This is a genomic window from Alteromonas sp. S015 (genome assembly GCF_036864485.1).
Lineage (GTDB): Bacteria > Pseudomonadota > Gammaproteobacteria > Enterobacterales > Alteromonadaceae > Alteromonas.
In genome coordinates this window covers 57,672-145,469 of record NZ_JAZETO010000011.1, presented here as the reverse complement: position 1 = coordinate 145,469, position 87,798 = coordinate 57,672, and the positions used below count along the sequence as shown (strand labels likewise).

Annotated in this window: 71 protein-coding genes (1 of these 71 cut by a window edge); 47 read left to right on the top strand and 24 right to left on the bottom strand. The window is 44.8% G+C overall.

Going from position 1 to position 87,798, the window contains the following annotated elements; genetic code table 11:
• Positions 1 to 365 precede the first annotated feature (365 nt).
• From V7R42_RS18745 to V7R42_RS18715, 7 genes are all read left to right on the top strand, one after another.
• Entirely contained in the window at positions 366 to 1,718 is a 1,353-nt protein-coding gene (locus V7R42_RS18745; protein WP_334022087.1) for an alkaline phosphatase PhoX, read from the top strand.
• Between the two features lie 258 nt (positions 1,719 to 1,976).
• Complete coding sequence (locus V7R42_RS18740) at positions 1,977 to 2,153, top strand: hypothetical protein (protein ID WP_334022085.1); 177 nt, start codon at positions 1,977 to 1,979, stop codon at positions 2,151 to 2,153.
• Positions 2,150 to 3,766, top strand: coding sequence for a catalase (locus V7R42_RS18735; RefSeq protein ID WP_334022082.1), 1,617 nt, complete (start codon positions 2,150 to 2,152; stop codon positions 3,764 to 3,766). Before V7R42_RS18740 ends, V7R42_RS18735 begins: the two co-directional genes overlap by 4 nt.
• 132 nt (positions 3,767 to 3,898) lie before the next feature.
• On the top strand, positions 3,899 to 4,516 hold the full coding sequence (locus tag V7R42_RS18730) for an ankyrin repeat domain-containing protein (RefSeq protein WP_334022080.1): 618 nt from the start codon (positions 3,899 to 3,901) through the stop codon (positions 4,514 to 4,516).
• 248 nt (positions 4,517 to 4,764) lie between these two features.
• Positions 4,765 to 5,823, top strand: coding sequence for a chemotaxis protein (locus V7R42_RS18725; RefSeq protein ID WP_334022078.1), 1,059 nt, complete (start codon positions 4,765 to 4,767; stop codon positions 5,821 to 5,823).
• 78 nt (positions 5,824 to 5,901) lie between these two features.
• Complete coding sequence (locus V7R42_RS18720; protein ID WP_334022075.1) at positions 5,902 to 6,954, top strand: aldo/keto reductase; 1,053 nt, start codon at positions 5,902 to 5,904, stop codon at positions 6,952 to 6,954.
• Between the two features lie 108 nt (positions 6,955 to 7,062).
• Entirely contained in the window at positions 7,063 to 8,211 is a 1,149-nt protein-coding gene (locus V7R42_RS18715; protein WP_334022073.1) for a Na/Pi symporter, read from the top strand.
• A 182-nt stretch (positions 8,212 to 8,393) separates the two neighbouring features.
• Here the strand turns inward: V7R42_RS18715 and V7R42_RS18710 are convergent, their stop codons facing one another.
• Positions 8,394 to 9,557 carry a DcaP family trimeric outer membrane transporter gene (locus V7R42_RS18710; RefSeq protein ID WP_334022071.1) on the bottom strand — a complete coding sequence of 388 codons (1,164 nt, stop codon included), beginning with the start codon at positions 9,555 to 9,557 and terminating at the stop codon, positions 8,394 to 8,396.
• A gap of 258 nt (positions 9,558 to 9,815) precedes the next feature.
• Here V7R42_RS18710 and acs point away from each other — a divergent pair, with 258 nt between their 5' ends.
• Entirely contained in the window at positions 9,816 to 11,762 is a 1,947-nt protein-coding gene (gene acs / locus V7R42_RS18705) for an acetate--CoA ligase (protein ID WP_334022069.1), read from the top strand.
• An 18-nt stretch (positions 11,763 to 11,780) separates the two neighbouring features.
• Complete coding sequence (locus V7R42_RS18700; protein WP_334022066.1) at positions 11,781 to 12,425, top strand: response regulator transcription factor; 645 nt, start codon at positions 11,781 to 11,783, stop codon at positions 12,423 to 12,425.
• On the opposite strand, the gene V7R42_RS18695 is transcribed toward V7R42_RS18700, so the two are convergent.
• From V7R42_RS18695 to rimK, 4 genes are all read right to left on the bottom strand, one after another.
• Positions 12,385 to 13,356, bottom strand: coding sequence for an amino acid ABC transporter substrate-binding protein (locus tag V7R42_RS18695; protein ID WP_334022065.1), 972 nt, complete (start codon positions 13,354 to 13,356; stop codon positions 12,385 to 12,387). The genes V7R42_RS18700 and V7R42_RS18695 overlap by 41 nt on opposite strands.
• A gap of 88 nt (positions 13,357 to 13,444) precedes the next feature.
• Positions 13,445 to 13,879, bottom strand: a complete 435-nt coding sequence (locus V7R42_RS18690; protein ID WP_014950822.1) for an ATP-dependent zinc protease family protein — start codon at positions 13,877 to 13,879, stop codon at positions 13,445 to 13,447.
• Between the two features lie 17 nt (positions 13,880 to 13,896).
• Positions 13,897 to 14,928: a succinylglutamate desuccinylase/aspartoacylase family protein gene (locus tag V7R42_RS18685; RefSeq protein ID WP_334022064.1), complete on the bottom strand. Its 1,032-nt coding sequence runs from the start codon at positions 14,926 to 14,928 to the stop codon at positions 13,897 to 13,899.
• A gap of 48 nt (positions 14,929 to 14,976) precedes the next feature.
• The gene (gene rimK, locus V7R42_RS18680; protein WP_014950820.1) at positions 14,977 to 15,882 is read right to left on the bottom strand and encodes a 30S ribosomal protein S6--L-glutamate ligase; all 906 of its coding nucleotides are present in this window, start codon (positions 15,880 to 15,882) and stop codon (positions 14,977 to 14,979) included.
• A gap of 276 nt (positions 15,883 to 16,158) precedes the next feature.
• Between rimK and V7R42_RS18675 the strand changes: the two genes are divergently transcribed.
• A complete protein-coding gene (locus V7R42_RS18675; RefSeq protein WP_334022061.1) occupies positions 16,159 to 16,782 on the top strand; it encodes a mechanosensitive ion channel family protein in 624 nt (207 codons plus the stop codon).
• Between the two features lie 40 nt (positions 16,783 to 16,822).
• Here the strand turns inward: V7R42_RS18675 and V7R42_RS18670 are convergent, their stop codons facing one another.
• Positions 16,823 to 20,266: a PAS domain-containing hybrid sensor histidine kinase/response regulator gene (locus tag V7R42_RS18670; protein ID WP_334022059.1), complete on the bottom strand. Its 3,444-nt coding sequence runs from the start codon at positions 20,264 to 20,266 to the stop codon at positions 16,823 to 16,825.
• Between the two features lie 257 nt (positions 20,267 to 20,523).
• Between V7R42_RS18670 and V7R42_RS18665 the strand changes: the two genes are divergently transcribed.
• The 4 genes from V7R42_RS18665 (at position 20,524) to V7R42_RS18650 (ending at position 25,121) form a co-directional block, all read left to right on the top strand.
• On the top strand, positions 20,524 to 20,790 hold the full coding sequence (locus V7R42_RS18665; protein ID WP_014950817.1) for a DUF4212 domain-containing protein: 267 nt from the start codon (positions 20,524 to 20,526) through the stop codon (positions 20,788 to 20,790).
• Positions 20,791 to 20,793: 3 nt separating this feature from the next.
• The gene (locus V7R42_RS18660) at positions 20,794 to 22,500 is read left to right on the top strand and encodes a sodium:solute symporter family protein (RefSeq protein ID WP_334022056.1); all 1,707 of its coding nucleotides are present in this window, start codon (positions 20,794 to 20,796) and stop codon (positions 22,498 to 22,500) included.
• A gap of 97 nt (positions 22,501 to 22,597) precedes the next feature.
• Positions 22,598 to 24,427, top strand: coding sequence for a DUF294 nucleotidyltransferase-like domain-containing protein (locus V7R42_RS18655; RefSeq protein ID WP_334022054.1), 1,830 nt, complete (start codon positions 22,598 to 22,600; stop codon positions 24,425 to 24,427).
• A 100-nt stretch (positions 24,428 to 24,527) separates the two neighbouring features.
• Positions 24,528 to 25,121 (top strand): 3'-5' exonuclease, encoded by a 594-nt coding sequence (locus tag V7R42_RS18650; RefSeq protein WP_334022052.1) that lies wholly within the window; start codon positions 24,528 to 24,530, stop codon positions 25,119 to 25,121.
• Between the two features lie 42 nt (positions 25,122 to 25,163).
• Here V7R42_RS18650 and V7R42_RS18645 read toward each other — a convergent pair whose 3' ends face one another.
• From V7R42_RS18645 to V7R42_RS18635, 3 genes are all read right to left on the bottom strand, one after another.
• Entirely contained in the window at positions 25,164 to 26,144 is a 981-nt protein-coding gene (locus V7R42_RS18645) for a GGDEF domain-containing response regulator (protein WP_334022051.1), read from the bottom strand.
• Between the two features lie 134 nt (positions 26,145 to 26,278).
• A complete protein-coding gene (locus V7R42_RS18640) occupies positions 26,279 to 26,698 on the bottom strand; it encodes an MAPEG family protein (protein ID WP_334022050.1) in 420 nt (139 codons plus the stop codon).
• Positions 26,699 to 26,914: 216 nt separating this feature from the next.
• Positions 26,915 to 27,421, bottom strand: coding sequence for a fasciclin domain-containing protein (locus V7R42_RS18635; protein WP_334022048.1), 507 nt, complete (start codon positions 27,419 to 27,421; stop codon positions 26,915 to 26,917).
• Between the two features lie 287 nt (positions 27,422 to 27,708).
• Between V7R42_RS18635 and V7R42_RS18630 the strand changes: the two genes are divergently transcribed.
• On the top strand, positions 27,709 to 28,866 hold the full coding sequence (locus V7R42_RS18630) for a tetratricopeptide repeat protein (RefSeq protein ID WP_334022046.1): 1,158 nt from the start codon (positions 27,709 to 27,711) through the stop codon (positions 28,864 to 28,866).
• 94 nt (positions 28,867 to 28,960) lie between these two features.
• Here V7R42_RS18630 and V7R42_RS18625 read toward each other — a convergent pair whose 3' ends face one another.
• The 5 genes from V7R42_RS18625 to V7R42_RS18605 form a co-directional block, all read right to left on the bottom strand.
• The gene (locus tag V7R42_RS18625; protein WP_334022044.1) at positions 28,961 to 29,800 is read right to left on the bottom strand and encodes an isopenicillin N synthase family dioxygenase; all 840 of its coding nucleotides are present in this window, start codon (positions 29,798 to 29,800) and stop codon (positions 28,961 to 28,963) included.
• Between the two features lie 169 nt (positions 29,801 to 29,969).
• The gene (locus V7R42_RS18620; RefSeq protein WP_334022042.1) at positions 29,970 to 31,181 is read right to left on the bottom strand and encodes a NupC/NupG family nucleoside CNT transporter; all 1,212 of its coding nucleotides are present in this window, start codon (positions 31,179 to 31,181) and stop codon (positions 29,970 to 29,972) included.
• Positions 31,182 to 31,193: 12 nt separating this feature from the next.
• Positions 31,194 to 31,817, bottom strand: a complete 624-nt coding sequence (gene udk, locus V7R42_RS18615) for a uridine kinase (RefSeq protein WP_014950808.1) — start codon at positions 31,815 to 31,817, stop codon at positions 31,194 to 31,196.
• A gap of 207 nt (positions 31,818 to 32,024) precedes the next feature.
• Positions 32,025 to 32,978 (bottom strand): hypothetical protein, encoded by a 954-nt coding sequence (locus V7R42_RS18610; protein WP_334022040.1) that lies wholly within the window; start codon positions 32,976 to 32,978, stop codon positions 32,025 to 32,027.
• On the bottom strand, positions 32,978 to 33,871 hold the full coding sequence (locus V7R42_RS18605) for a hypothetical protein (RefSeq protein ID WP_438823665.1): 894 nt from the start codon (positions 33,869 to 33,871) through the stop codon (positions 32,978 to 32,980). The genes V7R42_RS18610 and V7R42_RS18605 overlap by 1 nt, the downstream gene beginning before the upstream one ends.
• 391 nt (positions 33,872 to 34,262) lie before the next feature.
• Between V7R42_RS18605 and V7R42_RS18600 the strand changes: the two genes are divergently transcribed.
• The 3 genes from V7R42_RS18600 to V7R42_RS18590 all read left to right on the top strand — a co-directional run bounded on the left by V7R42_RS18600 (position 34,263) and on the right by V7R42_RS18590 (position 41,751).
• Positions 34,263 to 37,376: a TonB-dependent receptor gene (locus V7R42_RS18600; RefSeq protein ID WP_334022035.1), complete on the top strand. Its 3,114-nt coding sequence runs from the start codon at positions 34,263 to 34,265 to the stop codon at positions 37,374 to 37,376.
• 314 nt (positions 37,377 to 37,690) lie between these two features.
• Complete coding sequence (locus V7R42_RS18595; protein WP_334022033.1) at positions 37,691 to 40,870, top strand: TonB-dependent receptor; 3,180 nt, start codon at positions 37,691 to 37,693, stop codon at positions 40,868 to 40,870.
• Positions 40,871 to 41,067: 197 nt separating this feature from the next.
• On the top strand, positions 41,068 to 41,751 hold the full coding sequence (locus V7R42_RS18590; protein WP_334022031.1) for a type 1 glutamine amidotransferase domain-containing protein: 684 nt from the start codon (positions 41,068 to 41,070) through the stop codon (positions 41,749 to 41,751).
• 135 nt (positions 41,752 to 41,886) lie between these two features.
• Here V7R42_RS18590 and argR read toward each other — a convergent pair whose 3' ends face one another.
• A complete protein-coding gene (gene argR / locus V7R42_RS18585; RefSeq protein ID WP_334022029.1) occupies positions 41,887 to 42,351 on the bottom strand; it encodes a transcriptional regulator ArgR in 465 nt (154 codons plus the stop codon).
• 238 nt (positions 42,352 to 42,589) lie between these two features.
• Here argR and mdh point away from each other — a divergent pair, with 238 nt between their 5' ends.
• Positions 42,590 to 43,528, top strand: coding sequence for a malate dehydrogenase (mdh, locus tag V7R42_RS18580; protein ID WP_014950802.1), 939 nt, complete (start codon positions 42,590 to 42,592; stop codon positions 43,526 to 43,528).
• A gap of 427 nt (positions 43,529 to 43,955) precedes the next feature.
• Here the strand turns inward: mdh and ppc are convergent, their stop codons facing one another.
• Positions 43,956 to 46,577 carry a phosphoenolpyruvate carboxylase gene (gene ppc, locus V7R42_RS18575; RefSeq protein WP_334022026.1) on the bottom strand — a complete coding sequence of 874 codons (2,622 nt, stop codon included), beginning with the start codon at positions 46,575 to 46,577 and terminating at the stop codon, positions 43,956 to 43,958.
• Positions 46,578 to 46,810: 233 nt separating this feature from the next.
• Here ppc and V7R42_RS18570 point away from each other — a divergent pair, with 233 nt between their 5' ends.
• The 15 genes from V7R42_RS18570 (at position 46,811) to V7R42_RS18500 (ending at position 63,480) form a co-directional block, all read left to right on the top strand.
• A complete protein-coding gene (locus V7R42_RS18570; RefSeq protein ID WP_014999633.1) occupies positions 46,811 to 47,431 on the top strand; it encodes an FKBP-type peptidyl-prolyl cis-trans isomerase in 621 nt (206 codons plus the stop codon).
• 285 nt (positions 47,432 to 47,716) lie between these two features.
• Positions 47,717 to 48,895: an enoyl-ACP reductase FabV gene (gene fabV / locus V7R42_RS18565; RefSeq protein WP_334022024.1), complete on the top strand. Its 1,179-nt coding sequence runs from the start codon at positions 47,717 to 47,719 to the stop codon at positions 48,893 to 48,895.
• 511 nt (positions 48,896 to 49,406) lie between these two features.
• Entirely contained in the window at positions 49,407 to 50,747 is a 1,341-nt protein-coding gene (locus V7R42_RS18560; RefSeq protein ID WP_334022022.1) for a Na(+)-translocating NADH-quinone reductase subunit A, read from the top strand.
• Between the two features lie 3 nt (positions 50,748 to 50,750).
• Positions 50,751 to 51,953, top strand: coding sequence for an NADH:ubiquinone reductase (Na(+)-transporting) subunit B (locus V7R42_RS18555; RefSeq protein WP_334022020.1), 1,203 nt, complete (start codon positions 50,751 to 50,753; stop codon positions 51,951 to 51,953).
• Positions 51,943 to 52,707 (top strand): Na(+)-translocating NADH-quinone reductase subunit C, encoded by a 765-nt coding sequence (locus V7R42_RS18550; RefSeq protein ID WP_334022017.1) that lies wholly within the window; start codon positions 51,943 to 51,945, stop codon positions 52,705 to 52,707. Before V7R42_RS18555 ends, V7R42_RS18550 begins: the two co-directional genes overlap by 11 nt.
• Before the next feature lie 10 nt (positions 52,708 to 52,717).
• Positions 52,718 to 53,350, top strand: a complete 633-nt coding sequence (locus tag V7R42_RS18545) for an NADH:ubiquinone reductase (Na(+)-transporting) subunit D (RefSeq protein ID WP_014950795.1) — start codon at positions 52,718 to 52,720, stop codon at positions 53,348 to 53,350.
• A 3-nt stretch (positions 53,351 to 53,353) separates the two neighbouring features.
• A complete protein-coding gene (nqrE, locus tag V7R42_RS18540; protein ID WP_014950794.1) occupies positions 53,354 to 53,962 on the top strand; it encodes an NADH:ubiquinone reductase (Na(+)-transporting) subunit E in 609 nt (202 codons plus the stop codon).
• Positions 53,963 to 53,982: 20 nt separating this feature from the next.
• On the top strand, positions 53,983 to 55,215 hold the full coding sequence (gene nqrF / locus V7R42_RS18535; RefSeq protein ID WP_071815998.1) for an NADH:ubiquinone reductase (Na(+)-transporting) subunit F: 1,233 nt from the start codon (positions 53,983 to 53,985) through the stop codon (positions 55,213 to 55,215).
• Positions 55,216 to 55,335: 120 nt separating this feature from the next.
• Positions 55,336 to 56,361: an FAD:protein FMN transferase gene (locus tag V7R42_RS18530; protein WP_334022012.1), complete on the top strand. Its 1,026-nt coding sequence runs from the start codon at positions 55,336 to 55,338 to the stop codon at positions 56,359 to 56,361.
• Between the two features lie 9 nt (positions 56,362 to 56,370).
• Complete coding sequence (gene nqrM, locus V7R42_RS18525) at positions 56,371 to 56,604, top strand: (Na+)-NQR maturation NqrM (protein WP_014950791.1); 234 nt, start codon at positions 56,371 to 56,373, stop codon at positions 56,602 to 56,604.
• 296 nt (positions 56,605 to 56,900) lie between these two features.
• A complete protein-coding gene (locus tag V7R42_RS18520) occupies positions 56,901 to 60,482 on the top strand; it encodes an FG-GAP repeat domain-containing protein (RefSeq protein WP_334022009.1) in 3,582 nt (1,193 codons plus the stop codon).
• A gap of 293 nt (positions 60,483 to 60,775) precedes the next feature.
• Positions 60,776 to 61,849 carry a DNA polymerase IV gene (gene dinB, locus V7R42_RS18515; RefSeq protein ID WP_334022007.1) on the top strand — a complete coding sequence of 358 codons (1,074 nt, stop codon included), beginning with the start codon at positions 60,776 to 60,778 and terminating at the stop codon, positions 61,847 to 61,849.
• A gap of 143 nt (positions 61,850 to 61,992) precedes the next feature.
• Positions 61,993 to 62,190 (top strand): hypothetical protein, encoded by a 198-nt coding sequence (locus V7R42_RS18510; protein WP_334022005.1) that lies wholly within the window; start codon positions 61,993 to 61,995, stop codon positions 62,188 to 62,190.
• 87 nt (positions 62,191 to 62,277) lie between these two features.
• Positions 62,278 to 62,526 (top strand): DUF1653 domain-containing protein, encoded by a 249-nt coding sequence (locus V7R42_RS18505; RefSeq protein WP_334022002.1) that lies wholly within the window; start codon positions 62,278 to 62,280, stop codon positions 62,524 to 62,526.
• 63 nt (positions 62,527 to 62,589) lie between these two features.
• Positions 62,590 to 63,480 (top strand): MBL fold metallo-hydrolase, encoded by an 891-nt coding sequence (locus V7R42_RS18500; protein ID WP_334022000.1) that lies wholly within the window; start codon positions 62,590 to 62,592, stop codon positions 63,478 to 63,480.
• Positions 63,481 to 63,561: 81 nt separating this feature from the next.
• Here the strand turns inward: V7R42_RS18500 and V7R42_RS18495 are convergent, their stop codons facing one another.
• Both V7R42_RS18495 and rutR read right to left on the bottom strand, forming a co-directional pair.
• On the bottom strand, positions 63,562 to 63,780 hold the full coding sequence (locus tag V7R42_RS18495) for a VF530 family protein (RefSeq protein ID WP_334021998.1): 219 nt from the start codon (positions 63,778 to 63,780) through the stop codon (positions 63,562 to 63,564).
• A gap of 85 nt (positions 63,781 to 63,865) precedes the next feature.
• On the bottom strand, positions 63,866 to 64,537 hold the full coding sequence (rutR, locus tag V7R42_RS18490) for an HTH-type transcriptional regulator RutR (RefSeq protein WP_334021996.1): 672 nt from the start codon (positions 64,535 to 64,537) through the stop codon (positions 63,866 to 63,868).
• 310 nt (positions 64,538 to 64,847) lie between these two features.
• Between rutR and rutA the strand changes: the two genes are divergently transcribed.
• The 9 genes from rutA (at position 64,848) to V7R42_RS18445 (ending at position 75,338) form a co-directional block, all read left to right on the top strand.
• Positions 64,848 to 65,936 (top strand): pyrimidine utilization protein A, encoded by a 1,089-nt coding sequence (gene rutA / locus V7R42_RS18485; RefSeq protein ID WP_334021993.1) that lies wholly within the window; start codon positions 64,848 to 64,850, stop codon positions 65,934 to 65,936.
• Positions 65,936 to 66,670 (top strand): pyrimidine utilization protein B, encoded by a 735-nt coding sequence (gene rutB / locus V7R42_RS18480; protein WP_334021991.1) that lies wholly within the window; start codon positions 65,936 to 65,938, stop codon positions 66,668 to 66,670. The genes rutA and rutB overlap by 1 nt, the downstream gene beginning before the upstream one ends.
• A gap of 129 nt (positions 66,671 to 66,799) precedes the next feature.
• The gene (rutC, locus tag V7R42_RS18475; RefSeq protein ID WP_014950778.1) at positions 66,800 to 67,183 is read left to right on the top strand and encodes a pyrimidine utilization protein C; all 384 of its coding nucleotides are present in this window, start codon (positions 66,800 to 66,802) and stop codon (positions 67,181 to 67,183) included.
• A 58-nt stretch (positions 67,184 to 67,241) separates the two neighbouring features.
• The gene (gene rutD, locus V7R42_RS18470; RefSeq protein ID WP_334021988.1) at positions 67,242 to 68,078 is read left to right on the top strand and encodes a pyrimidine utilization protein D; all 837 of its coding nucleotides are present in this window, start codon (positions 67,242 to 67,244) and stop codon (positions 68,076 to 68,078) included.
• 169 nt (positions 68,079 to 68,247) lie between these two features.
• Positions 68,248 to 68,868, top strand: coding sequence for a malonic semialdehyde reductase (locus tag V7R42_RS18465; RefSeq protein ID WP_334021986.1), 621 nt, complete (start codon positions 68,248 to 68,250; stop codon positions 68,866 to 68,868).
• A gap of 22 nt (positions 68,869 to 68,890) precedes the next feature.
• Entirely contained in the window at positions 68,891 to 69,421 is a 531-nt protein-coding gene (locus V7R42_RS18460; protein WP_334021983.1) for a flavin reductase, read from the top strand.
• Between the two features lie 19 nt (positions 69,422 to 69,440).
• The gene (locus tag V7R42_RS18455; RefSeq protein WP_334021980.1) at positions 69,441 to 70,931 is read left to right on the top strand and encodes a CoA-acylating methylmalonate-semialdehyde dehydrogenase; all 1,491 of its coding nucleotides are present in this window, start codon (positions 69,441 to 69,443) and stop codon (positions 70,929 to 70,931) included.
• 301 nt (positions 70,932 to 71,232) lie between these two features.
• The gene (locus V7R42_RS18450) at positions 71,233 to 73,551 is read left to right on the top strand and encodes a TonB-dependent receptor (protein WP_334021978.1); all 2,319 of its coding nucleotides are present in this window, start codon (positions 71,233 to 71,235) and stop codon (positions 73,549 to 73,551) included.
• A 287-nt stretch (positions 73,552 to 73,838) separates the two neighbouring features.
• On the top strand, positions 73,839 to 75,338 hold the full coding sequence (locus tag V7R42_RS18445; protein ID WP_334021976.1) for an NCS1 family nucleobase:cation symporter-1: 1,500 nt from the start codon (positions 73,839 to 73,841) through the stop codon (positions 75,336 to 75,338).
• Between the two features lie 92 nt (positions 75,339 to 75,430).
• On the opposite strand, the gene V7R42_RS18440 is transcribed toward V7R42_RS18445, so the two are convergent.
• On the bottom strand, positions 75,431 to 76,291 hold the full coding sequence (locus V7R42_RS18440) for a hypothetical protein (RefSeq protein ID WP_334021974.1): 861 nt from the start codon (positions 76,289 to 76,291) through the stop codon (positions 75,431 to 75,433).
• 436 nt (positions 76,292 to 76,727) lie between these two features.
• Between V7R42_RS18440 and V7R42_RS18435 the strand changes: the two genes are divergently transcribed.
• The gene (locus V7R42_RS18435) at positions 76,728 to 77,561 is read left to right on the top strand and encodes a class II glutamine amidotransferase (RefSeq protein ID WP_334021971.1); all 834 of its coding nucleotides are present in this window, start codon (positions 76,728 to 76,730) and stop codon (positions 77,559 to 77,561) included.
• Positions 77,562 to 77,713: 152 nt separating this feature from the next.
• Here the strand turns inward: V7R42_RS18435 and V7R42_RS18430 are convergent, their stop codons facing one another.
• Positions 77,714 to 78,748 (bottom strand): LysR family transcriptional regulator, encoded by a 1,035-nt coding sequence (locus tag V7R42_RS18430; protein ID WP_334021969.1) that lies wholly within the window; start codon positions 78,746 to 78,748, stop codon positions 77,714 to 77,716.
• A gap of 273 nt (positions 78,749 to 79,021) precedes the next feature.
• Here V7R42_RS18430 and V7R42_RS18425 point away from each other — a divergent pair, with 273 nt between their 5' ends.
• A complete protein-coding gene (locus V7R42_RS18425; RefSeq protein WP_014950763.1) occupies positions 79,022 to 79,537 on the top strand; it encodes a lactoylglutathione lyase family protein in 516 nt (171 codons plus the stop codon).
• 122 nt (positions 79,538 to 79,659) lie between these two features.
• On the opposite strand, the gene V7R42_RS18420 is transcribed toward V7R42_RS18425, so the two are convergent.
• The 4 genes from V7R42_RS18420 to V7R42_RS18405 all read right to left on the bottom strand — a co-directional run bounded on the left by V7R42_RS18420 (position 79,660) and on the right by V7R42_RS18405 (position 84,560).
• Positions 79,660 to 80,301: an MBL fold metallo-hydrolase gene (locus tag V7R42_RS18420; protein ID WP_334021965.1), complete on the bottom strand. Its 642-nt coding sequence runs from the start codon at positions 80,299 to 80,301 to the stop codon at positions 79,660 to 79,662.
• A gap of 11 nt (positions 80,302 to 80,312) precedes the next feature.
• Positions 80,313 to 81,716 carry an APC family permease gene (locus V7R42_RS18415; protein ID WP_334021962.1) on the bottom strand — a complete coding sequence of 468 codons (1,404 nt, stop codon included), beginning with the start codon at positions 81,714 to 81,716 and terminating at the stop codon, positions 80,313 to 80,315.
• Entirely contained in the window at positions 81,713 to 83,413 is a 1,701-nt protein-coding gene (locus V7R42_RS18410; protein ID WP_334021960.1) for an amidohydrolase, read from the bottom strand. Before V7R42_RS18410 ends, V7R42_RS18415 begins: the two co-directional genes overlap by 4 nt.
• 106 nt (positions 83,414 to 83,519) lie before the next feature.
• On the bottom strand, positions 83,520 to 84,560 hold the full coding sequence (locus V7R42_RS18405) for a serine/threonine dehydratase (protein WP_334021956.1): 1,041 nt from the start codon (positions 84,558 to 84,560) through the stop codon (positions 83,520 to 83,522).
• Between the two features lie 202 nt (positions 84,561 to 84,762).
• On the opposite strand from V7R42_RS18405, the gene V7R42_RS18400 reads away from it, so the two are divergent.
• Positions 84,763 to 87,741: a putative bifunctional diguanylate cyclase/phosphodiesterase gene (locus tag V7R42_RS18400; RefSeq protein ID WP_334021954.1), complete on the top strand. Its 2,979-nt coding sequence runs from the start codon at positions 84,763 to 84,765 to the stop codon at positions 87,739 to 87,741.
• A gap of 11 nt (positions 87,742 to 87,752) precedes the next feature.
• On the top strand, positions 87,753 to 87,798 hold the beginning of the coding sequence (locus V7R42_RS18395) for a PH domain-containing protein (protein WP_334021952.1). 329 nt of this gene lie beyond the right edge of the window; the window shows 46 of its 375 coding nt (coding positions 1-46); its start codon is at positions 87,753 to 87,755; its stop codon lies beyond the right edge, outside the window.

Here is an 87,798-nt window from a genome sequence, read left to right as displayed (position 1 = left end):
AGCGCACTTAGGTGCGCTTTTTTTATGCCTGTGATTTAGTTCGTGATTGTTGTGCCCTCTGAAACACGCCGTGTACCCATCCATGGGGGCTTCGCAGCTGCATCCATGCAGCTGAGAGTTCTAGATTGAATTAGCGCCACCCCTTTGGCATCTATAAAGCTTGGTGAGAGGGAGCTCGCCGTAAACCCATCCTTGCTTTTAAGTAAGCGCTCCGACATCAACCCACTTTCCTCACCATTAGCCGCTTTCCCCAAGCTGTCTGCCTATAAAGTGCGAATCTCACTTGCCAATGATTTCTTATAGTGTTGTTATACTGTAACAATTAATGGCTATCATGCCCGGTTTTATTGTTTAACGAGATTTTCATGATTACACGACGCCAGTTTTTAGTGGGTTCTTTGGCATTTGGTGGCCTGGCTAGCAGTGCTTTTGGTAAGACGTTGAATTTGGCGTCAATGCCGATTAGCGAAGGCTATGGCGCACTAGTCGCCGACCCCCAAAAGCTTCTCGATTTACCTAAAGGCTTTAGCTACAAGGTTATATCTAGCCTTGGAAATAGCATGTCAGATGGTATGCACGTACCAGACAGAGCAGATGGCATGGGGTGTTTACCGGTAGAAGGTACTAGCGATAAAGTGGCGCTTATACGTAACCACGAACTACATCCTAAACATTTAAGTGTACAGCCTGAGTCTATTCAAAAGCATACTAGCCAGCTAGCCTATGATAACTATCATAATGGCGTAGCTTTACCAGGCGGAACCACAAATATGGTGTATAACCATACCACCAAAAGGGTAGAGCGAGAGTTTATCAGCCTTGTTGGAACGGTAAGAAACTGCTCGGGCGGTATTACGCCGTGGGGCACGTGGCTAACGTGTGAGGAATCGGTAGACCGACCTCATGGCCCGAACGGCGATGTGGTTAACAAAGATCACGGCTACATATTTGAAGTACCCGCAAATGCTGACTCACTCATTGAGGCTAAACCGCTTAAAGCGATGGGGCGATTTAATCACGAAGCGGCCTGTGTTGACCCCACAACCGGCATTGTTTATCTAACCGAAGATAGAGGCGATAGTTTGCTATATCGCTTTGTACCTAATGAATACGGAAACTTGGCAGCTGGCGGCCAATTAGAAGCATTAGTCGTTAAAAATAGCCCTCAGTTCGATACACGTAACTGGCGTTCCAATGCTATGCCCGTAGCAACGTGGTTCGACGTAGAGTGGATAGCGTTAGACAATCCAGAAAGCCCGAACGATGACTTACGTGTGAGAGGATATGAAAAAGGCGCTGCCTTATTCGCTCGCGGGGAAGGTATACATTGGGGAGAAGATGAACTGTATTTTTGCTGTACTAATGGCGGGGAAAAGCAGCTAGGGCAGGTAATGAAACTTGTTCCTTCTGCTGATGGTAAACAAGACAAGCTTCAATTGTTTTTAGAAAGTGAAGACAAGAGCTTGTATAACTTTGGTGATAACCTAACAGTGTGTCCAAATGGGCATCTACTGGTGTGTGAAGACCAATATACCGACATTGTTGATAACCATCTGCGTGGTGTTACACCAAACGGAGAAGTGTACAACTTTGCCAAACTCCATGCGCAAACTGAACTTGCTGGCGCGTGTTTCTCGCCTGACGGTAAAACGCTCTTCGTGAATATTTACTCGCCCACCAAAACTTTAGCTATAACCGGGCCATGGCTTAAAGGTTAGAGATTAGAGGTTCGAATTTATTTAGTTAACTGCGCCGTTTATTCCTATTGTTTTTAAATGGTGCCGTTATCTCTAAACCTGCACTGTGAATTTCTATCTGTCTTTCTTTCGTCACGCATCGTTTACTCGCTTCCATACCTTTTCTCGATTACCTAGCACCTTTATAATTCAATAAATTGATTGTGTGAATCGTTTTAACCCGTTTTAATAGTTTTTACCAATTAACGATAATGCTCTCAACTTAACAAGGAGAGCGAAATGAGCGCACTATTAAAAAAGCTAACAACGGCGAATAGCCAACGTGTTTCCTCCACAACGAATCAATCCACTCGAACGCAATGCAATTACGCTGATAACTACTACGGTGACCAAGTTTGCGTAGAAGTAAAAGCCCCTAAACCTCGTCCCAACCTTCATGTAGGAGTACAGCTGTGAGAAACTCAGTGAAATCAACTTTAGCCAAATTTGTATTAGGCAGCGTGGCTGCCAGCATGCTTACCCTTGGCGTAAGTGCCGATACATTAACGCGTCAGAACGGCGCACCAGTAGGCGATAATCAAAACTCGCAAACAGCGGGGCCATGGGGGCCGGTTTTATTACAAGATTCTCACCTTATTGAAAAGTTAGCGGCATTTGACCGTGAGCGTATCCCAGAGCGTGTCGTTCACGCCCGTGGAACCGGCGTTTATGGGTATTATGAAAATCTTGTTGACCTGTCAGATGAAACATTGGCTGCGCCGTTTCAATCTGCTGGCAAAAAGACCGACGTTTTTGTTCGTTTTTCATCGGTAGTACATGGCCATCTGTCACCTGAGACGCTGCGCGACCCGCGTGGTTTTGCGGTGAAGTTTTACACCGAACAAGGTAATTGGGATCTTGTAGGAAATAACTTCCCGGTTTTCTTTATTCGCGATGCAATCAAGTTCCCAGATATGGTGCATGCATTTAAACCATCGCCGGTAACGAACAAGCAAGAACCTAAGCGCATTTTTGATTTCTTCTCACACGTACCAGAGTCAACGCACACATTAACAATGCTTTTCTCTGACTACGGCACGCCCGCAAGCTATCTAAATATGGATGGTTCAGGTGTTCATGCTTTCAAATTTGTTGATGACGAAGGTAATTACAAGTACGTGAAGTTCACGTGGAAGTCGAACCAGCCAATCAAGAACTTCACCAATGAAGAAGCCATGAAAGTGCAGGGAATGGATATGCAGCCGCATACTACCGACATCTACACGCGAATTGGTGAAAAAGGTGAAACTGCGTCTTGGGATCTTTACTTACAAGAGCTGGAGCCAGAGCGACTGGATAACTTTGAGTTTAACCCTCTAGATACCACTAAAATTTGGCCTGAATCGCTAGTGCCGGCCAAAAAAATTGGTCGTCTAGTACTTAACCGTGTTCCAGATAACTTCTTTGAAGAAACTGAACAAGCGGCATTTGCGCCAAGTAACCTAATTCCGGGGATTGAACCATCTGAAGACAGAATGCTTCAAGGTCGTTTGTTCTCGTATGCTGATACACAGCGCTATCGTTTAGGGGTGAATGCGTACCGCATACCGGTTAACGCACCTAAAAACGCGGTTATTGATAACCACGAACAACATGGCCAGCTTCGTACTACTAGCACTGCGCGTGATGTGAATTACCAGCCAAGCCGTCGCCTTAATCTTAACGAAGACCCAGCATTTCGTTATTCAAGCAAGCCGCTTGCAGGTATGACGCAACAAATTCCGTTCTACAAAGAGCAGAACTTTAAACAAGCGGGTGAGTTTTTCAGAAACTTAACCAAAGAAGGGCAGCAAAACCTGATTAATAACTTAGGTGGAGCACTGGCATCGGTGCCTGAAGAAGAAATCCGCGTCATTATTAGTGCTTATATGTACAACGCAGATAAAGACTACGGCAAAGGCGTAGCTAAATTAGCGAAAGCGCCAATGTCTAAAGTTCGTCAAACGGCGAAAGACTTAATGGAACAGCAGGCTGCGCGTGCTGCTAAAGCGAAACAAGTTGCAGAAAGCCTGACGGCGCTAATGCAATGAACCAGAGCTACTAAAGTCAGAAGTACTAAAAGGTGGACTATTTACCGTTGGTAAAGAGTCCACCCAATGCGTAGCTACCTAATCTCAAATATTACTTTTCCACTTTTTGCGTCGATAAATAAAGAGGGCACAATGTCTATTTTAAAGCACTCACTACTATCAACACTGTTCGTCATTGTCACTCTAGTCAGCTTCGACAGCAGTGCTGTAACACAAGTAACTAGCGCGACGGATAAACCTGCGCAATCAGCTTCGCTATCTATGGAAGCACTGAAAGTGCGGTATTTCGACGCTGCTAGAGAAGGCGACAGCACCTTGTTGCAAGCCTTTTACAACGCCGGGCTAGATGTAAACGTCGCCGATGAAAAAGGCTATACCGCACTTATTCTTACGGCGTACCATGGTCACACTAACACAGTGAATTTTCTTATTGAGCAGGCGAAAGCAGATCCGTGTCAAGAAGACAACCGTGGGAATACTGCACTTATGGGCGCTATATTTAAGGGTCATGTCAGTGTGGCAAAGCAGCTGGTATTTGCTGATTGCGATATTGATAAAGAAAACGTGCAAGGGCAAACGGCACTCATGTTTGCAAGCCTCTTCAACAGGCAAGAGATGGTAAGCAGCCTAATAGAAAAAGGCGCAAACGCCAAGCATGTAGATAAAGCGGGTAACTCAGTGGCAGATATTGCCCTATCGCAAGGGAACTACAATCTAGCGAAAGCACTACGCGAGCATAGCGCTAGATAAAAATGCGCAAGGCTAAAAAAGTAATGAATACAACTTACAGTGAATTTCCGATTATTACTCTTTCGGCGTCATCTTCTTTCATAGGCAAAATTTTAATTACAAACCACATGTGAAAAATTGCTACAAAGGTTTAATAAAAAATGTCACGTTCAGCACCTATATTAACGACGTATGTTAGCGAAATTTAAACATTTATTAGTTTTTGTTTATATCTTGTTCGCTTAGTGTTCTCCCAAGAGGAGTTTGTCATGAAGTTCGATTCAATTAAGTCTCGATTGGTTTTAATGACCCTTATCTGTGTAATTGGAATGGGCATGCTGGTGGTAAGCCAACATTATTTCACACAGCGTTTAATTGGCTTAAATCAGCAGCGAGACGCACTACTGAGAATGGGGCAAGATTTGCTCCAGATGAGACGACACGAAAAGGACTTTTTACTTCGCCACGACACCGATTACTTTGACAAGTTTCTACAGCAGTCGTATTTGTTCAAGGGGCGACTTACTACCCTTGTTCCCATGTTCAATGAATACCGCCTTCCTGTGGCTGATGTCGAAAGCCTGTCTGCCTCAATGGAGGCCTACAGCAGCGCATTTCAACAGGTTGTCTCGCTTCAAGAGCGCATTGGGCTCACGCAAAATGACGGCCTGAGAGGACGTATTTCCGAGCTGGAAAAAGTGCTCAACGAAGGGCCGCTGACTCAAAACCCGCAAACAAGAGAGCTAATAGTCAATATTCAACTCGCCACGCGAAATTTTCAAATAACGCAAGAAGGGTATTATGCAAAGTCGATGAACGAAATGAGTGAGCGTTTAGTTGCTGATTACCGCAATAGTTCGGCGCTGGGTACGTCTTTAGTTCAATACAGAGAGGCACTCTTGCAATTAGTGGATGCGTTCACAACATTTGGTTTAACTCATAATGAAGGCCTTCGCGGAGAGTTCAGACAAAGCGCACACAATGTGGAGACACAGTTAAAGGGTGTCGATTCTGCATTAGAGCCCATGATTGAACAACAAGAAAGCCAGGTACGTATTTATGGTTTAAGTATTGCTGTGCTCACGTCTGTCGTGTTAATTCTGGTATTGATCAAGAGTTTTGCGACATTTCATCGAGCTTTTGTTAACTTTCTTACTTTCTTTTATCGCTGTAAGCGTCAGTATCAAGTGATTGATACGCGAAAGTTAGGGTTTGCAGAGTTAAAGTCACTCGCAGAATTGGCGAATGAAATGGTCGAGTCTAAAAGAGATATTGAGGCGCGGCTTGCGAGTGTTGAAGCCGAGTTGGCCACTAAGAAAACCTCGTGAATAAAGAGGGGAATGTCATTTCTTAAGCGGTCGACTTATTGTTGCATAAACAAGGTATAAGCCAAGGTAGAAGCAAAAATGAAGTTTAACCGCTTAGGAAATAGCGATTTACAAGTGTCGGATGTGTGCTTAGGCACAATGACGTGGGGTATTCAAAACACCCAGCGCGATGCAGACGAGCAAATAGCGTTTGCCCTGGACAAAGGTGTCAACTTTGTCGATACGGCCGAAATGTATCCGGTTCCTCCAAATGTAGATACTTATGGCGATACAGAGCGCATTATCGGTAATTGGATTTCGCGGAATGAATCTAAGCGCTCTGATATTGTTTTAATGACTAAAATTGCTGGCAGCGGTTTAAAGTACATCCGTAACGCTGGACCCATTACAGCTGACGCTATCGCAAACGCTCTCACCTATTCTTTAGAGCGTTTAAAAACCGATTATATCGATGTTTACCAGCTTCATTGGCCGAATAGAGTTACACCACATTTCGGTAAACACTGGCCAGACGGTGCTGATCCTACGAAAACCAACCGAGAGAAAGAGCTGGATGGTATGCGTGATATCCTTGTGGGTATAAAGCGCGCACTAGATGAAGGGAAAATTAGACATTGGGGGCTGTCAGACGACACGCCTTGGGGTATTCATGCCTTTCTTACACTTTGTAAAGAGCTTGATATGCCGCTTCCGGTCTCTATTCAAAATGAGTTCAGTTTACTCCATGCGAAAGATTGGCCGTATTTAATTGAAATGTGTGAATTAGAGAGTATTGCTTACCTTCCATGGTCGCCATTAGCAACGGGTATGTTAAGTGGTAAATACCAGAATGGAGCCAGGCCGGAAGGTAGTCGTTGGACACTGGCACAGCGTATGGGATTATTTAGAGACAAAGCTCCAGCGCAGGCAGCTACAGCGGAATACATAAAAATTGCAGAAAAAGCAGGGATGACGCCCTCACAACTTGCGTTGGCGTGGTGTAAACAAGTGCCTGGTGTTACATCAACAATTATTGGTGCAACCACTTTGCTTCAACTTAAAGAAAATATAGACGCGTTTGATATCTCGCTTTCGAAAGAAACATTAGACGATATTCATGGTGTTCTGAGGCATCACCCTCTAGGCTTTTAATAGCCAGCGCTTTATTTGATGAAAAATGGCGGGTATACCCCGTCATTTTTGTGTCACACGGTCGTAATAGTATGGGTTTTTATATCATAACTCGTAATCGTTACCCTAATGATTGACCCACAAACACTTTCAGCCAGCACTGTAGATAAGAACAACAACTGGCACCGATGGCTGCTTCTCGCACTTCTTGTTTATGTCATGCTGCTTGCGGTGAGCATGATTGGAAGTGGTTTCAAATATGCAGCAGGTGATCACGCTAGAGAGCTTTTTAATTTTGCCTCAAACCCAATAATGGGTCTTATAATTGGCATGGTTTCGACTGCGCTAATACAGTCTTCAAGTACGGTTACTTCAATTATCGTGGGTATGGTTGCGGGAGGGCTACCTATTACCATAGCGGTACCCATGATGATGGGGGCGAATATTGGTACTAGTATTACTAATACCTTGGTTAGCCTGGGACATATCGCGAAAAAAGAAGAGTTTCAGCGCGCTTTTAACGCAGCCACTATCCATGATTTTTTCAATGTTCTTTCCGTACTTATATTTCTTCCGCTGGAAATGGCCTTTGGTATTTTAGAGTACTTGAGTGGCCAAATTGTAACACTTATTCATAGCCCAGAAGCGCTAGGGGTGAGTGGATTCAACCCGATAAAGGCGGCCACACAACCAGTAACTAATTTAGTTTCTCAGTCACTTGAGTTTTTGCCTTCTGTTTATCCTGGTATTGCTAAAATACTGATTGGTATTGCACTTATTATGGTTTCTATTACCTATATGGGAAAAATCATGAAGTCGCTTATGGTAGGTAAAGCGAAGGATTTACTACACAAAAGCATAGGACAGGGGCCGATATCGGGCATTACATCTGGGGCTTTAATGACAGTTTTGGTGCAGTCATCATCAACGACCACATCACTCATGGTACCTTTAGTTGGTGCTGGCGTATTAAAAGCCCGTGAAATCTACCCGTTTACCCTTGGTGCTAATATTGGAACTTGCATTACTGCTCTTATTGCAGCCTTAGGAGTGGCTGGTGTGAACAGCGGCTTTGCTCTACAGATAGCGCTGGTACACCTTATTTATAATGTTCTGGGGGTCACTCTCATTTATGGGATTCCTGTTTTACGTAATATTCCGATCAATTTGTCGTATCAATTATCTGTGCTTGCGGCAGAAAGAAAAATGTACGGCGCCGCGTATGTGGGTGGGTTGTTCTTTGCAGTACCACTGGGAATTATTTTTACGACAATATAAGACAGCCCTAGCTGCTGTAAAACTGCGCAGCAAAGATCAGCTCGGTCTAGTTATACCCAATGGCGTTATGCATATTAGTATGATAATAACGTAGACTTTCAACGCACCTGAAATTGATGCAATAAATAAAACGGCGTTTCTGACTCAGAAACGCCGTTTTAATTTGTAAAGCTTTGTACTTATTAAAACGCGTATTTTGCCGAAACTTGGAAGCGGTTCATGTCACCTTCAAGGCCTGCTTCAATTTCGCGTTTTGCGAAAGCGTATTCAGCACCAACAGTTATTGCTTTAGTTGGTGAATACAAGTAGTTCACCCGTGTACTATACGTGCTTTCTGTAGTGGCTAAACCTGTGAGTGATACGTCATTGTCTGCTTCAAAAGCAGAGAACATAATGCTGCTGCGCGCTTTTTCACTCCACTTGTGACGATACGCAATGCCGTAACCCGTTGAGTCTATGGCTTCAAGGTCGCCGCTTTCAGTAAGAACAGCACCGTTAACCGCGTTAAGCGCAGAGTATCTGCCTAAGCCTTTGCCGGTATTGAAAGTGAAGCGAATATCGTCGCCATTCGATAAGTTGTATTTACCTGTTACCGATACGCCAAAGCTTGTTTCGTCAGCGTCAATGCCGGCGGCGTTGTCATAAGACAACTGTCTCAATAAACCTGCAACTTTTACGTAACCCCAATCATATTTAGAGGTATAAGCGGCAACAAAGTCCGGAATGCTATTGTCGTCGCTTGTAATTCGGCTACCGCCACCAAACGGCGTAATGGTAGATTCCGGGTTTTCAAGCGCTAGCTGCAAACCCCCGTTGGTGTATCTCACCATGACCTGACGACCAAAGGTGATACCGTCAGTGGTACCGATGAAATCAAGTGACTCTGGTAAAGAACCTACATCCATGAACGTTGTCCATGTTTGACCCACTAACCAGTTTTTGTAGGTTAGGTACGCGTGACGAACACGAGGAACATAAGAGTTACTAATACGTTCATCACCGCCGCTCGTTACGACAAAGTCGAGCTCGAATACGCCGTTGATGGTGTCGCCTTCAGCGGTCGGGGTGGATGTGGCGAAGCGGAACCGTGACGTTCTGATATGCGCGTCAAATTGTGGGTCTTCGTCAACGCCACCAACAGGAGTCAGTGAAGGAATATAAAAATCGCGACCTACGCTACCTGACGCAATGGTGCCATCTGAGTAGTCACTAACCATAGCGTCGACTTTGATATAGCCTGTGAATTTCACACTTGTGTCGCCGATTGTTGCTGCTTGTGCTGCACCGGTTGATGCTGCTAGACACAGCGCTACTGCTGTGGCCGTATTTTTTATTTTAGCTTTCATCGTGTCTGTTCCAAAAAATGTGGTTAAATAAATGTAAATTCAACGTTAACATTGCTGATTGTGTACTTATTATCTCAAATTTAAATAAGCCAATGGTCGCATAAGACTATAGTCGTAATACGTTTAGTCTAACTTGTTCATTAGCACCTTGGTTTTACGCTGCTAAGACCAAAGTCTCATTTTGCTTTGCGAGTGAATGGCTAGAGTGTTTCACCATACAACAAGATTTTTACATTATTGATAGTGGAGGCAATCTTTATGACCGCCAGCAAAACTTATCCTGTGCCTGAGAACATTCTTCAGTCTACACATTTAACCGCGTCTCAATATGATGAGATGTACAAGCAATCTGTAGCGCAGCCTGAAGCGTTTTGGGCAGAGCACGGATCTATGCTTGAGTGGTATCAAAAGCCCACCAAAATTAAAAACACAATGTTTGGCGAAAACGATGTGTCTATTAAGTGGTTTGAAGATGGTGAGTTAAATGCCAGCTATAACTGTATTGACCGCCATCTGGCTAATAATGCTACAAAAGTCGCCTTTCACTGGGAAGGTGACTCACCAGAAGATAGTCAAAATATTACGTATCAACAAGTGCATTATGAAGTGTGTAAATTGGCAAATGCGCTTAAAAGTATGGGCGTAGCAAAAGGTGATCGTGTTGCGATTTACATGCCGATGGTTCCTGAGGCAGCTTACGCCATGCTAGCCTGTGCTCGAATTGGCGCGGTGCATTCAGTTATTTTCGGTGGATTTTCCCCCAACGCTATTGCCGATCGCATTAACGACAGCAACGCCAAAGTGGTAATTACAGCGGATGAAGGCCGCCGCGCGGGAAGAAGTATCCCATTAAAAGCAAATGTGGATAAAGCACTGGCCGGTAATGCGTGCCCGTCTATTACGCATGTCTTAGTTCACAAGTTAACGGGGGGCGATGTAGACTGGAATGAAAAACACGATGTGTGGTGGCATGAGGCTGTGGACGGTATGTCGGCGCAGTGTGAGCCAGAAGTAATGAACGCAGAAGATCCGCTTTTCATTCTATATACATCGGGTTCAACCGGTACGCCAAAAGGTGTGGTTCACACCACAGGCGGTTATCTACTCTATTCTGCCATGACCTTTAAATATGCCTTTGACTACAAAGACGATGATATTTATTGGTGTACCGCCGATGTAGGTTGGATCACAGGCCACAGCTATATGGTCTACGGGCCTATGGTGAACGCTGCATCTCAGGTGTTCTTCGAGGGCGTGCCTACATATCCAGACGTTAAACGCATTGCTCAGGTAGTAGAGAAATACAAAGTAAATAGTCTCTATACCGCACCAACTGCAATTCGTGCACTCATGGCACACGGTGACGTTCCAGCAGAAGGGTGTGATGTATCATCCCTTCGTCTACTAGGTACGGTAGGTGAGCCAATCAACCCAGAAGCATGGGAATGGTACCACCGCGTTATTGGCATGAGCCGGTGTCCTATTATCGACACGTGGTGGCAAACGGAAACGGGCGGACACATGATCCTACCTTTACCAGGCGCTACAGAATTAAAGCCGGGTTCAGCTACCCGCCCATTTTTCGGTATCCAGCCAGCGCTGTTTGACGCCGATGGTAATGAACTTGAAGGCGCAGCAGAAGGTAATCTAGTAATCAAAGACAGTTGGCCGAGCCAAGCACGAACAGTTTACGGGGACCATCAGCGCTTTATCAACACTTACTTCAGTGCATACAAAGGAGTGTACTTCACCGGAGATGGTGCACGTCGCGACGAAGATGGCTTTTACTGGATCACGGGTCGTGTAGACGACGTATTAAACGTTTCTGGACACCGATTGGGAACTGCTGAAATTGAAAGCGCACTTGTTGCCCATCCTAAAGTAGCTGAGGCTGCCGTTGTTGGCTTCCCGCATGATATCAAAGGACAGGGGATCTACGTTTACGTAACGCCAAATGAAGGGGTTGAAGCAGATGAGGCCCTTACTAAAGAGCTCAAGGCGTGGGTACGTCAAGAGCTAAGCCCAATTGCCACGCCTGATATGATTCAATGGTCACGCGGGCTACCTAAAACGCGCTCAGGTAAGATTATGCGCCGTATTTTGCGTAAGATTGCGGCCAATGAGCATGAGCAACTAGGTGACACATCTACATTGGCGGATCCATCGGTTGTTGATACACTGATAGAGGAACGTCTAAATAAGTAGAAACTAAGGATATAGACAATGATAACCCTTCTGATCGCAGATGATCATCCGCTGTATCGCGATGCACTAAGAGGCGCGTTGTCGTTGTCACTTCCAGCCCTTACCCTAAAAGAGGCCGGAGATCTAAACACCACGGTCGATATTCTCAATAATGAGGATATAGACCTGTTGCTGCTTGATTTACATATGCCGGGTAGCAATGATTTATTCGGCTTGCTACATATTCGCAAACTCTTTCCCGAGCTTCCTGTGGCAGTCGTTTCTGGTACCGAAGACACCGCACTTATTTCAAAAATTATCAGTGTTGGCGCGCTAGGTTTTATCCCAAAAACAGCCAGTGCACAGGATATCGCCAATGCAGTAGAAGCTATTTTAGATGGTGATGTATGGTTGCCTGATAATTTAAGCGAGGGCGTTGACGATGTGAACGAAGCGTTCTCTGAACTTGCTGATAGAGTTGCGTCGCTAACGCCTTCACAATACAAGGTGCTTTGTTACATGCGGGACGGTTTGCTAAACAAGCAAATTGGTTTCAATTTAGATATCGCAGAAGCCACGGTTAAAGCACATGTTACCGCTATTTTTAAAAAGTTGGGAATAAACAACCGCACACAAGCGGTGCTTATTGCGTCACAGCTTGAGTTGGAGCCACCGGTTCAATAGCGTCGAAGCTAGGCACTGCTTCTGATGTAGCAAATTCAGGCAAGAACTTTTCTAACGCCAATCGGCTTTGCTCACTTAGTAAAGGGTTATCAATTTCAATAACAGTTCGCCCTTCGGTAAGGGCCATTCCTTCTCGAAAGTTCTCATGAGCTAGCAGTAGCGCTTGAAATTTACCCGTTTCGAAAAGTCTTAGCAAACCTTCAGCGATTCGTCCTGCTAATGCCTGATTATCGCTTCCTACAAAGAAAAAGATAGGGCTTGGATACGAAATAATAAGGTGCTCATCGATAGTCAGGCCGCGAGTAAGAGATTTGTCTGAGAGCTCCTCGTTGATTTCCATTACACTTCTTGGAAACATATCGGCGAAGCCTTCCGATACAATGCGAAACGAAGCTCGGTAAGTTGTTTCCAATACTGGGATATCGTTTGCGCGAAAAATCTTTGTGTCGGGCCAGTCGTAGCCTAATACTGCTCTATATGCGCGTAATGCTTCTAATGACCTCACATCGTTGAGGCGTGTATCTCCTTCTCTGACTAACAGCGCACGCTTACCAAAAAGCCCTGCCATAATAGGAATACGAATAGGCAAAAACTGACGTTCCCGCTCTGTAGAGGTAACGCTCCACGTTACATCTAGCATATGGTGTTCAAGGCTGCGTAGTTGGCGTTCTTGCGCTGTTTCTTGATCGCTGACAACCAGCTCAAAAGAGCCATATTGAGGTTCAGTAACAAGAAGTGATTCTGTGAGCAGGCGTTTGGCGTAGGTGTATACCGCGTTGCGCCCAGGATGGACATTGGGTAGACGAAGAACAGTATGAGGCAAGTTAGCACTTACTTCATTTACACTTTTTTGCTGAGCATAACTACTTGATTGTGTCAGTAGAATTACTAGCAAAGCGACTGCATTTAACGCTTTTCTCAAAATGTCCATGTTTATTATTTCATGCACAAAACGCATGACCTACTGTAAGTTGCCACTGGTAGCAAAGCTGAATATCTGTGTTGGCATACTTGTATTGCTAGTCTTTCCCGGTCAGTAAAAAATCGTGCTCGGGGTCTACTATAAATTGACCACTCATTGCTTCTCTCCCGAGTAGCATCAGGTAGGTCATTTCAGAGCGGTCCGTAAGGGTTAACTGAATATCCCACTGGTATCCGTCCATTATTATAGGCGTAATTATGACATAGCGCTTCTCAAGTGTAGCCGTTGAGCTCTTTACGCGTTTTTGCCCTTCCACACGGGCTTCTCTGCGAACAACTCGCTCAACATTGTGAATATCTGGGTGAATATCAAATTTAATCCACAGTTCGCCGTCTTGGTCAAACTCTTCAATGTTGTCCACATGAAGTGAAGACGTTGCCGCCCCTGTGTCAACGCGTACGTTCAAGTCAGATATGGCTAGTTTAGGTAAATCGCAAAGTTCGACCGCACCAACAATTTTTTTATTGTTCATCAGTTTTTCTACCAATTTTATAAAACAGGACCCTGTTCTGGTGGCAATAAATTGTCTTGTAATAATTCTACGTGTTCAGCAACCGTATCAGGCTCTGAAAAGTATGCAATGTGATAAACCGCTTCACCTTCTTGAGTAAGCGGAATATTTTGTTTACCAATCACAACACCTTCTGCAGGGCTTTCAAGGCTGTCTAAGTAATTGCCAAACGGATCAGCAATAATGGCCAGTTTATCACCTTTTTCAACATGGTCACCTAGCTGCGCTAAATGTGTCACGAAGCCACTTTCTGGTGCGCGAACCCATCCACTTTGGCGCGCTATAAAACGCTCGATGCTATGACCTTTGCTGCGGCTTTTGTTCAGCATGCCCAAATGACGCATGGTATTAATAATGCCTCTTACGCCGGCACGAATGGAAAATTCGTCATAACGTAACGCTTGACCTGCTTCATAAAGCAGAATTTTAACGCCGCTCTCACTGGCTGATTCGCGCAATGAACCGTCGCGTAACTCTGCGTTAAGTAGTACAGGTACGCCAAACGCTTTTGCCATTTCCAATACTTCGGGGTCGTCTAAATCAGCGCGAATCTGTGGTAAGTTACTACGGTGTATAGCACCGGTGTGAAGGTCAATGCCTACGTCGCACTTACTTACCACTTCTTTGAAAAATAAGTTGGCTAATCTGCCGGCAAGCGACCCTTTTTTACTCCCTGGAAAACTGCGGTTCAAATCGCGTCTGTCGGGTAAATAACGAGACTGGTTTAGTACGCCATATACATTAACCATAGGCACCGCGATGAGGGTTCCCCTTAAACGCTCGATAGCTTTTGAGCGAATAAGACGACCAACTATTTCAATGCCGTTTAATTCGTCACCATGTATGGCTGCGCTGACGAACATAACCGGGCCTGGTCGCTTTCCTCGCTTAACGTAAACCGGAATGCTCATATTGGTGGCCGTGTACAGCGGCGGCATTTCTAACTCAATCTTTTTTGTCTCGCCAGGAGCAATGTTTTCACCCCCAATTCTTAAAACATCATTTACCACTAACGTTTTCCTATATTTACGTTATTGCATAGCAAAGGTTAAAGGACGCTAGCCTTTTCCACGGGTTTTTGTTTTGTGCGGCTCTGCGCTTTTTTCAATGAACTCAATGATCATACTGGCGACATCTTTGTTGGTCGCTTTTTCAATACCTTCTAAGCCCGGCGAAGAGTTTACTTCCATGACGACGGGGCCATTGTTTGAGCGAAGAATATCTACGCCACAACAGTTCAATCCCATGGTTTTAGCTGCATCTACCGCAGTTTTGCGTTCTGCAGGGCTTAGGCGAACTAAACTTGCTTGACCCCCTCGGTGGAGGTTAGAGCGGAATTCCCCTGGCGCCGCTTGGCGCTTCATCGCCGCCACAACTTTACCACCTACCACGAAGCAACGAATGTCTGCACCGCCAGCTTCTTTAATGAACTCTTGTACCAAGATACTGGCGTTAAGACCCATGAAAGCCTCGATGATCGACTCGGCTGCTTTTTGCGTGTCTGCTAACACCACACCAATACCTTGGGTGCCTTCAAGTAACTTAATCACCACGGGAGCACCGCCAACGGTTTTGATAACGTCGTCTATTTTGTCAGGGTGGTGTGCAAAACCAGTTCTGGGCATGCCGATGCCTTTACGCGATAAAAGCTGTAACGAACGTAACTTATCTCTAGAGCGGCTGATAGCAACCGATTCATTCAAGCTGTATGTGCCCATCATTTCAAATTGGCGAACGACCGATGTGCCATAAAAACTAACCGATGCGCCAATTCGCGGAATTACTGCATCGTAATAAGGCAACCGTTTGCCGTTATAGCGAACTGAAGGTCGCGCACTGGTGATATCCATGTAGCAGTGCATGGTATCGATAACGTCGACCTGATGCCCGCGAGCCTGCCCAGCTTCGACTAAGCGTGAAGTAGAGTAAAGACGAGGATTTCTAGAAAGAATTGCAATGCGCATTTTAAAAAAGCCTGTAGTTTGTGTTTGTTTTGTCGTTTTATCGACCAATCTATTGTCACGTTAGAACGTGATTGTTAAATAGACAAGTCATTTTTGCGCGCATACTAATGTAAGTGTTCGGGGGTGTCTTACGAATAATTCTTGTTGTGTCGATTGCTTTTAATGCATGAACTGATCGATTATTCACGTTAGCATTAGAGCGCGTTGGCCTTTTTAAACGTCAAATCAGAGTTTAAGGTCAGTCTGCTTAACGAAAAAATGTAAGGATCAGGGGTAATGAATGAGTGGTGGCATGGTTTTTTGGCGTGGTTAACTGAGTACCAGTCAAATGTCGTGTGGAGTGGTTTGGTTTTAATCGTTTATTTAGCGATGTCTCGAAAGTTGCTGCCAAAATTAGAAACCAACATCGTAAAGTCAAAACTTAAATCAAATAGTGCTATTAAGGGACTTTTTGCAGCGCGTGTAATTGTCGCTACAGTATCGTTAGCGTTATTGTTACTTGCATGGGGAATCGATTTTTCAGGGCTTTTAGTTCTCTCCACTTCTATCATCACCGTAACTGGTGTCGCACTTTTTGCGAGCTGGTCACTTATTAGTAATATTACGGCGTATTTTATTTTGCTCACAAATGTAGCGTATCGCAGAGGTAATTACGTGCGCATTATTGACGGTGATAATTTCATTGAAGGTGTGATTGCCGACGTAGGGCCATTTAGTACGCGCTTGCTTACCGCTGAGCGTGAGACACTGATGTACCCTAATAACTTAATATTAACCCGCCCAGTGTTGCTCAACCCTAAAGAGAAGTGGGGGGCTATGGGGAAAGTGGTGCCCAAGTCGAACGTTGAAACGCCGGTGGTTAAAATTGAAGAAAGTAAACCACACGACGAATTATTCTAAGCGTTCTTTATAGAACAAATAGCCAAAACCTTGTAGTTAGCTATACGTTTTTCGCTTCTCTGATATAGCGCGTCATACTTTGAAGTAGCGCGCGTAGCTTCGCTGGTTTTAGCGGTTTAGCTAAAAAGTTCACGCCTTGGGCTTTGCATTCTGAGACTAAGTTTTCATCTGGTGTTGCCGTTATGAGCGCCGCTGGTATTACAATGTTAAGTCGATGTCTAATTTCCTCAATCAATGCCAGGCCATTTTTTTGGCTGTCGTGACTAAGTTGATAATCCATTAACAAGATTTGAGGCTGAATGGTCTCACAGATTTTCAAAGCATCATCCCAGTTGTTTGCAAGCATCACGTTAATTCCCCATTTCTGCAATAGGGTCTGCATGGCATCTAAGTTCTCTCGTTGATCGTCCACACAAAGCACATCCATGCCAGTAAATGTTGTACTGCGAGGCTTGGCTGTATCGCTAGCAACGTGCTTGGGCTCAGCTTTAACTAGGCTAAACGCAAAGCAACTTCCTTTGCCTATTTTTGACGTTACGTTAATATCACTGTCTAACTGCTGGCTTAAACGGCGTACGACCCCCAATCCCAGTCCTATTCCGTGCTCCTTACTTTCGTTTGCACGGAAAAAATCACCAAAAATACTGTCTTTTTTATCGTTAGATATGCCGATACCCGTATCGATAACTTTGAAAAAAACGGTGTCTTTTATAGGCTTGACAATAAACAGAACTCGCCCGCTTTCGGTGTACTTAACCGCATTTGATAGCAAGTTTTGGGTTATTCGATATAAATACGTCTTGTCGGCATTTACCCAACATGGGCGTATAATGGCTTTAAAGCCAAGTCCTTTCTCTCTAGCGCGCATCGCCATTTCGTCCACGAGTGGTGACAACAGGGCTTTTACATCAATAGGCTCAATATCAGGTCTCATTTCCCCTTGATCCAAGCGGGCAATATCAAGCAAAGTGCCAATCAGCGTCTCGCTGGAGGTAACACTATGGCTGAGCTTTTGAATAATAGCTAAAGCCGAATCAGTTAACTCTTGCTCTTCCAAAGCACTGACGTAAAGCTTGGCGGCATTGAGTGGCTGTAGTACATCATGGCTAGCGAGGGCCAAGAAACGGGTTTTACTGGCGTTGGCATCCTCGGCTGCTTTTCGTGCTCTTATCAGCTCTTTCTCAGCGTCAGAGCGCCGTTCTATTTCAAGCCGAAGTTCCGCGTTAATGGAGTGCACTTCTTCAGTACGCTTTTTAATACGGGCTTCAAGATCAATGTTCGATTCTTCAAGCGCTTGCTGTATTTCAACGTGTCCGGTAATGTCGTTAAAGCTTGTTACGAATCCACCGCCAGGTAAAGGGTTGCCTACCATCTCAATAACCCGTCCATCCATCCGTTGTCTCGTAAAGCGATGGGGCATACCAGAGCGTAAATGAGCGAGTCTTTTCTCTACTTCAACGTCTACGTTATCGGTACCAAATTCACCCTGTGAAGCGTTATATCTAATTAGCCTTTCTATTGGCGTACCCACTGCCAGCAAATTGTCTGGGTAAGGGTAGAGGTCGGCATAGCGCTTATTCCACGCGACTAAATTTAAGTGCTTGTCGACTACGCTAATGCCTTGGTCCATATTTTCAAGTGACGTTAATAGTGCAGTCATATTAAATTGCATGGCTTGCGTGGTGTCATCAAAGAAATTAATAACTTCGGTAAAGTCCATCTTCTTACCGCGCAATGCGCTGTCTAGCAGTACTTTGGCACTCGATGCGCCAATAACGCCACCCAAGGCGCGTTCGCAAAATGATAAGAACGATTCGTTCGGTGTGTCGTCGTGCTTTAATTGGCAATTGTTGAGTTGCTGATATTGTTCCAATAATTGTTCGCAGCGGCCCGAACCCATAAAAGTCGACAACAGTGTAATGAGATCGGATATGGTTACGTTGGTAGCCTGGGCTTTTACCGTGTTGTTGGTGGAAATTGCCGGAGACACAAACGCTTCCGCTTGCATTCTGTCGATAAGGCGCTGGGGTGCAAAGTGAGAAAAGAGCATGTAAACAAAGCTGTTAGCCGCTAGGCTAATCATAGCGCCTTGGCTAATGAGTTCGTTTTGTTCCATCTGTGAAATTTGTTCGCTCACAATGGGAAGTACAAGCCACAACACCCAAATAACTAACCCCACCATAAGCCCCGCGTAAACCCCGTGGGCGTGAGCACGCTTCCAATAAAGTCCGCCAACAATAGCTGGCATAAGCTGAATAACTAACGAAAAAGCAATGAGCCCAATCGAATGAAGGGAGCGGCTGCTGGTCATTTGCTGGTGATATAAAAAAGCCATGAGCAAGATAAACGCGATGACTATACGGCGAATAAGTCTGATTTTGCTCGATACGTCCTGTTTGTCATCGGTATTACCCGTAAATGCAAGAATGCGTGGCAAGATAACATCGTTGGTGAGCATTGTGCTTAGTGTGAGCGTTGCCACAATGATCATGGCTGTGGCGGCAGAAAGTCCACCTACAAAGACAATCACCTGAAGGAGGACCGACTCTGAAAATACAGCGAGCGACAGCACGTAGGAATCGGGTTCAATATTACCGCCTGCAAAAATGGCTTTACCTGCTATGGCAATAATAGGAATAACCGCTGAAATAATGGTCAGGTAGAGAGGAAATAGCCACCTTGCCGTACGCAGATGTCCCAAGCTTAAGTTATCAATAATGGCAACGTGGAATTGTCTGGGTAAGCAGACAATGGCCGCGGCAGCCATAATTGTTTGAGCAATAAAGGTGAACGAACCAAATTGCGCCAAGGCTATTTCATTGGTAAAGCTTTCGAAGAAAGGGCCAGATTGGGTGCGCTTCCACGCACTATAACCAACAATAGCTACTAGCACTAATGCCAGTAATTTTATGGTCGACTCGAATGCAATAGCCAGCATTAAACCTCGCCTGTACTCCGTAACATCTGTTTGTCGCGTACCAAAGTACATCGCGAAGGCGGCGATAAAGCCTGTGGCGGCAATAATAATGCCGTTGCTGTTTGGCTGCTGAGTGAGAAGCTGGAAAGTCGCACCGACCGCTTTTAATTGAAGTGCGATGTAAGGAATAGTGGCAAGTAGTGCGATAAGCGTAACCACCAAAGCTACGGTTTGGCGCTTTCCATAACGCGATGCGATGAAGTCTGAAATAGTGGTAATGTGTTGCTTCTTGCTAACCAAGGTTAACTTATAAATAAACTTGTAACCCAAGACGTAAACAAGGATGGGCCCAAGCATGATTGGAAGGTATATCCAGGTGTCTCGACTTGCTTGGCCGACCATGCCGAAAAAGGTCCAGGCAGTACAGTAAATGGCAAGAGCCAATGAATAAATAGCAGGGTGTGACGTTAGCGCTCTAGCGGTGGGCGAGTTCTTTTCACCCCAACTTGCCAGTGAAAACAGCAAGAAGAGATACAGTACCGCAAGCGTTACCCAACCAAAAACCATAACCTTCCTTTTAACTTAATTTTAACAATGCTGCCTCTATTATAATCATTTCGACGTTGGTCTACCTACGACCATGGTCTCATTTTGAATTTTTAAAGGCAGGTCTAGAGTAGTAGTCGAGCTCCTAAATGCTTGACTTTGCTGCTTGTGATTGCCTTTGCTTAGTCACTTAAAACGCAGCAATAACGTTAACAAAGCCGGGCGTTAGGAATATGTAAAATCATAACAATCAATTAACCTGACAAGAGGGTGAAACAATGGCATTTAGAAACGAAGAGGACAAAAAAGCGTATTGGAGGGAGAATCTCGCTCTTCTCGCCAAGCTTTTAGTCGTTTGGTTTATCGTATCATTCGGTGCCGGCATTATTTTTGTCGATATCTTAAATGAAATCCAATTTTTTGGCTTTAAATTAGGCTTCTGGTTTGCGCAACAGGGCGCAATTTACGTATTTGTTGCATTGATCTTTGTCTACATGGCTAAGATGAACGCCATGGACAAACGCTACGGCGTAGATGAGGAGTAAATCATGGACGTTCAAACTTTAACGTTTATCATTGTAGGTGCATCATTTGCGCTTTATATCGCTATAGCAATTTGGGCCCGCGCAGGGTCAACCAACGATTTTTACGTAGCCGGTGGTGGAGTACCACCTGTTATGAACGGTATGGCTACCGCAGCAGATTGGATGTCGGCAGCCTCGTTCATTTCAATGGCCGGTCTTATCTCGTTTATGGGGTATGACGGTGCTGTGTATCTAATGGGGTGGACAGGTGGATATGTTTTACTTGCGCTTTGTCTCGCGCCTTACTTACGTAAGTTCGGTAAGTTTACGGTACCTGACTTTATTGGCGATCGTTACTACTCTCAAACCGCACGTACGGTTGCTGTATTTTGTGCAATCTTCGTCTGCTTCACATATGTTGCGGGTCAAATGCGTGGTGTAGGTGTGGTATTCAGCCGGTTCTTAGAGGTTGATATTGTGTCTGGTGTGGTTATCGGCATGGTTATCGTGTTCTTCTACACGGTACTTGGTGGTATGAAAGGTATTACCTATACACAGGTTGCACAGTATTGTGTAATGATTTTCGCCTACATTGTACCGGCTGTATTTATCTCTATGATGGTAACAGGGCATATCCTGCCGCAAACCGGTTTCGGTGCTACTTTAGCTGACGGCTCGGGGGTGCATATGCTGCAGAAACTCGATAACTTATCCGTAGAATTAGGGTTTAACGAATATACCTCAGGGACAAAAAGTACCATTGATGTATTCTTTATCACCTTTGCGTTGATGGTAGGTACCGCAGGTCTTCCACATGTAATTGTTCGCTTCTTCACCGTGCCTAAAGTTCATGATGCGCGTAAATCAGCAGGTTATGCACTGGCATTTATCGCAGTGCTTTATACCACAGCACCGTCACTAGCAGCGTTTGCCCGTGTGAATATGATTGAGACCATTAATGGTCCTGAAATGACGGGAACCAGCTATGAAGAAGCGCCGTCGTGGATTAAAAACTGGGAACAAACGGGTCTTATTTCATATGAAGATAAGAATGGCGATGGCAAGATGTTCTATTCAGGCGATGAGCGTAACGAAATGAAGGTTGACCGCGATATTATGGTTCTGGCGAACCCTGAAATTGCGAACTTACCTGCGTGGGTAATTGCACTGGTGGCCGCGGGGGGGGTAGCAGCAGCCCTGTCTACCTCAGCAGGCCTTCTATTGGTTATATCGACATCGGTTTCCCACGATTTATTAAAACGAAACTTTATGCCGAATATTACCGACAAAGCCGAGCTCATGTATGCGCGATTAGCAGCTGGTGTGGCTATCGTCATAGCAGGCTACTTCGGTATTAATCCGCCGGGCTTTGTTGCACAGGTGGTGGCATTTGCCTTCGGCTTAGCGGCATCGAGTTTCTTCCCGGCAATTATTATGGGTATCTTCAGCAAGCGCATGAACGATAAAGGTGCTATCGCTGGGATGATTTCAGGTATTGCGTTCACTGCGGCTTACATTATTTACTTTAAATTTGTAAACCCAGCAGCCAACACGCCTGACAACTGGTGGTTCGGTATTTCTCCTGAAGGTATTGGTACTTTGGGTATGATGGTGAACTTCATTGTGGCTTACCTTGTGTTCAAAGCAACAGATGAAGCGCCAGAAGAAATCCAAGAGCTGGTTGAAAGCATTCGTTATCCTAAGGGAGCGGGTGAAGCATCAGCGCACTAAACTAACGTTGCCTTATGATAGGCTTTAGCAAAATAAAACCAATCTACTGGCGAAAGTGAGTAGGTTGGTTTTTCATTTTGTGAACCGGACATTTTCTATGACTGCAATGGCAAAGCAAGTTGAAGATTTTCTTAATACATCAGCACCTTTTGATGTGCTGGATAAAGAGCAAAAGCTTGAGCTGGTAAAACAGACTGAATTGATATATTTGACAGCGGATAATGTTAGCGATCTGCAAAAGGACGATGCGTCACTTTACCTCATTCAAAATGGACAGTTTTCTGTTCAAGATTCAGAGGCTCCGTTACGTCATTTAAGTGAAGGCGACTACTTTGGTTACGCTAATATAATGGAGAAACGCAATTTTCCGCTAAGCGTTAGCGTGGATAGCCCCGGTCTTGTTTACTGTTTTAAAGCAGCGGCGGCTGCCCCTTTATTCGACCTGCCTGCAATTCGACATTTTTTCGACGGCTTACACAATAATGCGCTTCAAAATCATGCTATTTCTGATAGTAATTCTATGTGGCTCTATAAAGGGTTAGAAGATGTTATTACCAAGTCTCCGGTGTCGGTGGACGCAGGTACCTCAATAACAACGGCTGCGCAGAGTATGACGGAACGAAAAGTATCGTCGTTACTGGTCACCCGAGAAGATAAACTTATTGGTATTATTACTGATCGTGATTTACGTTCGCGAGTAGTTGCCACCTCTCTCGATATTCATCTTCCTGTCAGTAATATAATGACCCCTAATCCTGCGCAAATAATGGGAAATAGAACGCTTTTCGATGCCTTGGCGCTAATGACCGAAAAAAACATTCATCATTTGCCCGTTATTGACCAACAAACTCTAGTGCCTTTGGGCATGGTGACAGCCAGCGATATCATTCGTCATCAGCGTGGAAACGTTCTTTTTATTATTGGGGAGCTAAGCAAAGCGGAGAACCTGTATGAGCTAACACGGTTGTCTTGGCAATTGCCGCACTATTTTTCTGCTCATGCGAAAAAAGCAGGAGACTACGATATTGCTGGCAAAATTTTATCTCAAGCCACGGATATTATGACGAGAAAACTCATTGGTTTTTACCAACAGGCTAACGGTAAAGCCCCCATGATGTTCGCTTGGCTTGTTTATGGCTCACAAGCAAGAGAAGACCAGACAATGGGCTCGGACCAAGATAATGGATTGTTATTAGCTGAGCGGCCAAGCGAAGCGCAAGCTGAATACTTCGCGAAAATGGCTGATTATGTATGCAAGGGTTTAGCGAAATGTGGCATTAAGCTGTGTGATGGCAATATTATGGCGAGTAACCCGAAGCTTAGACTCTCACTTGATGAAGCCATTGAAGAAGCTAAGCAATGGGTAAAAGCACCAACGAAAGATGCGATTATGCACTTTAATATTTTTCTGGATGTTCGATGTGCGGCTGGGGACATAAGTTTATTTAAGCAGTTACAGCGTCGAAGAGCGCCTTTGATGAAGCAAAATATGTTCTTAGCAGCGCTTACGAGAAACAGCAACGAAATATCGGTTCCGCTTTCCATGTTCCAAAAATTTATTTATGAAAAAGGCCGCAAAGAAAAAGATGTAATCGATCTGAAAACGCGAGCTGTGGCCTTAATCAACAATATCGCCCGCATATATGCGTTAGCTGATGGTATAACGTTACCTAACACGCTTGCCCGTTTAGACGCACTCTCATCAAGTTCTCAACTCTCAAAGAGAGATGCCACCAACCTCCGAGATATCTGGCTTTTCTTAAATCGTTTACGTTGGCGACACCAATTGGAAAACAAAGTCACGGACAATCGAGTGTCTATTTCCAGCTTATCATCGATAGAAAAACACCAGCTAAAGGCCGCTTTCAAGGCTATTGAGAGAACGAATCAGGCAATGGTTATGAAATTCTCAGGCGGTGTAAGTTAAGCCTATGATATCGCGAATAATCGAAGCTTGTTCATCGATACTTTTTGACAAGCACAACTTCAGAAAATCATTGCGTGATAAAAAGTTAGGCAACACACTTTTGACTTCTGTTGACTTAGAACTCACATCGCTAGACCCTGCGACAACCCAAATAACATCTATTGGATATGTAAGTGGTTCTGCCGGAAGAATTACGCTTTCTTCTAGTGGTTATCACGTTATTAATACCTCAGCGGACTTAGGGCAAAGCCCTGTAATTCACGGATTGACGCTGGATATTTTACAGCAAGGCGAGGGTTTAGCAGATGCCATAAGAGTGTTAATACCATTACTGAAGACCCACATTCTGATTTTTCACAACGCACGATTAGATTTGATGGCACTTGATAGTGCATTTAAACGGTGTGGATTACCGCAGGTGGAAGTGCTTTATATTGACACGCTTCAGCTTGCACTGTATCAGTTAAGTAAACAGCATCAGGTGCTACCCAGCACGAGTGCAACGCTAACGGTTTGTAGACAACGGCTAGACTTACCCGCGTTTCCTGAACACAACGCACTAGATGATGCGTTAGCAACAATACAGTTGTTTTACGCGCAGTTAAACGAATTAGGAATTAGGCTGGAGGACTCACTCGATACGCTGGCTCACACGAATGCTGTTGGCCGCTTTAAACTAGGCATACCGCATTAGCAATTTATTGTACTAAAAGCAGTGCAACGTTAATGATGTTTCTTAGGTTTTTATCTTTGAGATATGACTCAACGCATTCATCTTGACGGCGCTTTCCGTTGTCGGTGCCGTTAGTTGATTTCGTCCAGAAGTTTTAGAGACATACAGATTTTTGTCTGCTTCTAACATTACATAGTCAATCGTTTTATTATCATTGGCACTCTTTACGGCTAAACCTGCACTTAATGTAACGCGCTTATGCTCAGATGCAGCGTGAGGAATATTCAGATCGTAAATCGTTTGCAATAAGCGCTCAGTGACAGCCTTCGCGCCGTCAACGTCCGTATTAGGTAGAATAACCAAAAATTCTTCACCGCCAATTCTGACTAGTTTGTCCATCGGCCGAAGTAGGGCGTCACTGATCGTTGTACTGATCTTCCACAAACAACTATCGCCATCTAAGTGGCCATACATATCATTGAACAGTTTAAAGTGATCAACATCAAAAATAACCAAAGAAAGTGGTGTTACATTGCGTAAACCATCTTTTACTAAACGGGGTAAATAGTCATCTAAATAGTGTCGGTTGTAAGCTCCTGTGAGCTTATCAACATAGATAAGTCTTTCCAGTAAATCGTTTCTCAGTTTGTGATTGATATGAGACTTTACACGGTTGCGTAGGGTACAAGCGTTGACTGGTTTCGCAACAAAGTCGACGCAGCCAGACTCCCAACACTTAGATTCTTCCTCTTCATTTGATGAAGACGTGACGAAAATAATAGGAATGTGAGCACACGATGGCTTTTTTCTTAGCAATGCGGTGGTTTGATGCCCATCCATTTCTGGCATAGATACATCCATGAGGATCAAGTCAGGAGTATGATACTTGCAATATTCAATTGCTTCTTTACCCGAGCCGACAGAAGTACACGCTACAGTGTCTTCAAGTAGCGCTTCCAGAACAATTCTGCTGCTGGCTTGGTCGTCGACAATCAGCACTTTGCAATCAGCCAAAGTTCGGTCGCCAACTTGTTCAATATACACACGTACTCCTAAACACTAATGTGAGAGCTATGTCTAAAGCGTACGCCTTATTTTAAAAAATGTGGATTAATCAAAAGTTTAATATTTAACCGCATGGTTTAATTTAATATTTATATCACTGTTTTATATTGTTTTTAAGAAAACAAATTAACCACAGCAAGACCAAAGACACCAAAGGTACACAGCGCTCCTATCATATAAAAATAGCTTCTGGGGCTGGGGTTTTTTTCTGTGGCGATTGCGTAGTAAAGCCCCATATGAATAATTCTACTTAGCGCGTAAGTCCAAACAAGAGCCGCAAGTATACTGGTTGATGCGCCAAGAAAAATGCACAGAAGCGCGGGAAGTGTAAACTGATGAATGTTCTCCAGTGAGTTGTGGAATGTTCTGTGGCTTCTGAACACAAAGCTATCATGACTCAATTCTTCGCTCACTTTTCCTGGAACATAGCGAGACTGCTTTCGGTGCGCGATAGCCGCAACGATATTTTGAACAAAAACTGTGAAGCTTATAAGCAAAAGGCCTGCGAGACTGTAGGTGTATACGGTGAACACGTGAACTCCTTTCTTTTTTCCTTGAATGGATTCAGTTGAATAGTTAACTAACGAAAAAGACCAATTGACGTTTAAGTATGTCAGGCATGCCTGTCTGCCAACCAACTGATCACTGTATACTTCTACGCCGAAGTTTGTTGAAGAGATCGAAACAGACAATAAATAGAAGGATTAACGAAAGCACTATAATTTAGTGCTTTCGTTTGTAACCTTACTTTACAGCGCGGCTTTTACATCATTTGGAAGTAGCACGGTATCAATCACGTGAATAACACCGTTACTTGTCATTACATCTGCTTTTATCACGCTTGCATCATTAATCATGACCTTATTCATGTTAGCAGAGACCATCACCTTGCTCCCTTCTACTGTTGTAGCATCAGACAGCGAAGCCACATCTTTAGCTGTGACTTTGCCCGCTACCACGTGGTAGGTAAGAATTTTAACAAGGGTTTGTTTATTCTCCGGTTTTAACAGCATTTCAATGGTGCCAGGCGGGAGTGCAGCAAACGCTTCATCGGTGGGAGCGAAAACGGTGAACGGTCCATCACCCTTTAATGTATTAACCAAATCTGCAGCTTTAACTGCGGTAACAAGTGTTGAGAATATGTCTTTGCTTGCCGCAGTATCTACAATGTCGTTATGTTCATCCTTTGCGTGGTGCCCCGCAACTGCTGAGACACTAAATACAACGAAGAAAAACACACTAATTAACTTTTTCATATTATTTCCTTTTACCTATTACATTAAGTGAAATTCAACATCCTTCGTATCGCCAACTGCATGACCTACGCCACTGAAAGCTACTGAATTGAGCATTCTTACGGCACATTTGAGAAATTTGATGATTAACTTTGTGTAATGCTATGTCGCAACGCTTGAGACGCCAATAAGCGCGTGGAATAAAAAATTTTGCGATGAACTTGCATCTAGATGGGTTGTAAATAAAATGTAAATTTTCGGGTGGCTGCTATACTTAGCGTATCGAGTAAATAAGAAAGGTGCCTATTATGAATGCTCGACACGCAGCTCTTTTGTTGTTGTGCATAGTGCTTTCTGCTTGCCAATCTACCGATAACCAGTATGTAAAAGCTGAGCCAACTTTGTTGCACGACAGCCTCTTTCCCTCTTATACATTATTTCCAGTGGAGTCATCAGAAGAGATTTTTTACCTAGATGAAGACGCTCAGCTTTTTGCTGAACAAGCAGTCTATGAAAAAAGCCCACTTCAAAAAAACGTAAAAGGTTTGGTGAAGGCCATATTTGACCATTCTGAACAAGGAATGCTTTACAGGAATAGCGCAAACACAACAGCAAATACGACGTTCAATAATCGTGCAGCCAATTGTTTATCCCTTTCTATTATGACCTATGCGTTGGCGGAACACGCAGGGTTACAAGCCACGTTCTACGAAGTAGATATTCCCGAGTACTGGACGCGTCGAGATGGCTACAGTCTATTAAATGGCCACATTAATTTGAGAGTCCAGATGCCAGCAGATCAGAGCGTCGCATCTATTGGTGGAAACTGGGCAGATGTGGATTTCGATCCTCAAACACTCAGAAGTCACTTTCCAAGAGTGCCGGTATCAGAGAAAAAAATCATTGCTATGTTTTATAACAACAAGGGCGCTGATGCGCTTGTTGCTAATAGTTATACCAAAGCGTATAGCTACTTTAGAGCAGCTGCGACCCTGGCACCTGAACTGTCCCAGAGCTGGGTCAATCTTGGTGTACTCTATCGAATGGCAGACGCATATGAGCAAGCTGAAGCGGCTTATCAGCATGCTTTATCATTAAATAATGAAAATCTAACAGCGTGGGAGAATTTATCGATACTTTATCGCTACCAAGATAGATTAGAAGAAGCGAAAACAATAAATCTTATGGTGGATAATAAACGCCAAAGCAACCCTTTTTATCATTATATATTGGGTGAGCAAGCCTACGACAACGAAGAGTATGAAGCGGCGATATCTTACTATTCAAAAGGCTTGAAACTTGATAGTACGCGTCATGAAATTCTGTTCGGATTAGCGAAAACTTATTATGAGAGCGGAGACATTACCAAGGCTGAGCAATACCTATCTCGAGCGATTAAGCATGCGAAAAATGGGCAAGATAAATCTCGCTATCAGTCGAAGTTATCGGTTTTGGCGAACAATTAATAAAGCGCTTTGAGTAAAGCGGAGACGATAGGCTATATACAAAAAAGCCGCAGACTAGCTGCGGCAAAGAATAACACTACAAAAGGAACTTAATTTATATAACGCCCAGCTCACGAAGGCGCTCTTGCAGGTATGACCCTGCAGTATGACGTTCTGAAAGAACAACATCCGGTCTAGGGTGTAAGAATAATGGCAATGAAATACGAGATTTCGTCATGTCAGCGCCATCTGGGTTTACAACCCTATGCGTAGTTGATGGAAAGTATCCGCCCGATGCCTCTTGAAGCATGTCGCCAATATTCACAATCAAGTTCCCGAAATCGCAAGGAACTTCAATCCAACTACCGTCTTTAGCTTGTACTTGCAATCCAGGCTCATTAGCCGCAGGTAAGATAGTAATCAAGTTAATATCTTCGTGAGCTGCTGCGCGAATTGCGTCTACTTCTTCATCACCTTTTAGTGGCGGATAGTGCAGTATACGAAGCAAGGTTTGATCTGAATCTTTGATCATGTCACCAAGCGGTTGACTGTACTTATCACTCACCTCTGAAGGAGAATGCTTTTCTATCCAACCCAGTAGCTCTTTCGCTAATGAATTGGCTTCCTCATAGTACTGAGAAATCTGTGGTTGTAGTGCTTCTGGGCACTGGCCCCATGGATAGAAATGGTAATACTCTTTAATATCTTTTTTCGTAAAGCCTTTGGCTACCTCAGATACGCTCTGAGGGAAAAATCCGTCTTGTTTACCCTTGTTGTACAGGTAATCATTCTTCTCTTCGCTGTCGAAGAAGCCCTGCCAATTGTCGTAAATACCCTGAACTAATGACTGTTGGATAGGGTGATTTTTCAAAACACCGAACCCTGTCTCGCGAAGAGACTTCACGAATTCTTCTTGTGCGTTTTCCGCTTGGTAATCAACAGCAACTAATTGCATAACTTTATCCCGTATATTTTGACTGCGGCATTATAAAGGTAGACGGGCTACAGAAAAAAGTCGCAGAAATTGACATAAATCAACCCCGCGAGGAATTTGCGCGTAATTTACAGAAACCTGACCAGTTAGTCTAGTAAAATCTTGACCAACTGGTCCAAATTAATGAAATTTAACCAAGAGAGAGGTAAAAGCCCGCAAGTGCGGCACTCATTAAGTTTGATAGCGTTGCAGCAATAACAGCTTTTAACCCCAGTCTCGCAATTTCTTTTCTGCGTGTTGGTGCCATAGCACCAATTCCACCCATCAAAATAGCGATAGAAGAGAAGTTTGCAAAACCACAAAGTGCAAAGGTGATAATGGCCTGAGATGCTTCAGACAGTTGTGATTGGTTTTCCAAGAAGTTTAGGTAAGCAACGAATTCGTTGACTACCATTTTCTGACCAATAAAGCTGCCTGCAAGTTGCGCTTCCTCCCATGGTACGCCGATTGCCCATGCGAGAGGTTGAAGTACATAACCCAGGATCCCTTCAAACGTAACGTTTTCATAGCCTAGCAGCCCCGCCGTCCAGCCAACGAGGCCGTTGAACATGGCTATTAATGCTATGAAAGCGAGTAGCATAGCGCCTACGTTCAACGCAAGCTGCATGCCTGACGCTGCGCCGCTGGCGGCAGCATCAAATACATTGGCGTAGCCGGTATCTTCCGCATCTACGTCGTGTAAATCTTCATTTGGCTTACTGGTTTCTGGCAAAATGATCTTCGCCATCAGTAAGCCACCAGGGGCAGCCATAAAGCTCGCCGCTAACAAATACTTAAGATCAACGCCCATTCCCGCATAACCTGCCATAACCGAGCCAGCAATTGATGCCAAACCACCCACCATAATGGCAAACAGTTCAGAGCTTGTCATATGCGGAATAAACGGACGAACAACAAGTGGGGCTTCAGTTTGTCCTACAAAAATGTTGGCAGCCGAAGACATGGATTCAGGGCGGCTGGTTCCCAGTGCTTTCTGTAAAAAACCACCAATAACTTTGATGATCAAGCCCATCACTTTAAGGTGATAAAGAACGGCAATAAGCGCCGAGAAAAACACAATGACAGGGAGTACGTTGAAGGCAAAAATAAATGCAATCGATTTGTCGCCAATAGGGCCAAACAAGAAATTAATGCCTTCTTGGCTATAAGCGATGATGTTGGCAACGAAACGCGTTGCACCTAACAATACTTCTTTACCGGTTTCAGAATACAGGACAAACGCGCCAACGGATGCTTGAATAGCAAATGCGCCACCAACAGTGCGCCAATTTATATTGCGTTTCGCCGATGATAATGCGAAAGCAATGCCCAGAAGGACTGCTATGCCCAGTAAACTTACCATAGTAATGTTCCCTTAAAGAAGCGCTTGCTGAATGTGTGATTTGATCACATCTAATGCAATTTGGTTTTTGCCACCTTGCGTCACTACTACGTCGGCAGTGAAGCGGCTAGGTTCGATAAATTGATGATACATAGGCTTAACAGTTTCTTCGTACTGTTTTGCTACAGACTCTATACTACGACCCCGTTCTTTCAAGTCGCGCATCATTCTACGCATCAAACAAATATCAAGAGGCGTGTCGATGAAGATTTTCACGTCGTACAAAGGAAGTAGATCAGTACGAGCAAGTAACATAATGCCTTCAAGAATAATTACCGGCGCTGGATTGAGACGCTCAGTTTCAGGCAAACGCGTATGCGTTTTATAGCAATAGTGCGGATAATCAATGGGTTGACCATCGCGCAATGCTTGCAAATGTGCCTTCAAGAGCTCATGTTCAAATGCATTTGGATGATCATAGTTATTCTTCTCACGTTGTTCCATGGGAAGATGATCTTGTGCGCGATAGTAGTGATCTTCACGCAGCACCTGAACAGGGCGACCTTGAGCACTGAAGCCGTTAAACAAATTTTTTGTAAAAAGAGACTTCCCAGAGCCAGAAGCTCCAGAAATGGCAATAATAAGTGGCGATTGCATAGTACTATAAAGCTGATTTTGTTGGTGCAAAGATACGCGTTTAGGCCTCGCGAATCAATGTTATATTCACAAGTTATCGTTTCTTGGATCGGTCTTTGCTAGAACTTTATCGTATTTTCAAGGTATTGCAGGGCATTTTGTCACTTTGCAAAAATAACAAAAAATTCTCCAAGTGGTCAGTTTTTAACTGCCAATTTTAGGAACGCACTAGTTTCCAATAATTTCTATATCCTCTTCCTTAATATTTGGCAACGCGTACGAGTGTTGCTTTGAGCGAGAGCCTTCGCCCTGCGCTCTAGGCGGATAATAGGTTTCTTTTTCTACGTTGTAAGCGGAAAACACTTCGTCGAGAGCTGCTCTTATTTCACTTAGGGTTTTATCTAAGTTCGCATTGAAGTCTGGACGTTTACGCTTAGTGTGACCCAACTCGATAAGTCGGCCGAAGCACTTGTTTGCTAATGTCATTAGCTCTTGCGGTACATCTTTATGAGGAGGCAGTGGTTCAAATGGATTATCTATGCAATACCTAACTAGCGCGGTATAGAAACATAGTGGCTTATTCTGAAGTGTCACCGCTTTCTCATCTATACCGTTAGAAATTGTCTTATCTTTCAGATTAATCACGAGCTTGGGAGTGGGGGGGACGATTTCTTCAACAGCGTTCCGCTTTTTTCTCGTTCTGTTTGAAACAAAAAATAGTGGTGATATAAGTAATGAAATAATAAATCCGCCCCAACTAAAGGTTAGAGAGCTTGATGCCGACTTACTACGTAAATTGACATTGATTTCTTGCTCGGCGTTAACAAAATTAACTGGAATTACATTTGGATAAGACTGGAGGTCTTCTGAATCTAAAGTTACTCCCTGAATTCTTTCAACTAAGACTGGGTAACCTTCACGTTTGAGGGTATCGTTTAATCGCCCTAAATATTGGGTAATCGCAAATTGATTTACAGGAGTGTTAAGCGTTTTATTTCCAACATCTAGAAATGCACTATCTAAACTAATTCTTTTTTGTACGTTATCAACGGCTTGATGTAAAGAAGACTGGTGAGACAAAAATTGCGCAATGATTGCTACTATTTGCAGGCTAAATACCAGCGCCAAAGTAATGCATGCAATAACTGTCCGAGATCTGAAATGAATTCTCTTATTACCCATTATTTACACCCTTCTTCTAGCGCAATGGTTTTGTAATAGGGTCTAGGGTGAGAAGTCGCGATTTCGTTAACCACTGATTGCATGGCACAGAATAAGTCAGTATTTTGCGTTTGCATTTTTAAATACCACTGCATTCCACTCACACTCTCTTGCAGTGGCGTAGCATAATTTCGGGAAAACTTTTCCTTATCGTCTTCTGCCCAGTACGAGGAGATAATGTCTATTTCTCCAGCAAGTAAAGCCCGCCTTAATTCTTGGTGAGAACTGTAATACACAATATCTATATTACTGTCGCTCAACCCTAAGTTATGCATAACAGTTTTTGGGATAATATGTCCAGAACGACTACTTGGATAATCGAGTAGACCAATACGCTTACCTAAAAGATATTCTTTAGAAAGCTGTGGCCTCTCACGTATTGCAATTAAGAAGGCTGAATAATCAGGGTGTGAGGCAATTTTTGTAAAACCATAAATCTCATCTGCGCCAAACGCATCTACTACGTTGCTCTTAACCAATATTAAATCGACCACACCGTAGTTTATATATCGAAAAGTATCGTAATCGTTTTGTCCAATAGTAACTTTTACCTTACCGTATTGGCGTTTTATCGTGTAGTTGCTGCATAACTTCTCGCTCGCCATTTTAGCAATTTCCGCGTCAGTAACATAAACAGAAAATACGTCTGTATTACCCACCAACCCCGTTTTGCAGGTCAAATATTGACCAGTCTGAGGGGCGACATCGGCATAATATCCTGAGTTTTGAAAATAGTTTATCGTGCCGCAAGTAATAGCAGCGAGAACAAGTAAAACCCACTTTCCGGAAGCAATAAGTCTGAGATTCGTCAAAAAAACGACCAAATGAATTAACGATTTATCGGGCAATTTCATCAGTTAAGGTTATTTATTGCAATAGATAAATTTATTTGAAACTATTAAAGTTCTGATAAATAAAGTTTTTTTGTGGGTAAACCTGATTTTTATTAAACGCTGTTTATTAGTTTGAGTTGTGCAAAGAATAAAGACGCTTAAGCAATAGGCGCCTAAAAAAATAAAAAAGTTAAATTTACTTGACCACTTGGTCAAGTTTTGCGAATAAATTAGGCCACGAAAAATTGCTAAGTGATTAAAAAATATCACTTATTGTAATAAATCTGACACAGAGCTCATTAACAATCCCTGCCGTCAAATTGGTGATGAACTTTCTAACTGATTTATTACTTGCATTGAGACAAACGCTTTTTAAATAACCCAATAAGTTTTTACAAAAAGGGAAACACACATGAAAACACCCGCTAAGCTTACCCGAGTAGCGTTGGCAGTGGCATTAACGGTAGGCGTTGCTACTACTGCAGTAGCTGCCTCAGGTCAATCTTCTGCAATGCGTGGTTCAATCGTTGGACCTCAAGGTAATCCTGCTGCTGGCTCTACGATCACGATTCTTCACCAACCATCAGGAACAGTTAAAGAGCTACAAGTAAACGAAGAAGGTGCATTCTCTGCATTGGGTCTTCGCGTAGGCGGTCCATACACAATAATTATTGAATCGGAAAAGTTTCAAGACAAAGTTATTGAAGATGTATACCTTACATTGAATGACACATTCAATCTTAAAGCTCAATTAGACTCTTTAGCTGACGTTGAACGTATTACCGTTACTGGTGCACAGCTTTTTAATGATAACCAGGGTTCAAGCTCTACCTTCGGTCAAAAGGCAATTGAAAACACGCCTACGTTTAACCGTGATTTAAAAGATGTTGTTCGTCTTAACCCACTCGCTGTAGTAAGTGCTGATGGCAATGAGCTAAGCGTTGCTGGTGCCAACCCTAAGTTCAATTCACTTACTATTGACGGTGTAGGGGTAAACGATACATTTGGCCTAAATAGCAATGGTTATCCTGCACAACGTCCTCCTATTTCTCTTGATGCAGTAGAACAAATTTCAATTAATGTCGCTCCGTTTACCGCGCGTGCTGGCAAATTCACTGGTGGTAGCTTAGACGTAGTAACCAAATCGGGCACGAACGAGTTCGGTGGAACGGTTTTCTATGAAAAAGTCCCTTTCACAGGTGATGCATATAACGACAAAATCGATGAAGAATTTGACGTAGACAATGAAGAAGTTTCGTTTGGTGCATCACTTGGTGGCGCGCTTATTCAAGATACCTTGTTTTTCTTTGCTTCATATGAAGAATGGGAAGAAGAAGTAGCGTTTAACTACGACATGGATTCTCTTGACGGTCACAACGTTACAAACGAGCAAGTAGATACATTTTTAAATACGCTTAGTAGTGTATACGGCTTAACTGATACAAAAGGCACTGCACCTTCACCAGACAGTGATAAAAAAACGCTTATCAAGCTAGACTGGAACATCAACAGCGATCATCGCGCTGATTTTACGTATAGCTATCAAGATAATAGTTCTGCTCGTAACTATACTGACAGGAATTCTCAACTGAATATGACGTCTAATGGATGGTCGCAAGATTCAGAAACCACCATTTATACCGGTCATGTATATTCATACTGGACAGACGACTTCTCATCTGAAATTAGTATTTCTTATAAAGATTACACGCAAGCGTCAAATACAAATTCAGACTGGGGCGAAATCAACGTTAGAACTGGAACCGGTACGATTGTCGCGGGCCAGGATGAGAACCGTCACGCTAATGTGCTGAAGAATGAAGTATGGACACTAGGTTTCCACGGTGTATATCTTGCTGGCGACGTTGAGTATAAGTTCGGTCTAGAGATGGAAGATACATGGAACTATAACGTTTATGGACGTGACTCAGCGGGCACTTGGTCGTTTGACAGTTTAGAAGACTTCGCAAACCGTGCACCAGACCTGGTTGAATACTCAAATGCGTATACAAACGATATCAATGATATCGCCTACGATGTTGATAGCACACTTTATACAGCATATGGCGAAGCCAACTTTGAGCTATTTGAAGATTTTGAAGTAACAGCAGGTTTACGTGTTGAATATCTGACAGTTGAAGATTCACCATTGTTGAATCAGAACTTTCTTGATACCTACAACTTTGCCAACACAGAAAACCTAGACGGCAACACTATGGTGCTTCCACGTCTTGGGTTTGAGTGGTCAATTAATGAAGATCTTACTTTACGCGGTGGTGTAGGTCGTTTCACTGGTGGTTCTCCACTTGTTTGGATTTCGAACGCCTACACTAAAAACGGTGTAGCGTTGGACCAGTATTCGACAAAAAGTATCGCGCCAGAGAACGTAATGTTTGATCAAGTGCCTCAGGTGCTTAAAGATCAGCTTTCAATCGGCTCAGGTTCTACCAACTCAATTGACCCTGATTTCGATATGCCGTCTGATTGGCGCTATCAAATCGCAGCTGATTATATCTTCGACGTAGAAGGCTTAGGCAACAACTTCTCGTGGACAACGGAATTAACTTACGTTGACAAGAAAGATGCTGCAGCGTGGGTTGAGTTAGCCAGAACGCCTGATGTGACTCTTTCAGATGGCCGTATTATTTACGGTAGTGTTTACGATGGTACAGACAATGCTGGAAACTACGATATACAACTGACGAACGCATCTGACGGTGGCCGAAGCATTCTGTTCACTACTGCGTTAGGTAAACAATGGGACAACGGTATTAGCCTAAATATGTCATATACGCATCAAGACATTACTGAGGGCGCGCCTGGAACAAGTTCTACAGCAGAGTCTAACTTTATTTACAATATTGCAACGAACCGCAATGAGCCAAATGTTGATACTGCGTATTTTGAAGTGCCGCACCGCTTTGTATTAAACCTTGGTTATACGCATCAGTTCTTTGCCGGTTACAATACAGACTTTAACCTGTTCTTTGAAAGACGTTCAGGTCGTCGCTTCTCTCACACATTGGGCCTCTACAACGACCCTGACTTCGGTGATCAATTTGGTATCAATGGCGGTGATTACCAGATTTACATTCCTGAAGGTCCGAATGATCCACTTATGGACTTCGAAGGTGGTTTAAGCTACGAAGAAATCATGGAAGTAGTGACAGCGGCAGGCCTTGAAGGCTATGCGGGTTCTATCATTCCTAAAAATACGGGTTCTCAGCCTTGGATCACGTCAATGGACCTTTATATTTCTCAGGAAGTACCAGGGTTCTATGATGACCACAAAGGAAAGGTTTACCTTTCAATCGAGAACTTCGCAAACTTGTTGAATGACGACTGGGGTAAAGTGTATCAAGTCGAGTATTCAAGTGTTGATTTGTTTGACTTACAGGGTGTTAATGAGAACAATCAGTACCAGTATACCAATGCGTATGATGGAAACGCGGGTCAAAACTGGGATGAGTTCGAAGTGGATGAGTCTACGTGGCGTATTAAAGTGGGTGTTAGATATACGTTCTAATGCCTAGCAGCTAACGTTACAAACGTATTAAAAAGCCAATTGTGTCAAAGCAATTGGCTTTTTTTATATCTCAACGCCCTAAAAACGTAGAAAGAACGGGCAATTCTTTGTTTCATTTTCGCGTTTTGTCACATAGCAGACATAATTCGCCTATACTATTTATTTACTTTTCAAGACAGAATGTTGACAGCCTGTTTTTTGTGTCACAAAACTGTCATAGTTATAATTCATGAATTTTTGATTCATGCTTAAAATATTATCAGGTAAGCGGTGAAGTAGCTCTGCAAACATAACTAAATATAAGGGAAACACACATGAGTTCATCAGCTAAATTCAGTCGCATTGCTGCTGCGGTTGCGCTGTCAATCGGTTTGTCTACAACTGCAATGGCACAAGAAACGTCATCTGCAATGCAAGGGAGAATTCTTACCCCTACAGGTGCTCCAGCAGCTGGTACTACAATTACAGTCATCCACGAGCCGTCAGGTACAACTCGTGAAGTGGTTGTAGGCGATAACGGTACATTTAACTTACGTGGTCTTCGCGTTGGTGGTCCTTACACAATCGTAGTTGACTCAAATGAGTATCAAGATACGACAATTGATAGCGTGTTCTTAGAGTTGGGTAATCCATTCGGTCTCAACCTAACACTAGATGACCAAAGCAACATCGAAGTAATCTCGGTTAGTGGCAGCAGTATTGCGGCAACAGCCTTTGGAACCACAGGCCCGCAAACTGTTTTTGATATTGAGTCTCTTCAAAATGCACCTGCAATCAACCGCAGTATCGGAGACATTGTTCGTGCTGACCCACGTGTATTTCTTAACGAAGCAGGCAATGATGCGATTAGTTGTGGTGGCCAAAGTCCACGTTTTAACAGCTTAACGCTCGACGGTATTCGCTTAAACGATGCGTTTGGTCTAAATAGCAACGGTTTTCCTACTGAACGTCAGCCATTCTCATATGACGCTATTGACCAAGTAGCCGTTGAGCTTGCTCCGTTCGACGTAGAGTATGGTGGCTTTACGGCATGTAACATCAACGCAGTAACCAAGTCTGGTACCAACGAAGTAAAAGGCAGTGCGTTCTATGACTTCACTAGCGATTCATACCGCGGTGAAGAAGTGAATGGGGTAGAGCGTGACAATGGTAACTACACAGAGCGTCGTTATGGTGTTAACGTTGGTTTCCCTTTAATCGAAGACACTTTATTTTTCTTCGGTTCTTATGAAAAGTTAGAGGGAGTACAGCTTTTCGATTACAATGCGTTAGGTGGAACGGTTTCTCAAGACGAGATTGATCAAGTCGCAGAAATTGCACAACGCGTCTATGGCTACGATGTCGGTGGATTACCAGGTTCAGCGCCGGTAGAAGATGAAAAGATCCTAATTAAATTAGACTGGAACATTTCCGACGCGCATCGTGCAAACTTAGTTTACAACTGGAACGATGGTTTCAGTATTAGCCAGTCTGATGGTGGTTCAAGCCGCCTCTCTCTCGGTAATCACTTTTACGAGCGTGGCGCTGAGCTAACTACTATAGTAGGTTCACTTTTCTCTGACTGGACAGACGATTTTTCGACAGAGCTTCGTATTGGCCACACCGACTTAGACAACCGTCAAATTTCTCTAGACGCAGCGTCTGGCTTCGGTGAAGCACAGATTGGCACTGCAGATGGTGGTACTATCTACATTGGTCCAGATGATTCTCGTCAGTCAAACAACCTGGATTACACAGTATTCAACTTTAAGTTGGCGGGTACTTACTATTACGGCGATCACACGATAACTGCTGGTGTAGAATACGAAGAACTTGATGTTTTCAACTTGTTTATGCAGCACACTGTAGGTGAATATCGCTTCCTAAGTATTGCTGATTTTGAAGCAGGCCTAGCTGATCAGATTTACTATAACAACTCTGCAGGTACGAATAATCCAGATGATGCAGCGGCATCTTTTAAGCAAGACATTACTACCTTCTACATTCAGGATGAGTTCTATCTTACTGACGACCTGAAAATTATGGCTGGTCTACGCTATGAAAGATATGGATCTGACGACACGCCGACAGCTAACCAAAACTTCGCAAACCGCTATGGTTTCCCTAACACCATGAATGTTGACGGCCTAGATCTAATTCAACCGCGTGTTGGCTTTAACTACACAGTTAATGACGACCTGGAAATTCGCGGTGGTTTCGGACTATTTTCTGGTGGTAACCCGAACGTTTGGATTTCAAATGCCTACTCTAACGACGGTGTAACTAACGTTGGTACTTCAGTGAACCGTTTCGGCAGCGACATTCCAGGGTTTGTACGTGGTGAAACATCAATTCTAGATATCGATCTTTCTGGCGAAGGCCGCCCCATTTACGACGCGCCACAGGCCATGGTTGATTTAGTAGCAAACACTAGCCTTACTGATGGTGATGCTCAGGTAAATGCGACTGACCCAGACTTTGAAATTCCTTCAGAGTGGAAATACAACTTGGGTGCAACGTGGACAGCGCCGGGCGATTACTTAGTAACGGCTGATATCATCTATACTGACCGTCGCGACGCACCAATTGTTCGCGAAGCTAACATTGAACGTACTAACGAAACTACATTCGATGGCCGCCCTATTTATACTTCAATTGATGGAGGCCGCCGTTTAGGGCAAGACTACATTCTGGGGAACGTAAGTGGCGACAGCGGTAGCACGCTGCTAATCTCTGGTGCCATTTCTAAAGAATGGGATAACGGCATTGACGCTACGCTAGGTTACTCTTACGTGGACGCTGAAGATGCGCACCCAATGACTAGCTCTACAGCAGGTTCGAACTTCGAGAATGTTGCGGTAACTGACGTTAATAATCCTGGGGTGGCAACGTCTGACTATGCCATTAAACATCGTTTCACGTTTAACCTTGGTTATGCGCATGAGTTTTTCGATGGCTACGAAACTAGCTTCAACTTATTCATGACAGCTAACGAAGGCCAGCCGTATTCTTTCGTTTATGGCGATAATGGAGCGTTTGGCTGGGACAGTGCAGATTTCCGACAACTGCTTTATGTACCAACTATTGATGACGCAAACGTAACATTCGTAGATAACGTAGATAGTGATGGTGTGGTACTACAAACCGCTGAAGAGGCGCGTACAGGTTTCAATGAGTTTGTTGAAGCCTACGGCTTAACTCGTGGTGAAGTTGTAGGGCGCAACACAGAAACATCTAAATGGTGGTTCAAAGCAGATATTCGTATTTCCCAAGAGCTTCCTGGTTTCATGGACGGTCACAAAGCTAGTGCGTTCTTTGTTATCAACAACGTAACTAACTTACTGAATGACGATTGGGGGGATTTCCGCCAAGGTTCAACACGTCTAAATGTAGTAGATGTTAATCTGAATGATGCAGGTGTTTATGAATACAGTAATTTTGGTATGCCAGCAGAAAACGTTCAGCGCGACGCGTCTCTATGGGAAATGCGTATAGGTGTTAACTACCGCTTCTAATAGCGATGGTTAATTTCCCCTACAACACGTTGTAGTGTTAGGTGCCACTCTCCTTGACAGGAAGTGGCACTTTTTTATGCCTGCGATTTATCTCACTCATTTGCTACTAATCGATCCTTCTCTTTTTTTATGATCTAAGACCCTCCACCACACGAATCAATTGGCGTTACATTTTTAAATGCTCGCAAGGAGGGCTTATGACAAAACGTATGCTAATGGTAATGACGTCTCACGACATTATGGGTGATACAGGAAAGAAGACCGGCATGTGGTTAGAGGAGTTCGCAGCGCCATATTACGCATTTAAAGACCAAGGCTATACTATCACGCTGGCATCACCGATGGGCGGGCAGGTGCCTATTGATCCCAATAGTCTTGCTGATGATGCGATGACAGATGACGCTATACGTTACACCAACGATGAGATAGCACGAAGTGCGATGGCGTCAACTATTCCCCTTGAAGACGTGCGTGCGGAGGAGTTTGACGCGGTCTTCTATCCCGGCGGACACGGACCTTTATGGGATCTCTCAGATAACGCTCACTCTATCAAGCTAATTGAAGACACTATAGCTGCAAATAAGCCTGTTGGCGCGGTGTGTCATGCACCAATTGTACTGAAAGATGTCAAAACAGCTGATGGTAAATATTTGGTGGAAGGCAAGTCGGTTACCGGCTTCTCGAACAGCGAAGAAGCTGCAATGGAGCTGACTGATGTTGTGCCTTATCTTGTTGAAGATGAGTTGGTGAAGAAAGGCGGTAATTACGAAAGTGTAGATGATTTTGCCGTAAAGGTTTGTACAGACGGGCTATTGGTTACTGGACAAAATCCTCCATCGTCACGGCCTGCGGCTGATGCCCTTATCAAGCTTCTGTCTTGATCGACGCTAAAACCCTATAAATATTGAAACCGCATTACTCATGCGGTTTCTTTGTCTCTAGTAACTAAGATTTCGCTCGAAGCGCTCTTCGAGCAATAGAGCGTTTAATCGTGTCAATAAACAACATCGCTTTGGTTAGACGTTTTCAAACAGGTCTTCGACACGCTGTCTTAATTCTTCAATTTTAGATACATCTGCCGGAGCAATAAAAATAGTGTCATCACCCGCGATGGTACCTAAAACTCCGTCCTTCTTACTTAGTGAGTCGAGCAAACGCGCAATGAGCTGTGCGGCTCCTGGACTTGTTCTGATGATCACCATAACGTTGTTGTGCACAATATCCAGTACAAGCTGTTTCAACGGGCTTTTGGCCGTTGGCATACCCAACTCAGGGGGAAGACAATAAACCATATCACCGCGAGCGTTACGCGTTCTAACTGCGCCGAACTTGCTTAACATTCTAGAAATTTTTGATTGACTGATGTTGTCAAAACCTTGTGCTTTTAAAGCATCAACAATCTCGCCCTGTGAACCGTAACTTTCTGCTTTAAGAATTTCTTTAAAAGCTTTGATGAGTAGCTCTTGTTTTGCGTTTGCCATTAGCGCTCTTTTCTTTTTTTGAGGGTTATCGTTAGGAATTATATTTAGTATGCGCATATTGTGCCGTACAGGTGGACTTTGCGCAATTTCTTTGCATAATCATTCATGATAATGAATATCGACATAAAATCGCCATAAATAACGTTAATAAGACGATCCGGTGATTGAGTTTTCCCCCGCGTTGCATTAGTGTGACGTTCCGTTTAAATACGTGAAGTAATCCCATAGGAGAAATGGTATGAAAGTAGCCGTGTTAGGTGCTGCCGGTGGTATTGGTCAGGCGCTGTCTTTGTTGTTGAAAACACAATTACCAGCAGGTTCAGATTTAGCGCTTTACGACGTAGCGCCAGTTGTTCCTGGTGTTGCCGTTGATTTGAGCCACATCCCCACTGCGGTAAAAGTAACCGGTCACGGTAAAGATGACCTTGCTGATGCACTAACTGGAGCAGACGTAGTTCTCATTCCAGCGGGTATGCCTCGTAAGCCAGGTATGGATCGTTCTGATCTGTTCAACATCAACGCCGGCATTGTTAAAAACCTAATTGAAGGTGTAGCTGATAACTGCCCGAACGCGTGTGTTGGTATCATCACTAACCCAGTTAACACTACTGTTGCTATTGCAGCTGAAACGCTAAAAGCCAAAGGCGTTTACGACAAGAACAAGCTTTTCGGTGTAACGACACTAGACGTTATCCGCGCAGAGACTTTTGTTGCTGAGCTTAAAGGTGTAGACGTATCTTCTGTGCACGTACCGGTAATCGGTGGTCACTCTGGTACAACTATCCTTCCTCTTCTTTCACAAGTTGAAGGTGTTGAGTTTACAGACGAAGAAGTTGCTAGCCTAACTACTCGTATTCAAAACGCGGGTACTGAAGTGGTTGAAGCGAAAGCGGGCGGCGGCTCTGCAACTCTTTCAATGGGTCAAGCAGCAGCACGCTTCTGTTTGTCTCTTGTTGCAGCAATGCAAGGTGAGAACGTAGTTGAGTACACGTATGTACAAACTGACGACAGCGACGACGCAGCATTCTTTGCACACCCAGTACGCCTTGGCGCAAACGGTGTTGAAGAAATCTTGCCATACGGCGAGCTTAGCGCGTTCGAAGAAAAAGCGAAAAACGATATGCTCGAAGGCCTGCGCGGCGACATCAAGCTAGGCGTTGACTTCGTAAACGGCTAATCGGATAACATCATTGGCGGAACTTTGAACGCAGATCCGCCGTGAATACGTCCATGTAGGCTTCGCCACCGCATCCCTGCGGTGGAGAGCCTGCTTATCAAACTTCCCCCAATTCAATACGTCACCCAACAATCTTTGACAAACTCATTAATTGGGAAAAAGTAAGTCTGTTACGACCTTACGTATCCAGCTTTTTTGTTGAGTCCATGTAGGCTTCGCCATGGTAACCTTGGTACGGTTGAGCCAGCTTATCAAATTTCTTAACTCCTATTCCTCATTCATGTCCTTTCAAATAAGTCATAACTTGAGAAAGAAGCTGCGCAGTTAAAATATTATAAAGCTCGCGCTTTGGCATTTAATGCATTGCAAAAAAAAGCCTGCTCAATAGGCAGGCTTCTAATTAAAACGTCAAGCGCTTAACTGGGCATTAGCCCGTGTTACGCATACCGATAGCGATACCCGCGATGGTTACCATCATGGCGCGCTCTAGACTGGTGTTTTGTGCATCGTCACCAGCTTTACGGATGCGATCGAGAAGCTCAATTTGCAAGTAATGAAGGGGCTGAAGGTATCCTGCGCGGATCTCCATCGACTCTTTACCCTGCGGGTCGTTCTTCATGATGTCGTCATCACCTGTGATAGCCAAGAGTGACGAGATGCTTTCTTTAAGCTCGCTGCGCAGCGCCTCACCAAAGTGTTTAAGCTCTTTAGGTACCAAGCGCTCGTCATAGGCTTCGCTAATACGTGGGTCGGCTTTGTGGAACACCATGTCTAGCATTGAAAGACGCGAACGATAGAACGGCCATTCGCTGAACATCTCGTTAACCACTTTTTCATTTTCCGGAGTCTTGACGCTATCAATAGCGCGCATAACACCTAGCCAGCTTGGCAGTACTAAACGGGTTTGAGCCCAAGCGAAGATCCATGGGATAGCACGTAGGCTTTCAATTCCGCCCTGAGGCTTACGCTTCGCGGGGCGGCTGCCTAGAGGTAGTTTACCCAACTCTTGCTCTGGCGTTGCTACACGGAAGTAAGGTACGAACTCTTCATCATGTCTTACCGTTGCGCGGTAGTTATCGCGACCTTGTGCGGCCATTGCGGTAATAAGCTCGCGCCATTCTTCTTTTGGTGCCGGAGGCGGGAACAACATTGCTTCAATTATGGCGCTGGCGTAAATACCTAGGCTGCGTTTAGCCAGCTTAGGCATACCGAATTTATAGCGAATAGTCTCGCCCTGCTCGGTAACGCGGAAGCCACCGTCTAATGAGCCAGGAGGCTGAGAGTAGATAGCTGCATGTGCAGGCAAGCCACCACGACCAATCGTACCACCACGACCGTGGAATAGGGTCAGGCTTACGTCAAATTCATCAGCAATGGCTACAAGCGCTTCTTGCGACTGGTACTGTGCCCAGCCTGCTGCAAGTGCACCAGCGTCTTTTGCTGAATCAGAATAACCAATCATAACGAACTGACGGCCTTTCACGTAACCGCGATACCAGTCGATTGATAGAAGTTTGCGCATTACGTCAGGTGAGTTGTTCAAATCGTCTAGCGTTTCGAACAATGGCGCTACTGGCATTGGCCAATCTACACCACTTTCTTGAAGAAGCAGTTGTACCGCCATGACGTCTGATGGCTCGCTTGCCATAGAAATAATGTAAATTCCAAAGCCATGTTTGCTGTGTTTTGCAATCACCTTACAGGTATCAAGCACTTCTTTTACGTCGTCAGACGCATCCCATTGGGCTGGAAATAGTGGGCGTTTAGAACCAAGCTCACGTAACAGGAACGCTTGCTTGTCGGCTTCGCTCCACTGTGCGTAGTCGCCAAGGCCAAGATAACGAGTTAGCTCGCTAAATACGTCGGCGTGACGCTCAGAGTCCTGGCGTACATCTAGGCGTAGGAGGTGTATGCCGAAAACACGTGCACGGCGAATGGTGTCTAGTAACAGACCGTTTGCTACAACCTGCATACCGCAATCTAACAGTGACTGGTAGCAAAGCATTAGCGGCTCGATTAGCTCATCGTCGTTTTCTATCCAGCTTGAAGTCTCTGGATTTTTACCTGCTAGGTAGTCGCTAATGCCATCGCGGGTGGCAATGAACTTGTCAACCAGCGGACGTAGAAGGGCGCGGTATGGCTCGTTGGCGTCGCCCACTTTTTCGCGCAACGCGTCGTTACAGTCATACATCGACAGCTCAACTTGCAAGCGATCAAGATCTATCGCGAAAAGCTTGGCTGCACGTTTTCTAGCAAGCAATAGTACTTGCTCAGTCACTTTTGACGTTACAAATGGGTTGCCGTCTCTATCGCCGCCCATCCAGGAGCTAAATTGAACAGGTGACGCATCTAGCGGCAGTGAAACCTTATAATCTTCATTTAAACGGCCATCAAGCTCGCGCATGAAGTCAGGCACGGCTTCCCACAATGAATTTTCGATAACAGAGAAGCCCCAGCGTGCTTCGTCAACTGGCGTTGGACGCACGGAACGAATTTCTTCGGTGTGCCAAGCCTGCGCAATTAGATCTGCAATACGGGTTTCAATTTTTTTGCGCTCTACGTCACTGAGCGACGATTGATGAACCGCTTGTAAGCAATCAGCTAATTCTTTATGTTTATGAATAAGTGTGCGTCGCGTAACCTCAGTGGGGTGCGCAGTCAGTACAAGATCGATGTTTAGCTTTGCAACTGCATCCTGTACTTTTTCGGCAGTTAGTTCGGCTTTATCTAGGTGTTTGAATAGTGCATCGATAGACGCATCTACATTCATTGCTGCATTGTATTCTTGCTCAGCAATGTTGCCCAAATTCAAGAATTGTGCGAAAGCACGGCCAACAGTAAGCAAATCGCTGTCAGACATTGTTTTGAAAGTTTCTTTCAGTTCTTCGCTACATGTAGCGTCTCCCTGATAGGAAGCTCGGCCGCCTTTACGAATCTTTTCAATACGGTCTAGCCACTCCTGACCCAATTGATTTTTGATTGTTTCACCCAAGGTTTTACCCAGGTATCGAACGGTATCTTTCAGTTCAGCATCATAGTGTGTTTGCATGCTATCCTCCTAAATATATGGCCTTAACCATACTGTGTCCGTAGCGACTTGTCTAACCACTTTCGGTTATAATTTACAACATTTTGATACTTTTGCACCCCAGTTAACATTGCTCAAAGCAAGATATTTTGTGGTGTGATACACTCTTGCACCGGAAAATGCAGAAACATTCTCGCGCTAAGCGTTTTGTTTGATATTTGTACTGCATTTGTAATTTAATTTCAGGAGTTCTTGTGACTGATACATTCAATACAGTAGAAACCCAAGCAAGTTACGGCATTGGTTTTCAAATGGGTCAACAATTACAATCAAATCCATTTGATGGACTAGCAATTGATGCTGTTGTAGCTGGCCTAAAAGACGCCTTCGCAGGTCAAGCGCCTCAGGTTGATAACGACACACTACGTGACGCGTTCGGCGAAATTCACAAGCGTATGCAAGCGGCTAAAGAAGAGGCGAGCAAAGCGGTTATTGAAGAAGGCACAAAGTACCTTGAAGAAAACGCAAAACGTGACGAAGTAACCGTAACTGAATCTGGTCTTCAGTATGAAGTTATCGCTGAGGGTGACGGTGAAACACCAGTTGCATCTAGCACTGTACGTGTTCACTACCACGGTACACTTATCAACGGCACTACGTTTGACAGCTCTTACGAGCGCGGCCAGCCAGCTGAATTCCCAGTAGGCGGTGTGATTAAAGGTTGGACTGAAGCACTTCAACTTATGAAAGTAGGTGCTAAGTACCGTTTATACGTGCCACATGATCTTGCTTACGGTGAGCAAGGTGCGGGTGCAGCAATCGCTCCATACAGCACGCTTATCTTTGACGTAGAGCTTCTTGACGTTCTAGGTTAATGTTTTGTTCACAGGTGTGCAGCGCTGTGCACCTGTGTCCATGTCTTATTCATAGTTCATAGCGTTTTAAAAATTAGCCCCCACTGCGTTAAATTTAGCGTTATGGTCTGATGTTTTTCCCTTTCTTCTCTCTTTATCTCGTAAATATAAAGCAAACCTAAATTTGGCATGTTGTTTCATTGGTGTCGCCTTGCGTTTGCGATATGCTAGGCTTCCATCTGCTCCGAGTTGTTATCAGTGGCTTCGGCATTACAATAGCCCCACGCTCAAATAAGGAAAATTATTATGGTTATCAAGCCTAAAGTGAGAGGCTTCATTTGTACAAACGCGCACCCGGTAGGCTGTGCTAAAGCGGTTGATGAACAAATTGCTTATGTAGAAGCAAAAGGTGACTTAGGCGAAGGCCCTAAAAATGTACTGGTTATTGGTAGCTCAACAGGCTATGGCTTAGCGTCACGCATTACCTCTGCGTTTGGTTATGGCGCAAAAACATTAGGTGTTTGCTTTGAAAAAGCGCCAACAGAACGTAAAACAGGGACTGCTGGTTGGTACAACACTGCAGCATTCCATGAAAAAGCCAAAGCAAAAGGCTTGTATGCAGATACTATTAATGGCGACGCCTTTTCTGATGAAATCAAAAACGAAGCCATCGAAAAAATCAAAGCTGAAATGGGCAAGGTTGATTTGGTCATTTATAGCCTTGCATCCCCGCGTAGAACTGACCCTGAAACAGGCGTGACGTATAAATCTACGCTTAAGCCAGTAGGGCAGGCGTACACAACAAAAACCTACGATACTGATAAAGACAAAGTACATGAGGTATCGCTAGAGCCAGCCAACGACGAAGAAATCCTTAACACCATCAAAGTGATGGGCGGCGAAGATTGGGAGCGTTGGATGGACTTTTTACGCGAGGCCGATGTGCTTGCAGAGGGCTGTAAAACCACCGCATATACTTATATCGGTAAAGAGCTAACATGGCCTATTTACGGTCAAGCGACGATTGGTAAAGCGAAAGAAGACCTAGATCGCGCTGCTGCAGCTATCATTGGTAAAAACAGTAGCCTATTAGTACAGGCCAACGTGAGTTCGTTAAAAGCACTAGTGACTCAAGCAAGCTCTGCGATCCCCGTTATGCCGCTTTATATTTCGCTTATTTACAAAGTGATGAAAGAAGAAGGGACGCATGAAGGCTGTATTGAACAAATTCTTGGCTTGTTCACACAGTGTCTGTTTGGCAATACTCCAACGTTAGATGAAGCAAATCGCTATCGCATGGACGGCAAAGAAACCAACGACGCTACCCAAGCGAAAATTAAAGCGCTATGGGATCAAGTGACACAAGAGAATTTTCATGACTTAAGTGACTACAAAGGTTACCACCATGAGTTCTTAAAGCTGTTTGGTTTTGATATTGACAGCGTTGATTACGACAGTGAAGTTGACCCATTGGTTAAGTGGTAAAACCTAAACTTACTATTAATTAACCTAATGCTAATATGTGCAAAAGCCGTCTGATTTGACGGCTTTTTTGTACCTAATAATAAACCGATATCGGGTATGGATTCGCAAAATGTAAATGAATAAGACCAAAGGTTTACATTAAATTGTAGAAAAATTTGCCTTTATCTTGAAATAGCGTGGCACAAACGTATGGGTTAATGCTAAAATCCCGAAATTAAGTAGGGGTCTTTTCTGTCTCTACCAAAACAACAGCAGCGAATGCAGCTACACAACAACAAAAATAAGTGTAAATTTCTGCTGGTGGTCTATAAAGAAAGGGCGAGTTAAGCGTCCGCAAAGGAATTGTGCGTTACGGCTTCATAACAGGCTGACCGTAGCAATTGCAGCAAGTTCCATCAATCAAAAACGAAAAGGTGTTCTACACCTGTTAATAGTGCGCTTTTGCATGCTGACAGGCAGGTTTTCTGCGGTCATGCAAAAGGGTATTTCTATTAGAGTAGTGCGATTACATATGATAAAAATCAAGAAAGGTCTCGACCTCCCAATTGAGGGAGCGCCAAAGCAGGAGATTGCTGATGCATCTGCTGCAACGCGCGTTGCCATTCTGGGAGAAGAATATGTGGGTATGCGCCCTACCATGCACGTCCAAGTTGGCGATGTAGTGAAGAAAGGTCAGGTACTTTTTGAAGACAAAAAGAACCCTGGCGTTAAATTCACTGCCCCAGCGGCGGGTGAAGTGGTAGAGGTTAACCGTGGTGCAAAACGTGTTCTTCAGTCTGTAGTTATCAAAGTGAACGGCAGCGATGCTGTAACATTTGATAAAATTGCAGCTGACCAGATCGCGAACGCTTCACGCGAGCAGCTTCAGTCAATCCTTGTAGAGTCTGGCATGTGGACAGCGTTCCGTACGCGTCCATTTAGCAAATCTCCTAAGCTAGACTCTGTTCCAAGTTCAATTTTCGTTACAGCGATGGATACCAATCCACTAGCAGCCGATCCTGCTGTGATTATTGCTGAGCGCCAAGACAATTTCGTAAATGGTCTTAAAGCGTTAACGCAATTGAGCGGCGGCAAGACTTACGTTTGTAAAGCGGCAGGTGCTTCTGTTGCTACTGGCGATGCGGCAGTTGATGTTGAAGAATTTGGCGGTCCTCACCCTGCGGGCCTACCGGGTACTCACATCCACTTCCTTGATTCTGCTGGCATGAACAAAACGGTTTGGCACATCAACTACCAAGACGTAATGGCTATTGGCGCATTGCTAACTACGGGTGAACTAGATAACCGTCGTGTTATTTCACTTGCAGGTCCTGCAGCAACCAACCCTCGCCTAGTGCGCACTGTAATAGGCGCAGACTTGACCGAGCTGACTGCTAACGAACAAGTAGACGGTGAAGTACGTGTTGTTTCTGGTTCTGTGCTTAACGGTACCACTGCAATGGGCGTACACGGTTTCTTAGGTCGTTTCCACACCCAAGTTTCACTATTAAAAGAAGGTCACGAGAAGAAATTGTTCGGTTGGATCCTACCTGGTTCAAACCAACACTCAGTGACACGCGCTTACTTAGGTCACCTAAGTGGTAGCAAGAAATTTGATATGACAACAACTACCAATGGTTCAGAACGTTCTATGGTTCCAATTGGTAATTACGAACGCGTTATGCCCCTAGATATCATTCCTACGCTTCTGCTTAGGGACCTGATTTCTGGTGATACTGACGGTGCTCAGACGTTGGGTTGCTTAGAGTTGGACGAAGAAGATTTGGCATTGTGTACTTATGTATGCCCTGGCAAATACAACTACGCTCCTATCTTACGCGACTGTTTGACCACGATAGAGAAAGAGGGTTAAGTCATGGGTTTAAAAGCGTATTTAGAAAAAATCGAACCAAACTTCGAACCAGGTGGTAAACATGAAAAGTGGTATGCGCTTTACGAAGCTGCGGCGACCATTTTCTACACCCCAGGTAAAGTAAACAAAGCTAACACGCACGTGCGTGACAGCATTGACCTTAAGCGCATCATGATCATGGTATGGATGGCAACATTCCCAGCTATGTTCTTCGGTATGTACAATATAGGTTTCCAGGCGCAAGAAGCTATCGCTACTGGCGCAGGAACCCTGCCTGACATGTGGCAAGCAGGCCTGTTCACTGCCTTGGGTGGTGATCTGACAAACGCAGGTATACTTGGTCTGTTCTTCTACGGTGCATGTTTTTGGCTACCTATTTATGCGGTAACATTCGTAGTAGGTGCATTCTGGGAAGTATTGTTTGCTTCAGTGCGTAAGCATGAAATTAACGAAGGCTTCTTCGTAACGTCAGTATTATTTGCACTAACACTTCCAGCTACTATTCCGCTTTGGCAAGTAGCGCTAGGCATTACTTTTGGTATTGTTATCGCTAAAGAAGTATTCGGTGGTACAGGCCGTAACTTCCTTAACCCAGCACTGTCTGGTCGTGCATTCCTTTATTTTGCGTATCCTGCACAAATCTCAGGCGACCAAGTATGGGTAGCGGCAGATGGTTATTCTGGTGCAACGTCTCTTAGCCAAGCAGCTTGGGGTAACCTAGATTACGCTGATATGACTCAGTGGATGGATAGCTTTATCGGTACCATCGCGGGCTCTGCGGGTGAAGTATCTACGCTTGCTATCATGCTTGGTGGTTTGTTTATTATGTACATGCGTATAGCTAGCTGGCGCATTGTTGCAGGTGTAGCGATTGGTGTAGCGTTCTTCGCAACTTTGCTAAACCTTATTGGCAGCGATACTAACCCTATGTTCGCAATGCCTGCACATTGGCACTTTGTTGTCGGTGGCCTTGCTTTTGGTATGTTCTTTATGGCGACAGACCCAGTTTCTGCGTCGTTCACAAACCAAGGTAAGTGGGCTTACGGTATCTTCATCGGCTTCATGACGGTACTAATCCGCGTCCTAAACCCAGCTTTCCCGGAAGGTGTAATGCTAGCAATTCTTTTTGCTAACTTGTGGGCGCCACTGTTCGACTATTTCGTCGCACAAAGCAATATTAAGCGGAGGGTAGCACGTGTCGGCTAAGAAAGAATCTTTAGGCAAAACTATCGGTGTAGTAGTAGCCGTATGTTTAGTTTGTTCAATTGTTGTTTCTGGCGCGGCTGTTGGCCTTCGCTCTCTACAACAAACAAACGCAGCTCTAGATAAAAAGAGCAACATTCTTAATGCTGCAGGCCTTTATGAAATGGGCATGAGCAATAGCGCAATTGAAAGCACGTATAGCGAGCGAGTAGAACAGCGTTATGTAAATCTTGACGAAGGCACTTTCGTAGAAGCGCCTAAGCCAGATTACGATATGTATAAAGCAGCCAAAGAAACTGAGTACAGCACTAAGGTAACTAACAGCAATGTTGGTTTCCAACGCCGCCCTAACGTGGCAAGTGTTTACTTAGTTCGCGACGACGCAGGTGATGTATCTCGTATCATCCTTCCTGTACACGGCAGCGGCCTTTGGGATCTTATGTACGGTTTCTTAGCGGTAGACGCAGACGGCCAAACGGTTCGCGAGCTTATTTACTATCAGCAAAAAGAAACGCCAGGATTAGGTGGTGAAGTGCAAAACCCTGCTTGGCAGGACAAATGGGACGGCAAAGAGCTTTACGAGAATGGCGAAGTGGCTATTCGCGTAGTGAAAAATGCTAACCCTAGCAATCCTCACACTATCGATGCGCTTTCAGGTGCAACCCTAACCAGCAACGGTGTTGAAAACACTATTCGTTACTGGGTAGGCGAGCAAGGCTTCGGCCAATTCCTGAAGAACCAAGCATGGCGTTCATAAGGGAAGTCTCATGGCAGATACTAAAGAAATGAAAAAGGCCCTCTTTGGGCCAATCCTGGACAACAACCCGATCGCCCTACAGGTATTGGGTATCTGTTCAGCACTGGCAATTACTACTAAGCTGGAAACAGCATTGGTAATGTCGCTAGCGCTTACAAGCGTTGTAGCGTTCTCAAACTTGTTTATTTCACTCATTCGTAACCAGATACCATCTAGCGTTCGAATTATTATTCAGATGACTATTATTGCGTCGTTGGTAATCGTTGTTGACCAAATTCTGAAAGCCTATTCGTATGAAATATCGAAGCAGCTGTCGGTATTCGTAGGTCTTATTATTACTAACTGTATCGTAATGGGTCGTGCTGAAGCTTACGCCATGAAGAGCCCACCTCTGATGAGCTTCCTTGACGGTATTGGTAACGGCTTGGGTTACTCTTTCATTCTAATTGTTATCGGTACAATTAAAGAGCTATTTGGTTTCGGTACTATTTTAGGTTTCGAAATCCTTCCACTGGTTCAAAACGGTGGCTGGTATCAGGGTAACGGTTTGTTAATCCTACCATTCAGCTCATTCTTCTTAATCGGCGGTATGATTTGGTTTATCCGTACTATCCGTCCAGAGCAAGTAGAGCCTAAGGAGTAAGTCATGGAACATTATTTGTCGTTATTTGTTCGCTCAATTTTCGTTGAGAACATGGCGTTATCTCTTTTCTTAGGTATGTGTACATTCCTAGCGGTATCTAAGAAAGTTAAAACTGCTATGGGTCTTGGTGTTGCAGTTATCGTGGTACTAGGTATCTCTGTACCCGTTAACCAAGTTATTTATGTAAACATTCTTGCTCCAGGCGCACTAGCATGGGCAGGTTTCCCAGAAGCTGACCTAAGCTTCCTTAACTTCCTAACGTTTATCGGTGTTATCGCGGCGTTGGTACAGATTCTAGAGATGAGCTTAGACAAGTTCTTCCCTGCGCTTTACAACGCACTAGGTATCTTCCTTCCGCTAATTACCGTTAACTGTGCAATCTTCGGTGGTGTGGCGTTCGCGGTTCAGCGTGAATACAACTTCACTGAAAGCATTGTTTACGGCGTTGGTAGTGGTATGGGCTGGGCACTAGCAATTGTATTGCTAGCGGCAGTACGTGAAAAGCTGAAGTATGCTGATATGCCTGATGGTGTTCGTGGTCTTGGTTCTGTATTCATGATCGCTGGTCTAATGGCACTTGGCTTCCAGTCATTTACTGGTATTCAGCTTTAATAGAGCTCGGGAGCATATAAATGAATAATGTAGAAATATATCTAGGCGTAGGCATGTTTATTGCCATCGTTCTAGCGTTGGTATTTATTATCATGTTTGCCAAGTCTAAGTTGGTGCCAAGTGGTGATGTTACTATCACCATCAACGGCGACCCAGACAAGGCAATCAAAACTGCACCGGGTGGTAAACTTCTTGGTGCACTAGCTGACGCAGGTTACTTCGTATCGTCTGCTTGTGGTGGCGGTGGCTCCTGTGGTCAGTGCCGTGTAGATGTACACTCAGGTGGTGGTGAAATCCTTCCTACTGAACTAGACCACATCACTAAAGGTGAAGCGCGCGAAGGCTGCCGTCTTTCATGTCAGGTTGCTATTAAGCAAGACATGGAAATCGAATTAGAAGAATCGGTATTTGGTGTTAAGAAGTGGGATTGTGAAGTTATCTCTAACGATAACAAAGCCACCTTCATCAAAGAACTTAAGCTTAAAATTCCTAACGGTGAAAGCGTACCTTTCCGTGCAGGTGGTTACATTCAGATTGAAGCGCCAGCTCACCACGTTAAGTACAAAGAGTTCGATATTCCTGAAGAATACCGCGGTGACTGGGAGCGTTTTGGCTTCTTTGACATCGAGTCTAAAGTAGACGAAGAGACCATTCGTGCTTACTCCATGGCGAACTACCCAGAAGAAGAAGGCATTATTATGTTGAACGTGCGTATCGCTACGCCGCCACCTAATAACCTAAGCCTACCTGCGGGTAAAATGTCATCGTACATTTGGAGCCTGAAAGAAGGTGACAAAGCGACTATCTCTGGTCCATTCGGTGAATTCTTCGCGAAAGAAACTGAAAACGAAATGGTATTCGTAGGTGGTGGTGCTGGTATGGCTCCAATGCGTTCACACATCTTCGATCAGCTTCGTCGCTTAAAGTCTAAGCGTAAGATGAGCTTCTGGTACGGTGCACGTTCACTTCGTGAAATGTTCTATACGGAAGACTTCGATGAGCTAGCAGCAGAAAATGATAATTTTGAGTGGCACGTAGCACTTTCTGACCCTCAGCCAGAGGACAACTGGGAAGGTTACACAGGGTTCATTCACCAAGTACTTCTAGAGAACTACTTGAAAGATCACCCTGCACCAGAAGACTGTGAGTTCTACATGTGTGGACCACCTATGATGAACGCGGCCGTAATCAACATGCTTAAAGATCTAGGTGTTGAGGACGAAAACATCATGCTAGATGACTTCGGTGGCTAAGCTACCCGCTTAAAAACTCAAGCATATTAAAAGGGGCGTAAGCCCCTTTTTCGTTGAAGCAACACGCATAATGCACATAATAGCGATTGAGTAATGTGCATATTAGCTAAGGACAACATCGTGATTCGATTTGCTATTCGAATTTTCCTCGCCTTTGTTGCGGTAGGTATTCTACTTCTCGCAAGCTGTAGCGACGAAAAAACGCCTGTAGTGCACCTTCAAGGGCAAACAATGGGCACAACCTACAATATAAAATATCTTGTAGCAGAAGCGCCGGTAGAAGGCTTACAAGCTGAAATAGACGCCCGCCTTGTTGAGGTAAACAAAATGATGTCTACCTACGATCCAACGTCAGAGCTTTCAAGGTTTAACCAATATCGCTATACCGATAATTTTGCCGTGTCGCCTGATACGCTTACCGTGGTAAACGAGGCGTTACGCTTGGCAAACCTTAGTGGCGGTGTGCTTGATGTTACCGTTGGTCCACTGGTTAATCTATGGGGGTTTGGCCCAACTAAGCGGCCTGAAAAAGTACCCAGTCAGGCAGACATCGATGATATTCGCGACTACGTGGGTTATAAGAAGCTGTCAACCACGCCTACAGGTTTAAAGAAAAGCCATCCAATGCTTTATGTCGACTTGTCGACTATTGCTAAAGGTTTTGGCGTTGATGAAGTGGCAGAGATCCTTGAAAAGCACAACATTGAAAACTACCTTGTAGAAATAGGTGGTGAAATGCGCGTGAAAGGTGAACGTGGCGACGGCAGTGAATGGCTGATTGCCATTGAAAAGCCGGTTACCACTGAACGTGCCGTGCAAAAAGTGGTGTCTATTGGTACTAATGCAATTGCTACATCAGGAGATTATCGCAACTATTACGAAGAAGATGGTGTGCGTTATTCGCACCTAATCGACCCGACAACGGGCAAACCTATCTCACATAACCTGGTTTCGGTTACGGTAATTCACCCTTCTTCAATGACGTCAGATGGCTTAGCTACAGCATTTAACGTAATGGGGTGGGAACAAGCGATAGCGGTTGCAGTGCAAGAACAACTTGCTGTATTCCTCATTCGTCGCACAGAAGACGGATTTGAAGAGTATGCGTCGCCAGAATTTGATAAACTGGTCACAGTACATAATTAGGGGGTAGCAATGTCTACATTCATTCTTGCTTTTGGTTTCTTTCTAACCATGGTACTGGCGATGGCCGTAGGTTACCTTTTTCAGAAAAAATCAATCTCTGGTAGCTGTGGAGGCTTAGGTGCACTAGGTATTGAAAAAGCCTGTGACTGTCCAGAACCGTGTGACCGTAAGAAGTCACGTATGGAAAAAGAAGAGGCCCGCCAGAAAAAGTTAAACGAGTGGAAGCAAAATCAAATTTTGTGATTTTGAATCTACTGTAGGCTTAAACTTTAAAAGCGCTGTTTGAGTAAATCGACAGCGCTTTTTTTATCTGTTAGGTGAACATATTCCTAAGAATTTTGATGGCCAATTCGATGTAAAGTTAGGTTAGTTTAGCGGGTCAACGAGCAAAGGGATTGTTATCTACGCGAACGCGCTTGCGACAGCCTTTTAAATTCGAGAACTTTATTTCTCTCAACCCAATTTCGTTGCTCTACATTCGTATTTGGGCTAAATTTAAGCTTCATAAATTACAAACAATAAAACATCAAGGAAGAGCTATGACGCGCAGTGTACGCCTCGGGACTATCGGTATAGTCGCATTAACCTTAGCGGCTTGTGGAGGCGGAGGTTCGAACTCTGCGGGGCCGGTAAACGGAGATTCCTCTTCGGTTTCACCATCATCAATCATCAAGAACGCGAAAGACTACAACCCGTCGCGACTCCACACTGCTGCCAAGACTATTGCAAACGCCCAATATGAAGGCGAAACAACCGATGCAGAAGTAGATCTGGAGCTGGTCCAAGAAGCCTTCAATTTATTATTTAGTGATTCCGTCATAACGTTGCCAGAAATGGCAGAACACGACTTCTCTGATGACGTGAGCGACGGTACGATTAAGAAGACATACGCCTGCGATTACGGCGGTAGTGTTGCTTACGATGGCAAGATATCAGAAACTTCGACAGGCATCATTGCCATGAATTACCAAGATTGTTGGTTGCAAAGCAATGGGGTAGCCATTTCCGGATCAACGGCCATCTCCATTGAAAGCGCATCAGATAGCGCTGTGAAATTCAGTATGTATTTCGATAGCCTTACTTGGACTTACGAAGATAAACCGTACACGTTGTCTGGTGTCGTTTCAATTGACGGAGGCTTCAATGAATCTCACGGAAATTACGAAGAAAAAAACAGCCAGTATGTGACATTTACTATAGGCTCAGAGCAATATAAATTGGAAGGCGATTTCGATATCTCTTCGTATCCTAGCGAAACGGTGAACCATGCTGAATTAGACTTTTATATTGGCGCTAAAGGGAAACTTGCTATTGAAGTTGAGAGTCCAGACGATTTTTCGCCATACATGAATATCGGTGAAGTCGTTGTGGCGGGTGACAAAACCGCGATGTTACTGTTCGATCAAGGTTTAATTAGCTATTTAGAAGACACTGATAATGACGGTAACTACGACATAGGTGCATTTTTAATCGATCTCTATGATTTAATTGGTGGCAACCTCGCAGACAGACAGCTTGTGGCTATTGCTGACATGTCCGTCCCACCAATCGTGTATCCACTTGATTTCTGGGAATCAGTAGATACGACGACTCCTATAACCGTTAGCCCAAGCTATTATTATGATAGCGATACCGCTGAGGGAGACTTATCTGTTAGTTATCGCTGGTATATCAACGGTATACAGGTAGAAGACGTTACAGGAAATACTCTTCCAGCCTACCGTGCTGTATTTAACGATGTGGTAGAAGTGACAATGGTCGTTTCTGATGGTGTTAACATTGTAGAATCAGGTCGAACTCCTATTGTTTTGTCAGATGCCCCAGCACAAGTGGCGTTCGAGAATTTACCTGAGTCAGTGTCTCCAGGAGAATATATCGAATTCAGATCAATTGTGTCTGACCCTGATCTTGGCGACAATCAAGGAGTACCAACATTAGTGTCAGCGCCTTCAGGTGCAACCATAAGTGAAGAAGGATTGATTTCTTGGCAAGCACCGAGCAATCAGTTGTTTAAAACCCAGCTTTACGCATTTGGCTTTTCAACTGGCGAAGAGGGGGCTGAAGTAGTCAAAACTCATGTTTCAGTGACGAGTAATGAGGTTCATGAGTTAGCTCGCTCGGGTATTGAAGTGCCTAAAATGAACAATTCAATGGTAGTGGGTGATTTCGACCACGACGGCGACAATGAAGTGCTCTCCACCGATTCACAAAACCGCGTGTTCTTGCTGTCTTATCAAAACGGCAGCTATAACCAAAGCTGGATGTATCCTTATATAATCAAGCAAGGTGAAAAGTTAAAGCAAGTTCTCAGCACAGATTTTGATAACGATGATTACCCCGATATTCTAGTGATATCTGAGCATAGCGTATCTGTGCTTACCAATATCAACGATACAGCAACAACGCTTATTACGACTGACAATTTCATACATAGCGCCGTTCTTGGTGACATAGATAATGATGGTGACGACGAATTGGCTTATCTACATTCGTCACGTGACTATGGTGAAGCCAGTGATATTGTGGTGGTAGATCTTGGTTCGCCCGAAATACCTTTATTTACGTTTACCGCTGAAGATACCTATGAAATTGCTCTGGGTAATGTAGATTCCGACACTCAGTTAGAACTGGTTACAAACTCTGGTTTGGTCTATGACCTTGGATCTGGTGAAAACCAGTGGTTCTTGGGTTCAGGGTTTGGTAGTCATCACATTGCCGTTGCTGATATAAATGGCGACGGTATTGATGAGATTGTTGGTGCGGATAGTTGGTCTTATATCTATGTGTACTCTGCACAAAATAAATCTCAGATTACGAGTATTGAGAATTTTAATACTTGCGACATTAGCGCAGGAAAACTGACTGACGATAGTGATCCCGTATTGCTTGTAGGGGACTGCCAATGGGGCAATGTCCGCGCCATGAAGCTGTCTAATAACACGCTCACTTCATTATTTAGCGCTGATATGGTTGATCATGGTTCGACCTCACTGACCCTTGGCGATGCCGACAATGATGGCCTTAACGAACTGTTATGGGGCACTGGCACTACTTCTTCTGGTGAAGATTTACTTGTAACGGCAGATGTCACAGCCACTTCTGCAACAATAAAAACTGCAGCAACTACCCATCAGCTAGATAGCTTTAATGCGGCTGGGTGGGCAGATTTATATCCTGGTGACGAACGCGCCGTTTTCTTCGTACCGAGCACGGCGAGCGGCTATGACGGCTCTAAAGTTTTACTAATGGAGAACACGGGAAATTACATCACGAGTGAAGAGATTTCTTCTAACTGGGATGGCTCGCGTATTGCGGTAACTACTGATTACAACAATGACGGTGCCGGTGATTTATTTCTACCTAGTGCGCAAACCTATGATGGCGCATTCGCTGCAATGCAGTTGAATGATTTCTCTATTCAATATGAGATTACAGGGAGTTATTCGAACGATGTCTCAGTTATTAAATCATTCGACTTTAATAACGACGGTTTCGATGATGCAGTGTATGTTGATGGTCGAACGTTAAAAGCGGTCGACGTGAACAATCAAGTTATGTTGGCTACGTACACTATGCCTGAATACTTTCATGATTTTGATATTGTCGCGATGAATGGCAATGTGTATGTGGCGCTTTCTCAAGGTAATGACATCACTCAATTGCTTAAGCCAACAACATCAGGGTTTTCAATTTTGGCAAGCACTGATATTGCTTGCGCACGTCTTACCTTTGTAAATGCTGATAATGACGCTGCCGCAGAGCTAGCCTGTTACAACAATCAGAATCAATCCCTAATTATGTTTGAGGTTACTGACACTAGTTTGACCAAAATATCAGACGCTACGATAAATATGGCTATTGTGGATATGGTTGCAAATCCAGTGACGGCTACTGAGCAGACACTTCTTGTAACTTCCGCGAATGATGAAGATTACTGGGCAAATTACGGTACTTCACAACTGAGTGAAATGACGGTCGAAGGCATCCCGATCTGGAAAAGCCCATCGTTGATTGGTTCGGCTCGCAGTCACTCTCTACACGCGAGAAAATCTGCTGAAGGAAGTCTTGAAGTGATGATGGCGACGGCACGGGCAATGTATTGGTTAGGTCGGGTTGATTAAGCAACACAGCTCAGGTTAGTTTTCACATTTCTCTAGTGCGTTTTCATGATTGAGCGGTGACACACCTCTGTCGGTGGAACCGCTCTCTGTCGACAACTTTAGTAGCAGTAACGTTCTGAGGGAAAGTGACCTGCCGAAAGATGCTTCTGTTAAAATTTGCACTATGTAGAGAAAGGGAACAAGGAAGCAATCTTGTTAATAATCCCAAACAAGATAGTGTAATTAAACGCTATTGATAATATACTGTCTTTTTGTACAGTTTCGTGTGAGCACGTTAAGAACAAAGGCAGGTAATGCGAAAAATTATCCACGTCGACATGGATTGTTTTTACGCCGCAGTTGAAATGCGCGACAACCCAGCCTTGCGCGATATTCCCATTGCCATTGGCGGCAGTGCCGACCGTCGTGGCGTGATTTCTACCTGTAACTATCCCGCCCGTAAATTTGGTGTGCGCTCAGCGATGGCAACAGCCTATGCCTTAAAGCTATGTCCAAATCTTACGCTAGTGAAAGGACGCATGGATGTGTACGCCGGCGAGTCCCAAAAAATACGAAAGATTTTTGCAGATTATACCGACCTTATCGAGCCTTTATCATTAGATGAAGCCTACCTAGATGTGACCAACAGTGAGTTTTGTGGCGGCAGCGCGACCTTAATTGCCGAAGAAATACGCGAGCGTATTAAAAATGAACTCGGCCTGACCGCCTCAGCAGGGGTGGCGCCTTGTAAGTTTGTGGCAAAAGTAGCAAGCGATGAAAACAAGCCTGACGGTATTTGTGTTATCACTCCTGACAAGCTCGATGCGTTTGTGCGAGATATGCCGCTAAAGAAAATACCGGGTGTAGGCAAAGTTACCATGCAAAAGCTTCAGCGCATGGGGCTAAATACATGTAACGATGTTCGCCAGTATCCTTTTGAGCGTATTCAAAAAGAGCTGGGCAAATTTGGTAGTGTACTGTGGGAACGGGCTCATGGCATCGATGAGCGTGAACTATCGGTATCTCGTGAACGCAAGTCCATCGGCGTAGAGCGTACGTTGAGCGAAGACATCCACACCTTTGAGCAGTGCATTAACTTCTTGCCACATTTATTTGAAAAGCTTCAAGAGCGAATGGAAAATCACAAGAAGCGAACGGGTAAACCAGTGCGTATTCGCACGCAGGGCGTAAAGCTTAAGTTTAATGATTTTCAGCTGACTACCGTCGAGCATCGCAGCGCCACGCTTGATGAAGCGTATTTTCGGACACTAATGCAGGAAGCTTTCGAGCGAGCAACAGGGCGTGGCATTCGTCTTGTAGGTGTGCACATAGGGCTCGCCGCCGATCAATCTACACAACAGCTGGTTTTACCTTTTGAAGGCTACTAATCGCCAGCATTTTTTATAATGTAAGTAGTGCGTCGTATGCGCATTATGTATTCTCGAATGTTGTGATTAGACAACTTTTAGATTTTAGTGTTCTAATATGGTTTTTAGGGTGCAAAGGTTACAGCGAGAAACAGGGACGGAAAATGCAGATTAGAAAAATTTCTTTTTGGGGCGATATTACCTTTACTATTATAGCAAGCGTTGTAGTGATTGCTTGTTTCTTCAACCCTCAATTATTTGTTGAAAATGAGGCTTTGAGGATAATTGTGTTTGTAGGTGGCGGGCTACTGCCTTTGAAGTATGCTCTGAAATTAGCGAGGCATTCTAAAGAGCTAAAGTAAGTCGCTAACATACGAAGTCTACATTACACGGTCGACACAAAGTATAATGGGCACACGAAGGTTAACAATAGTCAACTCTGAGGCATCATGAAAGATACAAACCTTAAAACCCCTGGTCGATACAAGCACTACAAAGGTAATTTGTACGATGTCTACGAAATAGCCACCCATTCAGAAGATGAAAGCAAGCTAGTCGTATACCGCCCGTGTTACGGTGAAAAGGCGTTATGGGTGCGCCCTCTTGATATGTTCGTCGAGTCAGTGGAAAAAGAGGGTGAAACACTCCCTCGTTTTGCTTATGTGGGTGATATCCCTAATGACGAAAAAATGATCTAATTGTGAAATTAGGTCATAGTGTAAGAGGTCTTATTTAAACAGGCTTCTTACAAGGAAATAATAATGAAAACTGCACCTCGTTTTAGCGCCCACATTATGGCTGCGTTCATCGCTTTGAGCCCGCTGGCATATTCAACGTTAAACACTGCTAGCGCACAAGATAGATTTGCCGATGTCGAAGTTAAGGCGACCGCGATAAAAGGCTCTGTGCACATGCTAACGGGGGCTGGTGGAAACATCGGCGTTTCGGCAGGCGAAGACGGCGTACTGATCATCGACGATCAATTTGCTCCCCTCGCGGAAAAAATAGCGGCACAGCTTGGTGAGTTAGGCAGTGACAAGCCGAAATACGTGATAAACACGCATTATCACGGCGATCACACAGGCTCTAATGCATTTTTCCATAGTCACAAAGGCGCGACCATTCTTGCCCATGAGAATGTGCGTGTACGCCTTGCTAATGATGAAAAGATAAAACCGGAAGCGCTGCCAACCATTACCTATGAAGATGGTATTAAAATTTACTTTAATGGCGAAACCCTTCATGTCATGCATTTAGCCGTAGGTCACACTGATGGCGATAGCGTAGTGTGGTTTGAGCAACCCAACGTCATGCACACTGGCGACCTGTTCTTTAACGGACGCTTTCCCTATATTGACCAAGGAGCAGGCGGAAACGTAGAAGGTTATATGGATTCAGTTAAACAACTGTTAGCCAAAATTAATGATGATACCGTCATTATTCCTGGTCACGGCGACATAAGTAATAAGCAGGAATACACCGCGTTTTTAGCTATGATCTCTGAAACTTTTGACTACGTTAAGGCACTTAAGCAAGACGGTAAAACCCTTGATGAAGTGAAGGCGGCGGGCTTAGATGAAAAGTGGGCCGACTGGAGCTGGAATTTCATCAATGAAGAGAAGTGGATAACTACACTCTACAACGACGCTTAGATAACAACATCAGTGGGGTCAGAGTAACGACTCTGACCCCAAGCTACAAAGAATGGGGTCAGTGTAAAACGCTACACTATTCTAATTATCAAACGTTTGAACATAGAGCTGCTCTACTTTGTCTCGTGCCCACTGGGTCTTTCTAAGAAACTTAAGAGACGACTTAATTGAAGGGTCGTTGTTAAAGCAATTCACTTTTATGCGGTAATACAATCCGTCCCAGCCGTAGCGCTCGTGAAGTTGTGTCACAATTTTTTCAAGCGTTAAGCCGTGTAGGGGATTGTTGGGTTGTTGGTCCATAATGTGCCGCTGGTTTGCATTTACTCTACGTATAAGCTTACCACAAACAATGGGGTCAGAGTCATTACTCTGACCCCATTCCTCTTTAAGGCTTTAGCCCATCTAAAATAATGTGCTGAATGTTACTTAGCGTGCTATCGAAGAAGTCGGGATCGCTTAAATCTTTGCCGGTGACAGCTTTAATTTGCACACTGAAATCGGCGTAGTGCTGCGTAATGGCCCAAATGCTGAATATCAGATGTATGGGGTCGACAGGTTTTAACTTACCCGCTTTTATCCATTCTTTAATAACGGCGCTTTTCGCATCCAGCAATGTTTTAAGCGGCGTTTCTAATTCCTTTATTAAAAGAGGGGCACCCTGCACCACTTCCATACAAAAAAGCTTAGATTCGGCAGGGTTGTCTCTCGACATTTCAAGTTTTACTTTAATGTAGTCGCTCAGGGTATCTATAGGGGCTTGTTCTGCTGAAAAGCTCTGAAGGGGCGTTAACCATACATCTAAAAGGTGGGTGATAACCGATAAGTACAAACCCTCTTTACTTTTAAAGTAATAAAGTAAATTACTTTTAGAGACATTCGCTAATTCCGATACTTGTTCTACTGTTGTACCGCTCACGCCGTTCTTTGAGAACAAGGAAAGAGCGGCATCCATAATACGGGTGCGCTTTTCTAATAACGCTTTTTCTCTTCGCTTTTGCGTGGTCGGGCTAAATGCTCTCGCTGATTTCGTAATTATGTGACCTTCAGGTTTACTCACTACTCGTCTCTTCTTTACCGGATTTTCCGTGATCAGGTACTTAGTTTACGTGTAGTTTTCGTCGCTATAAACCCATTTGCACAAATATGCACCAATTAAGTTCAATTGCACTGGACTTGGTGTTCCAAATTAAACCATTAGGTCCAATTTGGATTGCTAAATTTTTTAAATAATTGAATTTTATGAATTTAATAAATTGGCCTGCTTTATGCTGCTCACTATGTATACCGCCGCTTCAATCTTTTGAATTCGGCAACCTTAAAAAAAGCGGGGCAAACCGCTTAAAACGCATACAAGCAGAGGGTACAACATGGATATAGGTGTATTTATTCCGATTGGTAACAATGGCTGGCTAATTTCGAAAAATTCGCCTCAGTTCAAACCTTCCTTCGATCTCAACAAAGAGATTGTAATGAAGGCTGAAAAGTACGATATGGATTTTGCGCTCTCTATGATCAAACTGCGCGGTTTTGGCGGTGAAACCGAATTTTGGGACTACAACTTAGAGTCGTTTACGTTAATGGCTGGTCTTGCTGCCGTTACCTCAAAAATTCAGCTATATGCCACGGCTGCCACACTAGTCTTGCCGCCCGCCATTATGGCGCGCATGGCGACTACTATCGATTCTATTTCCAACGGCCGTTTTGGGGTCAACCTTGTTACCGGGTGGCAGCGCCCTGAGTATTCGCAAATGGGCATGTGGCCGGGCGATGAATTCTTCGGTAACCGCTATGAATACTTGGATGAATACATTCAGGTAGTCAAAGAGTTATGGGAAACCGGAAAAAGCGATTTTAAAGGTGAGCATTTCCAAATGGAGGACTGCCGCATGCTGCCTAAACCCCAACGCAAAATTCCACTTATCTGCGCAGGACAAAGTGCCGCGGGCATGGATTTCTCGGCCCGCCACGCTGACTATAACTTCTGTTTTGGTAAAGGCGTAAATACACCTACCGCTTTTGCACCAACCGCAGCGCGCTTGACCGAGGCTGCTGAAAAACACGGTCGCAGCGTAGGTTCAGCGGTACTTATCATGGTTATTGCCGATGAGACGGATGAAGCCGCCATGGCTAAATGGGAGAGCTACAAAGACGGTAAAGATCAGTCAGCGTTAGATTGGATGGCAACACAAGGGGCCGCTGATAAGACATCGGGTAAAGACACCAATATCCGCGATATGACCAACCCAACCTCAGCAGTAAACCTGAATATGGGGACGCTGGTGGGCTCTTACGAGTCGGTGGCCTCTATGCTAGATGAAATCGCAACGGTTCCGGGGTGCAAAGGTGTATTGCTAACCTTTGATGATTTTCTCAAAGGCATGGACGATTTCGGCACTAAAATTCAGCCGTTAATGAAATCCCGTCAGCACTTGCTTAGCACATCGGGAGCCGCCTAATGTCAGCCGGTGAAGTCTTTGAAGTGTCGGGGTGCTTTCAAGCGCGCCAGACAGAGCAGCCCGTGCTGCCTGCTAAGCCTGAACCCTTGACGCTAAACCCTGCGGAAACCGCCGTTATTGTGGTGGATTTGCAAAACGCTTATGCCAGTAAAAACGGCTACTTAGATAAAGCGGGTTTCGACGTGTCCACCACGGCGCCAGTCATTGAAAATACCATTAAAGTGCTTGAAACCGCGCGGGCTGCAGGCATGCCTGTGGTGTTCTTACAAAATGGATGGGATGCTGACTACAAAGAGGCCGGCGGCCCAGGTTCGCCGAACTGGTATAAGTCTAATGCCCTTAAAACCATGCGCAAACAACCAGAGCTTAAGGGCAGTTTGCTCGCCAAGGGTACTTGGGATTACGCGCTTGTAGATGCGCTAAAGCCTCAAGATGGCGACATCGTTATTCCTAAAACCCGTTACAGCGGTTTTTACAATACTAATTTAGACAGCATGCTGCGCGCTCGCGGCATTCGCAACTTAGTGTTTACAGGCATTGCAACCAATGTGTGTGTGGAATCTACGCTGCGCGATGGCTTTCACTTGGAATATTTTGGTGTGGTGTTGGCCGATGCTGCATATCAAGCTGGTCCGCCGGATATTCACGAGGCGTCACTTTTCAACATTCAGACGTTCTTCGGGTGGGTGTCTACCACCGCGCAGTTCTGTGAAGTGTTTGAAAGAGCGAGTTAGGCGTTTCCTTCTTAGCTTCAATTAGCTACACATACAACAACGCGATAAATCAGTTTGCACGATTTGAAATAAACCATTTATAGGCGCTAGCCAACAAAGCATTCATAGCGCAATGAAAAGGATAAGAACATGCCAAAGAAAGCCATTATACCAGCAGGTACATCTACGCCAATAGCCCCTTTTGTTCCAGGCTCTATGGCTGACAATATTTTGTATGTGTCAGGTACCTTACCGTTTGACGAAAACAATGACGTAGTCCACGTTGGCGACGCCGAAGCACAAACTCGCCACGTTTTAGAAACCATTAAAAGTGTTATTGAAGAAGCGGGTGGCACTATGGATGACGTCACCTTTAACTCAATTTTCATTACCGATTGGGACGACTACGCCGCGGTAAACAAGGTATACGCCGAGTACTTTCCAGGTGAAAAGCCGGCGCGTTACTGTATTAAGGTGGGGCTGGTAAAGCCAGAAGCCTTAATTGAAATTGCGTCTGTAGCGCATATTGGGTAGACGGTTATGTTTGGACTACCCGCGAACTGCGCCCACTGGTTTTATATAGGTGAGCTTTATGCATTCTGATACGAAGTCAAGCTACGTGGATATGAACCGTGAAGTGCGCAACAAAATACATTACGAGATTCACGGTCTTACGTCGCCTGACGCACCTACGATTGTGTTTAGTTCAGGACTGGGAGGGGCAGCAAAATTTTGGCAGCCTCAACTGGCTGACTTTATCCAAGACTACAGAGTGATTACTTACGATCACTATGGCACGAATAAAAGCGTGGGTGATTTGCCAGAGAATTACCGTATTTCACATATGGCGGATGAGCTCGCCGAACTACTTAAACAACTCGAAGTGCAAGCGTGCCACTTTGTTGGTCACGCGTTGGGCGGTTTGGTAGGGCTTCAGCTTGCTTTGTCTAAACCTGAGCTCTTACAAAGTTTAGTACTGGTAAATGCGTGGAGCAGTGCAAATCCGCACACATTACGCTGCTTTAGCATACGCAAAGCATTATTGGCCGCAGGCAGAAAAGACACGTATCTGCAACTTCAGGCGCTGCTGCTGTTTCCGCCTGATTGGATAGCCGCAAATACTGACCACTTGAAAGAGGAAGAGGCCCATGCACTCAACCATTTCCCTAACGAAGAAAATCTGCTTGCCCGCATTGGTGCCCTCAGTACGTTCAATATTGATGAGAGTTTGCACGCTATCACCACACCAACGTTAGCGCTTGCCAACAAAGACGACACCTTGGTGCCGTGGCAGCGTTCACAGATGTTGGCTGAAGCTATGCCCAATGCAGAATTGTCGGTCATGCAATACGGCGGGCATGCATCAAGCATTACAAACCCAATTGCGTTTAATGAACTGCTGCGCAGCTATTTAAGGCAAGTGGCCTAACGTGAACATGACATAGCATCAGGCTATGGGTATTTCTTAGCTGAGAGAGCTTTGTGAGCAAGCTACAAGTATAGCGTCAACGCTAAAGCACCTAAAGATGGGCTAAGCGCAAAAATAGAGAACATAGCGCAGTGCTTAAAAGATTTGATAAAACTGGAATGAATTTACAATGACTGAAACACAAAACACTGAGTTGAAAGTAACTAGCCCACTTGATGAAGCTGGACTATCTCAACTTTTTACCGATGCGCATACCCACACCAAATGGCACGACAAACCTATTTCAGAAGCAGTTTTGAAACAGCTATACGATTTAGTGAAAGTAGGCTCGACATCTGCAAATTGCAGCCCGGCGAGATTTGTTTTTATTACCTCAGATGAAGGGAGAGAAAAGCTCAAACCTTGCCTTTCAACCGGTAATGTTGAGCAAACCATGACCGCACCCTGTACGGTTATCGTGGCCTACGACGAAGAGTTTTACGAAGAGCTTCCTACGTTATTCCCTTATGCAGATGCGAAAAGCTGGTTTACTTCAAGCCCAGAAGCGGCCTATGAGACTGCCATGCGCAATAGCTCTATGCAGGGGGCTTACTTAATAAGCGCCGTTCGCGCCCTAGGTCTTGACGCTGGCGCCATGTCTGGTTTCAACCCCACATTACTCAACGAGACTTTCTTTTCAGATAGCACGTGGAAGGTGAATTTCTTACTGAACATTGGCTACGGCGATAAAGAGAAAGTACATAAACGCTTACCTCGCTTAAGTTTCGAGCAAGCCTGCCAAATCGTGTAACGCCAACTTGAAGGATATTTGTATGACTATTACAGCAATAAAAAACGCAGAAACAGAAGTGCTACCCCCGGTAACTCCTGAAGCTTATCGAGAAGGTATGTCGAGTTTAGCGGCGGCGGTAAATGTCGTTACAACCACTGGCCCAGACGGGCGTGCAGGCTTTACGGCGACCGCCGTATGTAGCGTAAGTGATAACCCTGCAACCTTATTGGTTTGTTTAAATCGCGGGGCATCTGTACATCAGGTATTTAAAAACAGCACGCATTTAGTTATCAACACCCTTACCTCACAGCATCAGTTAATTTCAAACACGTTTGGTGGCAAAGCACCCATGAACGAACGCTTTGAAATTGGTGACTGGGTGGAATCGACGACCGGTTGCCCAAGGCTAGTCGATGCTGCAGTGAGCTTCGATTGCATTATTACAGACGTTAAAAGTGTGGCCACTCACGACGTTATTTTTTGCCAGGTGGTAGATATTAAGCAAGACCCAGAAGCCGACGCGCTTTTATATTATCAGCGCGGCTATCACAGCGCTTGCAAAGACGCATAATTAAAGGATTAGACAAATAATGAAAGTAGTAGGCCATTTTATTAACGGTGAAACCTGTACTCCAAAGGGGCGCTTGCAAGATGTTTATAACCCGGCGACGGGCGAGGCAGAAAAACTGGTTTTACTGGCGTCAAAAGCGACGGTAAACGACGCTATCGTTAGCGCGCAAAATGCGTTTGCTGAGTGGCGTAATACGCCAGTGAGTAAGCGCGCTCGCGTTATGTTCAAATTTAAAAGCTTACTTGAAGAACATGCCGATGAAATTATTGCGTTAATTGGTGCGGAGCACGGCAAGATTAGCCACGACGCGGCAGGCGAATTACAGCGCGGTATCGAAAATGTTGAGTTTGCCTGCGGCGCACCTCAGTTGTTAAAGGGCGAGCACAGTAAAAACGTTGGGCCAAGCATAGACTCTTGGTGCGAGTTTCAGCCTCTTGGTGTGGTGGCGGGAATTACACCATTTAACTTTCCGGCCATGGTGCCCCTTTGGATGTTTCCGCTCGCCATTGTGTGTGGTAACACCTTTGTTTTAAAACCCTCTGAGCGAGATCCAAGCTGCGCCATTTTTCTAGCTAAGCTACTTAAAGAAGCAGGGCTACCCGACGGTGTTTTTAACGTCATTAACGGCGACAGAGAAGCGGTTGATAAAATTCTCGATGACGAGCGCATTAAAGCAGTGAGTTTTGTGGGTTCAACGCCCATCGCCGAATACATCTACTCAAAAGCCAATGCTAATGGCAAGCGCTGCCAAGCATTAGGTGGCGCTAAGAACCACGCTATTGTGATGCCCGATGCCGACATCGATAACGCAGTGAATCAGCTTTTAGGTGCTGCTTTTGGCTCGTCAGGCGAGCGCTGCATGGCGTTATCTGTCGTGGTTGCCGTAGGCGACAAAGTGGCAGATGAAATTGTAGATAAAATGCAATCAGCCATGAAAAGCTTAAAAGTAGGAGCATTTGACGATGCGACTAACGATTTCGGCCCACTGATTACACTTCAGCACAAAGAGAAAGTAGAAGGCTACATAACCAGTGCGGCTGAGCAAGGGGCTGATGTGGTCGTTGATGGCAGAAACCCTAGCGTAGAAGGCTACGAGACGGGGTTCTTCTTAGGTGCAACGCTTATCGACAAGGTTACGCCTGAAATGGCCAGCTACACAGCTGAAATTTTTGGCCCTGTACTACAAGTTATGCGCGTTAAAAGCATGGAACAAGCCATGCAGCTCATTGACAGCCATGAATACGGCAATGGTACGTGTATTTTCACCCGTGATGGCGAGGCTGCCCGTTATTTCTCCGACAATATTCAGGTGGGCATGGTAGGCATTAATGTTCCCTTGCCTGTACCTGTTTCTTATCACAGCTTTGGTGGTTGGAAGCGGTCACTCTTTGGCGACCTTCACGCATACGGACCTGACGGCGTGCGTTTTTATACTAAGCGCAAAACCATTACCCAACGTTGGCCTTCAAGTGGCGTTCGAGAAGGAGTCAGCTTTTCGTTTCCAAGTTAATACCTTGGTGTATTGGTCTTAACTGCCCATAAGAACTTTTCCTCGTGAAATAGCTAAGCAGCCTTTATGGCAAATAGATATTTGCAGCAGGTAAAAGAATAGAGAGTTAGGCTCAGCCGTGAGCCACCAATAATAACAATGTAAAACCGCAAGCCTTTGGCAGTTCCTCTCCAGTTCTGCCTTAGGTTTGCACCCCAGTGGCAATCGATATGCAGTTCACGTCGACCGTTACTCTTATAAAAATATCGGGACAACACCGCCGCAAGGCTTGTTAAAAAAGAACTATAAACGAGAGTAAAACATGCATACGTTAAACACACACAAGCGTCTGCTGGCGTTAACCGTTGGAATGGCGTTAAGTGCGCCAGCGGCCTTTGCTGCAGAGAATGTTTGGGAAAGTATTGAAGTTACCGCGCAAAAGCGCAACGAGAATATTAGCGATGTGGGGATCGCCATTACCGCGTTTTCTGGTGAACAACTAGAAGCCCTTGGCCTTGAAAGCAGTACTGAGCTTATCGCGTTTACCCCTGGCGTATCGTTGGCCGGTGATATCGGTGGTCAGCGTGCTATTTTCAATATTCGAGGCGTGGTGCAAAACGATTACGCTGACTTGGCGGAAGCCCCTGTTGCCGTATACGTGGATGGAGGCTATTTAGCTAGTACTCAAGCACAAACCTTTGGCTTATTCGATTTAGCTCGCATCGAAATTCTTAAAGGCCCACAGGGAACATTATTCGGAAGAAATGCCACAGGCGGACTGGTTAATACAATCACCGCCAAGCCCACTGGTGATACAGAAGGCTACGCGGAATTTACTGCCGCACGTTTCGAGCAATACCGCTTTGAAGGGGCGATATCAGGCGAACTAGCAGACGGCATTTATGGTCGTTTTTCTGGGTTCACCAACCAGCAAGGTGAGATCCTAGAGAATATTTATGAAGACGGTGCCGCACCCGATACCCGTTTAGGATCTGTGGGAGGCGGTGAAGATGGATACAACGATGATACTAAAGCGTTTCGTGCTCAGCTGCTGTTTGATATTGGTGAGGAAGGCGCGCTGCTACTAAGCGGTAACTGGTCTGATACCACCAAAAGCGAAGGCCCGTATCAGGTGGTCAATACCACAGAAGTAAAAGATGCCGACGGCAATGTGATTGACGTTATTTACGCTGCTGACGACCCGCTTGGCTGTGACACTATCCAAGCGGGCGTGTGCGTAGACGGTAATTTCAATGGAGATCCTTTCCGTCCTGTGCAAGGCGGCGACTTCAACGGTAACTTCGACCCTGATGGAGCGGGTAATAAGGTAAACAAAGACTTTGCCTTTGACGATCAAAACAAGATTAAATCAAAAGGCCTCGCGGCAACGTTAGACTATGCATTTGAAAGCTTCGATTTCTTCGCCATGTCTGATTACAAAGAGTTTAAACGTACCGTTGGCCTCGACTCCGATCAAACCGCGTCACCTGAACTTATTTTCCAATCTAACAGCACCATAGAGCAGTTTAGCCAAGAGTTTCGCTTTTCTGGTGAAACTGCTGACTTGAAATGGGTTGGGGGGCTTTATTATCTTTCCATCGATACGGACTATAGCCAAGGCTTGGCGGGTTCACCCACCACCTTTTTCTTAGGCGGTGAAGAAAACAACACCTTGGTGTCTTTTGAAACCGAATCTTACTCTGTCTTTGGGCAGATAGACTATAGCTTGACCGACGACCTTGTTTTGGTTGGAGGCTTACGTTATACCCATGAAGACAAAGACTTTGTGGGTAATGTGTACCAAAACGAGAATACTAACGACCGCGTTATCGAAATTGATACCACTGCGACGTCTTTAGAAACTTTGGTTGATTCTACCGATCAAAACCTGTGGTCGGCCAAGCTTCAGTTGGAATACAGCGTGGGGAATAGTTTGTACTATGCAGGAGTCAACCGAGGTGTTAAAGCGGGAAGCTTTAATGCGCCTTTATTTGGCGGCTTTAGCTTTTATGAACCTGAAGAGCTCACTTCTTATGAAGCTGGCTTAAAGCACAGTTTTATGCAAGGGAGCGGCGTATTTAATGCTAATGTATTTTACTATGATTACAGCGATTATCAGTCGTTTTCATGGGTGAATAACGCGGGCGTGGTGACTAATGAAGAGGCTTCGTTTAGTGGGGTGGAGCTAGAAGTGTTCTTAACCCCCACAGACAGTTTAGATGTAATGGTTAACTTCTCTTATACCGATGCCGTGGTTGAAGACCTAGAAGTGGCCTCTGGGTACTTTGCTGATACAACGCCGCCATTTACCCCAGAGTATCAAGCCTCTGCCATGGTTCGCTACAACTGGGATGCCTTTGAGGGCAATATGGCAGCTCAACTGTCGGCAAACTATCAGTCGGAAACTTTTCACAATGCGCGTAATTTTACCGCTCATGAAATTGACAGCTATGCTACGGCAGATGCACGCTTAACGTGGGTTGATGGGCAAGACAAATGGAGCCTAGCCGCTTACGTAGATAACCTGTTTGACTCAGACCATGAACTGATTGGCTTTGATGTAACAGGTTTTTACGGAACTAGCCAGATTTCCTATGCAAAACCTAGGACGTATGGCGTAACGGTAAGACGTAATTTTTAAGTAGAATAGTGGCGCTTTATTCGTATTGAATAAAGCGCCAAATCTAGCTCCAAAAAATACACGTGGCCAACCGAGATACCCAAAAGTACAAAACGGTATGTAGGTATAGCTTTATCAAAGCGTGCGAAACGGCAGTGTTTTTGCTTTTCTTTTAGTTTTACAGGCAAAGACGCAGCATTTAATAAGCTAAACGTGAGTGAGATACTTTACGAAGAGCGACTTTTATCAAGAAGCAACGTTTATTAAATGTCGCTATGAGCACTACAAACTCAACAAGGAAATAGATCGTGGATAACACCAACAATCAAACCATGACAAAGCCTTCCCATTACGATGGCGATTTATGGAATGAAGATTTAGCGCCAACCAACCCTCAAACCAGAACGTGGGTATGGAAAGACTATGCGGCATTGTGGGTTGCCATGGTGGTGTGTGTACCCACCTATCTTTTGTCAGCAGGTTTGGTATCTGAAGGTATGAACTGGTATCAAGCAGTTATCACCGTGTTGTTGGGCAACATTATCGTGCTTGTACCTATGATGTTAATAGGCCATGCGGGCGCCAAATACGGCTTACCTTTTCCTGTTTTGTTACGTAGCGCATTTGGCACCAAAGGCGCGAAGATTCCTGCTCTGGCCCGTGGGCTTGTTGCATGTGGGTGGTTTGGAATTAACACATGGGTAGGCGGCAGTGCTATTTACGTTATTTTAAATAGCGTGAGCGGCGACGCATTTGTGGGGCAGGCACTACCATTTTTAGGTATCGATATCACACAAACTCTGTGCTTCTTCGCTTTCTGGGCGATGCACTTGGTTTTTATAAAACACGGCACCGAATCTATTCGTTGGCTTGAAACTTTTGCTGCACCATTTTTGATCTTAATGGGCTTAGCGCTTCTTGGATGGGCATACGTTAATGCCGGTGGGTTTGGCGAAATGTTGTCAACGCCGTCTCAGTTTGTTGAAGGTGGAGCCAAAGAAGGGCAGTTTTGGACAGCCTTCTTTGCGGGCCTAACCTCCATGGTGGGCTTCTGGGCGACCATGGCGTTGAACATTCCCGATTTCACTCGCTTTGCTAAATCTCAGAAAGACCAAATGTTAGGCCAAGCTATTGGTTTGCCATTACCCATGGCGCTATTTGCCTTTATTGGTGTAGCGGTAACGTCGGCAACGGTCACTATTTATGGCGAGGCCATTTGGGACCCGGTTGCCCTCGCTGGCCGGATGGGAGGCATGGGGGTAGTGTTGGCGCTTGCTGCCTTAGCACTTGCTACGTTAACCACAAACTTAGCCGCTAACATGGTAGCTCCAGCCTATGGCTTTTCGAATATGGCGCCATCGAAAATAAGCTTCAAAATGGGGGGCTATATAACGGCGGGTATCGGCGTGGCTATCTTCCCTTGGAAGCTGCTTGAAACCGCGGGTGGCTATTTATTTACTTGGCTCACCGGGTATTCTGCGCTGCTTGGCCCTATTGCAGGTATTTTAATCGCCGACTATTTTATCTTAAGAAAATCGACGTTGAATATCGATGCACTGTTTCAACACTCTGGCGAATATGGTGCGAACAACGGTTGGAACATGGCGGGGGTGACAGCGCTTGTTATTGGTATTTTTCCAAATATCCCTGGTTTTCTACACGCAGCTGGTTTTGTAGAAAGCGTGCCAGCTGTTTTCGACACGCTTTACGCCTACGCATGGTTTGTAGGATTAATCATTGCCAGCATGATCTATCTACTACTCTCCAACAGAGTGCCCGTTACCATGCAGGCAAAAAGCGCCTCCTAATAATGGGGTCAGAGTACATTTCTGAGTAGCAAACTAATGGGGGGCAGAGCACATTTCCCCAAAAAGTACTCTGACCCCATTATTTTACACTGCTAATCGGTTTTGGCTTGCCATTCAGCTAATTGCTTGGCGATTTGTGTTGAAACACGTTCGTCAACTATTTCGGCGCGTCGATTCATCTCGTGGTGCCACTGGCTGTTTTGTTTAATATGTGAAGGCACTGGCGCATGTCGGTTTAACGGCCCCGGGTAATAGTATGCGTCGGCAACGTCTGAAAGCTTTTGATTTGTGCCGTCTGCAAATCGTGCTGAAACACTGGACAAGGGGGAATTTAATTCGCGCTTTTCGTTAAGCAAAACAAGCGTAGGAGAAGGAATGTCAGGTATTGTCGATGCGGCAAAGTGAGTCCATATTGTCGCAATATTTAGGTCGTTAAGCTTAGAAATAAAGGGCACAAACTCATTGAGTGCTTCACCCCGCTTTAACGATACAGGCTGCTTTAAGGTATGCATTGCGCCAAACAGAAGAATCGCTTTATCGTTTTGTTCAGCTACCTGCTTCACAGTTCTTTCATAGTTCACAATACGTGTTTTGGTGAGAGAGTGCCATTGCTCCTTGCTTAATCCTTCCCATTTAAACTGCGGCTCAGCAAGAGCTATGCACACTTTATGGTTTGATGATGCATTTAGTCGCCTTAGTGTCTGTACGAAATGTCGGTAATGCTCATATTGCCACGCCATAAAATAAATACTGTCCTGCCACAAAGGCTCTAATTCTTGCAGTGAAACCTTTGTATTGGGGTTAAGCAGGAAATCATCCAACTCAGCTTGGTAATGGCTATTACCAAACTCCGTCACAATAACATCGACACTCTCAAAGATATCACGATCAGACAGAGCGTTGATTAAGAGCTCTGTCGGTGCCGCGGAGCCATGAATATCACCAATTGCCACTATTTGGTGCTTGCTTAATAGATGCTTAAAGGTCTGATTTACCTCGTTTTTCCCAGAATTCGTGATATGAGTTGAAGACGACTTCTGCTTAGCGAGCGAAGTATAAGGCAACATCACCGAACACATAACGATGATGAAGAAGGAGTAATTAAAGAAAGAGTGGTAGCGCATTATAAATATGAAAAAGTGGTTAATTTGTAATTGATTATCATTATTATTTGATGCAAATGAAAGGGGTGGTAAACATAAAACGGACGTTTTTACGCAATTCAATTAAAATAAAGTGGCATGAAGGTCATTGGCTTTAAAAAGGTGAATGGGTTGTAAGGTCTGCTGCTTTCCCTTTATTACCGGACCAATGTCGAATTGATTCGGCTCGAGTGCATGCGTATTCTAGAAGTATTTAATGAAATAATTGCTATAGGTAATAAATGTTGTGTGTGAACTTTTAGGCATGAGTGCGAACACTCCCACTGACCTATGTTTTAGTTTTACCGGGCTGACTCGCCGCGGAGGCGAAACAGGGCCGCATAAAGACGGCTGGGGCGTTGCTTTTTACGAAGGGAAAGGCGTTCGTATGTTTCACGATCCCGAGCCTTGCGCCACGTCACCCATAGCCGACTTTGTTTCGAAGCTGCCTATAAAAAGCAAGAATGCGATTTGCCATATTCGTCAAGCCAATGTAGGCAACATCAACTTAGCCAACACGCACCCCTTCACCCGCGAACTGTGGGGGCGATATTGGGTGTTTGCGCACAATGGGCAACTCCCTAACTTCTCACGCCGAACAGGTATTTACGAAGCAGTTGGGGATACCGATAGCGAAGAGCTTTTCTGCGATATTATGAATAATGTTAGGCAAAACCTCCCCCGAGACGTTATGCCTGAGCAATTAGCCAAAACGCTAGTTTCACTAGCAAAGGAGTATGCTCAGCAAGGTGTGTTTAATTGCTTGCTAAGTAACGGCGACTGGTTATTTACCTTCTGTAGTACAAAGTTAGCAAGCATTACCCGTAGAGCACCTTTTGGCCCCGCTTGTTTAAGTGATGTAGAGGTGGAAATTGATTTTGCCGCTGAAACCACGCCAAAAGACGTAGTGAGTATTATTGCTACCGAACCGCTAACCAACGATGAACAGTGGGATATCTACGAACGGGGCGAGTGGAAGCTATGGCAGGAGGGCGAAGTCATTGCCTCGGGTAAAGTAGATGTACCTGAACACAAAAAAGAAGCCGAAATGGTAGCACCAGACCCGTCGCTTCACGACTAATCACGAATTGTGGGGTTGGAACTATGGGGTCAGAGTAACTTAAATGCCCCACTCTCAAAAAGCTCGGCGCTTAGTTGTTAAACCAGCCTAATAATGTACTCTGACCCCAATATTCAGGTTGGCTAGCTTAATAATGTACTCTGACCCCATTTTTAACCCAATACTTGGGTGATGGCTTGTTTCACTATTTGGTAGCGGGCGGGTAGGGCGCTGTGGGGTGTTTGAACACTGTATAGGGGCTCGGTTACTTCATTTTTGGCTTTGTAGACGGTAAGTTTGTCTGCAAAAGACACAAAGTCTAGCGTGCTGGTGGGCAGCACGGTGTAACCCAATCCTTCGCTTACGGGTAGCAGAATTTGCGAAAGCTGGTTGATGTAGCCAGCGTGTGGCAGCTTATTCGGATTAACGTTAGCTAACTCAGCTTCTCCACAGTCGTTAAAATAGCGCTGTAAGTAGTGCATAGCATCAGGGTGATTAATAAGCCCTAAATGGTTAATGACGGCTTTTAATGGTCTAGCACCATCAGGTTTACTCTTTGCTTTTTCAGATATGCTTGCTACTTTTGCTCCCGAACCCGAACCCGAACCCGAACCCGAACCCGAACCCGAACCCGAACCCGAACCCAGCGCATCTTCAGATAACCCAGAGAGCTGCTTAGCAAGCGCATCAGGTAGGCGACGCGGTAGAATAAGCCCCAACGCTTCTTCGCCTAAGTACTCGCTATGAATATCTTTACTCTCTGGTTGGTTTGTCACAATGCCAAGCTCAAGCGTATTGTTCGCAATGCCTGACAAAATTGTGCGTCGAGGCGCGACCTCCACGTGAATACTAAGTGCGCGATACTGTTTTTGCAGCGCCAGTAAGGCTGAATAAATACGCTGAGCAATCGCACCTGAGCAGGCCACTACGCACTTACCCTCAAAAGGGGCGTCAAACTTTAAACTGGCAATAAAATCTTGCTCTTTTTCCTGCTGATCCTTGGCATAGTGGTACACTCGCTGGCCCTGTTCAGTGAGCTGAATCCCTTTGCCTAAGCGGACGACTAGTTCACACTGACATGCCTCTTCCAGTTTCTTAAGGTGCTGACTCACGCCCGGCTGCGTCATAAACCGTTGCTCTGCGGTGCGCGTAAAGTTCCCTGTTTCTATTAAAGTGATGAAGGTGTCTAGCCAAATAGGGTTAATCATCGATGTATAATTTAAAATTATCAAATTTAGAAAATATCATAATTTCATGTTTGATATTTGTCTAGCTACTATGTATGCATGTTCACTTAAGCGGTGTTCGAGTTTGCCTTCTTGTGAGGGGCTTTGTAATTACTTTTAAATCAAACGTGTTCTTGAGCCTGTATTGGACCTGCGTTGATCTTGAATTGGGTTTGCATTGATCTGGGCACCGACACAGCCTACAAGGCGACCGCTTAAGCCATTTTGACAACTTGCGCTACATAGGAGTAAGTGATGACTGAAGCAGTAAAAACACCGTATCCACGTACGTTTTCTCACATTGGTATTTCTGTACCTGACTTAGAAGCCGCCGTGAAATTTTATACCGAAGTACTTGGCTGGTATCTCATCATGAAGCCAACCGAGATAGTTGAAGATGACTCGGCGATTGGTGAAATGTGTACCGATGTATTTGGTCCAGGTTGGGGGAAATTCCGCATTGCTCACCTTTCAACAGGTGATCGTGTAGGCGTTGAAATTTTCGAGTTCAGCAACCAAGAGAACCCAGAAAACAACTTTGAATATTGGAAAACCGGTATCTTCCATTTCTGTGTTCAAGACCCCGATGTTGAAGGCTTGGCTGAAAAGATTGTCGCTGCTGGTGGTAAAAAGCGAATGAAGGCGCCGCGTTATTACTATCCGGGTGAAAAGCCTTACCGCATGATTTACATGGAAGACCCGTTTGGCAACATCCTTGAAATTTATAGCCACAGCTATGAATTGCATTATGCTAGCGGTGCATACGAATAAGCATCAGTTGGTGAGGTTTGCTGCATATCGCTACAAGCTTGTATGTCGCAGGCGTTAAAAAGCTAAAAGGCGAGGGCGTTAATAGCAATTAAACGTACCTTGCCTTTTTATTTGCTATTAGGCTAACCAAACCTGCCAGACACATAAGGATTCGTGGCCTTTTCGGTCGCAACCGTTGTGGTTGGCCCGTGACCCGGGTAAATCGTCATATCATCCGGCAGCACCATAATTTTCTGTTTAATCGAGTCGATTAATTGCTGATGATTACCTTGTGGGAAATCAGTTCTGCCAATAGAGCCTGCGAAAATGACATCCCCCACAATAACGCGATTGCTTGAGCGTTCTACCAACACCACATGACCAGGTGTATGACCCGGGCAATGCAGCACTTCTAGCGTTAAGTTGCCCACGGAAATGGTGTCGTTGTCGTTTAACCACTCATTGGGAGCAAAAGGCTGGGCGGGTGGAAAGCCAAACATCTGGCTTTGCTGCATAAGTGCATCTAACCAGAATTTATCGCCAATATGAGGCCCAACAATAGGGACACCGTAATGTTCTGCGATGGCGACAGTGCCACCCACATGATCTAAGTGCCCATGAGTGAGAATAATTTTTTCTATACTCACGCCTTTATTCGATGCAGCTTCAATCAACTTTTCAATGTCGCCGCCAGGGTCTACAAACGCGCCTTTGTTAGTGGATGAGTCCCAAATTAATGAACAGTTTTGGGCAAAGGGCGTAACGGGTATAACTTGAATTTCCACGGTTTAACCTTTTAATGCTTTGTTGCTTGGAGCGAAATAAAAAAATAAAGCAGTGCGCCAACCACTAATTCACCCAGTAAAAATAGCCACGCGTTGGTTGACGACTGCGCAATAGACCATGCGCAAACCGCTAGTGCGACAAAGGGTATCAGACGTCGAAACAGGTTTACAGGGCTGGCGAGTGCTCCTGCAGAACCTTTAAAATAAGCGTCTTTCTCAGAAGTTTCTTGCTGCATGCTGCTTTGTGAAGAAGCGCTCTGCGAGGAAGCCGTCTTGAAAGACCCCCCCTGCGCTTTTATCAACACCACTACACACACGGCATACACCACAAGCCGGGCAAGCACGCTTGAAATAGCCAGCCACACAAAACTACCGCTAAGCGCCATAGTTCCTGCAAATAATCCCAGTATTGATATGGAAACTGCTGGGGTAGCAAAGGACGCATGAATCTCGCCTAACTTCTGTCCAAGTTTACCTGGAATGAGTGATTGCTGCGCCATAGAGAACGTCAGTCGAGACGTAGATATCATATTCGCCAATAAGTTACCGGCAACCGACACCACGGCGGTTAGCGTCATTACCAACGCCCCGGCTTCACCAAATATCATATTGGCGAGCGCAATAAGCGGTGCGCTATCTGGCTTTGCAGGCCCTACGGTGTGCCAATAAAGCCACTGCACGCAAAAGTAAAATATGGCAATACCTGAAACCGTCAGCATTAATGCACGAGGTATGGTCTTTTTAGGCGAGCTGGTCTCGCCACTCGTTACCACTACCGTTTCAAAACCAATAAAGGCATAAAGCGTAAGTAGGGCACCGGCAGAAATGGTGTCAAATGCAGGCACAACGGCTGCCGAAGAACTTGTTAGCGTATTAGAAAAGTCGAGCTGCCAGTAGCCAACTGCAATAAGCGTCACAAAGGGCAGCAGTTTTAGCACCGAGATAGTATCAAGTGAACGCATGGCGGCCCTAAGGCCAACAATATTTACTACAATTAATGCAGTGGTAAGCGCGATAATAGCGAATGACTTTCCTATTCCTTCATTAAGTTCAGGCCAAACATAACCAGCGTATAGCAATAAAACGTGCATGTTAGCAGCAATCGCGGTTGCGCGAGCCAGGTAGTAAATAAAGCCAGTTTGATACGCCGCTGCGTCGCCAAATCCTTTTTGGGCGTACACCACGGGCCCACCGGTTTCTTGGTGCAGCGCCGCTAGCTGCCCAAAACACCACACAATGGCCAACATGAGTGCGCCAAAAATCAAAAAGATGTAAGGGCTGAAAGCGCCGAGCTCAGCGGCCATTTTAGCGGGCAGAGCAAAAATGCCCGCTCCAATAAGGCCATTTAACACCAAAAGGGCAGCGCCAATGCCGCCAATCCCTTTGGTTAACAGGCTTTTGTTTTCGCTACTCATTTAGAAAAAACTTCTTCTCCCGCCACATAAGTTGCGTGTACTTCGGTTTTCCAAATGTCTTTGGCATCAATGGTAAAAATATCTTGGTCGACCAAGATAAAGTCTGCCCATTTTCCTGGCGTTAGTGTGCCCAAGGTATCTTCCATGTGCCCTGCGTAGGCTGCATCAAACGTAAACCCTTTAAAAGCTTGTTCTATGGTTAACGCTTCGTGTGCATACCAGCCTTTCACGGGCTGATTGTTTCTGTCTTGTCGTGTAACAGCAGCGTGAAGACCGTAAAATGGGTTAGCAAGCTCAACAGGGAAATCAGAGCCTAAAGGCAGCGCAATGCCTGAATTAAGTAGCGTTTTCCATGCGTAAGCGCCTTTCATACGATCTTTGCCTAGGCGATCTTCCGCCATGTTTTTATCGCTGGTGGCATGAGTTGGCTGCATGGAAGGTAACACCTTTAGCGAAGCAAAACGAGCTAGGTCATGAGGCGCAATGACCTGTGCATGCTCAATGCGGTTGCGCAGTTCGCTGCCACCAATACTTTTAAACGTGGTTTCAAACTCGTTCAGTGCAACATGGTTAGCTTTATCACCAATGGCATGGTAGTTAAGCTGGAAGCCCGCACCAATTACCGTAGTAAACAGTTGGGTCATATCTTCTGGTTGCGTTAGCAGCAAGCCATGTTGATGCGGCGCATCTGAATAAGGTTCAAGCAGTGCAGCGCCTCGGCTACCTAGTGCGCCATCGCCATAGGCTTTTACTGAACGAATATATAAAAAGTCGTCTTTATCGCGAATAGTGCCATTGCCTAGCATGGTGCTGAGGTCAGGATCAGTCGCACTCACCATGGCATAAATACGCACAGGCAAGTCACCTTCTACCGCTTCTTTTAAATAGAAATCATAAACGTCTCTGTCTATGCCTGCATCGTGCATCGATGTAACGCCATTTGCTAGTAAGTGCTCACCCGCGGCATGTAATTGTTGTTCGTAGATAGCGCTACTTGCTTTGGGAAAATACGCTTCTATTAATTGCGATGCATTATCAATGAAAACACCAGTAGGATTACCGTTTGCGTCTTTAATGATTTCCCCCCCTTTAGGTGATGGTGTGTCTTTAGTTATACCCGCAATTTCCATCGCTTTACTGTTCACCCAGGTAGCGTGGCTGTCTACGCGTGCCAATGCAACAGGTCGGTCAGAAATTACTTTATCTAGGTCAGCCGCTGTTGGAAAGGCCCTGTCAGACCACAATTCCTGGTTCCAACCGCGCCCGGTAATCCATGCTTGTTGTCCATTTGCAAAGGCGTATTCAGCAACTGTCTTGGCCGCGTCTTGCGCACTGCTACTTTCTCGTAAATCGACTTCTAGCAAGTTTGCGCCTAAGCCAAGCAAATGCCCGTGGGCGTCGATAAGTCCGGGTAGCATAACTTTGCCTTTGCCATTAATAGTGCTATCGACAGGCGTGTTGACCTTGTCGATATCTAGTGCAACCACTTTGCCTTCATCAATGACAAGGTTTTTAAACGTAATGAGTTTGCCACTTTCGTTTAACGTATAGCCCTTTACGTTCTCGACAAGCGTTGCAGCATCTACCGTAAGCGCGATGGTCATAGCACCTAACGTTGCCGCCTTTATAAACGTTGCGGTTAGCAATTTTGAAAGTGAGTGCTTTTTAAAAGTCAGTGCCGACAATGTAGAATTCATAGTGAGTTTCTGCCTTTTTTATTTCTGTTTTATTGTTTGTTTTTGAGTCTTTTACACTGAGTTGTCCGAACTGCTCGAGTTTCCATAGCTATGCGCTACCACAACGCTATGCCTCAACACTTTCGATATCTTTTAAATCGTCTTCGCTATCAAACTCGAGGACGGGGGGCTGTAACAAAAAGTCTCTTTCCCAAATCTTAACCATACTCGACTGGCTGATATTGCCACCACTCAATATAACAAGAGCGGTTTGCCCTGGTGGGGTGTTGGCAGCCCAAGCCGCTACTGCAGCCATGGTCATCGCACACGTTGGCTCAATGTGAAGCTTTAATAAATGATGGAGCCATTGCGTCCAATAAGCAATTTGCAGCTCGTCCACTTCGTAGAAATCGTCTATTTCTTGCAGTATAGGAAACGTTAAATCGCCAACAGAAGGCGTGGCAGCACCGTCTGCTAAAGTATTTGGCGTGTGCGCTAAAGCGATAATTTCCCCAGCTTGCAGCGACATAGACGCATCATTCGCTTCGGCAGGTTCAGCGCCAATCACCAGTGCGTTTGGCTGTAGTGCGCGAGTTGCCAGCAATGCGCCCGACAATAGACCACCACCACCGCATGGTGCGAAGACAGCATCTACTTCACCAATTTCGTTAAGCGCCTCTAGCGTTGCAGTGCCTTGTCCAGCCACAATATCTTTGTGGTTAAACGGCGGTATCCAAACCGTATCTGGCGCTTTTGATGCTTGTTCGACTGCGGCGTCTGCTTCTGGACGAGTAGGGAACAGTTTTAATTCAGCGCCATAGCTTTGCGTAGCGGCAGCTTTAATTGGCGAAATGGTTTCGCTTGCGAATATAGTGGCTTTAATACCAAAATGAGCCGCTGCATAGGCTACCGCCTGAGCATGATTTCCTGAGCTATTGGCAACCACATGTTTCGGTAAACGACCTTCCTCTTGCAAGCGGGCCAAAAAATTCATAGCGCCGCGAATTTTGAATGCCCCAATGGTCTGAAAGCATTCTGCTTTAAACAAAATACGGTTGCCCATCCATTTGTTAAGTAATGAAGATTCTACAATTGGCGTTGTTTTTACAACGCCTTTTATACGTTCATAGGCTTGTTTTATATCTACGATATTTGGGGAAATACTCATTAAGGAACGCTCTTTAAATTTTGGTTTTTTAATGGGTTAGCGCCGACAAGGGCTTTTACGCACTAAAAGGAAATCGGAAGCCTTACAGTGCCAGATACTATTCGATTACACCAGAGCCTATACCACCAAGTGCATAAGACAATTCATATTTGTTTAATAATTCTACTTTAGTATACAGGCGCTGGTTACCGGAGACAGGCACATGTTAAGCAAATTCAATCATCGTATTTACGCCTTACCTACGGTATTGTTTCTTTTTCTCACCTTTTTATTTGTTTCTGCTGGTGTTTTTATTCAAAACGATGAACGCGCAGCACGTATTTCTAAAGCTCAATCGGTTGCCGAGCAGGTAAAAATTAGTTTAGAAGTCTTTTCAAGCGAACGCATTCAGGCACTACACAATCTTATGCAAAATTGGCCCACCTTTGAGCCAAACCAAGTAGACTGGTTTAATGCGCAAGCTTTGTCGTTAATGGGGATGCAGCGAGGTTTTTCATCGCTGGTGTTTGTTGACGCTAACGGTGAAATAGCGTGGGTGGCAACGCCATCTTCCGGTATAAAAACCCGCATAAATAACAGTCTGATTGGCAAACCAATGGAAGCACTGGGTTTAAATATATCGCGTTTATCCGAGGATTTGGAAAGTACGCTATTGTATTCCGATGCCGCTCAACACCACTTTATTGTTGTGGGTAGGGCCATAAGCCCTCAAGAACCTGAGCATGGATTCTTGGTGGCTGGATTCGATGTACATACTATCCTAACTGTGATGTTGGGCGAGTTAGTAGGCCCGCAGTTTAATTTTAAGCTTAAAGCCGACAGTCAAACGCTTTTTCAAAGTGGTGAGTTAATCAATGACGGCACCATTGTATCGCTTGTGCCGTTTACCTTTCTAGAACGGGGTTTCCTCTTATCCATGCAGTCTCGACAAAGTCCGTATAATGCAGGCTTGTTGATCACCGTAATTGGGTTGTTGATGTCTGCTCTCGTGAGCTATGTGTTGCATAAGCAGCTTAAAGGGGCGCTTAATTTATCAGTAAGTCAGCAGCGTTACCTTACGGCTAGCGAAGCATCGCTTGATGCGCTGCTTATTTATCAGCCAACAGGCGATGATTTCTCGCTGGTGGAAGCAAATTCATACAGCCGCTATTTGTTTCGCGGGGCATGTGATGTTTTGCGGTCTATGAGCTTAGCCGAGCAAACACGTTATTTAGAATTAACCAGTGAATTTGAAAATGCCAAAAACGTAGCTGAACTTGGAGTGCCTTATGAAGCCCATCTTGCCGTTCATAGCGACAAGATTGCGCCACAATGGTTAAAAGTTCAGGTGGTAAAAGCTGGCGATAACATTGCGGTAACCGTAAGAGACGTTACAGAACGTTTTCGTGCTCAACACGATCTAAAGCGTAGTGAAGAAAAGTACCGTCGGTTAGTTGACGGTATGCACCGTCATTTTGTTTACGCCAAGACCGTTGAACACAGCTTTATGTATGTGAGCGCCGGTATTGAAAAAATCTTGGGGTTTACTGCTGAAGACTTTTGTGCGAACGAGTCCAAATATGTTCGCCAAGTACCCGACGAAACCTTTGAAATACGTCAAACTATTGCCCGTGGTGAAAAACCTGAGCCATATATCGTGCATTATCAAGGCAAAATAGGCGAGCCGATTGCGATTGAATTCTCGGACACTCCAATAATTGATGAGGAAGGGTTACTGATTGCCGTTGAAGGGATTGCGCGTGATGTAACGAAAGAGCTTGCACTGCAAGAAGAAGTTTACTTTCAAGCCAACCACGATCAGCTAACAGGGCTGTTCAATCGTTATGCGTTTAACGAAAAGCTGCGAGAGATTCTTGATGACATGCGCAAAGAGGTCAATCAGCGCGACGAAGACGACGGGGTAAACCAAGTCGGATTTGGAAACGTGGCGAATATTAATTTGTCCCGAGCTTGTTACAGGCAAAGTGTGATGTGCTTTATTGATATGGATCGCTTCAAATTAGTCAACGATAGCTGTGGTCATCCAGCTGGAGATAAGCTGCTTAAAGAAATCTCCACCATATTTAGGCAATACGTAAATGGACAAGACTTGCTCGCCCGGATAGGGGGAGACGAGTTCTGCATTATATTTCGCCATCAAAGTTTGGATGATGTGACAAGGCGCCTAGACAAACTATTATTGGCCATTTCAAATTACCGTTTCGTCTATGACGACAAGTTGTTCTTTGTGGGCGCAAGCATTGGCGTTATCGAAATTAACGAGAATACACAAAGTGCAGAAGCATTGATCAAAGCTGCTGACAATGCGTGTTACAAGGCCAAACATCTTGGCAGAAACCGTTATTTTGTGTTTCGTGATAACGACTCGCAAATGGCCATTGAGGACAGTGAAAACCAAGTATTACATGCCTTGCATCATGCATTACAAAACGACGGTTTTGAATTGTATAGCCAAGCTATCATGCCGCTTAACGCTTCTGGCGGCCAGAAGACGTTTCAGTTACAGCACTACGAGATTCTCCTGCGCCTTAGCGCAAAAGAAAGCGGCCTTATAAGCCCAGGACTCTTTATTCCGCTGGCAGAACGTCACGGTTTAATGAATAAAGTCGATATGTGGGTGGTGGAAAACACCCTTAAAACCCTCGAAAGTCACCCCGGTCATATCGATAACGTAGGTAAAGTCGCTATTAACTTATCAGGTATAACATTGGGTGATGAAATGGCGCTGCACAATATTACAAAGCGTATGCAAAGTACCTCGATACCAGCTGAGAAAATTTGTTTTGAGATTACAGAAACGACAGCCGTGACTAACTTAAGCGCCGCGAAGCACTTTATTTCTACCCTGCGTGATTTAGGCTGCAGTTTTGCTTTAGATGACTTTGGGGCAGGTATGTCTTCGTTCACCTACCTCAAACACCTTGATGTTGATTACGTTAAGATCGACGGCTCTTTTGTGCGAAATATCGTTCACGATCCTATTGATCATGCTACAGTAACAGCGATAAATAATATTGCGCACAGCATGGGTAAACAGACCGTAGCCGAGTTTGTTGTCGACAACGCGACCGCTGAAGTTTTAAAAGAACTTAACGTTGATTTCGGTCAAGGCTTTGCTTTAGATAAACCCAAGCCGCTGGCGCATAGAGTTCAATGGCGAGCCAAACTTGCCTCTGCCTAAAAGGAAATGTAATGGGTTTATTCGATACCATCATGGGAAATGCTAGCGAGACGAGCG

What these genes read in the sequence shown, in the direction of transcription:
- V7R42_RS18560 (WP_334022022.1), top strand. Translation starts at nt 49,407, where the DNA reads ATGATAAAAATCAAGAAAGGTCTCGACCTCCCAATTGAGGGAGCGCCA.
- V7R42_RS18700 (WP_334022066.1), top strand. Translation starts at nt 11,781, where the DNA reads ATGATAACCCTTCTGATCGCAGATGATCATCCGCTGTATCGCGATGCA.
- V7R42_RS18655 (WP_334022054.1), top strand. Translation starts at nt 22,598, where the DNA reads ATGACTGCAATGGCAAAGCAAGTTGAAGATTTTCTTAATACATCAGCA.
- V7R42_RS18730 (WP_334022080.1), top strand. Translation starts at nt 3,899, where the DNA reads ATGTCTATTTTAAAGCACTCACTACTATCAACACTGTTCGTCATTGTC.
- V7R42_RS18660 (WP_334022056.1), top strand. Translation starts at nt 20,794, where the DNA reads ATGGACGTTCAAACTTTAACGTTTATCATTGTAGGTGCATCATTTGCG.
- V7R42_RS18455 (WP_334021980.1), top strand. Translation starts at nt 69,441, where the DNA reads ATGAAAGTAGTAGGCCATTTTATTAACGGTGAAACCTGTACTCCAAAG.
- V7R42_RS18690 (WP_014950822.1), bottom strand. Translation starts at nt 13,879, where the DNA reads ATGAACAATAAAAAAATTGTTGGTGCGGTCGAACTTTGCGATTTACCT.
- nqrF (WP_071815998.1), top strand. Translation starts at nt 53,983, where the DNA reads ATGAATAATGTAGAAATATATCTAGGCGTAGGCATGTTTATTGCCATC.
- V7R42_RS18635 (WP_334022048.1), bottom strand. Translation starts at nt 27,421, where the DNA reads ATGAAAAAGTTAATTAGTGTGTTTTTCTTCGTTGTATTTAGTGTCTCA.
- V7R42_RS18675 (WP_334022061.1), top strand. Translation starts at nt 16,159, where the DNA reads ATGAATGAGTGGTGGCATGGTTTTTTGGCGTGGTTAACTGAGTACCAG.
- V7R42_RS18465 (WP_334021986.1), top strand. Translation starts at nt 68,248, where the DNA reads ATGACTGAAACACAAAACACTGAGTTGAAAGTAACTAGCCCACTTGAT.
- V7R42_RS18545 (WP_014950795.1), top strand. Translation starts at nt 52,718, where the DNA reads ATGGCAGATACTAAAGAAATGAAAAAGGCCCTCTTTGGGCCAATCCTG.
- V7R42_RS18500 (WP_334022000.1), top strand. Translation starts at nt 62,590, where the DNA reads ATGAAAACTGCACCTCGTTTTAGCGCCCACATTATGGCTGCGTTCATC.
- V7R42_RS18665 (WP_014950817.1), top strand. Translation starts at nt 20,524, where the DNA reads ATGGCATTTAGAAACGAAGAGGACAAAAAAGCGTATTGGAGGGAGAAT.
- udk (WP_014950808.1), bottom strand. Translation starts at nt 31,817, where the DNA reads ATGCAATCGCCACTTATTATTGCCATTTCTGGAGCTTCTGGCTCTGGG.
- V7R42_RS18460 (WP_334021983.1), top strand. Translation starts at nt 68,891, where the DNA reads ATGACTATTACAGCAATAAAAAACGCAGAAACAGAAGTGCTACCCCCG.
- V7R42_RS18670 (WP_334022059.1), bottom strand. Translation starts at nt 20,266, where the DNA reads ATGGTTTTTGGTTGGGTAACGCTTGCGGTACTGTATCTCTTCTTGCTG.
- V7R42_RS18605 (WP_438823665.1), bottom strand. Translation starts at nt 33,871, where the DNA reads ATGAAATTGCCCGATAAATCGTTAATTCATTTGGTCGTTTTTTTGACG.
- V7R42_RS18610 (WP_334022040.1), bottom strand. Translation starts at nt 32,978, where the DNA reads ATGGGTAATAAGAGAATTCATTTCAGATCTCGGACAGTTATTGCATGC.
- V7R42_RS18630 (WP_334022046.1), top strand. Translation starts at nt 27,709, where the DNA reads ATGAATGCTCGACACGCAGCTCTTTTGTTGTTGTGCATAGTGCTTTCT.
- V7R42_RS18555 (WP_334022020.1), top strand. Translation starts at nt 50,751, where the DNA reads ATGGGTTTAAAAGCGTATTTAGAAAAAATCGAACCAAACTTCGAACCA.
- V7R42_RS18425 (WP_014950763.1), top strand. Translation starts at nt 79,022, where the DNA reads ATGACTGAAGCAGTAAAAACACCGTATCCACGTACGTTTTCTCACATT.
- rimK (WP_014950820.1), bottom strand. Translation starts at nt 15,882, where the DNA reads ATGCGCATTGCAATTCTTTCTAGAAATCCTCGTCTTTACTCTACTTCA.
- rutD (WP_334021988.1), top strand. Translation starts at nt 67,242, where the DNA reads ATGCATTCTGATACGAAGTCAAGCTACGTGGATATGAACCGTGAAGTG.
- V7R42_RS18590 (WP_334022031.1), top strand. Translation starts at nt 41,068, where the DNA reads ATGACAAAACGTATGCTAATGGTAATGACGTCTCACGACATTATGGGT.
- V7R42_RS18430 (WP_334021969.1), bottom strand. Translation starts at nt 78,748, where the DNA reads ATGATTAACCCTATTTGGCTAGACACCTTCATCACTTTAATAGAAACA.
- V7R42_RS18510 (WP_334022005.1), top strand. Translation starts at nt 61,993, where the DNA reads ATGCAGATTAGAAAAATTTCTTTTTGGGGCGATATTACCTTTACTATT.
- V7R42_RS18715 (WP_334022073.1), top strand. Translation starts at nt 7,063, where the DNA reads ATGATTGACCCACAAACACTTTCAGCCAGCACTGTAGATAAGAACAAC.
- V7R42_RS18595 (WP_334022033.1), top strand. Translation starts at nt 37,691, where the DNA reads ATGAGTTCATCAGCTAAATTCAGTCGCATTGCTGCTGCGGTTGCGCTG.
- V7R42_RS18520 (WP_334022009.1), top strand. Translation starts at nt 56,901, where the DNA reads ATGACGCGCAGTGTACGCCTCGGGACTATCGGTATAGTCGCATTAACC.
- rutB (WP_334021991.1), top strand. Translation starts at nt 65,936, where the DNA reads ATGTCAGCCGGTGAAGTCTTTGAAGTGTCGGGGTGCTTTCAAGCGCGC.
- V7R42_RS18450 (WP_334021978.1), top strand. Translation starts at nt 71,233, where the DNA reads ATGCATACGTTAAACACACACAAGCGTCTGCTGGCGTTAACCGTTGGA.
- V7R42_RS18625 (WP_334022044.1), bottom strand. Translation starts at nt 29,800, where the DNA reads ATGCAATTAGTTGCTGTTGATTACCAAGCGGAAAACGCACAAGAAGAA.
- V7R42_RS18410 (WP_334021960.1), bottom strand. Translation starts at nt 83,413, where the DNA reads ATGAATTCTACATTGTCGGCACTGACTTTTAAAAAGCACTCACTTTCA.
- nqrE (WP_014950794.1), top strand. Translation starts at nt 53,354, where the DNA reads ATGGAACATTATTTGTCGTTATTTGTTCGCTCAATTTTCGTTGAGAAC.
- V7R42_RS18495 (WP_334021998.1), bottom strand. Translation starts at nt 63,780, where the DNA reads ATGGACCAACAACCCAACAATCCCCTACACGGCTTAACGCTTGAAAAA.
- acs (WP_334022069.1), top strand. Translation starts at nt 9,816, where the DNA reads ATGACCGCCAGCAAAACTTATCCTGTGCCTGAGAACATTCTTCAGTCT.
- argR (WP_334022029.1), bottom strand. Translation starts at nt 42,351, where the DNA reads ATGGCAAACGCAAAACAAGAGCTACTCATCAAAGCTTTTAAAGAAATT.
- nqrM (WP_014950791.1), top strand. Translation starts at nt 56,371, where the DNA reads ATGTCTACATTCATTCTTGCTTTTGGTTTCTTTCTAACCATGGTACTG.
- V7R42_RS18740 (WP_334022085.1), top strand. Translation starts at nt 1,977, where the DNA reads ATGAGCGCACTATTAAAAAAGCTAACAACGGCGAATAGCCAACGTGTT.
- V7R42_RS18725 (WP_334022078.1), top strand. Translation starts at nt 4,765, where the DNA reads ATGAAGTTCGATTCAATTAAGTCTCGATTGGTTTTAATGACCCTTATC.
- V7R42_RS18720 (WP_334022075.1), top strand. Translation starts at nt 5,902, where the DNA reads ATGAAGTTTAACCGCTTAGGAAATAGCGATTTACAAGTGTCGGATGTG.
- V7R42_RS18710 (WP_334022071.1), bottom strand. Translation starts at nt 9,557, where the DNA reads ATGAAAGCTAAAATAAAAAATACGGCCACAGCAGTAGCGCTGTGTCTA.
- mdh (WP_014950802.1), top strand. Translation starts at nt 42,590, where the DNA reads ATGAAAGTAGCCGTGTTAGGTGCTGCCGGTGGTATTGGTCAGGCGCTG.
- dinB (WP_334022007.1), top strand. Translation starts at nt 60,776, where the DNA reads ATGCGAAAAATTATCCACGTCGACATGGATTGTTTTTACGCCGCAGTT.
- V7R42_RS18745 (WP_334022087.1), top strand. Translation starts at nt 366, where the DNA reads ATGATTACACGACGCCAGTTTTTAGTGGGTTCTTTGGCATTTGGTGGC.
- rutC (WP_014950778.1), top strand. Translation starts at nt 66,800, where the DNA reads ATGCCAAAGAAAGCCATTATACCAGCAGGTACATCTACGCCAATAGCC.
- V7R42_RS18505 (WP_334022002.1), top strand. Translation starts at nt 62,278, where the DNA reads ATGAAAGATACAAACCTTAAAACCCCTGGTCGATACAAGCACTACAAA.
- rutA (WP_334021993.1), top strand. Translation starts at nt 64,848, where the DNA reads ATGGATATAGGTGTATTTATTCCGATTGGTAACAATGGCTGGCTAATT.
- ppc (WP_334022026.1), bottom strand. Translation starts at nt 46,577, where the DNA reads ATGCAAACACACTATGATGCTGAACTGAAAGATACCGTTCGATACCTG.
- V7R42_RS18620 (WP_334022042.1), bottom strand. Translation starts at nt 31,181, where the DNA reads ATGGTAAGTTTACTGGGCATAGCAGTCCTTCTGGGCATTGCTTTCGCA.
- fabV (WP_334022024.1), top strand. Translation starts at nt 47,717, where the DNA reads ATGGTTATCAAGCCTAAAGTGAGAGGCTTCATTTGTACAAACGCGCAC.
- V7R42_RS18695 (WP_334022065.1), bottom strand. Translation starts at nt 13,356, where the DNA reads ATGGACATTTTGAGAAAAGCGTTAAATGCAGTCGCTTTGCTAGTAATT.
- V7R42_RS18600 (WP_334022035.1), top strand. Translation starts at nt 34,263, where the DNA reads ATGAAAACACCCGCTAAGCTTACCCGAGTAGCGTTGGCAGTGGCATTA.
- V7R42_RS18400 (WP_334021954.1), top strand. Translation starts at nt 84,763, where the DNA reads ATGTTAAGCAAATTCAATCATCGTATTTACGCCTTACCTACGGTATTG.
- V7R42_RS18405 (WP_334021956.1), bottom strand. Translation starts at nt 84,560, where the DNA reads ATGAGTATTTCCCCAAATATCGTAGATATAAAACAAGCCTATGAACGT.
- V7R42_RS18415 (WP_334021962.1), bottom strand. Translation starts at nt 81,716, where the DNA reads ATGAGTAGCGAAAACAAAAGCCTGTTAACCAAAGGGATTGGCGGCATT.